The sequence below is a fragment of the Paenibacillus sp. 1182 genome (assembly GCF_017833915.1).
In the GTDB taxonomy this organism is placed as follows: domain Bacteria; phylum Bacillota; class Bacilli; order Paenibacillales; family Paenibacillaceae; genus Paenibacillus; species Paenibacillus polymyxa_D.
Map to the genome: position 1 here is coordinate 115,344 of NZ_JAFICR010000012.1, position 93,602 is coordinate 208,945.

The 93,602-nt window shown below is 46.2% G+C and carries 81 protein-coding genes (1 of these 81 only partly in view); 55 read left to right on the top strand and 26 right to left on the bottom strand.

What is annotated here, in order from left to right; all coding sequences use genetic code 11:
* From JOD82_RS22205 to JOD82_RS22220, 4 genes are all read left to right on the top strand, one after another.
* Window positions 1-724, top strand: the 3' portion of a protein-coding gene (locus tag JOD82_RS22205) for an ABC transporter permease (protein WP_013308329.1). It extends 122 nt beyond the left edge of the window; only the last 724 of its 846 coding nucleotides appear in the window; the start codon falls outside the window, past its left edge; it ends in the stop codon at window positions 722-724.
* A 75-nt stretch (window positions 725-799) separates the two neighbouring features.
* The gene (locus JOD82_RS22210; RefSeq protein ID WP_069010142.1) at window positions 800-1,837 is read left to right on the top strand and encodes an ABC transporter ATP-binding protein; all 1,038 of its coding nucleotides are present in this window, start codon (window positions 800-802) and stop codon (window positions 1,835-1,837) included.
* Window positions 1,830-2,792 (top strand): ABC transporter ATP-binding protein, encoded by a 963-nt coding sequence (locus JOD82_RS22215; RefSeq protein ID WP_069010141.1) that lies wholly within the window; start codon window positions 1,830-1,832, stop codon window positions 2,790-2,792. Before JOD82_RS22210 ends, JOD82_RS22215 begins: the two co-directional genes overlap by 8 nt.
* Window positions 2,793-2,841: 49 nt before the next feature.
* Window positions 2,842-3,297, top strand: coding sequence for a hypothetical protein (locus JOD82_RS22220; protein ID WP_069010140.1), 456 nt, complete (start codon window positions 2,842-2,844; stop codon window positions 3,295-3,297).
* A gap of 69 nt (window positions 3,298-3,366) precedes the next feature.
* On the opposite strand, the gene JOD82_RS22225 is transcribed toward JOD82_RS22220, so the two are convergent.
* Both JOD82_RS22225 and JOD82_RS22230 read right to left on the bottom strand, forming a co-directional pair.
* The gene (locus tag JOD82_RS22225; protein WP_069010139.1) at window positions 3,367-3,981 is read right to left on the bottom strand and encodes a hypothetical protein; all 615 of its coding nucleotides are present in this window, start codon (window positions 3,979-3,981) and stop codon (window positions 3,367-3,369) included.
* Entirely contained in the window at window positions 3,974-4,849 is an 876-nt protein-coding gene (locus tag JOD82_RS22230) for a S16 family serine protease (protein ID WP_245231682.1), read from the bottom strand. The genes JOD82_RS22225 and JOD82_RS22230 overlap by 8 nt, the downstream gene beginning before the upstream one ends.
* Before the next feature lie 164 nt (window positions 4,850-5,013).
* Between JOD82_RS22230 and JOD82_RS22235 the strand changes: the two genes are divergently transcribed.
* From JOD82_RS22235 to JOD82_RS22245, 3 genes are all read left to right on the top strand, one after another.
* Complete coding sequence (locus JOD82_RS22235) at window positions 5,014-5,571, top strand: GNAT family N-acetyltransferase (RefSeq protein WP_029516882.1); 558 nt, start codon at window positions 5,014-5,016, stop codon at window positions 5,569-5,571.
* A gap of 249 nt (window positions 5,572-5,820) precedes the next feature.
* Window positions 5,821-7,119, top strand: a complete 1,299-nt coding sequence (locus JOD82_RS22240) for an ABC transporter substrate-binding protein (protein WP_069010136.1) — start codon at window positions 5,821-5,823, stop codon at window positions 7,117-7,119.
* A gap of 38 nt (window positions 7,120-7,157) precedes the next feature.
* Window positions 7,158-7,307, top strand: a complete 150-nt coding sequence (locus JOD82_RS22245; RefSeq protein ID WP_165149244.1) for a hypothetical protein — start codon at window positions 7,158-7,160, stop codon at window positions 7,305-7,307.
* Between the two features lie 282 nt (window positions 7,308-7,589).
* On the opposite strand, the gene JOD82_RS22250 is transcribed toward JOD82_RS22245, so the two are convergent.
* From JOD82_RS22250 to JOD82_RS22265, 4 genes are all read right to left on the bottom strand, one after another.
* A complete protein-coding gene (locus JOD82_RS22250) occupies window positions 7,590-8,750 on the bottom strand; it encodes an alpha/beta hydrolase family protein (protein ID WP_029516880.1) in 1,161 nt (386 codons plus the stop codon).
* Window positions 8,751-8,971: 221 nt separating this feature from the next.
* Window positions 8,972-10,027: a HAMP domain-containing sensor histidine kinase gene (locus JOD82_RS22255; RefSeq protein ID WP_029516879.1), complete on the bottom strand. Its 1,056-nt coding sequence runs from the start codon at window positions 10,025-10,027 to the stop codon at window positions 8,972-8,974.
* 1 nt (window position 10,028) lies between these two features.
* Window positions 10,029-10,724, bottom strand: a complete 696-nt coding sequence (locus JOD82_RS22260) for a response regulator transcription factor (protein ID WP_029516878.1) — start codon at window positions 10,722-10,724, stop codon at window positions 10,029-10,031.
* Between the two features lie 491 nt (window positions 10,725-11,215).
* Entirely contained in the window at window positions 11,216-12,052 is an 837-nt protein-coding gene (locus tag JOD82_RS22265; protein WP_029516877.1) for a helix-turn-helix transcriptional regulator, read from the bottom strand.
* A 138-nt stretch (window positions 12,053-12,190) separates the two neighbouring features.
* Between JOD82_RS22265 and JOD82_RS22270 the strand changes: the two genes are divergently transcribed.
* Complete coding sequence (locus JOD82_RS22270; RefSeq protein ID WP_069010135.1) at window positions 12,191-13,477, top strand: Gfo/Idh/MocA family protein; 1,287 nt, start codon at window positions 12,191-12,193, stop codon at window positions 13,475-13,477.
* Between the two features lie 111 nt (window positions 13,478-13,588).
* On the opposite strand, the gene JOD82_RS22275 is transcribed toward JOD82_RS22270, so the two are convergent.
* Window positions 13,589-14,425 carry a carbonic anhydrase gene (locus tag JOD82_RS22275; protein ID WP_069010134.1) on the bottom strand — a complete coding sequence of 279 codons (837 nt, stop codon included), beginning with the start codon at window positions 14,423-14,425 and terminating at the stop codon, window positions 13,589-13,591.
* Between the two features lie 217 nt (window positions 14,426-14,642).
* On the opposite strand from JOD82_RS22275, the gene adhP reads away from it, so the two are divergent.
* Window positions 14,643-15,659, top strand: a complete 1,017-nt coding sequence (gene adhP / locus JOD82_RS22280; protein WP_069010132.1) for an alcohol dehydrogenase AdhP — start codon at window positions 14,643-14,645, stop codon at window positions 15,657-15,659.
* Between the two features lie 80 nt (window positions 15,660-15,739).
* On the opposite strand, the gene JOD82_RS22285 is transcribed toward adhP, so the two are convergent.
* Window positions 15,740-16,105 carry a winged helix-turn-helix transcriptional regulator gene (locus JOD82_RS22285; RefSeq protein WP_013368959.1) on the bottom strand — a complete coding sequence of 122 codons (366 nt, stop codon included), beginning with the start codon at window positions 16,103-16,105 and terminating at the stop codon, window positions 15,740-15,742.
* Window positions 16,106-16,294: 189 nt separating this feature from the next.
* Between JOD82_RS22285 and JOD82_RS22290 the strand changes: the two genes are divergently transcribed.
* The 7 genes from JOD82_RS22290 to JOD82_RS22320 all read left to right on the top strand — a co-directional run bounded on the left by JOD82_RS22290 (window position 16,295) and on the right by JOD82_RS22320 (window position 24,163).
* Window positions 16,295-17,491 carry an MFS transporter gene (locus tag JOD82_RS22290; RefSeq protein WP_209949928.1) on the top strand — a complete coding sequence of 399 codons (1,197 nt, stop codon included), beginning with the start codon at window positions 16,295-16,297 and terminating at the stop codon, window positions 17,489-17,491.
* A gap of 31 nt (window positions 17,492-17,522) precedes the next feature.
* Window positions 17,523-18,365: an aldo/keto reductase gene (locus tag JOD82_RS22295; protein WP_029516872.1), complete on the top strand. Its 843-nt coding sequence runs from the start codon at window positions 17,523-17,525 to the stop codon at window positions 18,363-18,365.
* 167 nt (window positions 18,366-18,532) lie between these two features.
* Window positions 18,533-19,555: a LacI family DNA-binding transcriptional regulator gene (locus JOD82_RS22300; RefSeq protein WP_209949929.1), complete on the top strand. Its 1,023-nt coding sequence runs from the start codon at window positions 18,533-18,535 to the stop codon at window positions 19,553-19,555.
* A 183-nt stretch (window positions 19,556-19,738) separates the two neighbouring features.
* A complete protein-coding gene (locus JOD82_RS22305) occupies window positions 19,739-21,214 on the top strand; it encodes a glycoside hydrolase family 32 protein (protein ID WP_209949930.1) in 1,476 nt (491 codons plus the stop codon).
* A gap of 67 nt (window positions 21,215-21,281) precedes the next feature.
* A complete protein-coding gene (locus tag JOD82_RS22310; RefSeq protein WP_209949931.1) occupies window positions 21,282-22,700 on the top strand; it encodes a sucrose-specific PTS transporter subunit IIBC in 1,419 nt (472 codons plus the stop codon).
* A 476-nt stretch (window positions 22,701-23,176) separates the two neighbouring features.
* Window positions 23,177-23,767 carry a hypothetical protein gene (locus tag JOD82_RS29355; RefSeq protein WP_245249106.1) on the top strand — a complete coding sequence of 197 codons (591 nt, stop codon included), beginning with the start codon at window positions 23,177-23,179 and terminating at the stop codon, window positions 23,765-23,767.
* A gap of 39 nt (window positions 23,768-23,806) precedes the next feature.
* Complete coding sequence (locus JOD82_RS22320; RefSeq protein ID WP_051718046.1) at window positions 23,807-24,163, top strand: hypothetical protein; 357 nt, start codon at window positions 23,807-23,809, stop codon at window positions 24,161-24,163.
* A 293-nt stretch (window positions 24,164-24,456) separates the two neighbouring features.
* Here the strand turns inward: JOD82_RS22320 and JOD82_RS22325 are convergent, their stop codons facing one another.
* The gene (locus tag JOD82_RS22325) at window positions 24,457-25,245 is read right to left on the bottom strand and encodes a helix-turn-helix domain-containing protein (RefSeq protein ID WP_025722577.1); all 789 of its coding nucleotides are present in this window, start codon (window positions 25,243-25,245) and stop codon (window positions 24,457-24,459) included.
* Between the two features lie 179 nt (window positions 25,246-25,424).
* Between JOD82_RS22325 and pyk the strand changes: the two genes are divergently transcribed.
* Window positions 25,425-26,840: a pyruvate kinase gene (pyk, locus tag JOD82_RS22330; RefSeq protein ID WP_209949932.1), complete on the top strand. Its 1,416-nt coding sequence runs from the start codon at window positions 25,425-25,427 to the stop codon at window positions 26,838-26,840.
* 81 nt (window positions 26,841-26,921) lie between these two features.
* Here pyk and JOD82_RS22335 read toward each other — a convergent pair whose 3' ends face one another.
* Complete coding sequence (locus JOD82_RS22335) at window positions 26,922-27,320, bottom strand: hypothetical protein (protein WP_209949933.1); 399 nt, start codon at window positions 27,318-27,320, stop codon at window positions 26,922-26,924.
* 430 nt (window positions 27,321-27,750) lie between these two features.
* Window positions 27,751-28,092: a DUF805 domain-containing protein gene (locus JOD82_RS22340; RefSeq protein ID WP_069290867.1), complete on the bottom strand. Its 342-nt coding sequence runs from the start codon at window positions 28,090-28,092 to the stop codon at window positions 27,751-27,753.
* Between the two features lie 424 nt (window positions 28,093-28,516).
* On the opposite strand from JOD82_RS22340, the gene abnB reads away from it, so the two are divergent.
* From abnB to JOD82_RS22355, 3 genes are all read left to right on the top strand, one after another.
* Window positions 28,517-30,952: an arabinan endo-1,5-alpha-L-arabinosidase AbnB gene (gene abnB / locus JOD82_RS22345; protein WP_209949934.1), complete on the top strand. Its 2,436-nt coding sequence runs from the start codon at window positions 28,517-28,519 to the stop codon at window positions 30,950-30,952.
* Between the two features lie 395 nt (window positions 30,953-31,347).
* Window positions 31,348-31,548, top strand: coding sequence for a cold-shock protein (locus JOD82_RS22350; protein ID WP_007428290.1), 201 nt, complete (start codon window positions 31,348-31,350; stop codon window positions 31,546-31,548).
* Between the two features lie 131 nt (window positions 31,549-31,679).
* The gene (locus JOD82_RS22355; RefSeq protein ID WP_013308357.1) at window positions 31,680-31,895 is read left to right on the top strand and encodes a cold-shock protein; all 216 of its coding nucleotides are present in this window, start codon (window positions 31,680-31,682) and stop codon (window positions 31,893-31,895) included.
* 108 nt (window positions 31,896-32,003) lie between these two features.
* Here JOD82_RS22355 and JOD82_RS22360 read toward each other — a convergent pair whose 3' ends face one another.
* Window positions 32,004-32,822, bottom strand: a complete 819-nt coding sequence (locus tag JOD82_RS22360; protein WP_209949935.1) for an alpha/beta fold hydrolase — start codon at window positions 32,820-32,822, stop codon at window positions 32,004-32,006.
* 187 nt (window positions 32,823-33,009) lie between these two features.
* Between JOD82_RS22360 and JOD82_RS22365 the strand changes: the two genes are divergently transcribed.
* Window positions 33,010-33,342 (top strand): hypothetical protein, encoded by a 333-nt coding sequence (locus JOD82_RS22365; RefSeq protein ID WP_029516858.1) that lies wholly within the window; start codon window positions 33,010-33,012, stop codon window positions 33,340-33,342.
* A 51-nt stretch (window positions 33,343-33,393) separates the two neighbouring features.
* On the opposite strand, the gene JOD82_RS22370 is transcribed toward JOD82_RS22365, so the two are convergent.
* On the bottom strand, window positions 33,394-33,939 hold the full coding sequence (locus JOD82_RS22370; RefSeq protein ID WP_209949936.1) for a GNAT family N-acetyltransferase: 546 nt from the start codon (window positions 33,937-33,939) through the stop codon (window positions 33,394-33,396).
* Between the two features lie 207 nt (window positions 33,940-34,146).
* Window positions 34,147-34,716: a hypothetical protein gene (locus JOD82_RS22375; RefSeq protein WP_209949937.1), complete on the bottom strand. Its 570-nt coding sequence runs from the start codon at window positions 34,714-34,716 to the stop codon at window positions 34,147-34,149.
* Between the two features lie 213 nt (window positions 34,717-34,929).
* On the opposite strand from JOD82_RS22375, the gene JOD82_RS22380 reads away from it, so the two are divergent.
* From JOD82_RS22380 to JOD82_RS22405, 6 genes are all read left to right on the top strand, one after another.
* Window positions 34,930-35,343 carry a GntR family transcriptional regulator gene (locus JOD82_RS22380; protein WP_103048456.1) on the top strand — a complete coding sequence of 138 codons (414 nt, stop codon included), beginning with the start codon at window positions 34,930-34,932 and terminating at the stop codon, window positions 35,341-35,343.
* Complete coding sequence (locus JOD82_RS22385) at window positions 35,340-36,053, top strand: ABC transporter ATP-binding protein (RefSeq protein ID WP_209949938.1); 714 nt, start codon at window positions 35,340-35,342, stop codon at window positions 36,051-36,053. Before JOD82_RS22380 ends, JOD82_RS22385 begins: the two co-directional genes overlap by 4 nt.
* Window positions 36,050-36,817, top strand: coding sequence for an ABC transporter permease subunit (locus JOD82_RS22390; protein WP_209949939.1), 768 nt, complete (start codon window positions 36,050-36,052; stop codon window positions 36,815-36,817). Before JOD82_RS22385 ends, JOD82_RS22390 begins: the two co-directional genes overlap by 4 nt.
* A 43-nt stretch (window positions 36,818-36,860) precedes the next feature.
* Window positions 36,861-37,346 carry a CcdC protein domain-containing protein gene (locus tag JOD82_RS22395; protein ID WP_209949940.1) on the top strand — a complete coding sequence of 162 codons (486 nt, stop codon included), beginning with the start codon at window positions 36,861-36,863 and terminating at the stop codon, window positions 37,344-37,346.
* A gap of 336 nt (window positions 37,347-37,682) precedes the next feature.
* Entirely contained in the window at window positions 37,683-38,903 is a 1,221-nt protein-coding gene (locus JOD82_RS22400; RefSeq protein ID WP_209949941.1) for a stalk domain-containing protein, read from the top strand.
* 93 nt (window positions 38,904-38,996) lie between these two features.
* Window positions 38,997-39,674, top strand: coding sequence for a hypothetical protein (locus tag JOD82_RS22405; RefSeq protein ID WP_209949942.1), 678 nt, complete (start codon window positions 38,997-38,999; stop codon window positions 39,672-39,674).
* A 98-nt stretch (window positions 39,675-39,772) separates the two neighbouring features.
* On the opposite strand, the gene JOD82_RS22410 is transcribed toward JOD82_RS22405, so the two are convergent.
* From JOD82_RS22410 to JOD82_RS22420, 3 genes are all read right to left on the bottom strand, one after another.
* Window positions 39,773-40,777 carry a LacI family DNA-binding transcriptional regulator gene (locus JOD82_RS22410; RefSeq protein ID WP_209949943.1) on the bottom strand — a complete coding sequence of 335 codons (1,005 nt, stop codon included), beginning with the start codon at window positions 40,775-40,777 and terminating at the stop codon, window positions 39,773-39,775.
* Window positions 40,778-40,939: 162 nt separating this feature from the next.
* Window positions 40,940-44,380, bottom strand: coding sequence for a GH36-type glycosyl hydrolase domain-containing protein (locus tag JOD82_RS22415; RefSeq protein ID WP_209949960.1), 3,441 nt, complete (start codon window positions 44,378-44,380; stop codon window positions 40,940-40,942).
* 25 nt (window positions 44,381-44,405) lie between these two features.
* Entirely contained in the window at window positions 44,406-46,568 is a 2,163-nt protein-coding gene (locus tag JOD82_RS22420) for a glycoside hydrolase family 3 N-terminal domain-containing protein (RefSeq protein WP_209949944.1), read from the bottom strand.
* A gap of 602 nt (window positions 46,569-47,170) precedes the next feature.
* Between JOD82_RS22420 and JOD82_RS22425 the strand changes: the two genes are divergently transcribed.
* From JOD82_RS22425 to JOD82_RS22435, 3 genes are read left to right on the top strand one after another with little or no spacing between them, the layout of a single operon-like run.
* Window positions 47,171-48,424 (top strand): sugar ABC transporter substrate-binding protein, encoded by a 1,254-nt coding sequence (locus tag JOD82_RS22425; protein WP_209949945.1) that lies wholly within the window; start codon window positions 47,171-47,173, stop codon window positions 48,422-48,424.
* A gap of 36 nt (window positions 48,425-48,460) precedes the next feature.
* Window positions 48,461-49,345, top strand: a complete 885-nt coding sequence (locus JOD82_RS22430; protein WP_209949946.1) for a carbohydrate ABC transporter permease — start codon at window positions 48,461-48,463, stop codon at window positions 49,343-49,345.
* A gap of 12 nt (window positions 49,346-49,357) precedes the next feature.
* On the top strand, window positions 49,358-50,218 hold the full coding sequence (locus JOD82_RS22435; RefSeq protein ID WP_245249107.1) for a carbohydrate ABC transporter permease: 861 nt from the start codon (window positions 49,358-49,360) through the stop codon (window positions 50,216-50,218).
* A gap of 94 nt (window positions 50,219-50,312) precedes the next feature.
* Here the strand turns inward: JOD82_RS22435 and JOD82_RS22440 are convergent, their stop codons facing one another.
* The gene (locus tag JOD82_RS22440) at window positions 50,313-50,900 is read right to left on the bottom strand and encodes an RNA polymerase sigma factor (protein WP_039274262.1); all 588 of its coding nucleotides are present in this window, start codon (window positions 50,898-50,900) and stop codon (window positions 50,313-50,315) included.
* A gap of 217 nt (window positions 50,901-51,117) precedes the next feature.
* Between JOD82_RS22440 and JOD82_RS22445 the strand changes: the two genes are divergently transcribed.
* The 11 genes from JOD82_RS22445 to JOD82_RS22495 all read left to right on the top strand — a co-directional run bounded on the left by JOD82_RS22445 (window position 51,118) and on the right by JOD82_RS22495 (window position 64,839).
* Window positions 51,118-52,860, top strand: a complete 1,743-nt coding sequence (locus JOD82_RS22445) for an ABC transporter ATP-binding protein (protein WP_209949948.1) — start codon at window positions 51,118-51,120, stop codon at window positions 52,858-52,860.
* A 104-nt stretch (window positions 52,861-52,964) separates the two neighbouring features.
* Window positions 52,965-53,150, top strand: a complete 186-nt coding sequence (locus JOD82_RS22450) for a CLI_3235 family bacteriocin precursor (protein WP_080710748.1) — start codon at window positions 52,965-52,967, stop codon at window positions 53,148-53,150.
* Window positions 53,151-53,221: 71 nt separating this feature from the next.
* A complete protein-coding gene (gene ccpM, locus JOD82_RS22455; protein WP_245249108.1) occupies window positions 53,222-54,676 on the top strand; it encodes a Cys-rich peptide radical SAM maturase CcpM in 1,455 nt (484 codons plus the stop codon).
* 11 nt (window positions 54,677-54,687) lie between these two features.
* Entirely contained in the window at window positions 54,688-55,812 is a 1,125-nt protein-coding gene (locus tag JOD82_RS22460) for a TIGR04066 family peptide maturation system protein (RefSeq protein ID WP_209949949.1), read from the top strand.
* Window positions 55,813-55,825: 13 nt separating this feature from the next.
* Window positions 55,826-56,101 (top strand): peptide maturation system acyl carrier-related protein, encoded by a 276-nt coding sequence (locus JOD82_RS22465; protein ID WP_069010100.1) that lies wholly within the window; start codon window positions 55,826-55,828, stop codon window positions 56,099-56,101.
* A 157-nt stretch (window positions 56,102-56,258) separates the two neighbouring features.
* Complete coding sequence (locus tag JOD82_RS22470) at window positions 56,259-57,041, top strand: type 2 periplasmic-binding domain-containing protein (RefSeq protein ID WP_069010098.1); 783 nt, start codon at window positions 56,259-56,261, stop codon at window positions 57,039-57,041.
* A gap of 148 nt (window positions 57,042-57,189) precedes the next feature.
* Window positions 57,190-58,776: a S8 family serine peptidase gene (locus JOD82_RS22475; RefSeq protein WP_069010096.1), complete on the top strand. Its 1,587-nt coding sequence runs from the start codon at window positions 57,190-57,192 to the stop codon at window positions 58,774-58,776.
* Between the two features lie 308 nt (window positions 58,777-59,084).
* Window positions 59,085-60,599 carry an arabinosylfuranosidase ArfA gene (arfA, locus tag JOD82_RS22480; RefSeq protein ID WP_029516837.1) on the top strand — a complete coding sequence of 505 codons (1,515 nt, stop codon included), beginning with the start codon at window positions 59,085-59,087 and terminating at the stop codon, window positions 60,597-60,599.
* Between the two features lie 421 nt (window positions 60,600-61,020).
* A complete protein-coding gene (locus JOD82_RS22485; protein WP_209949950.1) occupies window positions 61,021-62,916 on the top strand; it encodes an HSP90 family protein in 1,896 nt (631 codons plus the stop codon).
* A gap of 24 nt (window positions 62,917-62,940) precedes the next feature.
* Window positions 62,941-64,002 carry a hypothetical protein gene (locus JOD82_RS22490; protein ID WP_029516835.1) on the top strand — a complete coding sequence of 354 codons (1,062 nt, stop codon included), beginning with the start codon at window positions 62,941-62,943 and terminating at the stop codon, window positions 64,000-64,002.
* 87 nt (window positions 64,003-64,089) lie between these two features.
* Complete coding sequence (locus tag JOD82_RS22495) at window positions 64,090-64,839, top strand: glycerophosphodiester phosphodiesterase (protein ID WP_209949951.1); 750 nt, start codon at window positions 64,090-64,092, stop codon at window positions 64,837-64,839.
* A 164-nt stretch (window positions 64,840-65,003) separates the two neighbouring features.
* Here JOD82_RS22495 and JOD82_RS22500 read toward each other — a convergent pair whose 3' ends face one another.
* From JOD82_RS22500 to JOD82_RS22520, 5 genes are all read right to left on the bottom strand, one after another.
* Window positions 65,004-65,831 carry a class I SAM-dependent methyltransferase gene (locus JOD82_RS22500; protein ID WP_209949962.1) on the bottom strand — a complete coding sequence of 276 codons (828 nt, stop codon included), beginning with the start codon at window positions 65,829-65,831 and terminating at the stop codon, window positions 65,004-65,006.
* A gap of 84 nt (window positions 65,832-65,915) precedes the next feature.
* Window positions 65,916-66,854, bottom strand: coding sequence for a UTP--glucose-1-phosphate uridylyltransferase GalU (galU, locus tag JOD82_RS22505; protein ID WP_209949952.1), 939 nt, complete (start codon window positions 66,852-66,854; stop codon window positions 65,916-65,918).
* On the bottom strand, window positions 66,851-67,273 hold the full coding sequence (locus JOD82_RS22510) for a GtrA family protein (RefSeq protein WP_029516832.1): 423 nt from the start codon (window positions 67,271-67,273) through the stop codon (window positions 66,851-66,853). The genes galU and JOD82_RS22510 overlap by 4 nt, the downstream gene beginning before the upstream one ends.
* Window positions 67,274-67,276: 3 nt before the next feature.
* On the bottom strand, window positions 67,277-68,368 hold the full coding sequence (locus JOD82_RS22515; protein ID WP_209949953.1) for a glycosyltransferase family 2 protein: 1,092 nt from the start codon (window positions 68,366-68,368) through the stop codon (window positions 67,277-67,279).
* A 17-nt stretch (window positions 68,369-68,385) separates the two neighbouring features.
* Complete coding sequence (locus JOD82_RS22520; RefSeq protein WP_029516830.1) at window positions 68,386-70,725, bottom strand: glycosyltransferase family 39 protein; 2,340 nt, start codon at window positions 70,723-70,725, stop codon at window positions 68,386-68,388.
* Window positions 70,726-70,965: 240 nt separating this feature from the next.
* Between JOD82_RS22520 and JOD82_RS22525 the strand changes: the two genes are divergently transcribed.
* Both JOD82_RS22525 and JOD82_RS22530 read left to right on the top strand, forming a co-directional pair.
* Window positions 70,966-71,652: a response regulator transcription factor gene (locus JOD82_RS22525; RefSeq protein WP_209949954.1), complete on the top strand. Its 687-nt coding sequence runs from the start codon at window positions 70,966-70,968 to the stop codon at window positions 71,650-71,652.
* On the top strand, window positions 71,649-73,145 hold the full coding sequence (locus tag JOD82_RS22530; protein ID WP_209949955.1) for a sensor histidine kinase: 1,497 nt from the start codon (window positions 71,649-71,651) through the stop codon (window positions 73,143-73,145). The genes JOD82_RS22525 and JOD82_RS22530 overlap by 4 nt, the downstream gene beginning before the upstream one ends.
* 83 nt (window positions 73,146-73,228) lie before the next feature.
* Here JOD82_RS22530 and JOD82_RS22535 read toward each other — a convergent pair whose 3' ends face one another.
* On the bottom strand, window positions 73,229-77,521 hold the full coding sequence (locus JOD82_RS22535; RefSeq protein WP_209949956.1) for a S8 family serine peptidase: 4,293 nt from the start codon (window positions 77,519-77,521) through the stop codon (window positions 73,229-73,231).
* A 362-nt stretch (window positions 77,522-77,883) separates the two neighbouring features.
* Between JOD82_RS22535 and JOD82_RS22540 the strand changes: the two genes are divergently transcribed.
* Complete coding sequence (locus tag JOD82_RS22540; RefSeq protein ID WP_274386410.1) at window positions 77,884-78,819, top strand: manganese-dependent inorganic pyrophosphatase; 936 nt, start codon at window positions 77,884-77,886, stop codon at window positions 78,817-78,819.
* A gap of 285 nt (window positions 78,820-79,104) precedes the next feature.
* Here JOD82_RS22540 and JOD82_RS22545 read toward each other — a convergent pair whose 3' ends face one another.
* Entirely contained in the window at window positions 79,105-79,647 is a 543-nt protein-coding gene (locus JOD82_RS22545; RefSeq protein ID WP_029516824.1) for a MarR family winged helix-turn-helix transcriptional regulator, read from the bottom strand.
* A gap of 110 nt (window positions 79,648-79,757) precedes the next feature.
* Window positions 79,758-80,723 carry an ATP-dependent DNA ligase gene (locus tag JOD82_RS22550; RefSeq protein ID WP_029516823.1) on the bottom strand — a complete coding sequence of 322 codons (966 nt, stop codon included), beginning with the start codon at window positions 80,721-80,723 and terminating at the stop codon, window positions 79,758-79,760.
* Between the two features lie 313 nt (window positions 80,724-81,036).
* On the opposite strand from JOD82_RS22550, the gene JOD82_RS22555 reads away from it, so the two are divergent.
* The 11 genes from JOD82_RS22555 (at window position 81,037) to JOD82_RS22605 (ending at window position 93,249) form a co-directional block, all read left to right on the top strand.
* Window positions 81,037-81,312 carry a GNAT family N-acetyltransferase gene (locus JOD82_RS22555; protein WP_029516822.1) on the top strand — a complete coding sequence of 92 codons (276 nt, stop codon included), beginning with the start codon at window positions 81,037-81,039 and terminating at the stop codon, window positions 81,310-81,312.
* A 295-nt stretch (window positions 81,313-81,607) separates the two neighbouring features.
* The gene (locus JOD82_RS22560; protein ID WP_029516821.1) at window positions 81,608-82,171 is read left to right on the top strand and encodes a DUF420 domain-containing protein; all 564 of its coding nucleotides are present in this window, start codon (window positions 81,608-81,610) and stop codon (window positions 82,169-82,171) included.
* Window positions 82,172-82,355: 184 nt separating this feature from the next.
* Window positions 82,356-83,630 (top strand): ABC transporter substrate-binding protein, encoded by a 1,275-nt coding sequence (locus tag JOD82_RS22565; protein WP_029516820.1) that lies wholly within the window; start codon window positions 82,356-82,358, stop codon window positions 83,628-83,630.
* 61 nt (window positions 83,631-83,691) lie between these two features.
* Entirely contained in the window at window positions 83,692-84,573 is an 882-nt protein-coding gene (locus tag JOD82_RS22570; RefSeq protein WP_029516819.1) for a carbohydrate ABC transporter permease, read from the top strand.
* Window positions 84,573-85,463 carry a carbohydrate ABC transporter permease gene (locus tag JOD82_RS22575; RefSeq protein WP_029516818.1) on the top strand — a complete coding sequence of 297 codons (891 nt, stop codon included), beginning with the start codon at window positions 84,573-84,575 and terminating at the stop codon, window positions 85,461-85,463. The genes JOD82_RS22570 and JOD82_RS22575 overlap by 1 nt, the downstream gene beginning before the upstream one ends.
* A gap of 49 nt (window positions 85,464-85,512) precedes the next feature.
* The gene (locus JOD82_RS22580; RefSeq protein WP_209949957.1) at window positions 85,513-87,339 is read left to right on the top strand and encodes a protein O-GlcNAcase; all 1,827 of its coding nucleotides are present in this window, start codon (window positions 85,513-85,515) and stop codon (window positions 87,337-87,339) included.
* Window positions 87,340-87,436: 97 nt separating this feature from the next.
* Window positions 87,437-88,978 (top strand): DUF4127 family protein, encoded by a 1,542-nt coding sequence (locus JOD82_RS22585; RefSeq protein ID WP_069012568.1) that lies wholly within the window; start codon window positions 87,437-87,439, stop codon window positions 88,976-88,978.
* A 5-nt stretch (window positions 88,979-88,983) separates the two neighbouring features.
* On the top strand, window positions 88,984-89,703 hold the full coding sequence (locus JOD82_RS22590) for an N-acetylmannosamine-6-phosphate 2-epimerase (protein WP_029516815.1): 720 nt from the start codon (window positions 88,984-88,986) through the stop codon (window positions 89,701-89,703).
* Window positions 89,681-90,520 carry a MurR/RpiR family transcriptional regulator gene (locus JOD82_RS22595; protein ID WP_209949958.1) on the top strand — a complete coding sequence of 280 codons (840 nt, stop codon included), beginning with the start codon at window positions 89,681-89,683 and terminating at the stop codon, window positions 90,518-90,520. Before JOD82_RS22590 ends, JOD82_RS22595 begins: the two co-directional genes overlap by 23 nt.
* Window positions 90,521-90,677: 157 nt before the next feature.
* On the top strand, window positions 90,678-91,613 hold the full coding sequence (locus tag JOD82_RS22600; RefSeq protein ID WP_141695528.1) for an ROK family protein: 936 nt from the start codon (window positions 90,678-90,680) through the stop codon (window positions 91,611-91,613).
* Between the two features lie 25 nt (window positions 91,614-91,638).
* Window positions 91,639-93,249 carry an FAD-dependent oxidoreductase gene (locus JOD82_RS22605; RefSeq protein WP_029516812.1) on the top strand — a complete coding sequence of 537 codons (1,611 nt, stop codon included), beginning with the start codon at window positions 91,639-91,641 and terminating at the stop codon, window positions 93,247-93,249.
* The last annotated feature ends 353 nt before the right edge of the window (window positions 93,250-93,602 follow it).

The following is a 93,602-nucleotide window of genomic DNA, read 5'->3' on the forward strand; positions in this document are numbered from 1 at the left end:
GGACCCGAATAAGTTGAACGTGCTGGAGCGTCTCCAACCACCGGGAGCGGCACACTGGTTTGGAACGGATGATTATGGGCGGGACTATTTTACAAGAGCACTGTACGGCGGACGTGTATCATTGCTGGTAGGCTTCGCGTCCATGATTATTGCGACCAGTATCGGTGCAGTGGTAGGTATTGTGAGCGGGTATTTTGGAGGATGGATCGACAATCTGCTTATGCGGGTTTTGGAGCTGATCATGTCGATTCCGTCTTTCTTGGTTATTTTGCTGCTGAGTGTGTTTTTGAAGCCGGGCGTCGGCAATATCATTGTCATTATCGCCTTGCTCATGTGGATGAACATTGCCCGGGTGGTGCGGGCAGAGACAATGACGTTGCGTGAACGGGAGTATGTACTATACGCCAAAGCTTCGGGACAAAGTACGTTTGGTATTATTATGAAGCACATTGTACCTAATCTGATTCCGGTAATTATCGTAGGGGCGACGAACAATATCGCTTCAGCAATTATGATGGAATCGTCACTGAGCTTCCTCGGCTTTGGTGTTCAGCTGCCGAATGCTACGTGGGGCAGTATGCTGAATAATGCCCAAGGATATATTGCACAGGCCCCATATATGGCATTGTTTCCGGGATTGCTTATTTTACTGACTGTGTTGAGCTTTAATGTTTTGGGAGATGTGCTGCGTGTAGGCTTTGAACCCAAATTAGTAAAACGATGATTCATAGTTTCATAGATTCATAGTACAGGCCCATTACAAATGGCTCCAGGAGCGATAGGAAGGAGCGAAAACACGATGACAGAACATCTACTGTCCGTCGAACAGCTGGAGGTCTCGTTTTTCACTCGTGAGGGGGAGAATCAGGCAGTTCGAGGGGTTAGTTTTCATATTGATGCTGGAGAAACGGTAGGAATCGTAGGAGAATCCGGCAGCGGCAAAAGTGTGACAGCGAAAGCGATCATGTCGATGATAGCCCCGCCGGGCAAGCGGCTGAACGGCGATATCCGTTATCGGGGACAAAGTCTGACCGCTCTGACGGAAAAGCAATGGCGCAAAATACGTGGAAACCAGATTGCGATGGTCTTTCAGGACCCGATGACCTCGCTGAATCCGGTCAAAAAGGTTGGCTATCACCTGGTCGAGGTGATTCGCAGACATCGAGGACTGAGCAAGGAAGCGGCTACGCAAGCAGCTGTAGAACTGCTGCGACAAGTAGGCATTACCGAGCCGGAGCGCCGAATGAACCAATACCCGCATCAATTCAGCGGCGGGATGCGCCAGCGGGTGATGATTGCTATGGCGCTCTCGTGCAGCCCGGAGCTGCTGATTGCAGATGAGCCGACTACAGCGCTGGACGTGACGATTCAGGCGCAAATCTTGGAGCTGCTCAAGTCTTTAAAGCAGCAATCCGACATGTCGATTGCTCTAATCACCCATGATCTGGGCGTCGTCGCCCAGGTGTGCAGCCGTGTCATCGTGATGTACGGCGGCATGGTGATGGAGGAGGGACGCGTGGACGATATCTTTTATCGTCCGGGCCACCCGTATACGCAGGGCCTGCTGCGTTCTGTGCCCCAGCGTACGAACGGCTTCCGAGAGCGGCTGGTGCCGATTGAGGGCACGCCGCCGGACCTGCTGAACCCGCCATCGGGCTGTCCGTTCATGGAACGGTGCCCGCATGCGTTTGCCCGCTGTGTAGAGCGGCCGCCGATGATAGAGCTGCGCCCGGGTCAGCGAGCAGCCTGCTGGTTGAACGATCCGGAAGCAGGGCCTGCTGGAGTCTACGAGACGCCCGAAGCGGGCCATACGGAAGGGGGGAATAACGGTGAGTGAAGCAAATAATGTATTGAGTGAGCATCAGCCATTGGTAGAGGTACACCAGCTTAAGAAGCATTTTGTGACCGCAAAGGATTTGTTAGGGCGTAGCTCTGAGGTGCTCAAGGCGGTAGATGGCGTGAGCTTTCAAATCAAGCGTGGCGAGACGTTCGGACTGGTCGGTGAGTCAGGTAGTGGGAAATCAACGGTTGGACGCTGTCTGACACGGTTATACGATTATACAGAAGGTACGGTACGCTTTGACGGCCAGGATATTTCCAAGCTGAACGATAAACAGCTCAAGCCGCTGCGTCGGCGCATTCAGAGCATTTTTCAGGACCCATATTCCTCTCTTAATCCGGGTATGAACGTGCTTGACCTGATCTGTGAGCCGATGGATATTCACAGATTGCATCAGGGGAGTGAGCGTAAGGATGCCGTAGTGGCTTTACTGGAGAAGGTAGGGCTGAAGCGAGAGCATCTGTACCGCTACTCGCACGAGTTCAGCGGCGGGCAGCGCCAGCGGATTTCCATCGCTCGTGCTCTGTCCGTGAACCCCGAGTTCATCGTCTGTGACGAGCCGATTTCGGCACTCGATGTGTCCATCCAGGCGCAGGTCATTAACACGCTGGAGGATCTCCAGCAGGAGTTCGGGCTGACGTACCTGTTCATCGCCCATGACTTGTCGATGGTGCGGCATATTTCAGACCGAATCGGTGTGATGTACCATGGGCGACTGGTAGAAGTAGCTGATGCAGATGAATTGTATGAGCAGCCCGCTCATCCTTATACGCAGGCGCTGTTGTCCTCTATCCCTGTGCCTGATCCGAGAGCAGTCGGAGAGCGCGAGGGACTGGGGGGAAGCTTGGCCCAACCAGACGGTTCATTAGTATGGGACAAGGATAACAACAGTGCAACCGAGCTGAGAGAAATCAGTCCCGGCCATTATGTAGCATACCCGGTTAACCGTTAGGGTTAAGATCGGTTGTACGATGTGCATGACCCAAAGGAGGCAAAAAACGATGACTGAATCGACGAAAAGAGTACGTATTTCCCAATGGGACGCGCTCTTGCTGGAATCATTACGCTCTTTAGGCTGGTCCCAAGAGGAATTAATCCGTCGGGTGCAGCAAAATGAGCTGCCAACGGACGGACCATCCGATTTTGATTATACAGAGCTTGTCACTGGGCTGGCGTCCCAAGAGCCGGAGGTGTTTGTCAGCGCGGTAACGGATGGATATCAGATCAAGTACAATACGATCCGGGGCATTCGTTCGTGGATTGCCGTTGCGTTCGGGCGGGAGCCTGAGCTGTCCCTGGAGGAAGGAAGCGAAGCCGTTACATCCGAACTGACGAAGGCTGAGTATGATCGGCTTGGGCGGGTACTGTCATTAGGCTGGGTCATCCAGGAAGTACGTCCCGCGGAGGGCGAGACTTCAGGATTATACCGAATTGTACCTGCTTCACAGACGCATTAAATCCTGGGGATGAAGTAATATACTTTACCAGAAATTGAAACGAGCTGACGTGGAGGCCAGCTCGTTTTTTTATTGCAATTCTTCTTCATCTTTTTTATTCAGCATAACCAGACTATTGTGAATGATCCGTGTCATGCAGTAAAAGAAGGCCATTCTGGTGGTTTGCATAATAGCTCCCAACAACATGGACATCGATTCCATTTGGGAAAAATGTAAGATAAGAATCCGGTTAATAATTCCTTCACCAAACCAGACAAAATATAGCGGAACAATCATCTTTTGAATATAACGAGCTTTACGCCCCAATTCGGGGTGGAGCGCAAAGTACCTATAAATATGGGTGAATGTATTGGAGAATCCCCACAAGTTAATAAAAGGAATCATGCGAGCAATGGCTCCCACGGTACGAATCGGATAATCGGAATGTTTTTGCCGGATGGCTTTATGTACTTGAACTAGCCAGATCAGATAGGTTACAAAACACATGTAGTACAGAACAAAGCTAAAGACTGTAAATTTTTGCTCCAATTCGTATAGATGATCATAATAAAAATCATTTGCGTAAATATACACTAACGTAAAAATAAGGATAATAAATTCACCTATAGTGCCCACCGCTAGCAAGGCTTGGTGTACGCTGCCAGCTGTCTTGGATGGAAATGCTTTGGAATCTGATTCATTCAAGATGTACTTCCTCCCAGTCTAGTTGCTTCAAATACACGATAGCATCCTCCAGTGTTTCTACGGGGATAATGCGCAGCTTGAGTCCATGTTCCTTTTGGACTCGGGCAGCCTCTGCTTCGTTGCCTTCCTCCCCATACCATTCATAATCTGCCGGTACGAAAAATAGATCAACCTTTGCCGCCTCGGCTCCCAGCAGTTTTTGCTCCAGCCCACCGACCGATCCGACATCCCCGTATTCTTCCATCGTGCCAGTGCCTGCAATTTTGTGACGTCCGCGATCTGAAAAGTCGATGTTATTGGCTTCCTCATACAGTCCGATGCCTGTCATCAGACCCAAGGAATTCCCCGCAAGATCCTGCAAATGAGTCAATAGCTCCGCATAGCGAGCATCCTCCAATTTGCTAAGATTCGAGAAAGGTGTTGAATCACCACCTGTTTCGCTGTCTACACTTAATTCCGTCGCTGCATGTACAGCTTGCATAGCAGAATATTTTAGCGTGTCCGTCTCTGAAAGGTCCTTCAAATAAGAGTCCACTTCATCAGGGGCAATGGGTTCAAACTTAATCGCACCCCCGGATACATTTTCACTGGAATATACATTCCAACGCTCCAGGAGATTGTTAGCAATACCCGTTTGAACAGACGCAAAAAACACGCTTCCCTGAACGCCAAGATCTTTGACCGGATGCATTTCTCCTTGCAAAATATACTGTGCAGGCATAGGCCGTGTTCCAATAAAGGCGGCGATAGCCGGGATCAGCAGCAGCGCGAAAATGAGTATACGTTCTTTGTTAATGCCAAATATCTTTTTGAGGAGATATGGATTACGGCTTGGCACCTCATTCACAACCTTTCCAACTGTTCTCATACGGATATCATCGGTTGAAAAGATTAGAAAGGTTACATTTTTCACCATAAATGACCGATAAGAGTATAGTAGTATACATATTTTTAACGCTCTGCCAGATCACCGACGCTCTTTTTTTATGCTATATTTTATACATAAGGAAAATTAGAGAGCTGAGGTGCAGCATGACATCAATGACTATTGTCGAATCATCCGTCAAACCAGGATTAATGGCTTTTCAGGCAAGCACTGAAGATCAGGAGCAGGTTCAGGAGTTAATTTTAAAGACGGCCAGGTGGCTGCACAGCAAAGGCTCTACGCAATGGGGACGCTTATTAAAAGGAAAAGATGATCACAACCTAGGCGGCGCTATTGCACGTGGAGAAGTGATTATTTTCCGAGCATCAGAGGATCATGGCTTGGCAGGCGCAGTGATCTTGCAGCAGCAGCCCAGTGCATGGGACCGTAAGTTGTGGGGATTAGACGAAACGGATTCTGAGGGAGGAACCTCAGTATATCTGCATCGTTTGGTTGTGGATCGCGATAGCACCGGGAAGGGTCTAGGCCTTGAGCTGATGCAATGGATTGAACAAGGTATCCACTTTACAGGCAAGGATCGAATCCGTTTAGACTGTATTGCGGGCAATGACAAGCTTAGCGAGTTTTACAGACAATGCGGTTATACGTATATAGGCGAAACGAACGGCTATAATACTTTTGAAAAGATGCTAATAAAGATTTAGAAAACTGAATTATAGCTCAAGGAATACGAAAGAAGGAAGCAGGTGATCTGCATTCTTCTTTTTTTGTTGTGCAGCCTTTACTTTCCCTTGATCGCTGTCATATCAGAGTCCTCCAAAAGAGAAAATTTATATGAAAATGAAAATGGGGATATCGTGTCTCACCCTTCTACATATGATGATAGGGAAGTTTTGTAAGCGTTTTAAAATAGGAAGGCATACAACCAAGTGAAGCTACAGGAGGCGGTTAAAGTGGACGATTACATGAGCTGGATAAAGATTGGATTTTTCCTTATCGTTCTGTTTTTACTTGCAGCGGCATGCAGTACCTCTCCCAAAATAGAGAACACAGACGGGCAAAAAGTGCGGCTTACGATGCAGGTTTGGGGTAATCCTGCGGAGGTAAAGGTGTATCAGCGGGCACTCGATGCATTTGAAAAGGAAAACCCGAATATCGAGGTTAAGCTGGTGCCTGTACCGGGAGACCAATATGAGCAAAAGCTGTTGACACAGCTTCAGGGAAGTCGCGGACCGGATGTGTTTTATTCGTATGAACCGACGATTGCGCGTTTGATCGGGGCGAAGCAGGTACAGCCTTTGGGTGAGTTTTTAAAAAGTGATGCAAGTGATGTGAAGGCTGAGGATTTTCCAGAAGGATTGTGGGGACCGGCAAAGCGTGATGGGGAAATCTATGGGGTCACTCCCGACTCAAACCCGATGGTCATGTATTACAACAAAAAGGTATTCAAGGAAGCAGGCGTGAAGACGCCGCAAGAATACTATGACGAAGGCAAATGGAACTGGGATGCCTTTGAGGAGGCTACTTCCAAGCTGAAGGCAGCCGGAAAACAGGGTTATATTGCGGAAAACTGGTGGGCTCACTGGTATTCATGGGTGTGGTCGAATGGCGGTCAGATTTTTGATGAACAGGGCAAATATGTGCTGGACCACAATGAAAAGGGCAAGGAAGCCTTCAGTTTTATGTACGATATGGTGAAAAGGGGAAATGCCGTATATCTCGGATCACTTCCCAAAGGGCAAGGGGCTGACGCGATGTTCATGTCCAATCAAGTCGGTATGCTGGCGGCGGGAAGATGGCTGGAGCCCTTGTTTAATCAAAATAAAAGCCTCGACTTTGATTATATCTACTGGCCATCCAATACCGGAAAGAATGAGCCCGTTGCCATTCCGGTTGCCTATGTAGCTGTAAATAAAAATAGTCCGCATGTACAAGAGGCCATGAAGCTGGCAGCATTCTACGTCTCTGTGAAGGGGCAGGAGGCGCGGCTGGTTGAAGGTGGGAATGCCATGGGTACGCTTGCTGCCGCAGATGAGAGCATTATGAAAAAGGCGACCATTGAGCATTCAAGCTATTTGACCGAGGGACGTAACATAGGGCATGCTCATGGATCTGCTTTGGCCTATGATGCTCAGGTGCCGGGGTTGAACTCGGATATCACGGAGACCATCGACCTGATGTTCTTGGGCAAGCAGGATGCTGGGGCAACCATTGAAAAGTTGAATCAGATCATATCCAAGGCGGTCAAGTAGGCACGGGATGACCCGTGACCGGGGAGGAAGGTGACTAGATGCCGAAAAAGCATCAAGCGCTGTGGGGGCCTTATAAACAAGCAAGGAACGTCGATATTTTTAATGGTCATGAGATTACCAATCTTCCCGTGAGCAGAAATTATATTAATAACCTGCTTGAGGTATACTCAGATGATGTATTGCCGTGAATATTATGAATCATCAGAGAGGCATGCCCAAATGAATGGAGGGTGCCGCGAAACAGCTAATTTACAGCTGATTTGCGACACCCTCTTTTAGTTGTCCGGACGGAAATGTACTCGTATTTCATGCTGTTTACGTCATCAACATACTATCTACGCCAGTCCATTGAAATTTCTTCTGTACTATTTGATAATCTAGACACAACAAAAGAAACGATTGACTCATATTCAAAACTACGAAAGGAGAATGCGAGTGAAATAGACTTTTACGTTATGACGTCTTGGCAATCACTCAGGGCGAGGTGCGGCTGGCCCAAGCCCAATTGAGCAGAGCCAATTCAGCGCTACCTCATGCAGCACGTTGATGTTGTCTACCTGACAGTGTTCTAATCCGCCAAGTCGTCTATCCTCTATCGGGAAGAATGTCTTGTTTTTCGAACCCGCTTGCTCATAATTTTTCAAGGCTTGTGTCAGCGGATTTGGCTGAACCAATATCTCTTCCGCTCCGTGCATTACAAGAAGCGGACATTCTATCTGGTGGAGCACGCCCTCAAGATCATAGGCAAAACGCGGATTACCCGCAAAGTCCTCCAAGCTTTTTGCCCCCAGAATTCTCATGCCATGTGCGGCCAGACTCGGTGGCATCCATTTAAGCATTGCATCCCAATCAAAGGCGTGCGTACCGCCGTCGGAGATGACGGCAGCAATCCTGTGATCGAACGAAGCGAATCGCAAAGAGTCGTAAGCCGCAAAACTCTCACCGTGCACGATAATCTTATCGGGATCGACTTCCGGCCGCGTTAGAAGAAAGTCGATTGCTCGGGAATGGAAAGCCTCACTGTCCGCTCGTCTTCCTTTTCCCTTTTCGTACAGCGAGAGGCCGGTGCCAGGCTGGTCATAGACCAGAAAGTTATATCCACACGAAATAAAAGCGGGACCTAGCCAGAAATAGTTTTCAATGGACCACTCGTCGCCACCGTTGAGAGCAAAAAGGGTCGGCTTCGGACCTTTTATCCAGGAAGGGGAGAAGAAGTAACCATCCAGCTTGACACCTTCGTAATCGACTTGGATCTTCTCCGGTTGGACATCGAAGTACTTTCCGGCAGCTTCGAAGAGTTCATTTACTTTCTTAAATACACGGATTTTCTCGGTGTCATCATCCATCACCGCATATTCCGCAATTCTGTAGTAATTGCAGGCACGAATGTAGCAGTTTCGTGCTGTATACCAGTTTCCAGCCGTTTCGGCCTCCTTGCCGTGTCTTTCCAATGCCTGAGCCGTTATGAGCCATTCCCTGTGCCACGTATCTTTGTCATCGGGGTCAATTTTTTTGCAGGCCTCGTAGATCTCGGTGACATCCGTAGCACCGAGGCTTGCCATACCTAAAGCTTTGGTGACTTGGTATGACATCATGTAGTGATTGGGCCAACGGCTGAACTCAATTGACATTGTAACATCCTCCTTTTCCAGTTCTAGTGATTGTAGTTTTTTTACTACAAGTAATTTTTACAACACAAAGATAAAGCTTTTTTAAAAGAAAAATAAATGTTTGTAAAGAGAATATAAAAAATTATAAAACACTGAAAAAATAAAAAAGGCTGCTGCCTGGGTGTTCACACCTGGCAGTAGCCTTTAACTCCTGTAGTAAAAGAAAATGTGCACAAATAAAATCAGTGTTGTGCGGCCAAGGGAAGACTGAATCTTATCCCCAAACCGCCATATTCGGAAGGGTAGGCGCAAATTTCGCCCCTATGATGTTCAATAATGGATTTACAGCTTGCAAGCCCCAGCCCCAGTCCGCCCTTTTGGATTTGCCGCGATTTATCCACAGTGAAAAATTTGAGGAACAGAGAAGATATATCCTTTTCCGGCACTCCAATTCCATTATCCTCGATTTGAAAAAAGGCATACTGTCCTAGCGGGTATCCAGTCATATACACTTTCAGCTTATTTTTCCCTCCATATCTTACAGCATTGCTAAAGAGGTTGCCGAAAACCCGACGTATCATCGGTTCATTGACCATCAGCAATATATTTTCCGTAAATGAATGGCGGCAAGTAAGCTCGTTGTCAAGTCCTGCCAACTCATACTCATATTCAAGGGCAATGTTTTCAAATAATTTTGATGCTTTTACAGGTGTAGCTACCATAGATTCCAACTCCAGTTTTTCTTTGGTGAAGCTGGAAAAATCATTGATGAGTTCAACCATATATCCTGACTTCTTTTGAATCAAATCATAATATTCCTGCTTTTCAGTTTCTGGTAAATCCTTGTGCGTAGCCAGCAGTTCAGTAAAACCATTAATAGATGTCAAGGGTGTTTTCAAGTCGTGGGCAATTGCCGCGATCATCTCGATCTGCTCTTTGTGGGCGAGTTGAAGCCGGTGCTCCATCTTATTGAAGTGTTTATAAAGTTCTCCGATCTCGTCATTACTTCTCAGAGCTAGCGGAGGCAGTGGATGTACAATATTTACTTCTTCAAGCCTGGTATTCAGAAGCTGAATGGGTTTCTCTATGCAAAAATGAATATAGATAATCAGAATAATAAATATGAAACAGGCAATTGCAAATATGGGCAGGAGCAATGCTATATATCGCGAGTCCAGCAATGAACTGCGTATAGGGGAATATACTGCAAAGACAAGCTTCAGGTACATTCCAATCGAAAACATGAATATTATAAACATCAGCAGGAACAAAAGAGGAAGCTTTATTTTCAGTTTCATACTATTGCTCTCTTTCCGTGTATTTATATCCTATGCCCCATATTGTTTTAATAAAGTCATATTCAGGACCAAGTTTCTTACGGATATTTTTTATATGAACCGTTACGGTATTTATTTCTCCGTATTCGTCTCCCCAGACGTTTTCATATATCTGTTCACGAGTCAATACATTATTGGGGTGGCGCATGAGGATAGACAGAATCTGAAATTCCTTCGTTGATAAGTCGAGCTTCCTGCTATTCAGGAATGCTTCAAACGTCTTATCGTTCAAAATGAGCGGAGAATCCGCCTTTTCGTTACTGGGACTAAGTTCATCCCACTCTTTAAAAAGCCTGTCCACTTTTCTGAAGTGAGCCTTTATCCTGGAGACAAGCTCCTGAATACTGAAAGGTTTGGTCATGTAATCGTCTGCTCCTATTTCGAGCCCGACGATTTTATCAATGTCCTTATCACGCGCACTTAAAAACAAAATTGGAACATTATAAGAATTTCGGATACTTCTGCAGACATCAAGTCCATCCATATCAGGCATTACTATATCAAGAATGATGAAATCGATGTTATTTTCTTCCAATGCAGATAAGGCTTCTTCCCCAGAATATGCCGAAATTATTGCAAATTGCTCGTATCTTAAACTCTTTGTGATGAGTTTTACGATTTCTTCATCGTCGTCTACAACTAATATCGTTTTTAGCATATTTATACCTCCCAGCCGCTTTAAGTGGACTGAATTTATAAAACAAGAGCCGCATGATCCTCTCGCATTGAAAAAAGTAGCGTTCAAAGCGTCTCTGCGGTCGAGCTATGCACATATTCCAGCTTGAAGACCTGCATATAGCTTTTGACGTAATGTCCGGGAGTGTGTCTAATCAAAAGACGGTGTGAAAAGGCTGAAAACCATCACAAGTTTTGGTTTTCAGCCTTTTCCGATAAAGTCCATCCGAGCTACGCACTCCACGTGACTTTGATAGGACTCAAATGGGAAGATCATGAAACATGGTATACCTCAAATGGGTATTCCGCTCCAAATCCCTTACTGATTGAAATCAGTAAGGGATCATGGCTCTATAGTAACAGCTATTATCGTAATGTAAAGGGAGATGTAACGCACATTTTGGATTACACCAACCCTTCGGGTTTTAAAACTCCGAGAACCTTTGGAACAGGAGATGGCGATTTTTCGTATGGCTACTCCTTTTTGTATTTTTTTCGGTACTGTAGCGGGGTGTGCCCGGTAAGATGCTTGAATACACGACCAAAGTGAGCGATGCTGTCAAAACCCGTTTTTTCAGCAATGGAAGTCACTTTCCAGTTTGTTTCTCTCAGGTACACACGAGCCTGCTGGACCCGCACATCTTGAAGATATTCTACTAAGGTAAAACCTGTTGTCTGCTTGAAAATACGGCACAAATACGTGCTGCTAATATAAAAATGATCAGCCAGCTGATCTAGTGACAGGCTCTCGGCATAATGAGCATGCAGGTATGCGATGACTGAGTACACGCGTTGCTGCTTTTCGCTACGTTCCGGTGCAATGGTATCGGCAGTGGCCGATTGTATGCGCCGGATGCGGATAAGGAGCTGGAGTAGCAAGCTTTGGAGATATAGTTGGCGGTAGGCATGTTCTTGGTAGTATTCATCCAGCATTTGCTGGAATAGATGCTCCAGCTCGCATTGTTCTTCCGCGGAGGGGCGAAGCAGAAAGCTTTTTTCTGGCAGAAGAGGCTGGTTCTGATCGCTGGAGGGAGAGACAGTCATTGGCGAGGCTGCAAATTCTTCATCAAAGTTAATCAAAATCCGTTCATGGCTACCGCTACCCTTGTTACTTGTACGGTGAAAATCATGTTTGCTAATCCAAATCAGATCGCCCTTCTGGAGCGCGTATACCCGCTGATTAATGTAGTAGTAACGCTCTCCTGCCAGCAAATAATAGATTTCGTGCGCTTGGTGGACATGGTCGGCGGACATGCTGAATGGCACCGTCCGTAGCGCTTGCTCAATGGCAAAGCGGGGTGTAGCGATCATATCGATAGTCTCCTTTAATGAAAGAATACATAAGGATAATATATGTATATTTTTTGGGAAAAATCATAATAAAAGCGAAGATTTCGCTCTTTCTTATACTATAAAATAAAAGCAATTCATGTAAAGGGTGTGAGCCAATTGGCTAAAATCAAATATGCGCTTGTGGGTACCGGAGGAAGAGCCGAATTTTTTTACGGTGAAGTTGTTACCGTTTTCAAAGATACCTCGGAGCTGATCGCGTTCTGTGACGTCAATCAGACGAGAATGGATTATGCCAATCAGCTGTTGCAGGAGAAATACGAGTATGAGCCGATTGCGACCTATAAAGCACACGAGTTTGATCGGATGATCGCGGAGACGAAGCCGGATATCGTCATTGTCACGACCATTGACCGGGTGCATCACCGGTATATTATCCGGGCGATGGAGCTGGGCTGTGATGTCATTTCTGAGAAGCCGATGACGGTGGATGAGGACAAATGCCAAGACATTCTGGATGCCATAGACCGCACGGGACGGAAGCTGCGCGTCACCTTTAACTACCGCTATGCGCCGCATAATACGAAAATCCGCGAGATTATTATGGACGGAACGCTCGGAGAGGTGCTGTCAGTCAATTTCGAGTGGTTGCTGAATACACAGCATGGCGCAGATTATTTCCGTCGGTGGCACCGTGACAAGCGCAATAGCGGTGGTCTGCTAGTGCATAAATCGACGCATCATTTTGATCTGATGAACTTCTGGCTTGGCTCGAAACCGGAGACGGTGTATGCGATGGGAGATCTGAAATTTTACGGCCGGGAAAATGCGGAGCAGCGTGGCGTGACGGAGTTTTATCAACGGGCTTACGGCAGCAAGGCAGCGGAGAATGACCCCTTTGCGCTACACCTGGACCGTAATGAGCATCTAAAAAGTATGTATCTGGATGCTGAGCATGAGGATGGCTATGTGCGGGATCAAAGCGTATTTGGCGACAATATCAGCATAGAAGACACGCTGAGTGTCATGGTGAAGTATCAGAACAAGACGGTGATGAACTATTCACTGAATGCTTATATGCCTTGGGAGGGCTTTATCATCGTATTTAATGGCACGAAGGGACGGATGGAGGTTCGGGTATCCGAGCAATCCTATGTTAATTCCGGTGGCAGCAAGGCAGATGAGGGTGCGCTCAAAGAGAAGACTATCACCATCTATCCCCACTTTGCAGCACCTTATGAGGTCGAGGTAGAAGAAGGCGTAGGTGGTCATGGCGGAGGAGATCCAGTTATGCTGCGGGATATTTTTGATAAGCCGGCAGAGGATCGGTTTCATCGTGCGGCCTCACATATCGACGGTGCATGGTCCATTTTAACTGGCATCGCCGCCAACCGCTCTATGCGTACAGGTCAGCCAGTGAAGGTGGAGGAACTGGTGCGCTTGTAATGAGTAGTAAATTTAATACCGAAAAGACCCCTCTAACTAGATTGAACAGAGGGGTCTTATTTTGGTATTCAAATATAGAATGCACCTTACATCTTACGGCACTTTATTTTATTATTTATCAGCAGTCAGTTCCCGGGTTCCCAGTTGTTGTACAGGACGATGGTTATCGGGGAAAATGGCAGCAAACTGGTTGATTTGGTCTGCGGACAATTCAATAGGCTGCTCCAGCACTGTCCAATTTACATGTTCTGTGCATGGCGGGGTAGTCAGCGATCCGTTGTAGCGAACGGAGTGCAGGTCTTTTGGCAGCAGCGCAGCGAGATTTATTTCTTCATCCAGAGCCGCTTCTTGGGAAATATCCTTCGGCAGTTTGGACCAAATGCGGTTGAAAGCCTTGTTTTCTTTGCCACTTTGGATAAGGACCCCTAAGACAGCTGTGCTTCCGTTGTCGCTTTGATGGACAAAATGAAGCTCCATTTCAGCATTTTTACCATCAATTTGATGTTCGCTCGGGTGGTGAAAGTGAAACTGCTTTAAAGTGAATTTAGTACCGTCCAGCATGATGTTATTGCTGGCATCGGCAACATTGATTTGCACAGTGTGCCCATTATTCAAAATGGATGCTTTCGTTTTAGTGTAATGAACTTGCAGCGGTTGCTGTGTTTGCGATGCTTCCAGATGGGTATGCTCTATATTGACAGGAGATTGTTCGTGGCCGTTACCACAAGCAACAAAATCTTTTTCCAGCTCTCCCCAATGTTCCGGTCCCTGATCTCCTTCATAGGACCAGTGTGGGCCTTTCTGAACAACTGCATGAGCGTTGTTAACTGATGAGGATGAAGTGCTAGTGGTACTAGAAATGGCGGGCTGTGAATTGCATCCTGTTACCGATACAGCCAAGATAATGGCAAATATGCTGAACAGGCAACCTTTCCAGTTTTTTTTCATGTTTCTTTATCCTTCTTCCAAAATAGAATATGTGAAACTTTTTACATTGTAAATTATTGTACAAAGTTCCTACAAGGGTCCAAGGACTTAGAAAGAAGCGTTTTTGGATTAAATAGTTTTAAGTTAGATTTATATTTGTCCTTTTTGGGCAAAAATTACTATAATAATGAGTGTACATTACAAAATAATTCCATATCTATTTAAAGGAGAGATCTACATGAAAGCAGCAATTGTTACAAAAGACAAGAAAGTCAGTATAGAAGAGAGACCTTTGCGTTCCTTGAAGCATGGAGAAGCGTTAGTCCAAGTTGAATACTGCGGAGTTTGCCACACAGATTTACATGTGAAAAATGCAGATTTCGGTGATGTCACAGGCAGAGTTCTAGGGCATGAAGGTATTGGAAAAGTCATTGAATTAGGTGAAGGAGTAACCAGTCTTAAAATTGGTGATCGCGTAAGTATTGCCTGGATGTTCGAAAGCTGCGGTCATTGTGAATATTGCCTAACTGGGCGGGAAACGCTGTGTCGTGAAGTTAAAAATGCCGGATATACGGTAGACGGTGCAATGGCAGAGCAATGTATTGTCACAGCTGACTACGCGGTCAAGGTACCAGATAGTCTTGATCCTGCCGCTGCAAGTAGTGTAACTTGTGCAGGGGTTACAACATATAAAGCAGTTAAAGTAAGTGAAATCAAACCAGGCCAATGGATCGGTATCTTCGGCATTGGCGGCTTGGGTAACCTGGCGGTGCAATATGCCAAAAATGTATTCAATGCTAAAGTTGTAGCCTTTGATATCAGTGATGAAAAACTAGAACTGGCCAAACAAATTGGTGCTGACTATACCGTTAACAGTATGAAAGAAGATCCGGTCGCCCGAGCCAAGGAGTTAACAAACGGTTCTGGTCTGGATGCAACCGTAGTTACTGCTGTTGCCAAAACACCTTTCAACCAGGCCATCGACGTTGTAAAAGCTGGCGCGCGTGTTGTAGCTGTAGGTCTTCCAACCGATAAGATGGATCTGGACATTCCTCGTCTGGTTCTGGACGGCATTCAAGTTATTGGCTCCTTGGTCGGCACTCGTGAAGACCTTAAAGAAGCGTTCCAGTTCGCTGCAGAAGGTAAAGTCGTCCCTCTTGTACAAAAACGTCCGCTCGAAGACATTAATGAGATCTTCGAGGAGATGGAGCAGGGCAAAATCCAAGGACGCATGGTCATTGATTTCACAAAATAAAATAATGCCCCATTCGTAACCCTTGGAATTTGGAGAAAGAGGAAGCGCCTGCTGATGTATTGCAGGCGCTCTTTTTGGCTTTACAGCTTATTCAGAATGTTATCTTCCAAAACCGCAGATTTATCCCCATATTCTTTGATGATATGTCTTTCTCCCCAGGCACAAAGAGAATCTAAAATGCTTTTCAGACTACATCCATATTCACTAAGCTCGTACTCCACTTTGGGTGGAACCTGATTATAGCTAATCCGATTGACAATGCCGTCTTCCTCTAATTCACGAAGCTGCTGAGTCAGCATTTTTTGTGTTATGGAAGGCATCATCCGTTTTAATTCGCTTGTCCGCATCTTTCCATGTGTCAAATGACACAGAATCACGCATTTCCATTTCCCCCCGATCACCTCTAACGTCGCCTCAACAGAGATATTGTATTTTTTCTTCCCCAATGCCGATCCCTCCATGTGTATCGCTTTTCTGTTATACATACCTTAACATCCTGTTTTAATCAAAAAGGACTTTATTTAGGGTACTTTTTGGTACCTATATCACTAAAAAGTACGTACTGTTCATAATTGCTTGAATAACTCATAATAACATCTGTTGGTTGAAGATTTCTATAGATAGGAGGGAAAAACATGTCGCCAGAATCAAAAGGAAGTATATGGCCATTACTGGCTCTAGCCGTAAGCGCCTTTGCGATTGGGACAACTGAGTTCATCAGCGTGGGACTGCTTCCCCTCATTACTGAAGACTTGCACATATCTGTAACGATGTCCGCACTAACTGTAACGCTGTATGCATTAGGAGTTACCATCGGGGCACCTGTCTTGACCTCATTAACATCAAGTGTTCCCCGTAAAACGTTGCTGCTGTGGATCATGATTATATTTATTGCAGGTAACAGCCTTGCTGCGGTCTCTAGTGGAATTGCCTTGCTGCTGATTGCACGTGTGATCTCGGCGTTCGCCCATGGGGTGTTCATGTCCATCGGTTCCACCATCGCGGCCGATCTTGTGCCGGATGATCGTCGAGCGAGTGCGATTTCCATTATGTTCTCCGGGTTGACCGTAGCCACAGTCACAGGTGTACCTTTGGGTACCTATATTGGGCAGCAATGGGGTTGGCGGGCTGCATTTATGGCGATTGTGGTCGTCGGTGTAGTGGCACTCATCGCCAATCTGATTCTGCTGCCATCTACACTGCGCAAAGGGAACAAGACTCCTTTCCGCGAGCAGGTCAAACTGGTTACCAATGGTCGCTTGCTACTTGCATTTATCATTACAGCTTTGGGGTATGGAGGCACATTTGTGGTGTTTACTTATTTATCTCCATTACTCCACGACATAACCGGATTTCAGCAAAGTACGGTAACGTTTATTCTTTTGCTGTATGGAATTGCGATTGCCATCGGGAATGTCATTGGCGGAAAAGCAGCAAACCGTAAGCCGCTTTCAGCTTTGTTTTACATGTTTCTGATTCAAGCAGTGATCCTTTTTCTCCTGTTGTTCACGGCACCTTTTAAAACGGCAGGACTGATTACGATCTTCTTTATGGGATTGCTTGCGTTTATGAACGTGCCCGGGTTACAGGTATATGTAGTCATGTTAGCCGAACGGTTTGCACCCAAAGCTGTCGATGTTGCCTCTGCTGTTAATATTGCTGCTTTCAACGCAGGGATAGCCATCGGAGCTTATGTAGGCGGAATTGTAACGGATTCACTCGGTCTCATTCATACAGCCTGGATCGGGAGCATTATGGTTTTCGTTGCGGTCCTGCTCACAGGCTGGAGTCGTATGCTCGAAAAAAGGGATACAACTACCATTACAGGTTAAAGCTTTTAAAAAATAGAGAGGAAGATACAAAATGACACAAAACTTACAAAGCACAACATTGTTAAACAACGGAGTTCGTATGCCTTGGTTTGGCATCGGGGTATTTAAAGTGGAGGAAGGTTCGGAGCTGGTCGATGCTATAAAGGCTGCTGTAAAGCATGGCTACCGCAGTATAGATACAGCTGCAATCTATGCGAATGAAAGCAGTGTAGGGCAGGCTATTCAGGAAGCCCTTCAGGAAAATAATCTGTCCAGAGAAGAACTGTTCGTCACGTCCAAAGTGTGGAATGCAGATTTAGGCTATGAAGAGACAAGAGCAGCTTATGAAGCCAGTCTGGATAAGCTGGGTCTGGAATACCTGGATCTATATCTGATTCATTGGCCAGTTCAGGGAAAGTATAAAGAAGCTTGGAGAGCGTTGGAATCCTTGTATAAAGAAGGACGGATTAAGGCAATTGGAGTCAGCAACTTCCAGATTCATCATTTGGAAGATCTCATGAAAGATGCTGAAATCAAGCCAATGATCAATCAGGTGGAGTTCCATCCACAATTAACCCAAACCGAGCTGTTGCAATTCTGTCAAAGGAACGACATTCAAATGGAAGCCTGGTCCCCGTTAATGCAAGGCCAATTGCTGGATCATCCGGTACTGCAAGACATAGCGACCAAGTACGGTAAATCGGTGGCGCAAGTGATTTTACGCTGGGATGTGCAGCAGGGAGTTGTCACCATTCCCAAGTCTACCAAGGCGCATCGGATCGTCGAAAATGCCGATATTTTTGACTTCGAACTGACGCGCGAGGATATGGATCGAATTCAGGCGTTAAATGCCGATCTTCGGGTAGGTCCAGATCCGGATAACTTTGATTTTTAAAATTACGTTCATCATGAGACGCCGTTTCCTTCTTCACTGAAGGGACGGCGTTTTTGCATGATGGGTCTGGAGCCACAGCAATCCAATCCCGCCATATGGTATTATAGGGTTATGTGAAAAGAGACGTTTTGGAAGCTTGTGAATACGAAAAATCTCCGGGGGACTTCATGAATAAGACGATTGCAGATATAGCCCAAATGGCTGGTGTATCCAAGAGCACGGTATCCCGTTTTTTGAACGGCGGGTCTGTCAGCGTGGATACGAAACGAAAAATTGAAAAAGTGGTTAAAGCCACGGGCTATGTGCCCAATGCCTTTGCCCAGAGTCTTAAGGCGAAGCGGACCAACATCATCGGCACCGTTGTGCCGCGTCTGGATTCTTTTGCGACATCTCATACGCTGATGGGGATTGATGAGGAACTGCGTTCTCAGCATTATCAGATGCTGATCTCCAATACGAGCCAGGATGTACAGCGTGAAATCGAAGCCATTTATGAGCTGGGCCGACAAAAGATTTCGGGTATCATTTTGCTGGCTGCTCAAATTACAGACGACCATCTGACCGCGATTCGTGACATCGGTATTCCAGTGTTGCTGGTGGGCCAGCAGCACGAGCAGCTTCATAGCCTTATCCATGATGACTATCGTGCAGGATATGATATTGGCACGTACGTTTTGTCTCAGGGACACCGCGAAATTGCCTACGTTGGTGTTACTGAAAAGGATGTTGCCGTCGGTGTGCAGCGCAAGGAGGGCTTTAGGCAGGCTGTACGCGATGCATTGCCTACTGAGTCTTGTACGGACGATGCGATGCAAGCAGCAGGGTATGATATCAGATACTATGAGACCGGATTTAAAATGTCCGATGCACGGATTGCTGCATCCGCCATTTTGGACCATTTCAAGCCATCGTTAATGGTGTGTGCTACGGATAATATCGCGCTGGGCGTAATCAATGCGGCTTATTCCAGAGGGATTGTTATCCCGTCGGATTTGTCGGTAACTGGCTTTGGGGGATACGATATTACGGAGGTCATTCACCCTGCGCTGACAACCGTCCAATATCCGTATATGGAGGCTGGACGTGTAGCAGCGCAAAATATTATGCGGCTGGTAGAACATAAATCGGTAGAAAAAGTGACGGTCATGAATTATTCCCTGATCGAAAGAGAAAGCGTTGACAAACGCTGAACAAGTGGATTATAATTTCTTCGAAACCGGTTCCATAGCATTCGGGCATAAATGGAATCGGTTGCAAATCCATGGATGAGTATATTTTTTTAATCGTATGGGAACCGGTTCCGATAGAATATTTTTTTCATTGAGTTGGAACCGGTTCCTGAAGCGAAGTTTTAATAAAAATGAGGTACACCTATGAAAATGACAAGAGAACAAAAGTATCGAATGATCGAGCAGGCAGAGCCCGGTGAAATAGCCAGCTTGGAGGAGAAAGTGGAGCAATGTCACTGGCGGCAGGCATTTCATATCCAGCCACCGACAGGTTTGCTCAATGACCCCAATGGCTTTTCATATTACCAAGGTGAATACCACTTATTTTATCAGTGGTTTCCGCTCGGAACGGATCATGGGATGAAATATTGGTATCACCTGAAATCCAAAGATTTGGTCACATGGAATAGTGCGGGCATTGGCATCGCACCTGGGGATTATTTTGATTCACATGGGGCTTACTCGGGCAGCGCACTGGAGCATGAGGGCAAATTATATATGCTGTATACGGGAAATGCACGAGATGAAGACTGGATCAGACATCCTTATCAATGCATGGCTGTTATGGATGAGAGCGGTCACATTACCAAATGGGAGCATCCTGTTATTGCCAATGTGCCAGAAAGCTATACAGACCATTTTCGTGATCCCAAGCTATGGAAAGACGGCGATAGCTTTTACTGTGTGATTGGTGCCCAGAGAACGAATTTAACAGGCTGCGCCGTCCTCTACCGATCAACCGACCTTCATTCATGGGAGTTTGAGGGAGAATTGTGCACAGGGCTGGAGTCGTTTGGCTACATGTGGGAATGTCCGGATTATTTTGAACTGAACGAAGCGGGTGTCTTGATCTTTTCTCCTCAGGGCTTGGAGCCTTCCGGGGATGAAAATCACAATATTTATCAATCGGGCTACGTAATCGGCAAGCCGTTAGATACCGGTACAAGAATACTGGAGCACGGCGCATTCCACGAGCTCGATAGAGGCTTTGACTTCTATGCGCCACAGACGATGATTGACCCGCAGGGGCGGCGTATTATGGTGGCATGGATGGGGCTGCCGGATATCGACTATCCCACAGATCCGAACGGATGGGCTCATTGTCTGACATTACCAAGGGAGCTTACGCTTCATGAGGGCACACTCTTGCAGCGGCCGATCCCTGAGCTGACTACGTTACGCAGAAATCGTGAGGATCGGGTAGCTGACACGTTATTCTCAGAGAGCAAAACCTATGAAGGATTTACAGGTACGGCCTATGAGCTGATCTGTGAGGTAGATCTTTTAAGCGCTAAGGTGTTTGGTATTGAGTTCCGTGCGAGTGAGACTGAGAAAACGGTGATTAAATATGATGCCATCAGTCGCAAACTAGTATTGGATCGTTCGCAATCAGGTGTGCCTGTAGCCACTTCGTATGGTGAGGTACGGCAGTGTTCATGGGATAAAGATCATATCAAACTTCATTTGTTTGTAGATACGTCTTCAGTTGAGATTTTCGTCAATGATGGGGAAGAGGTGTTCACCAGTCGTATTTTTCCGCATCCAGAGAGTGACGAAATACGCTTTTTTGCCGACAAGGGAGAGGCTCTCTTCCAGGCGGTAAAATGGGATTTTACATGAGTAGGCTAAAACATCAAGTGGATCGTTAATCATCAAACATAACGGAATCAACGAGAGGATGAACATCATGGCGGAGAACAGAGAAATAGCTAAAGAAGTGATCCAGGCAATCGGTGGGCAAGAAAATATTGCATCTTTTGCTCATTGCGCGACGCGCTTGCGGATTATGGTGCATGACAAGGAGAAAATTGATCAGAAAAAAGTTGAGGAGATCGACAAGGTCAAGGGTGCTTTCTTCAATTCCGGGCAATATCAGATTATTTTTGGTACAGGTACGGTAAATCGAATTTTCGAAGAGGTCGAAAAGCTTGGCGTGACTGGTTCATCTAAAGAAGAGGTGAAGAGTCAGGCGAAAAAGGAAGGGAACGTCTTCCAGCGCTCCATCCGTACCTTTGGCGATGTGTTTGTACCGATTATTCCTGTACTGGTTGCTACGGGGTTGTTCATGGGGCTACGTGGCTTGCTCACTCAGCCGCAAATTCTCGCTCTATTTGGCATGACCCCACAGGATATTTCACCCAATTTTCTATTATACACACAAGTATTAACGGATACAGCCTTTGCTTTTCTACCAGCGTTAGTCGCATGGTCAGCCTTTAGAGTATTCGGCGGTAGTCCAGTGCTGGGTATCGTTCTCGGTCTGATGCTGGTAAACCCGGCCTTGCCCAACGCTTATAGTGTTGCGGACGGCTCAGCCCACCCGTTGACGATGTTCGGATTCATTCCTGTGGTGGGCTATCAAGGCTCAGTATTGCCAGCTTTCTTCGTGGGCTTGATCGGAGCCAAGCTGGAGCGGGCGCTGCGCAAACGGGTGCCTGAAGCGCTAGATCTGATTCTTACACCGTTTTTAACACTGTTGATCATGATCACCCTGGGATTGTTTGCCATCGGTCCGATTTTCCATTCACTCGAAGAATGGGTGCTGCACGGAACAACGTTTGTGCTGGATTTGCCTTTCGGTATTGCAGGGATTGTCATCGGTTTCTTGCATCAGATTATCGTTGTTACAGGTGTGCATCATATCTTTAATTTCTTGGAGATTCAACTGCTTGAAAAGAACGGCGTAAACGCCTTTAACGCCATCATTACCTGCGCTATGGCTGCTCAAGGTGCTGCCTGTCTGGCGGTTGGACTGAAAACGAAGAATAGCAAGCTGAAAGCGTTGGCACTTCCTTCCTCGTTGTCTGCTTTTCTGGGGATTACGGAGCCGGCTATTTTCGGGGTAAACCTGAGATACATGAAGCCTTTTGTCATGGGCCTCATCGGTGGGGCGGTTGGCGGTTTTATCGCTTCGGTCTTCCATTTGGCGGCTACAGGTATGGCAGTTACGGTCATTCCAGGCACGTTGCTCTACATGAATCATCAGCTTCCGCTTTATATTTTGGCGAACTTGGCTGCTATGGTTGTAGCTTTTGTCCTGACCTGGATGTTTGGCTACAACGATAAAATGTTGGAAGAGGTCAAAACAGCGGGTTCTTCTAATTAATATCACCCAAGTAATGCGAATACACGCAGATTTATACGCGTAATTATAAATATGATGGTCGTTCTATATGGAACGCTCTTGGTCCCTAATCAAAAAGGACTGCTAGAGCAGGGTTCCAAGTGGAGCGACCATTTTTCCATTAAGCATGGATGGTTATTCGCAATTTAGGCCTTTTATTGCAATGCAGTAGTGCTGCATCATCTAATTATTGATATAAGATTGTACCCAATTTTTATTCTTCATCTCCTGTTTGATAATTTTATAAGTTAAACAGATGACCCCTATATGCTTGGCCAACAACTGATAGTTTGGGTATTTGCTTATGTGTGGAATTGAATGTATTGTATCATCAGAATCTCGAATATTCAAAAAAATGTAACATTAATGTAAAAATTTCAAAAGATATATATTCAAGGGAGGGTGATTGTACTATTATACAATAGTTGTTAAAATTTAGCATTGGGAGGCAGTTATTTGTGAAAAAATTTCTTGTAACTATGCTAGTTGTTATGTTGGTAGCAATCGGGCTGAATCCTTCAAGTTCTTATGCAGATTCATCCTCATCTGCTAAAGACTCTTCTAACCAGTCCCTATTCCCGCCGTATTCTTCAATTGTTAATTCTGATACGCTCTTGAGCGGTTTGACGCTTGAAGAGTATAATGAAGCTATAACAAATGCAGTACCACTAGAGTCAGTAATTGTAAAAAGCGAAAGCGATAAAACTCAATCAATCGAGAAGATTTCTCCCATGACCCTGACATCTTGGGCATTTGACCACCTTGCTAAGCACGATGGATATTGGACTGATAAGTTTTATGTCGATTATGCAATAACTATGCCTATAAATGTGGTGCAGTGGGGAGATGATAGTTCTTGGTCACAACCCGATGTAGGTTATACACTTGTGAATAAAGATTATTTGGGCAAGGTTCACTTGGTTTCCGGAAGATATACAGGCACAAATACAAAGTTTGAAATCAAAGCACCAGGACCTGGGACATATCAAATATTAGTAAATAATTTAAATGACTACACTATTTCTGGAAATGGATTCATTGGCTATTAATTTTTTTAACTAGATTACTTTTAGAAGGGAGGAGTGAGAGTGAACAAGCGATTCAGAACGGTTGTTATTGTCTTAAGTCTAACTGTCGTTGTCGGAGGGGCGGTTGCCGTCATCAAAAGTCAGACTTTTGCAGACAGTAGTACGCTTCAAACCAAAACTAACAATGAGCCTGACTGGCTAACGCCTGAAAAAAAGAAGGAAATAAATGAAAAAGTGTTTTCTTCACCAGCGGAAATTTTACACTCAAAACATGGGGATTTTCTCCCTGTCGAAGTTCCGAATGAGTATCCAAGTGATGAAGTTGCAAATCGGGATAATCAAGAGCAGATAACAGCTGAGACAAAGCAAGTTATCGTGAATAATTTTGTTTACGAAAAAAAAGATGGGAAAAACTGATTTTTCCTGGAACGCTCATAAAAATGAGCGTTCTTTTTTATTTAGAGTATATTCCCAAACTCAAGCCAACCAGATCGTGATTAAATTGCATGATATTAGACGTTCAATATTGTTAAAGAGCATTTTGCCCGACGGCTCCTTGTAGGAAAACGAGTCGCAACCACATTGTATCTAGGCGTGAATGGCTAAGTGAGCGTTCTCTTTCTGAAGATGCACCAAGATCGTGTTTTTATTGTCTTCCCACAACTTTATTTCACTAATAATTAGTCTTTATTTATAGCTTGAAGACACACCTATACGATTGAGGAACGTTCATCCAGAAATTCGGACGGCGAGCAGCCTGTCAACCGTTTGAAAATTCGATGGAAATAGGACACATCACTATATCCCACATACTCCGAAATTTCACGAATCGTTAGCCGGGACTCGGTCAGCATGTAGATGGCGGTTTTAATGCGTTGCGTATGTACATGCTCGCTGATCGTTTGGCGTGTTACCTCACGCAGCAGCGTCGCGGCATAATTGGGGGTTTTACGGATGGCGTCGCCAAGCTCCTCCTTGGTTACCTTTTCCCGGTAGTGGTTCTGGATATACTGTTTCATATGTTCCACATGTCGTTCTCGATCGCAAGAAATGGCGCCTTTGTCCCATTCCTGATTCATATATATCATTGCCTCGGTCAGCAAACAGTCAGCCATCATGGTGTAGTAGCTTGGGTGTTCAGTCCATTGATAGTACATCGATTTAATCCGTTCATGCAGCATATCGTAGCATCCAGGTTTGATCAACAACGGCTTGTCAGTATTCAATATGGGAAGTGTGCTGTTCGTACATGTTTTGCGGCAATGTATCACATACTTGGTATGAAAGAGCGTAGGAATGCTCTTGCCATAGTAATCCAGATGACCGGGTAAAAGCAGTGTTTCACCCTTACCGAGAATGAATTTGCAATCGTTCACCCAATATACACATTTGCCAAAGGTGACCAAAATGAACAGTAAGTCATCGTTGTCGCTATTTGCACCAGCCTTTTCATACCAGTCCACACCGTTATCCTGCCGTATATCCATCAATGTAATCACGAAACTCACTCCCCGATGTCTTCAACTTTCGTTATACTGTAGTACATTCATCATACTATAGTTCATAGTCTTGGTGCACGGGTACAGGTAGAATAGAGCTATATAAGTTTAATGTAGATAGAGAAGCAAAGTGGAATAGAAAACCATACAGTAAAGACATTCAGGAGGATGACATTACTATGCTTAAAACGAAAATTATTTGTACTATGGGACCTGCCTGTGACTCCATTCAATTGTTAAAAGAAATGATCCAGGCTGGTATGACTGTAGCCCGCTTGAATATGGCTCACGGGGAGCTGGAAGATCACGTTAAACGTATCGAAAATGTGCGTCAGGCTGCGAAGGAAATGAATACCTTTATCCCTGTCATGATGGATATTAAAGGACCGGAAATACGGATTGGCAAGCTGAGAGAGGCATCTTGTCTGCTGAAACCAGGAAGCCAGCTCATTCTGACCACAGAAGAGATTCTAGGGGACGAGCATCGTATTTCAGTGAATTACCCGGATATGCCGAAGGACATCAAACCAGGCGACCGCATTCTCATTGACGATGGTTTGGTTGATCTGACTGTAACCTCCATCGAAGGTACGGAAATGATTTGTAATATTGTAAGCGGCGGTATTTTGAAGCCGAGAAAAGGTGTAAACCTGCCAGGGATTCATACGACCCTTCCAGGCGTGACGGAGCGAGATGTGAGGCACATCCAATTTGGGGTGGAGCAGCGTGTTGAGCTTATTGCGGCTTCTTTTGTGCGTAAAGGCGACGATATCCGTGAAATCCGTGAGATTTTGAAGGGACATCATGCTGAGCATGTACAAATCTATTCCAAAATTGAAAATGCTGAAGGCATGGAAAACCTGGATGATATTATCGAAGCTTCCGATGGCATTATGGTAGCCCGTGGTGATCTGGGTGTCGAAGTGCCGATTCAAGATGTGCCTGTGATGCAAAAAGAAATGATCGACAAGTGTAATCTGGTCGGCAAGCCCGTTATCGTAGCTACCCACATGCTGGAATCCATGCAGGTGAACCCGCGTCCGACGAGAGCCGAAGTTAGTGACGTGTTTAATGCCGTTATGCAAGGAGCCGATGTTGTTATGCTGTCGGGCGAATCAGCTGCGGGTAAATACCCTGTCGAGTCTGTACGGACCATGGCCGCTGTAGCTGCCAGAGCAGAATCGCAATTCGATTATCAGGAGCAGTTCGATAAGCGCAGAGCACGTCAAAGCACCAACATTACCGAAGTGATTAGTCAGGGTGCGGTGAGTTCGTCCCTGGAGCTGGATGCGAAAGCAATTATTACATCGACTGCCAGCGGATTCACGGCACGTATGGTATCCAAATATCGTCCGAAGGCACCTATTATTGCGGTTACTCCGAATAATACGGTATTCGCTAAAATCTGCCTGTTGTCCGGCGTATTCCCGATCAAGGGGGATAAAGTAGCAACAACGGATGAAATGTTCGAATCCTCCATCCGTAACGCGCTGAATGCAGGATATATCCATAAAGGCGATACTGTAGTCCTGTCAGCAGGTGTTCCTGTCGCTGAGGCGGGCACCACTAACTTGATCCGAGTATATCAAGTGTAATTTACAACAAAATATAGACAAGCCAAAAGGCGCTGGCCCCCATGGGTTCAGCGCCTTTTTCACATTTTGTCGTGTCACTGCTTACAGCCCGAACACACTTTTAGCAACGACCTGTGTCAATTCTGCCTTATGGGCTTGGTATTGCTCAAGCGTAATGCTCTTATTGGCCAGTCGTTGATCCAACTGCTCTGTTAATTGAGCTACCTGTAAATCAACAACAGCCTGGACGTCCTGATTATTGGTGTGTGCAATATCAGCCAAGGTTTGACCGTTATACAACGCTTCATATAATTGCTCATCCGAGGATGCGCCCAATGTTTTCAACAGTTCATCATCCTTGGAAGCATCATTATCCTGTACCTGAGGGGCTCTCTCTGGAGCCAGTGTAGCAGCATTAGCCCGACTTCCCCAAGTAGAAGACTGCCCAATAGACAACGCTAGCAACAGTGTACAGATGACCAACATTCGTTTTCGATTCATAAGTGTAAAATCTCCTTTGTGTTTCATTCAATTTCTGACAGAGTGGAGCCTTATATGGATATCCAACGGGAGTAATGTTTATGCCTTTAGCCGATCCGGCTTATGTAGTTACCAGATTCTAATATACATCATACACACCCAATCTTAGCGCCAGCTTAATACTCGTTTAAAATAAACTAAAAGAGGAGGATGTAAACAGGTAAAGCCAAAAAAAATTCACGGATGCGAATAATGGATGAGATTTACCCTTTGGATTCTGCCCTTTTCTTTGACCACATTGTTCGTATCCCATAAATACATAGCATCTGCTCAGACTTACTTTCGCTGTGCTGGATTGGCGGCTTTTTAACTTAGTTAGGGGAGAGGCGGATATGAAAAAAACCTCCTTCACAAAAGTGAAAGAGGTTGAGGTTTTAGACATCTACAACCATTACGATTTAGGGTTTTTTCCATACTTATTGTCGCCAGGCTGACTGTCTAGGCATTCGAATACAAGCAGCACAATGCCACCGAAAGGCACAAGAGCAATCAGAATCCACCACCCGGTTTTACCCGTGTCATGGAGTCTGCGGACAAACACTGCCAGAGACGGTAACAAAACAGCCAAGCTATAGATAAGTGTCAATACTAAAGGAAGTCCCAAAAGGAGATCCACTAAGTATAATATCAAACAAGCTATCACATTGAACAGAGTAAACATCCAGTATTCTGTACGTCTTGCTCTGCCTTGGAATCCTACATAGTTTTGCAGCACTTTTAAATACCATTGCATATATTTTTCACCTCCTTATAAAATCTAAATGTTTCTATACACGTAAAATTGTTCTTTTAGGTATATCGGCAGGAAACATATAGAATTTTAGTTGTAAAATTATAACTTTAAACTAGAAATTTACGCAATACATTTATTAATGTTAATAATTCGATGAATAATTTATAAAAACATAAAATTACATATTGAATTTTCCATATTATTTGAATAATATAGAGGTACGGTTAACCGCCAGGTCTGAATCGTCCTTCTTAACCGAAGGTGATTTTGTTTTTCAAATCAATTGAAAGCGCTTTAATTAAAAACGGGAGGGATGAGCAACTTTAAATTTGAGGCTGAAGAAGTTAATACAAACATAATCCTGACCGCTTTCTCAATATGTCTTATGTTATCAGGGATGTTCAAAATGAGAGGAGATTGATTTATGAAGCAAACATTTATTCGTAAAATAACGGCAGCTTCACTCGCAGGTGCGCTGTTGTTGCCTGCTTCTTTGGTAGGCGCCGAGCAAACACTCAATTCAGATACAGATGGAATTCAAAATGTAGTGCAAACTTCCCTTCAAGCTCAAGACCTAGAAAACTTTTCAATTCAAAGTAAAAAGGCTGTCTCTTTCAAGGAGACTTCCGTACATGATCCATCCATCCTGAAAGTGAAAGACACATTTTACATTTTTGGCTCACATCTGGCGGCTGCCAAGTCCAAAGACCTCATGAATTGGGATACGATTGCTACAGGAGTTGCGAATGGTAATGCATTGATTCCCAATGTCAAAGAAGAATTAAAGGAAGCACTGGATTGGGCACAGACAGACACGCTGTGGGCAGCTGATGTCATTCAACTGGCAGATGGCAAGTTCTATATGTATTATAACGCTTGCAAGGGTGACTCACCGCGTTCAGCAATGGGCCTAGCAGTTGCTGATAAAATTGAAGGGCCTTATAAGAATAAAGGCATTTTTCTAAAATCCGGCATGTGGGACCAACTGAGTGAGGATGGGACGATCTATGACGCAACCAAGCATCCGAATGCCGTGGACCCGGACACCTTTTATGATAAGAACGGCAAGTTGTGGATGGTATATGGCTCCTACTCAGGAGGCATCTTCATTATGCAGATGGATGAAAAAACAGGGAAGCCGCTCCCTGGTCAAGGCTACGGGAAAAAGCTGACAGGCGGTAACCATGCTCGTATGGAAGGGCCGTACATACAATACAGTCCGCAAACGGACTACTATTACTTGTTCCTGTCCTATGGTGGATTGTCAGCGGATGGCGGATACAACTTGCGGGTGGCTCGGTCCAAAACACCGGATGGCCCTTTCTACGATGCTGAAGGTAATGATATGATCAAGGTCAAGGCAAATCCGGATAAACCACTTTTTGATGACGCTTCCATTGAACCATACGGTGTCAAACTGATAGGTAATTACCTGATTCCAAGAGAAATTGGTGATCCGGGTACTGGACTAGGTGCAGGTTATGTGTCGCCTGGACACAACTCGGCTTATTATGATCCTAAGACGAAAAAGCATTTTGTCATTTTCCATTCCCGTTTCCCGGGGAGAGGCGAACAGTATGAAGTGCGGGTACATGAAATGTTCATGAACGCTGACGGTTGGCCTGTGGTTGCTCCTTATCGTTATTCGGGAGATGAGGATTCACTGAAAAAGCTGTCAGAAAAGGATGTCCTCGGTCAATATTCGTATGTAAATCACGGGAAGGAAATTTCGGCAAATATTAAGCAAGCCGTTAACGTCAGTCTGGATAGCGGCGGCAAACTGTCTGGTGGAGTGAACGGTACTTGGAAGTTGGGGGCAGGCAATCAGCTGGAAATTACAGCAGAGGGCACGAAGTACAAAGGTGTATTCCTGCGGCACCATGATCCAGACACAGGTGCCAAGACGCTTGCTTTTACCGCGTTGTCCTCCAAGGGTGTTGCGGTATGGGGTTCGCTAAAGCCTGATCTGAAGGCCAGCAAGATTGTAGCTGCTGTGCAGAAGGATCTGAGCCTGGGCGATACGAGCAATGTTCTTTATAATCTGACGCTACCTACTCAAGCAGCACAAGATACCAATATTTCATGGGAGTCCACCCACCCGGAGAATATTTCTGTGACAGGTGAAGTATACCGTCCAGAAGCCGGTTCTCAGCCTGTAACAGTTACATTGACGGCGACCATCAAAAAGGACAAAGCCACAGCTAAGAAAAACTTTACAGCCATTGTTCCCGGGCAGGCCCGAGGTCCTCAGCTCGCACGCTATTCATGGAGTGAGGATCAAGGAACTTCGGTTGTCGACAGCACATACAATCAATTCGATGGTAAGACCTATGGTGGGGCTGCATGGGATAAAGACGGGAAGCTTGGTGGTGCGCTTGTCCTCAACGGTAAGGATGGTTACGTGCAACTGCCAAATACAGTAACAGATGCGAAGGATTTTACCTTTTCCGCTTGGGTGAACTGGAAGGGCGGTGCAGCTTGGCAACGGATTTTTGACTTCGGCAACGGCCAAGCCCGGCATATGTTTCTTACCCCTTCCCAAGGAAGCGGTGTACTCCAGTTTACAATCCATGAGGGTACGGACCAAAGCTTGCTTTCCAAATCATCATTACCTCTAAACCAGTGGACGCATGTAGCGGTTACACTGAAAGGGAATACAGGAAAGCTGTATGTAAATGGTGAGGAAGTAGCTGTTAATGACAGCATTACCTTCAATCCCGATGAGTTGCTGACGAGCGAGGCTTATCTCGGCAAAAGCCGTTTTGCCGCCGATGCTTACTTCAATGGCAGCCTGGATGAAGTTCAATTGTATAACAAAGCGCTGACAGCAGAGGAAATTAAAGCGCTGGCGGGGTTGTAATTCAAATGAACTAAAATGAGCAAATAAACGCAGGAGATGAGCTTTTAGTAAGAAGTTCGTCTCCTGCACAATGTTTTGTATATTTATTTCTTGATTGCTGGTATAATAGGAAGCAACTGCGGATATAATGTTTTAAGTAGGCGTTAATGACTCACTCCCGCCGAATGAACACAGCTTTGAAGCAGCAATAGAGAACATAAGCACTCTGCATAAATTAAATTCACCAGTGCTTGCGTTTTCAATACACTTATGGTAATATGAGTATATTGAGATTGTGACCTGAGATTCGCATATTGTAGAGGGCTATTGTTTTAGGTTGAAATAACCTTGTGCAATATGTGAATTTTTATTTGTAAAAAATAAAGGTCATATAAATACATTTTGGAGGTAATTCCATGCAAACAGGTACAGTTAAATGGTTTAACGCAGAAAAAGGTTTCGGTTTCATCGAGGTTGAAGGTGGAAGCGACGTATTCGTACATTTCTCCGCAATCCAAGGCGAAGGTTTCAAATCTTTGGACGAAGGCCAACGCGTAGAATTCAACGTAGTTGAAGGAAACCGTGGACCACAAGCTGAGAACGTTGTAAAACTGTAATTTAAAATTACAGCCTATTTCAGATGCCCCGAACATAGCGTTTGGGGCATTTGTTTTTATCTGTTCACAAGACCGTTTTTGAACTGATTACATCTTATCGCTTTATAAATCATGAAGAAAGAGGGATGTTTATGTACAATTCACGGAAAAAGCCAATGGATGAGATTCCTGAGGAAATTACAACTGTCTGGAATTGCGCCAGCGATACATGTAACGGCTGGATGCGGGATAACTTCGCTTTTTCTGTCGAGCCGACATGCCCCATTTGCGGTTCTGCCATGGTGAAGGGCGAGAAAAAGCTGGCTGTTTTAAATAATACGAGCTTCAATCATACCAAACAATCCTAAGCGGATTAATGTTTGTAGTGAAAGATGCCCCATAGCCATTAACGGCGCTGAGGCGTCTTTTTGTTTTTTATAAATATAAATTATACATAAGAATGAACAGGCTTTCAATTATGGTGTGGAGGATGGGGCTAGTATGCTCAGTAAGATAGAATTAAATTCAGGTAGCGCTTCGTAAAATACACCGTGCCCGCTTCGTTCGAAAGGAATTAGCTTTGATCCGGCGATTCCTTTTTGAGTTTGGACAGCCAGGGGGAAAGGACAGACCCGATCCAGCTTGCCGTGTAGAATCCAGGTGGGCACGTGTATACATGGCAAATCAGGGCGCAAATCAGAGTCACGTAGTGAGTACAAAGTACAAGCCATGCTATGAACTGTTGACGCAAAGCCCTGGTCACGTAACCAGTCGCGTAAGCTCTGGCTGACGGGATTAGCAAACAACATTTCGCCAAAAGAAGTTACCAGTTGTGGACGATCTGTATAGGCTTGTTTAATGAGTTTATCTACCTCTGTGACAGGAGTACCATAAGGAAAGTCGCTGGTTGGGGTGAATCGAGGCGTAGCTGCTCCGATCAAGATCAACTGATTGACGCCAAATCCCCAGTGCCTGCTCATGTAGCGTGTAACCACAGCTCCTCCCATGGAAAACCCGATTAGCCGTACCTGGTTTAACTGAAGCGCCTGCATAACAGCCAGCAGATCGTCCGCCAATCGATCATAATTGTATCCATGCCATGGTCGATCAGACTTGCCGAACCCCCTAAGATCAACCTGAATACAGCGATACCCGTAAGCAGGCAACAAGGCGACCTGGTATTCGTACATTCGGTGATCCAGCGGCCAGCCGTGCACCATCAGAACAGGGATGCCTTCTCCAATATCCTCGACATACAGCTTCACGCCGCGTTCCACCTCAATATAATATCCCATCGTGTTCACCCCTCTAGAAATCACGTCATTTCATTCTCTCTCACATATATGTAGCCAGGGCTTAGCTCATTCGAAAAAGGGATGAGTCTGTCACGATATAAGCATATAATATGTAAAAAAATGTATGTCAGTCTGTATAGGGATAGGATATAATTATGGAATGAAACAGCATCGGGAGAGTGGAACAATGACACCATCAAAAACATTAAAATGGATTACAGGCGGATTGGAGCTGTTTTTAGCTATTCCCGTTTTGGGCGGGCTGCTCGTCGTAAATTCCGCGTATACTATATTGTTCTTTATGCTGATTTTCCACATTGTTACGTTGGTGCTATCGGTGACGAATAGAGAGTCTTATTATGGGTCTATTTTAGGGATCGTGACCTCGGTTATTGGATGGATTCCGATTGTGGGCTGGTTGATGCATTTGCTCTCAGGCATATTTTTGATGATTACCGCAGCTCAGCAGCCGCGTGATCAGTATCGTAATCGCAATCCTTATGATGATTATCGCTACTAGGGGATGTGTGGCGATGCAAAGATGAAAGATCCTGTTGAACAGGGTCTTTTTTTATTTATGAAATCTCCCCATGATTATGGTGTTGTAGTATTTACCATCTGAAAGAACCCTATCGTTTTTTAATAACCCTTCGATTTGAAATCCATGTTTTTTATAGAGCTCAACGGCTTTATCATTCGTTTCCAAAACTTGTAGAGTTATTTTCTTGATGCCATTGGAGTCAGCCCAAGAAATAGATTTTTTTAAAAGATTCGTCCCGATCCCATAACCCCAAAAATCCTTTAGTACGCATACGCCAAATTCAACTTTATGAGAGAATCTGCTCAGAACATGGCCCTCACATCTTGAAAATCCGACGATTTTATCATGAACTACCGCAACTAAAAATAGGTTTCTGTTATTCTCTGTATCCGTTTCGATGAGCTGTTTAAAACCGGGTGTACTTATAAACGCTTCTCCCTTTTCTCTGTCTAAATTTTCAGTTTCTCCATCAATCAGCAAGCGGATTTCAGACAAATTCTTCGCATCTTGAATTATGGCTGATCTGATCGTATAGCGCATTCCTTGCACATCAAATTCCTGTTTATTTATTTTCATTACATTCTCCTTATTATGATTTAGAGTGAAAAATGACCTCTGGATCATGTTAGTCTACCACATATTATCTTGTTTACATGACAAATAAGCCTGTCTCCTTCTGTTGTATCGCAGCAGGGGACAGGCTTATTGTCGTCTCTATCCGTACAGGGAAGCCGGACGGAGATTTATTATACATGAGTGGATGTGCCCAAACGGGAGCTGTAGCTATTTCTGCTTAGTAGAGGCTTTAGCTGTATTGGTTTTAGCAGGAGCCTTGGCATCTCCTTGAGCAGGAGTTTTACCTGCATCCGCTTTACCGCCATCTACTGGTGGCTTGGATGGTTTCACGCCATTCGCCATGTCTGTCATCATTTGTTTTAGATTAGAAACGCGTTGGTTATATTCGGTTGCTGTAATTTTACCGTTTTGTTTTTCCGTAGCCAGTTTCGCTTTCATATCCGAAACCATCACATCAATAACAGAATTTACACTTACGCCTTGTGCTTTGGCGATTGTAGCAAGGGATTTACCTGCTTTCAGCTGTGTATCCAATTGACTGGAGGATAATTTCAATAATTTCAGGAGAGCTTTGTTCTCAGCATAGTTACCTCCTGCGATTTTAGGGCCATTAGCATCGCCGGGATTCCCCTTAGGTGCCTGTGCTTTGTCTGCGATGGGAGCCTTCTCAGGTGTAGTTGAAGCAGCATGGGCTGCGCTTGTGGAGTACAATGCCCCGCCTCCTAAAAATGCCAAGGCCATCGTTCCAGCCAAAATTGCTTTCTTGGTGCTCTTCATCTTCATTTTCCACCTTTCATTTATGGTTTGTTTGGTACGTGATACATCATAAGGGATCAACTTGAATGCTATCTGAGCGCAAGCTGAGCATTTACTGAATGAAATTTGGGTGGCATGACTAAAATTTCAGCTAAAATAAACTTGTATTACGTGTATTAAGTGATATAATACACTTCAGGCACGGAAGATTCAGCCGATTAGGGGGAAACACCCATGGAAGAGCAACGGGTTGGCTCGTTCCGATTTTTAATTGACTTTAGCCAGCCATTATATGAACAAATATTAAATCAAGTACGAAGCTCCATTGCTAAAGGGGAGATCGAAATGGGAAGCAAAATGCCATCTGTTCGTGATTTGGCGCAGGAATTACGCATGAATCCGAATACCGTGATGCGGGCATATCAGGAGCTGGAGCGGGACGGATTGACTGAGAAGCGGCGCGGGTTAGGCACTTATGTTACTTCGTCCAGTGAACGGATTGCCAGCTTTCGGGAACAATTGGCTATAACGTATATAGATCAGTTTCTCGGACAGATGAGTAGCCTGGGGTTATCGTGGGAAGATGTACAGCAATATATACGAAGCAAACAGGCCGGAAATGACAAGGAAGGAGGCGATAAGGCATGACGGAGTCTGTTGTGGTTGCGAATCATCTGGTGAAGCAATACGGCAGTAAAAAAGCACTAGATCAATTAGATGTCATCATTCCGGCAGGACGTATTGTAGGCGTGCTTGGACCCAATGGCTGTGGGAAATCCAGCTTCTTTCGAGCAATCACCGGATTGATTCAGCCAGATGGGGGCGAGCTTCAGGTGTTGGGCAGACAGCCTGGTTGGGAAACCAACCGGGATATATCCTATCTTCCTGACCGAGCACGCTGGTACCCCAATCATACAGTTCAGCAGACGCTGGAATGGGGGAAGTCTTTTTTGCCTGGTTTCAATATAAAAGACGCGTATAAACTTGCTGATCATATGGACGTGGAGCTGGAACTTAAAATGACTGGGCTGAGTCGCGGCCAGGAGGCACGTGTGCTACTGATTTTATGTCTGGCACGTGAGGTTCCACTCATGATCCTGGATGAACCGTTTGCGGGTATTGATGTTCTCTCTAGAGAGGCGATTGTAGCCGGGATTATTGATTATTTGGAGGGGCGGCAGCAGTCGATACTCATTAGCACGCATGATATTCAGGAAGTGGAAGGCTTGTTTGACTACACGGTCATGATGGACCGCGGACGGATCATATGGTCTGGTGATTCGGATGATCTGCGTGCAGAGCATGGCTCGCTGAATCAGGTGTTCCGCAATTTGTACAAAAAGGAGTGGAAGGCGTGAATTCATCAGGGCTGTTCAAAGATTTGATACGCCATGAATTTCGAAATAAAGGAAGCTGGAGAAAGCAGGGCCGCAATCGACTACCGAGATCGTGGAGACTCGTATATTTCTCATTATTTCTAATTGCGGCGTTCGCTATTTCCTTGTACTTTGCACTTCACAACCAGCTCGAATTGACAAGGCTGTGGTATGTGACCCTGGGCTTGCCGTACATGATCATTTTCATGGGTGTGGGAAGTTTGAGAAGAGAATGGGAAAATGACACCTACGGATGGTGGCTGACCCTTCCCTATCCGCGCATATGGCTGATTAGCGCCAAATGGATTGCGGCTATTTTACAAACCATGGTCGTAATATTGCTTCTGTTTGTGGTGGGTTCTCTGTACGCGTTGTTCATCTCATCAACCATACAGCCTTATACGTTTGCGGATGCAGCGTCTTTTATTGTAGCCGGATTGAACTGGTTTGTGATGATTATCGCCTTCACGCCGTTGGTTATTGCGCTGGGTCTATTGACGGCCAGTACCAAATACAGCACCTTGAGGCCGCTTAACCCGATACTGTGGATTCTTTTGATGGGTGGCGGGAGTGTCTTTTATTGGTCGGGCGATCAGGGGCTTTATGAGCAGTTTGACCATGCTCAAACAGGACAATGGTTTCCATTTACCTGGCATTTCCCGATTGCGGTGTTGATGAGTTGGGTTGCTGCATATGTATTAATCCGCTTGAGCGCGTATCTGCTGGAGAAAAAACTGTCGATTTAGGCTAGCGTATCTACAGGATCTATAAGGAAGGAGTTACTACACCATGACGACGATATTTATATATGTATTGATGGCTGTTTTGGTGGGGCTGATGATCTGGTTAAGGACCAAGAGACGAAGGGGACCGGTAAAAGGAAATGGAATCCGGATTCTGCTCCCCTTGTTTATCGCATTCCCGCTTATGATGATGTCTGTGTACCAATTAATGCATATTCCCGGTCAAACGTACGCCCTTCCCGCCTTTTGGGAACTGCTGGTTGCCGGGCTATTAGGGGCTCTGTTTGGCTATGTTATCTTGCTGCATACAGCGTATGAAAGACGGGATGACGGTCTTATTTATCCCAAGCCGAACCCATATTTTAAATATATTATTATCGCTATTATCTTGATTCGCGTCGTTTTGACCCAGTATCTCAGTAGTTTGGGTACGACCGAAATTAGCATGCTGGCGATTACGATGGCACTGGTGTATATCTCAATCTGGCGAATCGGGAGCTTTATCAAGTTTCGGAGGACGTTATCCGTATAACAATAGCAATGGGGTTAACACAGCGGCTTACTATTCAAAAAGCGTTCATTCGCTTGCCGATAGGAGCCGCTTTTTTTGAGTTTTGGCATTAGCAAGTTATCACACATTGTTATTGCTCCCCATATCCTTTATTCTAAGGCTTGTGGCTTGCATTGTAGCAGTACAATTATAAATTTTTGAAAGGAGGGTTATTGAGGTTTCAAAAGATTTAAATGGGGTTTAAAGTTAGATAGGCGGGGAAAAGTTGCTTCTTGCGATTAGGTGTAACTATATTAGTTACATAAAAGGAAATTGTTTTCCACATTTTATTTTACATGTTGAGAGGGGTTCACATTCATGAAAAAACATACGGTTACTGCTGCACTCGCTGGTTTGCTTGTTCTGTCTTCTGCTGTACCGGCTTTAGCAGCCGAGGTAAAACCTACTACGGGTATTCAGGTTTGGGTAGATGGCAAGAAGGAGACTTACAAAATTGCGCCTATCGTGAGAAATAAGCAGGTCTTAATTCCCTTGAGACAATTGGCCTCCAGTTTGGGAATTCCGATGGATGCCAAGCATATTACGTTCAATACGGCGCGACAAAGCACGACCATCCGATATGATCAGGCGACAGTTGTACTGGTGTCTGGCAGTCCGGAAGCGCAAATCAACGGGATTAAGGTACCGCTATCCACCTCGACCCTATTGACCAAGCAGGGGGTAACCTATGTACCGGTTGATGTCGTCAAAGAAGCATGGGGCAAGCAAGTGATTTGGGACCCGGCCAGCCAAACGGTACAAATCGGGGTGAGTAATAAGGATAAGGTCATTGAAATCGTGAAAAGTTTTGAAACCGGAGACACGAAAGCGGCCGAGACTTGGATCAGCAAGGATCAGTACATTCGGCACAATCTGAGCTTTGCTAGCGGAAGAGATGCGTTGCTGCAAGGGATTAGTCAGGCGAAGGGAGCCAATGTACAGGTTGAAATCCAACGTGTAATTCAGGATGGTAATTATGTAGCAGTTCATTATAAAGAGTCCATTGCAGGGAAAACGAGCATTGTTTTTGATATTTTCCGCTTCGATAGCAATGGTAAAATTGTTGAGCATTGGGACAACATGCAGGACTCGGCTCCAGCCAATCCAAGCGGACACACCATGATTGATGGAACAACACAGATCACGGATCTCAACCAAACTGAGACGAACAAAACACTGATCCGCAAGTTTGTGGATGATGTCCTGGTTGGCAAAAATCGTGCTGCATTGGAAAGCTACTATAACGGTGACCATTACATTCAACATAATCCTCTTTTTGGTGACGGTGTATCCAATTTGAAACAAGCATTTTCCGCAGCGGGAAGCCAAGGAGCTTCTTTTGGATATGATCAGGTTCACATGGTCATTGGAGAAGGCAACTTTGTGCTGGTTGTGAGTGAATTGACATCGTCTAAGGGAACTTCAGCCGCTGTCTATGATCTGTTCCGGGTAGAGAACGGCAAGGTAGCGGAACATTGGGACGTAGTTCAGGAGGTTCCAGCTAAAACAGAGTGGAAAAATACAAACGGCAAGTTTTAAGAAAGTGCATTTGTGGTATGGCGTGATTGGCATGCTTTCCTAATCGTCCTCTTCCTGATAAAATGATGCAAACTTATAACAGGAGGTTGGACGATGGAAGGCTTGAAGCAACGTGTGGGCTGCCTGCATGCACATCACTCGAACATAGCCTATGTGGAACGAGCTTTTGCTTCTTATGAGGTGGAGCTGATACATTTTGTGGACCCTGGGCTTATGCGCCGGATCTCGTCAGACCCGCATTTTTCTGCGGACGATGCCAGTCGCAAGGTAGAAGAGCAACTGAGATGGATTGCTCAAAGCGATATAGACGTTATTTTGATAACGTGCACGAATTATATTGTTTTGGCAGAAAAGGCTCAATTGACCCTGTCTACACCAGTAATTGCGCTGGATGAGCCCTTTTTTCATGAGATATGCGATGATTTGCGGCCACGGACCTTGGTATTCACGAATCCGGCTACTGTAGAGGGAACGATGAAGCGTCTTTATCATACGGCTGCTCTGTTAGGCAAACCGGATATCTCTTCTTGGATAGAGGTTAAGGTGGTGGAGGACGCTTTTGAACTGATTATGCAGGGACGTGAAGACGAGTATAAGGAATTGCTGGTTCGTTCGCTGTATGAGCTAAGGGAGGCTGATCCAAGCAGTGGGCTGGCTGTAGCACAGTTGTCTATGGTTGATGCTGCGTTACAGGTGGAGCTGGAGACGGGGCAAACGATTGGTAATCCCTTACGGTCGTTGTCGAATTCAATTGAGGATTTGTTAGGTTAAATAAGTATAACCAAAAGAACTTCCACCCCGTGTTTTGGGCCTGTGGAAGTTCTTTTTTTGGGAGGAGGCTGGCGAGCAGGTTACTTCTGCGTTGTTCATCACAGATTCTGTTGATCTTGGGTGATGAATGCTGCGCCTGCCGATTCTCTTTGGACAAGCGTAACGTATAAACGTTCATGCTCCACGTCTTCCCCGGCAATGATTTTGAGAACTTGTTCGGCAGCTACAGCGCCCCATTTACGCTTGGAATAGTCAATCGTTGTCAGACGGGGCTGAATATATTGCGCCAGCTCGATATTATCAAAGCCGACGATATGAATATCCTTGCCAATCGTCAGCTCTGACTGAGCCATTCGATTGTAAAAGCCCACTGCCATTTCATCATTGAGACAAAATACGGCTACAGGTTCCGAACTTGGGCTAACTTGTTGCTGCAAAATGATCTCAGCCGCCTGTTCACCGCCCGATTTCTCAAAATCGCCGTCAATTTCGATCATTTCAGCCACGCCGCTACGCTCAACGGTCTGCTTGACCGCCTGCATCCGTTGCCATGAATCGTAAGAACCTTCTGGTCCGGTAACCACATATAGCTTACGGTGTCCCAATTCCAATAAATGTTCGATTGCGAGAGCTGCGCCCGCTTTGTTATCCAGCAGCACCTGGTTAATGTTAGGATGATTCAGTTCACGGTCCAACACGACAATTTTATGTCCTCGCTCGGCGTAGTTCAGTAGCTCCTGACTATCAAACGTCTGATCCAGCACAATGGCGCCGTCGATCATGCGTTCCGGCAACATTCGGTGAGACTGCTTACCGCTGCATACGATGAGATCATAGCCCTTGCGGTTCAAAATTTCCTTGATGCCATACAGTAAATCTCCATAAACGTCTCCACGGAAATCAGTCAGGAAAACGCCAATAATTTTGGTCTGCCTTTTCTTGAGATTACGTGCGGCGGCATTGGGCACATAGTTAAGCTCTTTGGCAATGGCTAAAATACGTGCGCAAGTTTCTTCTGTTACCTTATCGCTACCATTCAAGGCATATGAAACGGTAGATATGGAAACGCCCGCCTGTTTGGCGATATCTTTAATGCTGACCACATCGTCACCTCCTTGTCGTCCGTCTTATAATTGTTATTGTATATTCATTATTAACCACATATCTATTCCAAATGTCTTAGTCCTACACATAAGCAGCAAAGGGCGATCCCGCAAGATCGCCATCCCTTTGTTGCCTATACCAGATTTAGCATTAAAAACGCTTTATAAAATAATCTCCAGACGGTGTACACCGTCATGTTCTGCCAAGGCTTGCTCGAAAATCTCGCGTTTGATGCGCAAGGCACCGGAGCGGTAGCGATTATCATCGGCTGGCACGCTTTCCAGTGGTATTCCGTTCAATACTGTACGGCTTTGCTCACCGCCAGTATGCTCTTGCAGCATGCGGTAGACGAAGGTAATTGGTTTTCCCGCAAAGGAAAATTCAAATTCCAATCCGTCGAGATGATCCGGCAGCACGGGGTCTAGGATCAGATCTTCGCCCGACTGACGAACACCAAGGACGTTCGATATGAGCTGATTCATATAGATTCCTGGACCACTGGAATAGATTCTCCAGCCGCCTTTGACGGGTACGGCTCCTTCACGCAGTTCACCAAACCGTTCCTGTGCTTCATAGCGGGTGTTAAATTTACCGTCCGAGCTACTGAAATAGGCGTTGCTTTGGCGCCATTCGGCATTCGGTACGGACGCACGGATGCCGACCGGATTGATGAGCTTCAGGCTGTGCCAAGCGTCATCTTTGCGTCCCAACTTAGCCATCGCTTCCGCAAAGCGGATATGGGCATGCACATATTGCAGCCCGACCTCACGTCCAAAGTTGGCCGCTTGCTCTGCACGCTTGAAGTGCGAGCTCACACCGCCATCATACTGTGCAGGGCGGTTCATCAGACGCACGCCATCCGGGCAGAGGAACTGCTCACGGATGAGCTGCTCATGAGCCAATGCTTGCTCAGGCGTGAGCAGCTGGCTGATCATGCTGCGTGTCATCGGCAGCAGCCGATAATGGATTCCTGTCTCGGTGTCAGACGGATGGAGCATCAGCTTAGGTTGGCCGGGCTCTTCCATATACACAAAGCCCGGAATAATCCCGCTCTCCAGCATGTAGCGGTTGAAGTCTTTACGGATGCCATTGGCCATCTGATGTAGATCTTGTGCAATGTTGTCGGCTTCGCTTACTACATCTACGGGGACCTGCTCCAAAGCAGCAGCAAAGTTACTAATAACTTGGTAGGTGAGTGCAACCGTCCAGCTGCTCGCCATGTATTGCTTCAGCTGTGCATTGGCTGGCTGGAGGGTGTCATCCCAATCGCCGTCGCCATAGGCCGACAAATACGTATCATGCAGGAAATTCTCCCGAATATATTCGATTTCCTTCAGGGCATGTTCCATGAGAGTCGCCGTCTGCTTGGTATAATCGAAAGTATGCCGATGGGTGTAAGGTACATTTTCTTCCAGAATACTGTAATCACGGGTTGCGGTCAAATAATCGCCCAGTACCTTGAGTGGCCAGACGATAATATCCCCATGGCTTTCTTCTTGCTGCACTTGAGTGTAGTTGTCAAACATAAACCATTGCGGCCAGTTTCCGCTGTCCTCGTACTGATGGCTGAAAACAGTCAGCAGAATGGAACGAACCTCATCGAACTTCTGCACAGCTGAGAAATATTCCACAGGTCCCTGACACACATCACGTGTTCCCCAGGCTGCACCACCGTATTGCTCCAGACCGTGAGGCACAGAGTAGTGAACGAGCATATTGTGGGTGTACCACCAAGCCACTGCGTTCACACGGAAAAGCTCACTCGTTTCATGTTGACCCAGCGACAGATGGAAACCGTTCATAAGCTCGGCAAAATATGCCCGATAGCGCTCGCGTTCATCTTCAAAGGAAGCGTGACGCTCTTTGTGCGCTGATTCTTGACCAGCTGAAAGCCCATTCAGCCAACCCTGCACGGTGCAGGTCCATTCGCTACTGTCACCCAGCTCCAGCACAACCAGAGACGCATCAGGAGAGGCACCACCCTGTAGCAGTGCTTGAGCGTCGCTCACATGCTGTAATGGAGCGCCCTCTACGTGCATTCGGTAAAGCAGGTCGGGGTAGGCCTCGGCGCTCAGGGAAGCGGAGTCTGCCCGGAAGAGCAGGGCGTCACCTTCACGTTCCATATGAAACGGAAGCTCATATTCGTTCACATGCATAGACATTTGCTGAGTGATGAGGAACGGATAGGTTTGGCCACTTACCGCACGCATGTGAAGCCGAACTTCTGGGCTATCGGCATTCGTATGGTTTGTAATCATGAATGTATCGTCAGCCGTTTTGTAATACCAGCGCACATAATTAAAGCCAATTTCGAACAGGGAAGGCATCGTGAGCAGGCGGTATTTCCCTTGGATTCCGACATAGATGCGCTGACCGGATGTCTTGGGAATATTGAGCGCATTACGCGCGTTGGTGATCATTTTATTGAAATTGGTATTGCCGATCACAAGCTGGGAATTGAACACCCCGTACATATAGGAGGTGGTTGTAATGGTTTCTTCCTTACCTCCTGAGTAATGACCGCCCATTAAAATGTGCCCGTGGGGACGCTCTACACGAAGCTCTTTGGATTTGAGTACGACATGCTCATAGTTGTCCGTGAAAAAGGAAAGTAGTTCATCGCCATCCCGTTCTTCTTCCTGCCGTTTGGGGAAAAGTTGATCCACTTCGGCATCGGTGAAGTCCAGTGTACGCAGCGGCTCACCGATGGTTTGAACTGGAGCCACACGCCCTGTCTGAAGATCACTTGCCGCGCGTACCGGTATGATGGTCTCGGAAGCGTCTACTAGAATGGCAGCTACTTCGTCACGTGCTTTTGTCACCATTTCCTGATACTCCAGCTTTGTCACTGCGGCTGGATGATTGGGCTGGAACAGACCGTAAAAAGTAAAGCGAGCTTCCCCGGCAAGTTTCACTCGCTCGGACTGCAATGCGGTATAGGCGAATTCGTATTGGTATACTTCATTGGCGAGCGAGTCGCGACGGAGTGCTTCCGGCTCATTCGTTTCTTTGTACGAAAGTCCAAAGAACTGAAATCCGTCAGTCGAGTAACCAACAGTGCGGGTTAACGAGCCTTGTTGAATGTATGGGAATGCCTGACTTTGAGGCTGGTTTTGACGTGAGCAAACGGTATAGCCTCTTTGTTCATCATGATACACGGTGTGGTCAATATATTGAGATAAATAAGCTTCATTACTGCGCACAGCAGCGGTATCGGCAATGCCGATATCCTGACCGTACACGACATCTGCTTCCACGTCATCGCCCTGTAGGGTTACATCCCAGAACCATACTCCCAGGCGGCTTAGCGTGAAGGTCACCTGATAGCCTACACCAGCGGTGAAACCTTCCCAAATAATCTGCTGATCCGTTTGTCGGATTACTCCTGGTGAGCGAACTCCAAGCAGGGGAGTGATACTTACGCCGGACGGACGGTACAATCTCAAGTACAGATTGTTCAAGGAACCGTCGACTGAATTGGTCAACAGTTGGTTGATCATCGTTGAGCCGTGGGCGATCTTATACACATCACCACTGCTCAAGAAGGTAAAAGACAGGTCGCCGGCCCGCAGCAAAATATTTTGATCCAGACTTGTATTCATCATAGGGAACGCCTCACTTTCCTGTTTATTTCACTAACCGAAAACGGCTTTCACTAGTATCTCGGCTGTTAGGTCCTGTAAAGACGGCAAATTCACCGCTGTCACTGCTGAAGCTCAAATCTGCATGATGATAACGCAGCTGAGGCTCGGTCAATACAAATTTCACTTCCCGGCTTTCGCCTGGGGTAAGAAGGACTTTGCAGAAATCTTTCAGTTCTTTCATTGGGCGAACCGTATCACCGCTGATATCACGAACATAGAACTGGACGGTTTCTTCGACTGGACGTGTTCCTGTGTTCGTTACCTGCACTTTCACGGTCAGTTCCTGGCCAGGTATAAGGGTATCGCCGGAAAGCTGTACGCTATCATAAGCGACATCGGTATAACTCAGTCCATAGCCAAACGGGAATAAAGGTTCGTTCGGTACGTCTAGATATTGAGACACATAACGTTCTTTTGTATTCGGATCTAACTGCGGGCGTCCTGTATTAAAATGATTGTAGTACACGGGCACCTGTCCGACCGATTGCGGGAATGACATGGTCAGGCGACCCGTAGGTTCGGCATCACCGTACAACAAGTCGGCAATCGCCGCGCCGCCTTCGCCACCAGGGAACCAGGCTTCCAGTACAGCGTCTGCTTCTTCAATAACACCGTGCAGATCCAACGGACGACCATTAAATAATACGGCTACCATAGGCTTGTTCAGCGTCTTCAGGCGCTTCACCAGTTCCAACTGGGCTTGTGGCAGGCGAATATTGGAACGGCTGCCTGCTTCACCACTCATATCCGAGCGCTCTCCAAGCGCCAACACGATAACCTCTGCTTGGCTGGCAACTTGCAGAGCTTCTGCATATTGCTCCTCAGTTATATCGTCGATAGAGCAACCTGTCGCAACCGTGAGCAGCGAGGAGGATATTTTCGATTGGAACCCGTCAACAACGCGAATAGCTTCCTCTTGCGAACCGCTCCACGACCAAGAGCCCAAGATATCACCACTCTCTGCAAAAGGCCCGATCAACGCAATATGTTGATTGCGATTCAATGGAAGAACGGAATCATTTTTGAGCAACACGCAAGATTTAATAGCTAATTCTTTGGCAACCGTACGGTGAGCTTCACAGAACACAACTTCACGTTCACGCTCAGGGTCTGCGCCGCGTAGCGGATTTTCGAACAAGCCCAGCTTTTGCTTGAGCTTCAATATACGCATTACTGCATCATCAATGAGCGCTTCATCCAGCTGTCCGCTGCGAACCAGTTCAGGCAGATGCCCGTTATAGCAGGAGGTCATCATTTCAATATCTACGCCAGCCAGCAGTGCTTTCTTCGCTGCCTCGCGCTCATCCTCGGCGATGCCGTGAGGGATAAGCTCCTTGATGGCGGCCCAATCCGAGATGAGTACACCATCAAAGCCCCATTCATCACGAAGCAAATCACGCATCAGGCGCTTATTGCCCGTTGCGGCTACGCCTTCTACGGTATTGAAGGACGTCATCACCATTTCGCAGCCTTCATCTAAGGCAGCTTTGTAGGAGGGGAGATAATACTCTCGCAGCTGCCATGCGGATACATCTACAGTGTTGTAATCCCGTCCGCCTTCGCCAGCTCCATATGCGGCAAAATGCTTCACGCATGCGGCCACCCGGTCGGTATCGTTCGTCAGATCTTTGCCCTGAAATCCGCGTACAAACGCACGGGCAAATTGACTGTTGAGATGAGGGTCTTCCCCAGTAGATTCCATCACACGGCCCCAGCGCGGGTCACGCACCAGATCGACCATAGGGGCGAATGTGACGTGAACACCGGATACAGCCGCCTCGCGGGCAGCAATGGTAGCGCTCTCTTCTGCCAGCTGCATATCCCATGAGCAACCAATAGCCAGCGGTATAGGGAAAATCGTTTTGAAGCCATGTACAATATCTGCCATAATTAAAAGCGGAATACCCAGACGGTTTTTACTCAAATGAGCCTGCTGAACACGAATTGCTTCCTTGGCCCCTGCGATGCCAAGCACGGAACCGACGTTATGGACATTTTTCTCTGTGATGCCAAGAGAAGCCATAGGGCCGGTAATTTGACTATCTGTTCCCGCTTCTTCAAAGAAGGCACCTACAAGCTGTAGCAGTTGATCAACTTTTTCTTCAAGCGTCATGCTTTCTAAATAGGAATTCAGGTGTTGTTCCATCATAATCCTCCATAAGCTGTATTGTTGGTGGACAGCTCTCTTTTTCAGATTCATGAGATTTTTTGGATAAAGATGATTCAAAAAAGTGCTAAAAAGGCTAATAGCTAGTATAGAAGCATAATGTTCTGTCGTATTATTAATCGAAACGTTTCTATTATTGAACTCAGTTGGATTATATACGCTTTCAAATGGAGAGTCAAATCCAATTCGGGAAGTTTTTATAGAATAAATAACGTAATAAAGATGATATAAATGTAAAAAAGTCGGAATTGTAGGTGAATAAAAAATAATATTTCTATTGAATACGGTTTCAATTTGTTCTATAATGACTATCGAAACGTTTCTATTGAGGAGTATGGTCCTTGTGCTTTGAATATAAGTGTTATAGAGGTATGCTTTAGTCGCTATGTATTTACAAGTATTAGGCTTTTGCAAAATTCGATTCAAGTCGCTCCGAGGGTCTATAATATAGGCGAATAAAATCATTTCGTTCTATATATTGCTGATTACAAGTCGCTTTGTGGATTTTTGCAAAATTCTTGTATTTGAATTCGTTATCATATTGCATGATCGGTAAACCGGTCATCTCGGGAGGAATTCGTATGATGAAAAGAACGTTGGGGATCATTTTGGCAAGCACCTTATTACTGGGAGGCGCGCTGGCAGGCTGCTCGTCCAAGGATGATTCGTCTGGCAAAGATGCGAACGGCAAGACGACCATCACCATGTGGGGTATGGGAGCGGAGGGAAAGCTGCTGCCTGAAATTGTGAAAGATTTTGAGAAAGAGAATCCAGATATTCACGTTGATGTACAGGCGTTGCCTTGGGATAACGCTCACGATAAATTGCTAACAGCTGTTGCCTCGAAGTCTGGTCCGGATGTGGTCCAATTGGGAACGTCGTGGGTCCCTGAGCTTGCGTCTGCGGGTGCATTGACAGACATCACACCTTATATCAGCAAATATCCTGAGCTGGACTCGAAGAATTTTTTTCCGGGTGCTGTGAGTACGACCAAATTTGAAGGAAAACCGGTCGGTGTACCTTGGTACACTGAAACGAGAGTTTTGTTCTATCGTTCTGACCTGCTGAAACAAGTCGGATATAATGAAGCACCTAAAACGTGGGAAGAGCTTTCCGATGCTGCCCAAAAGCTGGCGGCTCGGGGCAAAGGCAAATATGGCATCTCCTTTAGTGCAAAGGAGCAGTCTATGGGCTTTATGTTTGCTCTCCAGAACGGTTCCAAACTGGTTGACGAGCAAGGCAATCCGCTGTTCAACCAACCGCCGTTTGTAGATGCTGTGAAGTATGTAAATACCTTTTTCCAAAATGGCTCTAACGCAGTGGATATTGGAATTGACTCCGTTCAAGGTTTGCAAGGTGAGGGGATCGTTCCAATGTTTATCAGCGGTCCTTTCATGATTAAAGAAATCAAGACCAAGGCACCAGAACTGGAAGGTAAGTGGAATATAGCGGAGCTTCCTGGCAAAGTAAACAACCTGTCCGTTTTGGGTGGAGCGAACCTTTCAATTATGCAATTCAGCAAGCACCCAGAGGAGTCGGCCAAATTCATGGCTTACATGAGCAAACCAGAAACGCAACTGAAATGGATGGATCTGTCCAGTAACTTGCCTGCGACTACTAAATCGTGGGAGGATGCCAAACTGAAGAGTGATCCGATGCTTCGGACGATTCGCAAACAGCTGGATCATTCCGCAGCATTGCCGCAACTGGCCGCATGGGAAGAGGTTTCTCAACAATTCATCAAGAGCTTCGAGCGTATTTACCGCGGTCATGCCGATGTACAGAAGGAAATGGATGACTTTAATCAGCAGGCTGCAAGTATTATGAAAAAATAATGATCCATATCCGCCATTGTCAAAGGGAGTGAAGGCATGAAAGGAAGCTCGCAGAAGCTTGCGCCATACTTGTTTATCGGTCCCTCCATCATCCTGTTGACGCTGTTTTCGCTGTTGCCGATTCTACTGGCGCTCGTAATCAGCTTCACGAATATGGATCTGTCAGGACTCGTTAATTATGATAGTATTCGCTTTATAGGTCTGGAAAATTATACAAACGTTCTATTGGACCCATCCTTTATAAAGTCCCTTGGAAATACCCTGTTCTTCGTCATCATCGGTGTTCCGTTGGTGCTGATATTTTCGCTTAGCATCGCGATTCTGATTAACATGGGTAAATCACGTGCTTTCAAAGTATTCCGCGTCGTGTTCTATCTACCATCCGTAACGAATGTGGTTGCGGTCGCGGTCGTTTGGAGCTATCTGTATAATCCGACGCTGGGATTATTCAACTATGTACTTGGTCTGATGAATTTAGGTCCCGTCCCATGGCTGACTGATCCAACAGTAGCGAAAGTTTCGTTGATTGTGTTAGCAGTTTGGCGGGGCATCGGTTTAAACATGATTATTTTTATTGCGGCTATTAAAGGGATTCCGGGTTCTTATTATGAAGCGGCTCAGCTTGACGGGGCCAATACATGGCAGCAAATTCGTTATATTACGCTACCGCAGCTTCGTTACGCTATTTTCTTCGTGTCCATTACGACGATGATCGGCTGGCTGCAATTTTTCGAGGAACCGTTTGTCATGACCAAAGGGAAACCGCTCGACGGCACGCTGACGGCATCCCTGTTCATTTACAATAACGGCTTCCAATTTAGTAAATTCGGGTATGCCGCGGCGGGATCGTTCATTCTGTTCTTCGCGATCATCGCGGTAACGCTGATTCAGTTCCGTTTGCAAAATAAAGCGGAGTCCTGATAGAGAGAGGTGATGAACGTGAAAACAGCTGTTCAACAAGCCCGCAACAACTCGCGCAGTGGTGAAAAAACATTTCAATGGTTCGTGGCGATTCTCCTGACCGTGGGAGGTCTGTTGATGGTGCTGCCTTTTGCGTGGATGATTTTATCCTCCTTTAAGACAGAGGGTGAGGTAACCCAAATTCCCCCGACCATCTGGCCGCAGCATTTTACACTGGATAATTTTAAATTACTATTCGATAGCATGGCTTTTGGAACCTATCTGACGAATACGCTGATCATTGTTTTAGCTTCCTTCTTCGGATTATTCCTGAATGCCATGGCGGGTTATGGTTTTGCCAAATTCCAATTTAAGGGCAAAGGGTTTCTGTTCTATCTCGTACTGGCAACGATGATGATTCCAGGTCAAGTGACGATGATTCCCGTCTATTTGATCCTGAATCAGATGGGATTGACCAATTCCATGCTGGGGATTGTCCTGCCTGGATTGGTAGGCGCGTTCGCGATCTTCCTGTTCCGGCAGTTCATGTCCGATATCCCGGAAGAGCTGCTGGAGGCGACACGTCTTGATGGAGCAGGGGAGTTCCGCACTTTTCTACAAATTGTGCTGCCCATTTCGACGCCAATTATCGCAGTACAGGCCATCCTGACCTTCATCGGCGGATGGAACAGCTTCCTGTGGCCGCTCATTATTGCGAACGATGAGAAGCTATACACCTTGTCTGTCGGACTGTCACTACTCAAGGGACAGAACGAAAGTCAATTTGCCCTGCAAATGGCAGGCTCGACCTTCATGGTCGTTCCGATCATGATTATCTTCATTGTTTTCCAAAAGTATATTATTGAGAACTATACGATTTCGGGGATTAAGTAATCGTGTAGTGTGAATACAATTCATAGTCACAAGAACGGACAGCGGAGCTTCCCTTTGGGAGAGGGGCTCCGCTTTTTTGCTTTCATGGATAAATTTATATATGAGTTAGGCAATATTGATGGGACAATGTACGAAGTTTTCTTTTCAGTCTATAGATTCGAGTCGTTGTAGCCGTAACCGAAATATTATATTTGACAGCAAGGAAGGGCACAGCCAGTTGTCGACAAAAGTAGTCTTCATAGAGCGTATATTCATTGTTGGAAAGCTGCATTAGTATATTAACGATAACCGTATCCACATCTCCCAATCTACGATTTTCCCACTCCTCCTCTACCGAATTTGAATAACTACAGATCTTCTCACATTCAAGCGTAGTTTCATGCTTTTTTTGTGTATAGTAGCACCTAAATGATTTATATATAAGATTTTTAGCCGTGAGGTACAGCCAACCTTTTACATTGGGGTGTTGTTTGAGCTTGACCAGTTGCTGTCTTGCCGCTACAAAAGTATCTTGTGTACATTCTTCTGCCATAAATGTAAAGCAAGACTGATTCTTGACTAAATGCATACAGAAACGGTATACCTCGCTCAGATAAAGTTCACAAATTTTTCTGTAAAAGCATCTGGAACTACCTCTGCACTGATCCTCTTTGCAACAGTCGATAACCATCGTGGTCGGCATTTGTTCAAGCCCCCTTTGGACGGATAAAAAAATAAGTGATTTTTGTATGTGCCAATCATATACATTAATTCCAATTTTCAAGAATGACATAAATCATATTTAATCTCGTAAATATGGAATTACTAGAACAGTTAAAAGATGTTTTAAGGTGATTTTGATTCTGATACGGAATTAGTTAATAGGGGGAGAAGGTACATCTGATGAAAGGGGGAAAAGGATGAAAGAATCCATAGTATATAAACGTCTGGCGGCAACATTTAGGCCTTATCTGAAGACGGTCACTATCATTTTGATATGTCTCATCCTATCAGCGGGCTTGAATATATTATTGCCTTTAACAAGCAAGGTTATTGTGGATCAAGGTCTTCTGAAAGAGAATATGCAGGCTGTAATCCTGTACACTTCTGCTGCGTTTTTAATCGTTTGCTTGGACAAGCTGCTGAATGTGTGTAAAGAAACCTTTCGGGCAGGTTTAAGCGCACAGGTTACCTTTTCTTTATTTGAAAAAGCGTATTTACATCTGACAAGAGTACGAATGAGCTATTTTAACCGAACCAATGAAGCGGAGTTGCTGAACCAAATTGGCACGGATGTAGGCAATGTATCAAGGATCACAGATAGTGGAGTATTTTTTGTTATTATGCAGGCGTTCAGCATGATTGGTGGTTTATGTGGTTTGCTGCTCATTAACTGGAAAATGACTGTAATCGTGCTGCTTTTTTTACCCATCAAATATGTTGTGGTGAAGTATTTTGTGAAGCGTAGAAAAAAACTGGTAGGGGATTTTATTGAAGGCAGTAGTGATTTTGCCCAGTGGTTTGGGGAATCTGTCGGGGGCATGAAGGAGCATCGAATGTTTGGTCTTATTCCACATAAGCATCAGCAGTTCTCAACCAAGCAGCGTCGAATTGTAGATTCAGAACGGAAATTGTCACTTCTGGACGCCTGGAATATCGCTTCGGAATCTATTTTAATTCAGCTTCTAATGATGCTTGTGTACGTTGTGGGAGCTAATCTTATCTTTCGTTTACAGCTCACTGTAGGGGGGATTTTTGCCTTTGTTTCTTACAGTGCTTATGTTACCACTCCTGTTTTCGCTATTTTAAACATTGGCTACATGCTGGCTGAAGTCGTTCCCTCCGCCATTCGATATTATCAGTTCTTGGACTGGGCAGAGGAAGAGACATCTAATTCAGTCACCCCAGCGTCTATACTAACTGAGCCGCCATTCGAAGATCACATTGCATTTCATCATGTTTCTTTTTCTTATACCAAGGATGAACCCGTCCTATCCGACGTGAACTTTAGGATTGCCCGAGGGGAAAAGGTAGCTATCATTGGAGCAAATGGGGCAGGGAAGTCTACGCTGCTGGATTTGATGATGAGATTCAGCCAGCCTGATCAGGGGATAATCACCTATGACGGCATTGACATCCAAAGCTATGAAATAGATGAGTATCGAAGTCAAATAGCTTTGGTCAGTCAGCAGGTGTATTTATTTGATACTACTATTTTTGGCAACATCCGCATAGGCACAGAAGTCACTAATGATGCAATAGAGGACATTATCGCTGAGGTTGGCCTGGAAGAATTGGTTCAGAACTCGGCAGATGACTTCCCCATAGGCTCGAACGGCTCCAGATTGTCGGGTGGGCAAAGACAGAAAATTGCGATGGCAAGGGCATTGATCAGGGAAGCGTCATTGTTTATTCTCGACGAGGTGACCTCCAATCTGGACACAGCAGCTAGGCTAAATGTTCAGCAATTGTTGAAGACCCGGTTGCGTGATAAGACCGTAATCATCGTTACACATCGCAGCGAGATATTAGCGCATGTCGATAGAGTTATTTTGTTGGAGAACGGCGAACCAGCCCAAATAGGATTACACTCCCATTTTATGACCTGTCATGCGGAATACAGAGGATGGGTATTAGAGAAAGAAGAGGTCCCCATAAAATGATGAAAAAAACAAACGCATTCATAGTGTGATTTAACACCATGTACGGAATTAGTATAGGTGAACACCTTTTTAAATCATATCATGAATGGGAGGAGTAGTTTAACATGCGTAAGCTTGTGAAAAGAAGCGCGAATGTAGGCGACACGATTGAGGCATTTGGCTGTGGTTGTTCCTGTTACTGTCCTTGCTCCTGTTATTGCGCAGGCAGTCTGACTCGAAGCTCCAATACATCGCGAGAAAGTGACGGTTCTTATCGCAGAGATAATGGAACTGGAATTGGTAATTATTAGGATTATACCTGTATGGAGGAGCCTGGACATTCCAGGCTTCTGTCCACATCAAAACAGAGTAGGTGTGAATCATGAATATGTGCCAACCCTTTATATACACATTTCAAACGAGACTCCACCATTATGTATATGATGTAAATACTAATTTAATTTTGCGGATTAAAGAGGAGGCTTATCATTTTCTGAATTCGCATTCCAGCTTCAACCTGGATCAGATGGAGGCTACACCGGAATTGCAGCAGTATATCCGTGACTTGTTGGATAACGGATTTTTATCTTCACAGCGTCCGCAGATTATGAATCATCCCAAGACAAAGCACCTGGAGCATATGCTTCAGCATCAGCTGAAAACCCTCACCTTACAGGTAACTCAAAATTGTAATCTTAGATGCTCTTACTGCGTTTATTCAGGAGGATATGACAATCGAGGTCATACGAATCTGATGATGGATTTTGAGACAGCGCGCAAGTGTATTGATTTTGTCATTGATAGATCAGTAGACAGTGACCGTCTGGATTTCGGTTTTTATGGGGGAGAGCCGCTCATTAATTTCCCGTTGGTCAAGAAATGTGTCGAATATATCAAGGAGCAGGTGGCGTATAGAGATGTAGGTTTTCATTTGACGACCAACGGTACGCTACTTAATGACGATATTTTGGACTTTCTGGATGAGCATCGTTTTGTACTTACGATCAGTCTGGATGGAGATCAAGAGAATCATGATAGAAATAGACGATTTGCTGTTAACGGACGAGGCTCCTTTGATACCATTATTGCCAATGTAGATAAAATTAAGAGAAATTACCCGGACCTCTTTGAATGGATTAATTTTAATGTGGTGCTGGATACCCGTAATGATTTTGGTTGTATCAATGATTTTTATACGAATTATGAAACCTTCGAAAGTCTGTACAGTGTAAGGTCCTCCTATATTAACGATGCTTATGTGAAGGATGAAATTTTGTACAGGAATGAATTTATTGAGCAGAGGGGCTATGAGGTAGTTAAAATGATGCTTTCCAAATTTGGGAGAGTAGATGAAAGCCATGTCTCGAAGCTGATTAAGGACTATTATATTCAGATATATTTCCGAATGTTTCATTATAGAAAGCCTTCTGCGGGGATGCCGATAGAGGCGCATCATGGCGGACCCTGTGTGCCTGGTGTACAGCGATTGTTTGCGGATGTGCATGGAAATCTGTATCCATGTGAACGGGTCAGTGAGCAGTCGGAAGTGGTGCAGATTGGAACGGTGGACACGGGCTTTGAAGTGGATAAAATCAACCGGATTTTGAATGTAGGGATAATCACGGAGGATGCATGTAAAAACTGTTGGAATTTCCGCTTTTGTACGTTGTGTGTTGCTGTAGCAGATGATTTGCATACCTTGTCCAAGGAAAAGAAGCTGAGTCATTGTTCGGTAGTCAAAAACGATATTCGGCACACCCTACTTGATTATTGCATGATGAATGAGCTGGGCTATGATTTCTCCGAGGATACGATTCTCGATTTTGAAAAAGCATGAGGGGTGTCTCCATGACCAATAAATTAATCATTTTTCCGTTTGATTATGAAACGATAGCCCTGGTTAGGAACTTGAATCTATTAGGAAGTTATGAGGAAGTTGTCCTTATTTCTTTTCAAGGGTCGGGGATGATCGGGAAAGATGCCTGTGTAACGGACAAGGGGGAAGTGACAGGCTTCATCGTGAAGCCAGAGTCTTGTTTGGAGCAAGAAATAGAGCGTTGTGATGCTATATTACTGGTGAAATCCAATTTCAAGCTGGATGTAGCTGAGGTGTATCTTCCCGTGATCAAGAAGGCTGGACAGCTTGGCAAAAAAGTCATGTGTAATTTTACTTTGCCAGACTCATGTATGGAATTCATCGAACCCTGTGAGGAGCATGAGGACAAGCTGATTTTAAAAAATACATTTGATGTACGCACGAAAGATATTTTACCGCCTGACCCGGGCTCTGTTATTCATGATTTTTTTACACCGGTTCTATTTGTATTAGGGTTGAACGAGCGAACGCATAAGCTTAATTTACAGTTTAACCTTCGGCAGAAGCTTGAAGCACAAGGATATCGGGTGTCACAAATCACATCTAATGGATGCGGGGAGCTGATTGGTGCACATTCTTTTCCACAGTTTATGTTTGAGAGCGGTATGACGGAAACCCAGAAGATTATCATGTTTAATCGGTATTTGAAAAAAATAGAGCAGAGCGAAAAGCCTGATCTAATACTCGTGGGCATTCCAGGTGGGATTGTTCCTTTTAACAATACGTTCACGAATTATTTTGGAGTAACCTCTTTTTTGGTATCCCGTGCTGTCAGACCGGATGGACTGATCTGTTGTCTTCACTATGATGAATACAATATAAAATATTTGGAGCATGTGAAACAGTACATGGAAAACCGTTTTTCCTCTTCCTTATTGGGATACGCCATATGTAACAATGTATTCGACAGTTACTCTTCTTCCACGGTCAATATGCAATATGCATCTGTTGATCATCGTTTCGTGGAAGAGAAAAAACAGGAATTTTCCAATTATTCCGTGCCCGTACTCCATCTGTCCAACGATGAAGATATGAATAGGCTGACGGAGAATATTTTACATTATTTTTCGGTTGATCATCATGTAGTTCAGTTGTAATGGAGGGAAGAACATGAACTTTACTCAGGATGTAACGGGAACAGGAATGACACTGGAAAATATATTTTGGAAGCTTTTTAAAATAAAAGCGGGCGAGATCAATAAAGAGGCTACATTACTGGGGCCTGATATGGGGTTGTTCCCCAGGGATCTGGTATATCTATTATTTGAAGTGGAAAAAAGTTTTGCTATCCTAATTCCGGAAGAGCGTATAGTGGGAGGGGGGTTGCTTACATATAACAGCTTGTATGAGACGATAAAGGGCTGCTTAACAGTGGAAAAGGAATGAAGGATTTGTGAAAATGATGATAAAACATACAAAAACATACAAAAATATCCGATATACCTCTAGAATCACTTATTTCAGGATTTTGCAAAATTCGATTTCAGTCGCTTACTCGATTTTTGAAAAAATCCTCATTTAGAAGAGAATTGGAGGTTTTAGGATGAATGTATCATTTACATCATCTCACCAATCGCCGTTCCGCACCGCAGATAACAACCGACTTGAACTACGGCATCCCTTTTCCGCTCAGGCTGAAAAGAAGGGTATAGGCAAGCCACAAAACAAGGTTATTCAACAATTGACAGAACAAAAGCAAAATTTGATGGAGAGGCGTTCGGACTATTTAAGTAATGCGCTCAAGCGTGGTCTCGGTCCAGAAGCTGTAAAAGCTGAAATGGAAGAGATAGATAAACAGATTCAGCAAATTGACGAGAACATTCAAAAGCAGTCACTGGAAGAGCAAAAAAAGGCTTTAGGCATGGATGAGGAGAGTAAAAAAGAAGCTCAAAAAGGTAGAAAGGAAGAATATACGCCTAAGACTGCTGAGGAGCAGCAGCAAAGATTGGTCACCTATACAATGCATAGTGTTGTATCTGCAAACAATGAGTTGAAGAGTGCCAAAATAGCCAAAACGGCACAAATCACATTGGGAAGCGAGGCTAAGGGGTGGGAAAACGCTAACCCTGCAAAATCAGCGTCTTTGCGTGAAAAGGCAGAAGGACTTAATGGAAAGATCATGGAAATCGCTGCGAATATTAATGAGCGTATCAGTGAAGCAGTGAATAACGAACCGATGATTACAGATCGGGTTGAACCTAAGGAAGAGCAGGAGGCAAATCCAGAGGCAGGCAGGGTGTGGACTGAACAAGAGCTCAATGCTTATCTGGACTCGGCCAAAGACGGGGCGAAGACTGCAGGCACGAAGGTGAATATTGCAGTCTGATCCAGCTATTATGTACATGGTTTGCTAAATTAGGAGGGTGCTTTCAGACGAACGCTATCGTTCGCAGAGGCACCCTCCGCTTACTCTAATAGAACGGAACAGAGCCGTGAGATTCATTCCACAATCCGAAGAGACAGGGGGAGAAAACATGAATGGCAAGATTCATGTAGCCATTATTGACGACGGGGTTAATGCTGGCTTTTTAAACACCCAATTATTATATAACGTCGAAATAGCTCATGGAGACGTAGAAGATGGACGTACCTTAAATCACGGTACGCTATGTGCAGCTATTGTACAAACGTATTTTCCAGATGCGATCATTAGCAGTGTAAAAATAATGAACCATAGAAAAGGAAATGCAACTCAGCTTTGTGCTGCGCTGGATTGGTGTGTAAAACATGGTGTACAGGTAGCAAATATCAGCCTGGGGAGTATAAATTATCGAGATCGAAGCATGCTGCGGGAGGCTGTAAATGATGCAGCTATGGCGGGATTAATTATAGTATGTGCTGCACAAAACGGAGGACTTCTTACTTATCCGGCCTCCTTTGCCAATGTGATTGGTGTGCGCTGCGATCATAGCGGTATTCTCACAGCAGGACAATATACATATGATGCTGAGTTAGCATTCTCAAGCGGTATCGATTTTATCGCTTTTGCCAAGCATGAACTAGTAGGTGCAGCTGGAGAGGCTGTACAATGTCCCAACAGCAATAGCTATGCCACTCCATTGATTACAGCACACATATGTAAAGTTTTGCAGCAGTCCAAAGCTGTTCCTTCCATAGAACAGCTAAAACATATGTTACATAAGTATAGCTATCTTCCGATACAGGATACTAAATTACCCGTAATGCGTTACGGACATCCGGATTGGATACGGCGCGCCTATGTGTTTATAGAGGAGTGTGCAATTAGTTCGAAAGCACCCTATTATTTTCAGACCCAATGTGAAGCTCAACCCTCTGGCGACAAAGTTGCCGCGATCATCGAACAAGCCATCCTGCGGGAGCGAGAACAACAGGATACAGCGCTCGAAGGTGGACAACGGGTATGCGACCTGACAGATACGATTGTCTTGCTAGGGGAAATGGAGCCAGTGAGCTTGCAGGAAGTGGAACAATTGGCTTCACGGTATGGAAAACATGTCGTCTATATCTCTAAAAATCAACGACACACCCCATCACTGAATTTTTCATCTTGCTATTTGCGCTGGTGGCAGCAAGAGGAGGGGCTCTTTATGGCGCAGGAGGAGGCTAGCTCAATAGAGGATTCACGCATTCCGCATATTTGTATTTATTATGATAAGGGCATTGACATTATTTATTTTTTGCATGAGTTGAGAGGGGCCTTTGCCCGGGATGAATACCAAAGCTGGATCGCGGTGGACCAGTCCGCGGCAGTGTTGCATGATATGGAGTATACGCTCCCTTTGGATGCAAGCAATGGATTACAGGAACTGTTATATAATGCGGGTAAAATGGCATATAACGCTTATACGGATATTGCTATTTTGTGTGTAAAGGCTGCGAATACTGAGGATTGCACCAAAGAACGAGTTTTATTAGGCGTAGATATTGAGCTTTCTTTGCTGGTGAAAGTGGAAACTGAAGGTATTTACATATCTATACGGACAGAGCAGGGATATTTGAAAGAATGGGTCCTCTCAGACTTAAACGCGGGCGATATAGGTGGTATTTATACATATTTAGAACAACTGTTGGTAGACTGATATTCACTATTTAAAACAGACTGCAAGATACGGCAGTAGCACTATTTTGAACGCACCTATAATCCGTTATTATTATTATTTGGCAAAGTGGTTATTCACTCAATAAGTTTGTTTATAAAACAAAATATTTAGAAATACGTAACCAATTGCTTATCGTTTATTATAAATATTAATAAATATATTAAGTATTTAATGATAATATTGACTATGATAAATAGGGTGTGTTATATTAAAACCGTAAATAAAACGGCATCTTAATCTTGGTGGTAGAACGGATTTTATTTTCGCATTCAGAGAGGATGGTTTAGGTGGCAGCAGCTGTAAAAGCAAAGATGATTGTAGACAAATCTTTTCGTATTGCTGAAGTCGATAAACGCATTTATGGCTCTTTTGTAGAGCATCTCGGGCGTGCCGTATATGGCGGTATTTACGAGCCTACTCATTCAACTAGTGATGAAAGCGGTTTCCGTAATGATGTTAAAGAGTTGGTAAAACAGCTTGATGTTCCTATTATACGCTATCCGGGCGGTAATTTTGTATCCGGTTACAATTGGGAAGACGGTGTCGGCCCTGTCGCGTCCAGACCTAGACAGTTGGAGCTGGCGTGGAGAACGGTCGAGCCAAATGAAGTAGGCACGAATGAATTTTTCAAATGGGCCAAGGATGTAGGTTCCGAAGTCATGATGGCGGTTAATCTGGGTACACGCGGAATTGATGCTGCGCGTAATCTGGTGGAATATTGCAACCACACAGGCGGCTCCTATTGGAGTGATCTACGTCGTAGTCACGGGGTTGAGCAACCACATAAGATTAAAACTTGGTGTCTTGGTAACGAGATGGATGGCCCATGGCAGATTGGTCACAAGACAGCAGAAGAATATGGCCGTCTGGCTGTTGAATCTGCAAAAGCTATGAAGCTGATTGATCCTGACATTGAGCTTGTATCCTGTGGAAGCTCCAGTTCCACGATGCCAACGTTCCCGGAATGGGAAGCAACCACACTGGATCATACCTATGAGGTAGCCGACTATATTTCCTTGCACCAATACTACGGCAATCATGACAATGATACGGCTAATTATCTGGCACGCTCTATGGATATGGATCATTTTATCCATACGGTCATTTCGACTTGTGACTATATCAAAGCAAAGAAACGCAGCAAGAAAAAAATGATGCTCAGCTTTGACGAATGGAACGTATGGTACCACTCCAATGATGCGGACAAAAAAATTGATCCGTGGTCTGTGGCACCACCGCAGCTTGAGGATATCTATAACTTTGAGGATGCATTGTTGGTAGGCAGCATGTTGATTACGTTCCTGCGCCACGCGGATCGTGTGAAAATGGCTTGTCTCGCCCAACTGGTCAACGTTATTGCGCCAATCATGACCGAGAATAGTGGAAAGGCGTGGAAACAAACGATCTTCTATCCGTATCTGCATGCCTCCCGTTATGGTCGTGGGATATCGCTGATGCCTGTCGTGGATTCGGAAAAATACGACTCCAAGGACTTCACAGACATCCCTTATCTGGACAGCGCTGTAGTTTATGATGAAGAGGGAGACGCGCTGACTGTCTTTGCAGTGAACCGTCATTTGTCTGAATCGCTGGAGCTGACAGTAGATGTACGCAGTTTTGAAGGCTACCGCATTGTCGAGCATACTGTATTGGAGCATGATGATCTTAAAGCGACCAACAGTCCAGCCGGTGAAAAAGTTACGCCTCACAACGGCGGTAACGCCAAGCTTGATGACGGAATTGTAAAAGCTCATTTGGGCAAAGCATCGTGGAACGTTATCCGTCTCGCTAAGTCTCATTAATTCTCTTCTGTAAAAGGGTACAGCTTCGACTGTACCTAAATAAGCTCGCATTCTCTCTTGTAAGAGTACTACAAGAGCGGCAATGCGAGCTTTTTGCGTAAAATGAGCCATTTGTCCCTCCATAGATATAGGGTTCTGAGAGAAGGGTGGATTTTAAATAAATATTATGTTTATTACTAAATTTAACTAGACAAAGATGACCTTTATTCACTAAGTGCTCGTACTCCGTACATTTTTATGAAGTTAATTAGACCCAGTGCCAGACTTCCCAGGTGAAAAAAGACCCTATTATGTCGTTGTCAACGTACTGATATCTGAAATGCAGGGTGTGCAATCCGACTTAAATCCACGTTATACTTTAAAAGACAGTCTATTTAAATCCAAATGGTGGTTGTAGTATTTCGAGAAAGGAATGATCTCTATGAGTCAAACAGACGAATATCGTTTTCAAGTGAACTTGGGCGGTATGATTGATATTTTGGCCAATCATTTATATAGCAGTCCACGAGTGTTTATACGTGAGGTTCTGCAAAATGCAACAGATGCGATCACGGCTCGCAAGGAGCTGCGGAAGGTTGCTACTGAAAGTAATGTATTAAAAGAAGATAAGGCCCTTGAAGATACAGCTTCTGAGAGTAACGACTATGAAGGTAAAGTCATCGTGGAGTTATCTGGTTCTGGGGAGCATCAGGTATTGATGATTCAGGATAACGGCATTGGATTGTCAGAAGAAGACATTCACCGTTTTTTATCGATTATCGGTCAGTCTTCCAAGAAGGGAGCCGATTTGCTGGCTTCTGAGACTTCGTTTATCGGACGATTTGGGATTGGGTTGCTATCCTGCTTTATGGTGAGCGATGAAATTGTGGTGCTGACCCGCTCGGTGAAGGAAGGCGTCTCCATGGAATGGAGAGGGAAGCCGGATGGGACGTATACGATTCGTCGATTGGAGACCGAACTGCCTGTAGGAACGCAAATTTATTTGCGCTGCAAGCCGGGAAGTGAGTTTTATTATGAGCCGGCGCATGTAGAGGAGTCTTTATTCTATTATGGTGCGTTGCTGCCGTATCCGGTCATGCTGTCTGTAGACGGGGAGACCAAGCGCGTCAATCTTCCATCGACGAGCTGGATGCAGGACCCAGAACAATTACGGAGCCGCCGTAGTGAGGTGCTAGATTTAGGCTATCGCCTGATGGGCGAGCGCTTCAGTGATTTTATACCGTTGCGGACGGCATCGGGCAGAACAGGCGGGATTGCATTCATTTTGCCTCGTAGTGTTAATCTGAACAGCAAGCGGCTGCACCGGGTGTACTTGAAGCATATGTTGGTGTCCGATAAGGCGGAAAATGTATTGCCAGAATGGGCATTCTTCATTAAAAGCCTGATTTGGACAGATGAATTGCAACCAACGGCATCACGTGAGTATTTTTATGAAAATGAGCAGCTTGATGCGGTTCGTTCTGAATTGGGGACCTGTATTCGGGAAGAACTGCTACGCATGGCGGAATATGAACCAGACCGTTTGCAACACTGGATTCGTTTGCACGAGCTGTCCATGAAGGCGCTCGCGGTCGAGGATGATGAATTTCTGCGGATTATGCATCGCTGGTTTTCCTTCGAAAGTACATTTGGGCGGCGTGAACTGAGTGAACTGATCCGAGAGGCGGGCGGACGTCCGTTGCATTACACATCGACAGTAGATGAGTATCGTCAGATTACGCATGTGGCGGCGGCGCAATCCATGTTGGTGATCAATGGCGGCTATATTTATGATTCAGACATTTTGGAAAAGCTGCATTGGATTGACCCTAACCTGCAAACAGAGCGTCTTAGCCCTGAGGAAGTATCTCTATCATTTACCGGGCTAACACAGGAAGAGCGCGAGAATTATTACGGTGTACTACGTGTCATGGATGCTGCTTTGCAGCCAATGCGTTGTCGCGCTGAGTTGAAGCGTTTTGAGCCTGCGAGTTTGCCAGTATTGTATACCATTTCTCAGGATGCACTGACCTTGCGCTCCATGGAAAACACGGTTGAGGAGACAACCTCACTTTTTTCCAATGTGCTTGATAGTCTGAAAGCAGGAGTCCAGCAAAATTCGGGCTACTCCACTTTATACTTTAATCTGAACAACCCGGTGGTGGCCCGAATTCTTGAAGCTACCGATACGCAGATGGTTACGGCTGCTACAGAAATGATGTATGTGAATGCGCTTATGATGGGGCACTACCCGATGAACCGCAGTGAATTGGGACTGATGAATCGCAGTGTACTGCATTTTATCAATTGGGGATTAGGGAACGGACAGAATACGTAATTGCGTAATTAAGGGAGGATTCAAATGGAAGAGACAATATATGAATTGATGGAGCAGGCGCAGGATATGCCCGGAGGGGCGGCAAAGCTGGCGATTCTGGAAGAGGCTGTTCGCTTGGCAGACACTTCCGGATTGAAGGAACTCGCTTATGAAATTCGGGGAGAGATTGTAGACTGCGCTATTTTTAACGGATATCCATTGAAGTCGCTGATTGCTTTTTCGTGGCAGCTGGGCCAATTTGATCAAAATCCAGAGGAATACGACGCAGATGAGCTGTTGTGGAATTACAAATGGATACTCGGTAAGGTGTGCAGCTTTTCCAATATATCGAAGACTCAAATAGAAGATCTGGCGGAGGATATGCGCAGACGTTATGCCGAATACGGGTATAATGAGCGTCCATATTACTATTATAAGTTCCGCATCGCGATGGACATGGGAAATCTGGAAGAAGCACGGCGATATCTGGATACCTTCCGCTTGATCGAACGGGACAGTATGAGTGATTGTGAAGCCTGCGAGCAGAGCCAGATGGTGCGGTTCTACTACTTGGCCGGAGAGGATGAGCAGGCGCTTGCCGTGGCAAAACCGATTTTGTCGGGTCGTATGAGATGTGCAGAAGTGCCGCATGTGACGCTCTCGCAGGTGCTATTGCCGCTTTATCGTCAAGGCGAGGTTGATCAGGCAAAGGAGCAGCATCGTAAAGGCTATCGCCTAGTCCGGGATGACCGTGACTTTCTGAAAACGATAGCAGAGCATATCGAATATTTGACGATTGCTGATCCGGTTCAAGGGATCGAAGTGGTAGAGCGTCATCTACATATGGCGCTAGACTATGAGAGCGGGCTGGAGCAGATGTATTTTTACGCGACGATGGTGAGTCTGCTGCAGAAGTTGGATACTTCGGGAGAAAAACGGTTGATCCGGTTGCCGGCTTCCTTGGAATGGGGGAAAGAGGAGCGCACATTGACGGAAATCATTGCGTATTTTAGGCCACTGGCAGAGTCGGCGGCGGCTGATTTTGATCGACGGAACGGGAATACGTTTTATTCCGAGTGGATCGGGAAAATTGTTCAAACGGCATAGAAGAAGTGTAGCTGTGACGAATATTTTATACTGCCCAAACAATGAGCAGGTATAATGTTCCTGTGAAATGACAGGAGGGGTTATGTGGTGACTGTAACCGGAAAGGTGATTAATTTCGCACACCGCGGAGCTTCAGGTGTATGTCCTGAGAATACGATGGCGGCATTCCGCCACGCCTTGGAACTGGGAGCAACAGGTATAGAAACGGATGTGCAGCGTACCCAAGATGGGCATCTGGTGCTGATTCACGATGAGTCGCTGAAGCGTACGACAGGTTGCTCACTGGATGTAAGGGATATTACGCTGGAAGAATTAAATAAATTGGATGCGGGCGGCTGGTTTGGTGAGAAATTCCGAGGTGAGCGGGTCCCAATGCTGGATGAGCTACTGGAACTAGCCCAGTCCTCCTCGAATACAATAATTAATTTAGAGTTGAAAAATAGCATTTATCTCTATCCGGGAATGGAGGAAGAGGTCATTGCTACCGTGAAGCGTTTTGGATTAGAACAGCGGGTAATCATATCCAGCTTTAATCACGAATCGCTGGCGCTCTGTGCGCAGCTTGCTCCTGAAATCAAGACGGGGGCGCTGTATATCGAAATTATGGTCCGCCCATCCGAGTATGCCACCCAATTCGGGGTTACCGCACTTCATGCCTACAAACAAGTGGTTACACCAGAAGCTGTATCAGAGGCTTTGGCATTAGGCGTCGTCTACCACCCATGGACGGTGAATGAGCCAGAAGAAATGAAGCGTCTGCTAGAGGCCGGGGTAAACGGCATTATCACGGACTATCCTGATCGGTTGGCGCACTTATTGGCTGTCCGCTCTTCCTAGGTTGAAGACACAGTGGAACTGCAACTAAGGTTTGCAGGGATATGAGCGTGGCTATTTATTGAAGAAAAAGACTCTCCTGTACGCACTCGTTTTTACGAGGCGAGGGAGAGTCTTTTTTGCCCTAAGCCGAAGAGCGTATCATCCACGATGGCCTTGATTCCTTTCTACTTGATGCCGAGCCGCATACGATAGCTGAACAGAATGTCTAGTGTTCTGCCCTGAAAATGATTCTCTACCAGGTTCACGAAGCGGGCTACATCGCCGTCAAGCGTTCTATTGCCAAGTTTTAAGAGACTTTGAATACCCCCTTGGCTGAGAGCGAGCCCTGTATAACGAGCTGCGTCACACTGCTCACGGTTGTGGAAAACAATCTCCCGGGTATATCGGAATTGCCCGCTGCGTTGCAGATTAGCTAAATGCTGATCCTTGCTCCATTTATGAGCTTGCTGCTCTACTGGGGCTTCCTGTTCCAAAAGGGTATCCGCTTTGGTGATAAGCTCTGTATAAGCTTGCTCTATCTGCCATTGCAGCACCGGAGGCCAGTCACAGTCAAAGGCTGCGAACACGCCGCCCTGAGCCAAGACCCTGCCCGCTTCCTGAAGCGTGCTCTCGGGGTCCATCCAGTGAAAGGATTGAGAGCAGGTGATGACGTCTACAGTTCCGTCCTCAAAGGGCAGGTTGTTGGAGAACCCGCTTTTGAAGGAAATGGTTCCTGCCTTTGTCGTTCCTGCTGTCTCCAGCTTGTGCTGCGCTTTTCCTCTCATGTCCGAGTTAGGCTCGATACCGACGACTTGCCGAGCGGCGTTTTCCCATATGAAAGTTGAAAGTCCTGTACCGCAGCCAATATCGGCAACGAGCTCTACGTTTCGCTCCAGATAGCGGCTGACGATTTCCACGACGAGTGACGGTGCTTCCGGGCGGTGCTGATCGTAGTTGTCGGCAAAACCGCTAAAACGATCTACGTTGCTTTGCAGATTTCCCTCAGGTATTATAGGTCCTCTTCCTCCTTAGTTTCGACCGGGCGGCCGAGCAGATTCAAATGCTGCTGTACTCCTACATTGTACAGGTTTACATGTTCATCCATCTACTCTCGTGATTTCACAGCACCCGTCGGATTTCGGAGGGGAAATTCCCTGTTTTATCATTGAAGCAAGCGCCCACTCGCGCATCATGGAGTCAAGCATTGGACGCAAATCTTCGCGTTGCATACCCATGTGGAGCACGGCTTCCAGATATCCAGCTTTATCTCCAATATCATAACGTGTGCCTTCCAGTTCCAATGCGAGCAGTTGGTTCTGCAATGCTACCTGATGGAGTGCGTCTGTCAATTGATATTCACCGCCTGCCCCAGTGGACAGGTTTTCCAATATAGAGAAAATGGAAGGCTCCAATACATACCGACCAATGACTGCCTGCCGCGAAGGGGCATCTGCCGGAGAAGGTTTTTCAACAAGCCCGCCGACTTCGTGGATGAGACCGTTCTGGTGAGTAGAGTCAATAATGCCGTATTTACTCACATCTTGTTCTTCCACCGTGCGCACGCCGACCACTTGCTTGCCAGTCGCCTCGTAGACATCCATCATTTGACGGATCGCCGGGGTGGAGGAATTCATAATATCATCGCCCAGCAACACGGCAAATGGTTCATCGCCGATGAACTGACGAGCGCAGCTTACCGCGTGTCCCAAGCCGAGAGGTTCTTTTTGACGGATATAGTGAATGACTGCTTTACCCCCGATGCTTTGAACTTCACGCAGAAGATCGTATTTACCTTTGCTCTCCAGTACCTGCTCCAACTCCACAGACTTGTCAAAATGATCCTCGATGGCTTTTTTATTACGCCCCGTTACGATAATGATGCTCTCAATTCCGGACTTGATAGCTTCTTCTACGATATATTGAATAGCCGGCTTGTCTACGATGGGAAGCATCTCTTTCGGTAAAGCTTTCGTAGCTGGTAGAAAACGGGTTCCTAATCCGGCGGCTGGAATAACAGCTTTTGTAATTTTTCTCATAGAAACTCACTTTCCTTTCGGGATGGGGAACCAAATACCCAGTATCGGCTCCCGATATAATTGATGATCATTCCGGCTGCGGTGGCGATCAGCTTGTCTAAAGCAAGTGGCAACTCGGTTCCCGTGTGGAGCACTTGCAGTAATAGGGAGGTTATCCCTAATACGACCAGGTTGATGACGATAAATTTGGGTAATTGACGCTTGTTTGTGTCGTTTGATAGTTGTTTGTTGAATGTCCATTTGCTGTTCAAAATATAACTGTTGGCTGTGCCGCAGCTGTACGAAATGATCTGCGCTACAATGACCGGCACTCCGCCCCAAGCTAGCAGCATAAAAATAATATAATCTACGCCTGTATTCACCAGACCTACAATGCCAAATCGAATCATAGGAAGCAGCTGGGCCATGCGACTTTTCATAGTTTAGGCTCCATGACCGGATTTGGGTCCGGTATATACCGCACTGTTGCCGCGCACTGTGCGTCCTGCCGAAATCAGGCTTTCACGGGTTCCTTGCATGTACAGGGACTCGCGTGGTTCAGGGGCCTTCATAGCATGTGTCGGACCGTTTTCATATTGTCCACCCAGATGCTCACGGACAATGTATAGCGGACGTGCTTTGGTTTCATCATAAATCCGTCCAACATATTCACCCATAATACCGAGAATGATGAGGATCACCCCGTCGAAAATCAGGCTGATGCTAATCATAGAAGACCAGCCCTTCATCACATAGGAGTCGGTGAAAAAGTTGAGAAACAGTACGTACATCAGATACAGGAAGCCAGACATGGAGAGAAGTGCACCGATATACCCTGCCAGCTTGAGAGGCTTAATCGAAAAGGATGTGATCCCGTCCAGACTGAGCTTGATCATTCGTTTCAACGGATACTTGGTCTCGCCCGCGAGCCGCTCGTCGCGCTCATATTCTACAGCAGTTTGTTTGAATCCGATCCAGCTGACTAGTCCACGAACGAATCGGTTATTTTCCGGCAGCCGTTTCAATTCTTCTATGACCTTACGATCCATTAGGCGGAAGTCCCCGGTGTCGACCGGGATATTAATGTCCGTTGATGCTTTAAGTACACGGTAGAAGAGGCTGGCAGACCATTTCTTGAAGCAAGTTTCGCCATTGCGTTTGAGCCGTTTGGCGTAGACCACTTCATAGCCTTCCTTCCACTTGTTAGCCATCTCAACAATCAGTTCCGGCGGGTCTTGGAGGTCGGCGTCAATGACGACGACCGCCTCCCCCACCGCATAATCCATCCCGGCGGTAATCGCTAGCTGATGACCAAAATTGCGAGAGAAATCAATCAATACAATGGTGTCATCTCTGAGACTGAATTCCTTGATCAATTGGACGCTGCGGTCCGAACTTCCATCATTTACGAAGATCAGCTCGTAGGGCTCACCCATTGAGCCCATGACTTGTTTCAGCCTCCGGTAGGTTTCCGTAATAACAGCTTCCTCGTTGTACATCGGAATAACTATGGAATAACGGATGGGTTCACTCATTCGTAGTTCCTCCTCATTTATAATGTGATTTCGTATAAAGTACCGCTTCCGCCACGATCGTCTCCGCCAGGGCCACCTTGACCATCCTGGGCGTTCGCATTGCTGTTCGTCGTGTCGCTTCCGCTCTCGGTGGCTTTAACGTCTGTACTTGTTTCGTCTGCTGTTGTTTTCCATTCATCTGTAGGGATCAACTTGCCGTGTTCTTTGATCCATGCAGTGACTTCAGAGTTACCGCCGTCCGGTCCGCCGCCTCCACCAGAAATCATGAAGTACTTCACTTGTCCGCTTTCGACCAGCGCCTTGATTTTATCGACGGTATAGACTGGATCGGAGGATACAAAACCGTTCATAATAATTACTTTTTGTCCGGCCTCGACCAGGTAAGGAGCAGCCGTTGAATAATTACTTGCTGCGAAAAGGTAGGTTTCACCTGTGTTATTTTTTTGCAAATAGCTCAACGTTTTTTGATCTAAACTTTGGCTACCGTTGGGTCCTCCCATTCCTCTGGAACGGGTAGAAGATTTTTGCTCCGTGTCTGTACTTGTTTGTGTGCTTGAAGTATTTCCATCAGGACTGGAATTCTCTGCATTATTGGTCTGGTTATTCGTTTGAGTTCCTTCGGCTTGTTGTCCATTGGCGCTCTGACCTCTATTGCGATCATTGCCGCCCGGCATTCCGCCACCGCCACCGCCGCCAAATTGAGTGGGTCCGGCTTGTGGAATCATGCTGTTCCCTCCGTAGATGATCGGTGTCAATGCCCAATATGCAGGACCGATAAACATAGCGAGTACACTTGCAATGATGGCGAACCTTGTGAACTTCTCAGATTTCATTCGTGCCACTACCTGCAGCACCGTGCCGATGATCCCTAAGATCAATACCGTGATGGACCAGCCGCTGCCAATGGTATCGTTGTAATTTTGCAAAACAAACCAGCTAAATACCGAGGTTGCCAATACTGCTGCGGGTAACAGCCAGGAGAGCCAGTTGGAACGCTCACGATACTGCTTCCACAATTCTACGAATCCTGCTCCAAAGAGCGCTGCAATTGGTGGCGCGAGCATAATCAGGTAATAATGATGAAAGAATCCTGCTACGCTGAAAAATGCAGCTACGGGAATCAACCAGGTCAGCCAGAAGATGACCTCTTTGTGTTTTTGTGTGATATTACGACGTCGAATGCTTGCAAGCAGGCCGATGGAAGCAATTAATGCAAATGGAAGCAGCCAGCTGGCTTGACCTGACAGGGAGGATTGGAACAACCGTAAAGGTCCTTTTTCGCCAGTACCGAACATGCCGCCACCAGAATTCCCTCCCGGTCCACCGCCTGGACCGCCCTGGCCACCTTGCCCGTCTCCAGGACCACCTTGTCCGTTGCCGCCAAATCCACCCGGTGGCATTTGACCACCTGCACCCATGTTGTTGGCACCTGAGTCATCCGTAGAAGTAGTGCTGTCCAATGATGTGGTCGTCTGAGCCTGATCCGTGTTTGTGTTGCTGCTATTCGTTGCAGCGTTATTGTTCCGATCCGTACGTTCTCCGCCACGATTGCCACCTGTACCCTGATCTCCTGTCAGACGGGACAGGCCGTTATAACCAAAGGCCAAATTCAGCACAGAGTTCGTACCGCTACTCCCCATATAAGGGCGTTCATCTGCCGGAGTAGAGTCCACTACGACTGCCCAAGAGAGTGATACGATCAGGAGGACAACTGCTGATCCTACCAGTGTTGCTGCTTTTCGCTTCCAGTTAAACTTGGAAGCCAGCAGATAGAACAGACCCAGTGCGGGAACGATCATATAGGCTTGTAACATTTTTTCGTTAAAGGCGATGCCTACGACTGCGAAAGCAGCAAGGATCAGCCCGGTTTTGCTATTTCTAAGGCCTCTGAACAATAGCCATGTTGCGAGCAACAGTGTGAAAACCAACATAGCGTCGATGTTATTCGTACGGCTAACCGCTACGGCTATCGGTGTCGTTGCCATGGCGAAGGCGGCCAAACGTGCGGCCATCGTACCGAAGCTCGGTTTGACGAGCAAGTAAACGAGCAAGACCGATCCGACTTGAGCCAGCGCCTGTGGCAAGATAACGCTCCATCCGTGAAGCCCGAATATATAGGCGCTCAGTGTCTGAATCCAGAACACCACAGGGGGTTTGTCTACCGTTACCGATCCGGCAGAATCAAGTGAGGCGAAAAAGAAGTTGTGAAAGCTTTGTAGCATGCTTGCTACGGCCGTCGTGTAGTAGGTGTTTACATATTTGTCTTGCCAGATGTTGTATCCGTTCAAAAATGCGGATATCAGCATAATGATGATCAGGGGGATGTCCGCCCTGGTCTTAAACCATTTCTTAATCATGTTCATTCCACTCCCTGTGAAAGTTTCTTTGTATTTATTCCGATCTTGGCCCGGTGAACTACCGGCTTGCTATTATCATGCCAGACGTACCTTAATGCGTTCTGAGCGCTCCCTGAACGTTAGCTGAAAGCTGAGCAGGGGTGCTTTTTTTGCGACAGGATTCAGGTATATTAGATACAGGTGAAAATGAATCGACTTTTATATGAGAAAAATGCAGCAACATGAAAGGGAAGATGAATAATGAATCCAATACACGGAGTTAAAATTATGCTGGCAGATGATGAGCCTCATATTTTGCAATTTTTAGAGCTTGGACTGATTAATGAAGGATATGAAGTCAGAACCGCCGAGAACGGGAGTCAAGCGCTCGATTTGGCAAAAGAGTTTCGCCCGCATGTAGCGGTGCTGGATGTGATGATGCCGGAAATGAACGGTTTTGAGGTGTGCCAAAGTCTCAAGGAGACGGAGGATAACATCGCGGTCATTATGCTGACTGCCAAGGATGATGTCGACGATCGGGTAAAGGGATTAAAACTCGGCGCGGATGATTATGTTGTAAAACCCTTCAGTTTTAATGAGCTGCTGGCTCGTATTGAAGCGCGCTTGCGTAATCAGTTCCCCGATCTGCTGGGCGAAGTGGTTCACGGCCCCTTTCGAGTGGATGATCGACGGAAGGAAATCCGTTATCAGAGTCAGGTGCTGGAACTGTCGCCTACCGAATATGAACTATTGAAGTTTTTGGTGTTGAATCACGGGATTGTGTTAAGTAAAAGTCGTATTCTGGACCGGGTATGGGGGTACGATTTTGGAGGCGAGGATAATATTGTTGAGGTGTACATTCGCTCCTTGCGTGAAAAACTCAAAGACAAGGAGCACCGGGTCATCCGTACGCTGCGCGGTGTAGGATACCGGGTGGATCTGCTATGAAGGCGGGCGGGAAAAGTCGGAGAAAATATGCACTCCGTTCTCTCCGGTCCCAGCTTTTGGCCAGAACGTTACTTATATTGGCTTTGCTGCTCGTATTGATTGGTTTTCTACAATATTTTCTGATGAAAGATTTTCTGTATCGCAGTCGGGCAGAAGCTATGAATACGCAGCTGAATTCAATTCCTGCCGATTTATTGATTAAGGATTCGCAGGAAAAGAGCGGGGCTGGGGTAACCGTTCCTCAAGATGAGTCCAATCGAAGGAGTAATCGACCGGGACCGTTTCTGTTTTGGCCGGATATGTCGCTTGCTTCTATAGGTATAGACGGCACCTTCCAGAGCTTGTCCAATGAAAATGGACTTAAACCGCCGCGTCTCACCACTCAGCAGTATCAAGCAATGCAGCAGAGTAAGCGCATGCGTCACGGCTATCAATTAATCACGGATGCCCAGGGGAAAGAGCAACTGGTTGTATTCCGTCCGCTTGGTCCACCTGACCGTTCTTCCGGTTTACTTCAAATGGGCGTATCCACGACTTCTATGCAAGAGCAGTTGATTAACCAGCTCCGCACCTTTATTTTATTGTCTCTGATTGCACTTGCGATTGGGTTGGCGCTTATGCTTCCGGTGCTGCGCCGCACGTTGGTACCCCTTTCCAGGATGGTTGAGGCTGTCAAACGTATTGATGCGGGCAATCTGGCCGAGCGCTTTGACGCAGAGCAAGGGCAGTATGAGGTGGATCGTTTGGCGGTTTCATTTAACGGAATGCTGGAACGGCTGGAGCATTCTTTTGCAGCCGAACGGGAATTGCAGATGCAGATGAGACGATTTATTGCGGACGCCTCCCATGAACTGCGCACCCCGCTCACGTCTATTCACGGCTTCTTGGAAGTGTTGCTTCGTGGAGCTGCATCCAATCCGAAGCAGCTCCAATCAGCATTAGAAAGTATGTATGGTGAATCCAAGCGGATGAATAAGCTTGTCTCTGACTTGCTATTGTTGGCTAAGCTGGATCGAACACCGGAGTTAAAGCTGGAAGACATACCATTAGATGCGTTGCTGCTGGAAATGAAACCGCAGCTTCTTATGCTAGCAGGTACACGTAAAGTGGTTTTTGATATGACGGCAGGTATACGGGTATTGGCAGAAGGGGATAAAATCAAGCAGGTCGTGCTCAATCTGTTTCACAATGCGGTTCAGCATACCGATATGGAAAGAGGTGTAATCCAGGTAAACCTGTCTGCAGGTAAGAAGTTGGTGGATATCCAAATTCGTGATAACGGGCCAGGCATGAGTAAAGAACAGCTGGAGCGGATATTTGAGCGTTTTTATCGTGGAGATGAATCGCGTACACGTAGCTCAGGCGGGGCGGGTCTTGGTCTGGCCATTACACAGTCTATCGTGGAAGCACACGGCGGGAACATTACAGCCGAAAGCACCCTGGGAACGGGAAGTGTATTCAAAGTAACGCTACCTTTAGCGGGAACAGTATAGTATTGCAGATTATGGCGTAACATAGAAATAGCCCCCCTAACCGCAGCTTTGGTTATAACACGGCTCGGGAGGCTTTTTAATTGTTAGTTAATCAGCGCAGCTTTTTGTAAGAGCACATGCAGCACCTTGGCAGATGCCTCACGGGTTGTAGGTGCATTCGGCTGGAAGTAGGAGGAGCCTTTAATCGCTTCTCCGTTAATGATGCCTGCTGCACTTACTTTTTCAATACTGTCCTTGGCATAGCCTGCAAAGGATGAAGCATCATGGTACGGTGTACGTGCAGGGCCATCGGCTGCTGCTTTGATTTGAAGCAGGTCTATAGCTTTACCCAGCACGACAGCAATTTCTTGACGACTGATATTAGCATTCGGATCGAACTTGTCGCTGCTGCGGCCCGTAATCAATCCAGCTTCATAAGCGGCTGCCACATCGCCGGAGTACCAGCTACCTGCCGGGATATCACTGAATGGTCCAGCAGTACCTGGTGCCAGGCCGAGTGCCCGGGTTACCAGGGCTGCAAATTCTGCACGTGTCACGTTCTTCTTCGGTGAGAAAGTCGTGTCGGTCGTACCGTTGATCAGCAACTTGTTCGCCAGCGATTGAATTTCGGATTGGGCATACGACGATGAAATATCTTCAAAGCTAACGGGACGTGTCGCCGCTGCATACGTCGAGAAGCCTAGGCGGCTTACCTTGACGACGGTAGATCCATCAGCCTGCTTGGTGAAGACGGATGGAACGGGATAAACATTTCCGTTTGCCGTATAGAGTACACCGGCTGTATTAGAATCAATTTGACCAGGTACGGTAAAGGATCTGCTAATAAACTGTACTGGAGCAACTTTGAGCGATTGACTCTTGCCACCAGTGACAATGTTAGCTTCAAACCCTACCGGGGTGCCGATCACATTGGAGCCTTTCAGCTTGCCTGTAAATGTACCGCTCGCCTCTGCTTGGCTGCTGATGATCACTTCAATGCCTGCACCAGCAGGAACATTTTTCAGAGCGGATACTGGCAAAGCCAGAGAGGAGCCTGTATTGCTTACAATCAAGCTGCTTCCTGCTGCAGCCTTGCCCAGCGTTACCAGTTGTGTGGAAGTGAGCGATGCTTTCGTCGTTTGGCCTGCTTGGCTAGTAGCCGACAGTACAATAGCTGTCGGGCTGGAACCTGCTGCTGTCACGGCAGCCTGCAAATCTGCATCGGTTACTGTCAGCGACTGTACATTATTGTTCAATGCAACGGCTGTAGTGACAGTTTTAACAGCCTGTCCTTGCTTCACTACGCTTTGAAGTGAAGGAGCAGATGTAGGAACAGGGGTGGATGTGTTCGTTGCAGCAGAAGGTGTAGTATTGCTTCTGCCGCCACCTCCACCACCTCCGCCTCCACCACTACCGCTGGATGCGGCGCTATTATCCACACGAATAGCTTTAGTGGCGGTGAACAGTTTAGGGCCATCGGTATTGCGTTCAGCTTCGCCCTTTTCATTCAGTTCAGGAGAACTGACTTCCAGCTTGTACACGCCATCTTTCAAGTGTTGAATAACGGGTTGACCATTAGCATCCAGCACAGGCTTGCCATTGTCATCTAATTCCACGTAACTTCCGTCAATACCCTTAAAGGAATATACGCCTTGTTTGAGGCGAGCGTTAGCTCCTTGTTCTTTGGAAGTCGTTATTCCATCAATCAGACCGATCAATTTATCATCTACGCCGTATACATAAAGCGCGATCTGGTTGGTTTTATCTGTGGTCAGGCGGAAAGCCAAATCTGTTGAGCGCTGAGCACCTGTCCGACTTGGGTAAATAATCGGGTTGGTAACACTCAGGTCCTGCAAGCCAAAGCCTGTCGTTGGATTTTCTTTGCCCACATGAACGACGAACGGCAAATGTAGTGTTGGCAGTCCGGCGCTTTTCAGAATAACTTCCCCTTCATATACACCTGTGGCTGCACCCGAATTTGGTTGCACAGACAGGAAGAACGGTTGCGATTTACCCGGTTCTGCCGAAATTGCTCCATTCGCGCCAACACCTTGCAACTGAACGGCAATGTTGCTCACGTCAGGTGTAGCAATCGGCTTAGTTGGATCAGAGGTTACATTATCATGTAACACGGTGCTGGCTTCATATTGCACAGTGTTAGCCGACAAGTTTTTGAGTTGAAGCTGAATCTGCTTCGCATCACTACCAGGTCGTAACACCCCGAAGCTGGCGGAAGGATTGTAATTCACAACCTCCTGCCGATTAAAGTTTTTGTCGAGAATCGTAATCTTTTCGACGGTTTCCAGCAGGGCTGGCGTCTGAATCGCATTAGCGATGTTTACAAGGCCTGCACCTTGGGAATACACATCATATTGGATTTTATCCTCATCAAAGAGTGTAACCGAAGTGTTTGCCAGAGCAGCGCGGATATCAAACGGTGTCCAGTTCGGATGTTGCTGCTTCAGCAACACGGCAAGTCCAGCCACATGCGGAGATGCCATACTCGTTCCGTTGCTGCGTTTGTAAGCTTGCTCATAGGATGCATCCGGATAGAACTTGGCGAAGGCAGGGTAGGTTGACAAAATGCCAACTCCCGGTGCGCTCACATCCGGTTTGATGCTAAGCAGTTCATCTCCATTAGGCCCACGGGAGCTAAAATCGGCCATGGTATTACCTGCATTATCTGTGCGAATATAGTCTGCCCCAAAGGAAACGGAGAACTTTTCTCCAGCATTGTCTACGATTTGTTTAGCCAGTGCACGGCCTTCCTTACCTCTCATGTCAAAGGTTGGAATAAAGTCAAAGCTGTCACCTAAGTTTGAATTAACGTAGTCATCGCGACCTGAAATGCTTTCCCCTAAATCAGCTTTGGTGATGTCGCCCGCTTTCGTATTCCCATTAAAAACGATCACAGCCTTCGCACCGTTTTTTTTCGCATTTGCGATTTTATCCACGAATGCCAAGTTGCCCCGTGAAACGAGAACAACCTTTCCTGCTACGTCTTTTCCTTCAAAATCATCAGGTTGTCCCAGGTTCGCATATATAAGCTCATAAGGGGCAGTTCCCAAAACGGAGGCAAAGTCTTCTCTGCCTGTTTCCCAGCCCATCAAATTAAAATCATAATGTGCATAAGCATCAGCAGTTACGGTACTCTTTAATTCACCGTTATCCTCCCAATAGGAATCGCGTGTGACCGAGGCTATGCCCGAGAAGCTTTTGCTCGGGGAAGTGGCTGCACCGACGGAAATCGCCAGCTGGGATGTTGCGGGAGAACCCATGGAATAAAAGTAGGGTCCTTGTTGGGCCGCATTACCATTCGCTATGACCGCGACTACGCCGGAAAGTACAGCATTATTAATAGCAATGGAATCCGGGGAGTTCGGGTCCTTTTCGGAATCCGAGCCCAGCGACAGGTTAATGACGTTCATACCATCTTTGACAGCACGTTCAATACCATCAATGACCTGTGCGGAGGAACCGGAGGAGCGACCCGTCTTGGTATTGCGTCCAAGCACTTTATACACGTATAAGTCCGATTTATAGGCAATACCCTTTTGCACAATATCCGAGGATTTATTGGCGGCTTTACCAGCAATTGTGCCAGAGACGTGAGTACCATGTGTCGTTCCGCTAAAACCTGTGCCGAATGGATCATTCTCCTTTTCGAGGAACGGTTCCTCGTAAGGGTCGTTGTCCTGTTCAAAAGAGTCATATCCGCCTTTGTAGGCTTCTTTCAAGTCCGGATGCTCATAATCGATACCGGTATCAATAACCCCGACCTTGATTCCCGCGCCATTCAATCCTTTGGCCCAGGCTTCAGGAACACCAATCTGGTCCAGCGGTGCGTTATCATAAGTGGCTTCACTGGCTGTAAGTGTTGGCGGGTCCTGTACGGGGATGGAATAATACGTTTTGTTTTCATGAATGGATTTTACGCCTGGCAGTTTAGCCAGTTCTGGAATCTTATTGGCTGGCAGTGTGACCTCCAAGCCGTTAAGCACCGTGTTGTACTGGTAATTCACCTGAAGAGAAATACCATGCTCAGCGGCTTGGTCTACGAACGTAGTTTGCTCAGTGGCAATCGCGGATTCCGCTTTTTGCTCAGATTGAGCTGTAAAAGCTTGGACGCCTGAACGTGCTGCATATTTGTCCACGGCTAAGGGCTCACCATCAAGCTGTACGATGACTCTGACCTGACGGGAAGAATCTGTGCTGAGCTCTGGCGAAATGAAGGCCGGAGCCGCCTCAATAGTCAATGCTTGCTGAGCTTCCAGAAATGAGTTGATTTGCAGATCTGCGCTAGCAGCAGAACTGACAGACGGCAGAGACAAGCTTACCGTCAAGGCAAGAGTGAGTGATACGACAGGTATTTTTTGCAAAATGATCGGCTTTTTCAAAGATTTCCCTCTTTTCAATCAAAATATGATATCTCTACATACTAGGATTTGAAGCCACTGCCGTTATTCTCACGCCTCCCTTAATATCTAAAATAATAGAATTGACCACTGGTGACTAACTTGCCAGTTTTGAGGCATATCTTACCATATTGGTGGGATATATTACTATATGTTTTTTATATTTTTAGAAAAAATAAGGTTAACATTACATGTAGATTCCATGGAAATGTTATGAATTTACTAGATTATTTTTGTAAACAATCGAAGAGGAATGGGAGAATGCGAGATTTAATGATATAATCTGCATTGGAATTGTTGAGGTTTCACAATCATGTAAAATGCCTAAGGCAAAGGAGTCGATTATGTTGGCAAAAACATTGATTTTCGGGCATAAAAATCCGGATACGGATACCATTTGCTCAGCTATTGCTTATGCAGACTTAAAAACCAAACTGGGCGCGGACGTAGAGCCGGTTCGTCTGGGCGAGGTGAACGGGGAAACGCAGTATGCACTGGATTATTTCAAAGTGAGCGCGCCACGTCTGGTTGAGCAGGTTGCTGCTGAAACGGACAACGTCATTCTGGTCGATCATAATGAACGCCAGCAAAGCGCCGCTGATATTGACAAGGTACGTGTAACTGAAGTCATCGACCATCACCGGATCGCTAACTTTGAAACAAGCCAGCCGTTATACTTCCGCGCTGAGCCAGTGGGTTGCACAGCCACCATTTTGAACAAGCTCTACAAGGAAAATGGTGTAGCAATTCCGAAAGATATCGCAGGTCTAATGTTGTCCGCGATTATTTCCGATTCTCTGTTGTTTAAATCCCCAACCTGCACGGATCAAGACGTAGCTGCTGCTCGTGAACTGGCTGAAATTGCTGGTGTGGATGCAGATCGTTACGGATTTGACTTGCTTAAAGCGGGAGCTGACTTGAGTGGTCATACCATTGAACAGTTAGTAAGTCTGGATGCCAAAGAATTTCAGATGAATGGTCGCAAAGTGGAAATTGCTCAAGTGAACGCAGTAGACGTAAACGATGTGTTGTCCCGTCAAGCTGATCTGGAAGCTGCATTGGCCCAAACCATTGAAGCTAAAAATCTTGATCTGTTCTTGTTCGTCGTAACAGACATTGTGAACAGTGATTCCATTGGTATTGCGCTGGGAAGCCAAGCCCAGGCAGTTGAAAAAGCCTATAATGTTCAGTTGGACGACAATAAGGCTGTTCTGAAAGGCGTCGTATCGCGCAAATCGCAAATTGTACCTGTATTGACTGACGCTTTTAACAGTTTGTAATGATAAATAATAAGCCTCCTGAACCCGACTGCATAATGGCAGTGGCAGCAGGAGGCTTATTTTTATTTCTTCAGTTCTGCCAGACGTCTCCGATGCGGAACTCAAATGCCAATTTCAACTTCAGCGCTGCCCATCATGAAACCGCTACCATGAAAAATGAAGAATACAGGGAGTGGATGATCCTTTCTTTCCGATGTACTTTGGGAGAATACGAAGGTTTGAAATCGGACGCAGCACCCATTCTGCCAGCAGATATGCGGGCAAGTTTGACGAACAGTTCTTGCCTCAGTCTTCGCACCATTTTTCTCTCTTCTCTCTGGAGTCGGTTAGACGCGAACCTTTGACATCTTCAAACGCAGAACGTACGCGTGACAAATAGGTTTGGAACTGACAGATTTCCGACTCACTAAAGTCTGACATCAGACGTGAAGCCAGCCCTACGAAAAAGGGATCCATCTGTTGAATTTTACTTTTTCCTTTATCGTTCAGGGACACGAACACTCCCCGCTTGTCATTGGGATCGTCATATTTATTAATGAATCCCTCTTGTTCGAGAGAAATAACCATGGAACTGATTGCTGCCCGGCTTACACCCATCTTTTCAGCCAAAGCAGAAGGAGAAGACATTTCATCTCTTTGTGCTGAAAGTACACAAAGCGCGATATATTGCCCGTAGGAGAGACCAAATTCACGTGAACGCTTCTCCATGTTTTTACGTATTTCATAAGTTATGGAAAATAAATCTACCAAAACACCAATTGGTTTATTGCCACCTGGAAAGAGATTATAGGCCAGTTGACGAATTTCGGAGTCCAAAAAAAAGAACATGCGATCCACCTCGATGTAGTTAATTAGTTAACTGTAATTTAATTAACCACTGGTTGCAATGATTTATACAAACTTTGTTCCGCATTTTTTGAAAATATATCTGTAAAACGTCACATCCAGGGGCCGATACACTGATCGAGGTCCTGATTCACAAAGGCTTGTATGGAGGGCTGACGCAGGGTACGTCCTTCTTGCCACCGCCACTCACTATATTGAACCTTGGCGGTATACATGGGTTGCACCCAAAACGCATCTTGATGCCGATCCGGTTTATTGCTAAAGGGTCGTTCCGATATGGTATGTGGTAGCAGGCGCTCGGTAAGCTGACGCCAATCTTCCCGAGTCAGCTTGCCCGTACCCACATGCCCGATATAGCGCAGCATTCCTTGTTTATCATATTGGCCCAGCAACACAGCGTTGATAATGCCTCCGTTCAGGGTATAGCCACCGATAACGGCAATGATATCGCCATAATTTTTGACCTTGAGCCATCGTCCGTCCTTTCCGCCCAATGTGTACGGACTATCCAGCTTTTTACACACAATACCTTCCATTCCTTGGCTGCACATAACCTGAAATAGAGCTTGTCCATCAGGATGAGCGGGAGCCAGTTGAATCCGTTCATTCGGTATGATGATCTGATGCAGCAGTTCAAGCCTTTCCTGTAACGGTTTAAGATGAACCCACTCCCCGTTCAGATAAATAATATCAAACAACATGTAAGTAGCAGGCACAGCTTCATAGGCTGACTGAATTCGATCCGTCCGACGAATCAGATCCCGTCGCATAATTTCATGGAACGATGGTTTACCGTCGGCACCGAGTGCGATCATTTCCCCGTCCAATATGACCGAATCAGCCTTGCAGTAGGAGGGGAAGAGAGCAAGCTCCGGGTATAAAAGCGTTCGTTCGTGCTGTTTGCGGTTGAACAGGCGTGTGCTGCCCTGGTTGTGATACGTCAAAATTCTCGTACCGTCCCATTTTATTTCGTAACGCCAAAGGCCTGTTGCATCTACAGGTACTTTTTCGCTCAGTTCCGGTTCAAACGGGATGACGGGTTTTATTTCTGTACGCAACGCAGCACCTCCCTTGCCTTTATATGAATAAATATAGTGTCGACGATAGATCTTATTTTATGTATCAGGATTTTGCAAAATTTGATTCCAGTCGCTCCGAAGTGCAAGATATAGACGAACTAAACCATTTCGATCTATATCTTGTTCATTGGAAGTCGCTTATGGGATTTTTGCAAAATCCTCGTATGTGATGTTTCTCTGATCCCTAAATAGGGGAATGATAAGAATATCTAGCGTCGGCATGAAGTGATTGCATTAATTCGTTAGCATGAGTTTTACGGAATTTTCTTCAGTCAGAAAGGGGATTGGTCTCATGAGACAAATTCGCGAGGAGGACCATGCAGTAGTCATGGTGGATGATGGACAGGTAGTTGCAGAAGTAGGTTATAAATCCGTAGATGACCACTCATTGGTCATTGACCATACATTTGTATCCGAGCAGTTACGGGGTCAAAAAATTGGCAAGGAGCTCATCGACAGAGTGGTTGAGATGGCAAGAAATCAGCATAAAAAGGTTATCCCTGCTTGCTCGTACGCACTTGCTCTGTTCAAGCGCCATAAAGAATACAGTGACGTGTGGCAGCAATGAATATGGATCATCAAGGCTGCTTAACTGCATAACCGACACAACACCGGAGCGGGTAATCAGACTCTTCCGGTGTTTTTTTTGTGTGCATAAAGCTTTTAAAAAGAATGCATTCTACCGTTGATATAGGGAAACAAAGGGCTATCCTCAAATGTTGAAGCACATTTCTTGCCGGATGGCTGTGAAATTGTTCATACTGTTGTCACTTCACAGGCTAACTATGAGTTCTATATAATATATTATGGTTATGACCGCAAAAATAATGAAAACCTGAATTTAAACGAAGGAGACGCTCATGATGAATAAAGCGAGTGAGGACAAGCAGTACGTTCCAACGAGCAATCGTAATTTTACAACCTTGATTATCACCGTTTCCATTATAGCCAACGTGATTATTTTGCTGCTATTCTTTTCGCCGATCGGATACCAGGGGAGTGTCAGTTTTGATCTCACTATTTTCCCAAGGTTGAATGCGATTTTTAACAGCTTCACGTTTATTTTCCTGGTGGCTGCATTGGTTGCTATTTTCAAGAAGAACATCAAGGTGCATAAAACCTTTATTCTGCTGGCCTTTGCCAGTACCGTTTTATTTTTATTTTCCTACCTGACCTTTCACTACATTTCGCCGGAAACTGCAAAATATGGCGGTGTGGGTATCCTTCGTCCGATTTACTTTACATTGTTGATTTCGCATAGCATACTGGCTGCAATTATTGTACCGCTGGCACTGTTCACGGTTGTATGGGGATGGACGATGCAGGTAGCAAAACATCGTAAGATTGCGCGCTGGACGATGCCAATTTGGCTATATGTGAGCTTGACCGGGGTACTGGTGTACGTTTTCATGGCCCCATACTATTAATAGATGTGAACCCTTTGATGGGTTGATTTAGGGAAATGGCGTCTCTGCTGAAGAGGCGTCTTTTTTGTATCCAATAAAAGAAAAATTATTCCTTCTAAATTTATTTTATTAAAAAAACGTTCCTTCTATAACGGTATTTCTGCTATAATTTGCCTTAATCAACTAAGAACAAGGGGGTCACCATGTGACAAAGAAAGCGAAAGGCAGGTTACGGTTGCTTGTATCTATGCTGGCGCTGGTTGTACTGCTGAGCAGCTGCGGTGGTGGAGGATCAAAGTCGGAAAAGGTTGACGGAGGGAAAGTAACACTGCAATTTTGGACCATTGCACTACAACCTACATTTACCCCGTATTTCAATCGGGTGATTGCCGATTATGAGCAGAAGAACCCCAATGTCAAAATTGACTGGAAGGATTACCCTTATGACGCAGTAACCAACAAGCTGTTGACAAGTATCGCTAGCAACAGCAGTCCGGATGTAGTTAATCTCAATACAGAATTTGCTAGCCAAATGGGCTCCAAGGGTGCTGTTGTTGATATGAATGAGCATTTGTCGCCCGAGGAAAAGGCTGCTTATTTCGAGGGTATTTATAATTCCACAGTCATTAACGGTAAAGCTTATGCGCTGCCCTGGTATACCGGTACAGAAGTACTTTACATGAATACAAAGCTGGTCAAAGCCGCCGGATTGGACCCTGCTCATCCGCCCAAAACCCGGGAGGAATTGTCTGAATGGGGCCGTCAGATCAATAGAAAAATTGGCAAGGCAGGCTATGCTCAGCAGCTTGTATCCAAGCTTTTCGCTGTGGACGGCATTCCTATCCTAAATAAAGAAAAGACAGCGGCGGCGTTCAATACACCAGAAGCAGTCACCATGATTGATAATCTAAAAAAACAGATGGAAGATGGCGTTGTACTCAAGGAAGACGCTGACTTCTCACAACAAGTGAAATATTATGCCGGCGAGCAGGTTGCTTTCGAGCTGGCAGGCCCCACGTTCATCAATTTTATCAAAACGGCAGCGCCAGACGTTTATAAGAACACAATTGCTGTCCCTGTCCCAACTGGCAAAGCCGATGTGCGGCTCTCCAACTCTATGGACTTGGTCGTACCTGCTAAGTCTGTACATGTGGACGAAGCAGTGAAATTTGCTGTTTTCTTGACAAACGCAGAGAGTCAAACTGCTTTTTCTAAAGCGGCGAATACACTACCTTCCACGAAAGACTCCATTAAGGATCCATATTTTACTCAGTCTGACAAATCATTAGAAGCACAAGCCAAGGTAGTATCCGCGCAAAGTTTGGATAAGGCGACAGATTATATGGTTGGTGTGCCCAATGCCAAAGATGTGAATAGTGCCATCGCGCGAGCCTTGCAAAATATTTTATTGAACGGAAGAGATACGAAGGAGACGCTAACTGCTCTGGAGCAGGAAGTAAACGATATTTTAAAGCAATAGGTTTGACAGGGGGGAGTGAATACTCCCCTGTTCATTTATCGAAATCAGGTGGTGATGCAGCATGATCAAATGGTTGAGGTCGGAGTCTTTTACGGCCTGGGCTTTTATGACGCCGGGACTGTTATTGCTTGCCGTCTTTGTATTTTGGCCTATTATTTACAGCATTCCGCTGGCATTGACAGACTACTCTGTCATATCAGATACCCATTTTGTCGGTTTGAATAATTTTGAAGCGGCGTTTAAGGACCGTAACTTTCTTATTTCGATTTGGAACTCATTGTTGTACGTGCTCATTGTCCCCTTTCTCCAAATTTTCTCCATCCTGATGGCCGTGCTTGTGAACAGCCGTATTCCGGGAATCAAAATATTCCGCACGACCTACTACATCCCTGTTGTGACTTCAATGGTAGCTGTAGCCTTAATTTGGAGCTGGCTGTTGGGCAATAACAGCGTAGTGAACTACTTGCTCATACAGATCGGCCTGATTAGCAAAGACATACACTGGTTATCGGACAGCAACTTGGCCTTGTATGTACTGATGTTCATCACAATGTGGAAGGGACTCGGGTATTATATGATGCTCTATCTGGCTGGATTACAAAACATTCCTCAAGATCTGTACGAAGCCGCTAGAGTCGACGGTGCAAGCCGATGGCGTCTGATTGTTCATATTACTCTTCCACTGCTAAGACCTTACGTTCTGTTCTGTACCCTTATATCACTCATGTCAGCTATCCGCGTATTTGATGAAGTATATGTACTAACCAAGGGTGGACCGGGAACGGCCACGTTGACATCGAGCTTGTATATTTTTCAAAAGGGGATGGAGCAGTTTAATTTTGGGTATGCTTCGGCGCTTGGCTTAATTGTCGGTGCAATGATTGCCGTACTTAGTATTATCGTATTCCGATTCAATAGGAAAGGTGGTGTCAATCCCTATTGATGAATCTAAAGGATGACAAATTGCTATGCTCATCTCTTCCTAAAAAGGAAAGTAGCCGCAGCATGCGCAGTCTCGCCCGAATGCTGAGAATGACGGTCATCTACATGCTTCTAGTGCTACTCGCCCTCTTTTTAATGGGACCGTTCCTCTGGCTGCTCAGCGTATCCCTCATGCCAGGCCGTAACATTTTTTCAACGCCGCCCGCTATTTTTCCGACCTTTATTAATTTCGACAACTATGTTCAGGTGTGGCAGTTCATGAATTTCCCGAAATATATGCTGAATACGGTCATCATTACGGTGTTGGGCGTTGTGCTCAATGTGGTACTCGCCAGTCTGACAGGATATCCCTTGGCTGTGTTTCGTTTTAAGGGTAAAAATCTGGTGTTTACGCTGCTGATTGCCACGATGATTATTCCTTCCTACACCGCATTTATTGTGCATTATCTGACCATTCAAGGGCTTCATCTGGGCAATACATATTTGGGTGTAGTGTTGCCTGGGGCAGTCTCCGTGTTCAACATTTTTCTGATGCGACAGACGTTTATTCATATTCCCACCGATGTACGTGATTCCGGTAAAATGGACGGCGCTTCGGAGTTTCGAATTTGGTGGCAGCTGGTGCTTCCGCTGGTCAAGCCGGCGCTTGCTGTAATTTCTCTGTTGGAGGCGATGTCGTTCTGGAACAGCTTTCTGTGGCCTATCGTTATTTTGAATGATACGGAGCTATATCCGCTAGCAGCTGCGCTCACGTATCTCAACGGTCAATTTGCCTATAACTTCGGCTGGATTGCTGCCGGCACAATGATTTCGGTACTGCCGATCATTATATTGTTCCTGTTTACACAGCGCTACTATATGGAAGGTTTGGCGGGAGCGGTAAAAGGATAGCCAGTAGTCACGGCTACGAAGAGCCTGTGAATGGAAGGAGACGATTGCGATGGAACTGTCCGAAGGAACGGGGCCTTATTCGAGTGTAGGGCTAACACCGCAGGAGATTCAATATTATTTTCGTGATGTGTATGACAGCGGGGAAAGGCTGGTTATCTCCGAACCGCGACTGATCTGTGAACTGTCCTCTCGCTTTGCAATGAATCAGGAGTATGAAGGTGTGCTGGACCCTGAGGGACCGATCAAGCTTATTGTACCTCCAGGACCGGGTGTACCGACTGAAACACGGGGAAGCTTACAGTTGGTGCTCGAATATGACGGAACGCTTGCTGCAGACGGATATCGGTTGGACATTCAGAAGGACGGGCGAATTGAAGTCCATGCTTCCAATAAAAGAGGGCTCAAATACGGCATGGATGCCCTGCATCTCCTGCTTCAAGTGGAACAGGAGCGATGTACTTTGCCGGTGATTTCTATTCGGGATGAGCCTTCCTTCCCGGTCAGAGGAATTATTGAGGGCTTTTACGGGAAACCGTGGAGTTTCGCGGATCGGCTGGATGCCGTTCGGTTTATGGCTACGCATCGGATGAACACATTCATGTATGCCCCCAAGGATGATCCATATCATCGTGAGCTATGGAGAGAGCCGTACCCTGAGGATACGTTTGCCCAGATTTGCGAATTGAAGGAAGCCTGCGAACGGCATGAGGTTGATTTTCATTATTGTATCAGCCCAGGGAACGACCTGAGCTTTGGCAGTGATGAAGATTTCCTCAAATTGACGGAAAAGCTGGCGGCCGTGATTGCGATTGGCGTACGTCATTTTTCTGTATTAATGGATGACATTGACTATGTACTCAAAGGGGAAAATCGACACTTGCTGGGCCGCTCGGGTCACGCTCATGTCTTTTTGACGAACAAGGTTCATACATGGCTGGCTGAGCGGCTGCCTGAATTTACGCTGACGGTCTGTCCTTCGGAATATTGGTCGTATTGGGATACCGAATACAAAAAGGATTTCCGTGAGCGGCTGCATCCGGAGATTAAGGTGTTCTGGACGGGGTACTTTGTTTTTGCTCCACAGATTAGTCGCGAGCACGCCGCTGATAATCATGCATTCTTCGGGCATGAGCTGTGGCTGTGGGATAACATCCCGGTGAATGATTGTGACCATGATCGGTTATTCCTTGATCCGCTGCGCGGACGATATTCCGGGCTACCAGACTGTGGACATACCGGTATGGTGGCCAACCCGATGAATCAGTGGGAATGCTCCAAAGTGACGCTCATTACGATGTCCCACTTTATGTGGAACAGTGAACGGTATATGCCTGAGCGATCTTGGGAATGGGCTGCGCGGCAGTTAGCAGGAGAGCGTGCGGATGAACTGATGTTTTTCTGTCGTCAAAACAGGAACAGCCGACTAGGCGGCAACGCGTATGAGGACGTGGACCTTGCTTTGCAAATGCGCGATATCCCTGCGCTGGATATGTACTTTGAGCGGCTGCTTCAGGCCGTGAGCGTCCTACGGAGCGTGCCTGCCGGTGATCCAGCAGCAGGATTCGTGTCCCAGGCCGCACCGTGGCTGGAACGTGCCGAGCTGGATGCGAGCCTGTGGCAGGTGCTGCGTCAAGCTGCACTCAGCAGCGAGCGACAGGACGATGCACAGTCGGGGGAGAGCGGCACGCCGAGGGAAGCTGTTGACGAGCAAGAGCCGTCACCTCTGACAGACGAAATCGTAGGAGAACTGCGAAGCGGTATCACTGCTTGCTTAGAAGCGGAGGCTCGGCTGGGTAGCAATCCGGCGATCCGTGCTGCTGCGCAGTGGGGTTATGTCGATCAGGACGAACAAGGAAAATATCGGCTGATTTTGTGAGTATTTGCGCTGGATTAAGCAACCAAGGCAGCATAGCTGCCCTGAAAATAATCATTTGCCGTTAGGATAACGGTAATTTTCAGGAGAGGTGGAACGTATGGTAAAGCCCAAAACCCGATTACTTTTTATACCGCTGGATGAGCGGCCCTGTAATTATCAATTTCCTTATTTACTGGCACAGGGCACAGACTTGGAGATGGAGCGGCCCCCATTAGAATGGATGGGACAAAAGAAAACCCCTGGCGATACGATCAGACTATGGGCATGGCTCGAAGAACGCGCAGCGGCGGCTGATGGAGCCATTGTTGCGATGGATACGTTGCTGTACGGAGGAATCGTACCTTCTCGACTACACAGTATGTCGAGCGAGCAGGTCAAAGATAGAGTGAATCGGCTTCGCAGGCTAAAACAGCTATATCCGCAACTGACCCTGTATGCATTTCAACTGATTATGCGCTGTCCGCAATATTCTTTGGCTGATGAAGAACCGGATTACTATGCCGATTGGGGTCGTGAGATATTCAGAAAGGGCTTCATTGAGCATCGTCAGGAGCTGGGGATTGCTACCGCAGAAGAGTTACTCGAATTAGCTGATATCAACGAGCGTCTGCCAATGGAAATATTGGATGATTACCTAGGGCGTCGCCATGTGAATTTGGAGGCCAATGAAGTTGCGCTGGATCTCGTAGCAGAAGGTATCATTGATTTTATGATCATCCCACAGGATGATTCGGCTCCCTACGGCTATACCGCCAAGGATCAGCAGCGGCTAAGAAGTCGTATTTCTGAGCTTGGGCTGGATTTGAATGTATACATGTACCCGGGGGCAGATGAAGTGGGTTGTACGTTGCTGGCTCGTTGGGTTAACAAGATGAATAATGTAGTCCCACTGGTGTATCCCCGATTGTCTGCTTTGCAGGGGGCATTCGTAGTACCGCTTTTTGAAGATCGCTATTTTTACGAAACCTTAAAATATCAGATTATGGCGGCAGGTGGGCTGATCGCTTCCTCAGCAACGGAGGCTGATTTGATTTTGTTGGCTAACACACCTGGTGACACGATGGCAGAGGCTTCATCCCAGCAGCGTGCAATGACCGGATATGATGTGCATCGGAATGTAATAGAGCTGGTTGAGTACGGTTCTTATATGCTGCAATATGCAGGTCAAAATGTTGCAGTTGCTGATGTGGGCTACGCCAACGGCGCAGATCTCAAGCTACTTAGACTATTGAAGCAAAAAGGACTGCTTTTTAAGCTGGCGGGTTATGCAGGCTGGAATACCAGTTCTAACACGCTGGGCACCGTCATTGCCCAGTCCATGCTGTATACCCACTATGGCTCTACGGAGGAACATTTGGATTTTCTGTCGCTGCGCTACGCCGAGGATGCCTGTTATTGCGCTGTGGTACGTACGGCTATGAATAACGGAATTGTGGAGCAGATGGGTTTTACCAAGTTTATGCTCGATGGACCGAGAGGCTCGGTAGCTGCGGTTATTCGCGGACGGCTGGAGCAGGCGCTCAATGAATATGTGAACGGGCCGGAAGGCCGCGTGGAAATTATAGATTGCTACATGCCGTGGAACCGCACCTTTGAAGTCGCATTAACCGTACGGCATCATGCTGAGAAGAGAGGGTGATTCCTATGGGAATGGAAGGTGTATTATCCAAAGTTCAGCACGGACTGATCGTGTCCTGTCAGGCGCTACCAGGCGAACCGTTACATGGAGCAGATTCTATGGTCAAAATGGCGCTTGCCGCACAGCAGGGTGGAGCTGTGGCGATACGCGCCAATGGCGCATCGGATGTACGTGCGATTAAACAGGCAATTTCTCTACCAGTGATTGGCTTGGTTAAGCGGGATTATGATGATTCTGATATTTACATTACGCCTACCCTTCGTGAAATGGAGGAACTGGTGGAGGCAGGCGCGGATATCATTGCGCTGGATGCCACATTACGACCGCGCCCAGCGGGATGCAAGCTGAAGAGGCTCATAGATTATGCCCATGAGCAGGGAGTCACTTCCATGGCAGATATATCGACACTGGAGGAGGCACTTCATGCGGCCTCCCTTGGCGCAGACTGCGTATCCACCACGTTATCCGGGTATACGCCGTACTCTGCTCAGATTGAGGGTCCTGATCTGGAGCTGGTTCGGAGAGCGTCGGAACTGGTTCCCGTTCCTTTAATTGCAGAGGGCAAAATCTATGATCCTGCGCAGGTTGAGGAAGCATTCCGAATGGGAGCACATGCAGTGGTTGTAGGCTCGGCGATTACCAGACCCCAATTGATTACGCAGCGGTTTGCCGATGCCGCAAGGAAGGCAGTGAAATGCATCTATGGAGATGAACGACCGAATTAAAACGTATTATCCTTCATTAACGAAATCGGAGCAGAAAGTTGCCTTGTGCGTACTGGAGCATCCCGCAGACATCATATATTTCTCTGTGACGGAGCTGGCGGATTTTGCAGGTACAGGCGAAACGACCGTCATGCGCTTTTGTCGGAAGATTGGTTTCAGAGGTTATCAGGATTTCCGACTGTCCCTAGCGCAAAACCAGACTTATCGTAAAACTGATATGGGCGAGGAGAACATCGACCCAGATGACGAACAAGATATTACGCGCACGGTGTATCACAACATGCTCGATATTTTGCACTCCAGTATGGGGCTGCTGGACCATTCAGAGCTTGGTCGTGCGATTGCGTGTCTCGATCAAGCGGGCTATGTTCAATTTTTCGGCGTAGGTGCTTCGGGGATTTCCGCGCAGGATGCTAAAAACCGTTTCTTACGCATCGGGCGTCGCGCCGAGGCTGTGGCAGACGGACATATTCAGTCGATGATGGCGGTGTCCATGAACCCGGGTGATGTGGCTATCGGCATTAGTGTATCAGGAAGTACGCTGGATACGAACGATATGCTGTATAAAGCCAAGCAAAACGGTGCAACTGTTATCGCAATTACAAATTATGCGAAATCACCCATTACCTCCATTGCAGATATCGTGTTGCTAACAGCGGGCAAAGAAGCGCCGATAGAAGGTGGTTCAATCGGTGCTAAAATCTCACAACTATTCGTGATTGACCTCATCTGCGAAGGGTTTGCTCGCAAGCACACGAGTCACACCAAACAGATGAAGGAAAAAACAGCGAGGGCCGTTATTGAACGAAGCTATTGAGATTTTTCAGTTGTGAATTGAAAACTGTGCGTTTCGACAGGTTCAATGACTTGTGTTTGTGGTGCTTATGAATGGCTATTTCATGTATTGCTATTAATAGAAGGTTTGTACAAAGAGCTAGTAAGCTTTTATGTAGGGTAACAAGGAGGTTGGTGTGGTGGCAGCTGCTGTGAACAGAGTCATTGGAATCGACATTGGGGGCACATCGGTGAAGGCCGCCATAGTGGCACGGGACGGATCGGTGCTTGATGAAATCCGGCTGGATACGGACGCTTCCCGGGGACGTGAATGGGTATTGTCGCAGGTGTCAGAATCTGTGCTCGGACTGTTGCGTTCTTTTGGAGATACCAGCCTCGGTGCCCATATAGATGTAGGCGCTCTTGGCATTGCTACTGCTGGCAGAGTAAATGTGGAGAGCGGCGAAGTTGTGTATGCCACAGATAACCTACCTGGCTGGCAAGGTACATCCTTAGTAACATGGGCTAGGGAAAAACTGGCTTTACGAGCGGTTGCTGATAATGATGCGAACGCCGCTTTACTTGGAGAAGCGTGGCAGGGAGCGGGGAAGGGCAAGCGACGCTTGGTGATGCTCACGTTGGGAACAGGTGTCGGAGGTGCATATATGGAAAATGGCCTCTTGTGCAGAGGGGCTCATTGGAGCGGCGGTGATTGGGGGCACAGTATTCTATTCCCCGGAGGACACCCCTGTAATTGCGGAAGAAAAGGGTGCGCCGAGCAATATGTATCGGGGAGCGCCCTCTTACGTCGAGGTAGGGAACACGTCGGTAAATTGTACCGCTCGGGGAACGAGATTGTGAAAGAAGCCGCTCACGGTAACCAGGAAGCAATCCAGGTGCTGGATGATTACACCGCAGATTTAGCTGTACTTCTAGCTAACATCTCAGTGACTCTTGATCCTGAGGGGATCATTGTAGGCGGAGGAGTATCGGACACGGGAGAGGTCTGGTGGCCCATGCTGGAAAAGCATCTGCACCCATTTGGAGTTCAAACGGAAGTAAGTCGGGCATTGTTGGGCAATCGCGCTGGAATTATCGGTGCTGCACGGCTTGCCTTCGAAATGACCGAGTCCTAGTACAAGAATGAAAGGGGAACGAACCATGACGCAAAAACGGCTTGATACCGACATTGTTGTGATTGGCGGAGGTCTGGGGGGGACATCGGCAGCTCTTGCGGCGGCGAAGGCTGGCATGAGAGTCATCGTGACAGAGGAGACGGACTGGTTAGGGGGGCAGTTAACTTCACAGGCGGTTCCCCCAGATGAGCATCGATGGATCGAACAATTTGGTTGCACAGCAACATACCGTGAGTTCCGTAATCGTGTACGTGACTATTACCGTCAGAACTATCCGTTAACCGAAGAAGCTCGAAATAATCCCATTCTCAACCCTGGGAACGGTTGGGTAAGCCGTCTAGCCCATGAACCACGGGTAGCTCTGCGGGTGCTTGAAGATATGCTCGCTCCCTATTTGAATACGGGGCGCGTTCATGTATACTATCACACCGTGCCTATTGCCGTTCAGACGGATGGGGACTGTATTACTTCTGTAACTGTCCGTACCTCGAATAGCGCTGATTATAAGTGTGGATTTAGAGTGCTGCACGGAGCGTTTTATCTGGATGCGACAGAGTGTGGTGATCTCCTTCCAATGGCAGGAGTGGAGCATACGAGTGGAGCGGAGTCGCGGGCTGCTACGGGTGAGCCTCATGCACTGGAGTGTGCTAACCCTTTTGATATGCAATCTATCACACATGTGGCTGCCGTAGACTATATTCCCCAGGAAAGCTTCATTATAGAGCGGCCGCAACAATATGATTTCTGGAGAAATTATATTCCTTCCTTTTCCCGTTTTCCGATTTTGAGCTGGTTTGCTACTGACGCGGATGATACCAGTAAACTAAAACAGTTCACATTGTTTCCTAACGATCAGGGCATTGTATCCTTATGGGATTATCGTCGTATTGTAGATCCCTCGATATGGAGCAAACCGCTAAATGATGGTGAGGTAACTCTTTTAAACTGGGCGCAAAATGATTATTACCTTGGGCCATTGATCGGTGTCACTGCTCAGGAGCAGGCAAAACATCGAGAAGGAGCGCGTGAGTTGACTCGTTCATTAATATATTGGCTTCAAACCGAAGCGCCCCGGTTAGATGGAGGGTTCGGCTATCCGGGAATTCGACTACGGGGTGATGTTCTCGGTACATCTGACGGTCTGGCTAAAACGGCTTATATTCGCGAGTCACGCCGAATTCAGGCCAAGTATATGATATCTGAGTTTGATGTAAGTCGTGAGCTTCGGGGAGAAGAGGGACCCAAGCGATATATAGATAGTGTAGGTGTAGGTAGCTATCATTTGGATCTTCATCCAACTACGGTATCTCAGCGAACATTCTACATCCCTAACTATCCTTATGAAATTCCATTGGGCTCACTTATTCCGGTGAGGGTGCGCAATTTACTTCCTGCCTGCAAAAATATAGGGATGACCCAAATAGCCAATGGCTGCTATCGATTGCATCCTACAGAATGGAATATAGGAGAATCATCAGGAAGTCTAGCGGCTTACTGTGTCTCCAACGAAGTATATCCCATTGAAGTGAGCCGATCAGCAGAGCATCTTGGATGTTTTCAAAATGTTCTTCTTCGCCAAGGTGTGGAACTGCACTGGCCTGCAGAGGTATTTGAGCCAGAGGAAGTCATCAGCTAATGAAGGGGCAACTAGCCCCTCGACTGATTTTAAATGAGCTGAAAGATGAGTGGATTTATTCTAAAATAAAAAAAACAAAAAAAGTGCTTGCTAAGTTGCTGGGGTTTATGATATATTATTTGAGCTGACAACAAAACAGCAGTTTCAAAAGCGAAAAGCTTGGGTGAAATGATTTTAAAAAAAAGAAAAAATAACCCTTGCATTTTTGAAACGAACATGATATGATCTTATAGCTGCTGAAAAACGCAGCGAAAGAGAAATGTTTGATCTTTGAAAACTGAACAACGAGTGAGTAAAACGATTTTGTTCGCAAAATCAAACAAGAGATATTTTATCTCGTCAGTTTCAAAATG

Bases quoted from the DNA above. Each gene is read 5' to 3' on its own strand.
- JOD82_RS22210 (WP_069010142.1), top strand. From the start codon at position 800: ATGACAGAACATCTACTGTCCGTCGAACAGCTGGAGGTCTCGTTTTTC.
- JOD82_RS22220 (WP_069010140.1), top strand. From the start codon at position 2,842: ATGACTGAATCGACGAAAAGAGTACGTATTTCCCAATGGGACGCGCTC.
- JOD82_RS22230 (WP_245231682.1), bottom strand. From the start codon at position 4,849: ATGAGAACAGTTGGAAAGGTTGTGAATGAGGTGCCAAGCCGTAATCCA.
- JOD82_RS22235 (WP_029516882.1), top strand. From the start codon at position 5,014: ATGACATCAATGACTATTGTCGAATCATCCGTCAAACCAGGATTAATG.
- JOD82_RS22245 (WP_165149244.1), top strand. From the start codon at position 7,158: ATGCCGAAAAAGCATCAAGCGCTGTGGGGGCCTTATAAACAAGCAAGG.
- JOD82_RS22250 (WP_029516880.1), bottom strand. From the start codon at position 8,750: ATGTCAATTGAGTTCAGCCGTTGGCCCAATCACTACATGATGTCATAC.
- JOD82_RS22255 (WP_029516879.1), bottom strand. From the start codon at position 10,027: ATGAAACTGAAAATAAAGCTTCCTCTTTTGTTCCTGCTGATGTTTATA.
- JOD82_RS22260 (WP_029516878.1), bottom strand. From the start codon at position 10,724: ATGCTAAAAACGATATTAGTTGTAGACGACGATGAAGAAATCGTAAAA.
- JOD82_RS22265 (WP_029516877.1), bottom strand. From the start codon at position 12,052: ATGATCGCTACACCCCGCTTTGCCATTGAGCAAGCGCTACGGACGGTG.
- JOD82_RS22275 (WP_069010134.1), bottom strand. From the start codon at position 14,425: ATGAAAAAAAACTGGAAAGGTTGCCTGTTCAGCATATTTGCCATTATC.
- adhP (WP_069010132.1), top strand. From the start codon at position 14,643: ATGAAAGCAGCAATTGTTACAAAAGACAAGAAAGTCAGTATAGAAGAG.
- JOD82_RS22290 (WP_209949928.1), top strand. From the start codon at position 16,295: ATGTCGCCAGAATCAAAAGGAAGTATATGGCCATTACTGGCTCTAGCC.
- JOD82_RS22295 (WP_029516872.1), top strand. From the start codon at position 17,523: ATGACACAAAACTTACAAAGCACAACATTGTTAAACAACGGAGTTCGT.
- JOD82_RS22300 (WP_209949929.1), top strand. From the start codon at position 18,533: ATGAATAAGACGATTGCAGATATAGCCCAAATGGCTGGTGTATCCAAG.
- JOD82_RS22305 (WP_209949930.1), top strand. From the start codon at position 19,739: ATGAAAATGACAAGAGAACAAAAGTATCGAATGATCGAGCAGGCAGAG.
- JOD82_RS22310 (WP_209949931.1), top strand. From the start codon at position 21,282: ATGGCGGAGAACAGAGAAATAGCTAAAGAAGTGATCCAGGCAATCGGT.
- pyk (WP_209949932.1), top strand. From the start codon at position 25,425: ATGCTTAAAACGAAAATTATTTGTACTATGGGACCTGCCTGTGACTCC.
- JOD82_RS22335 (WP_209949933.1), bottom strand. From the start codon at position 27,320: ATGAATCGAAAACGAATGTTGGTCATCTGTACACTGTTGCTAGCGTTG.
- JOD82_RS22340 (WP_069290867.1), bottom strand. From the start codon at position 28,092: ATGCAATGGTATTTAAAAGTGCTGCAAAACTATGTAGGATTCCAAGGC.
- abnB (WP_209949934.1), top strand. From the start codon at position 28,517: ATGAAGCAAACATTTATTCGTAAAATAACGGCAGCTTCACTCGCAGGT.
- JOD82_RS22350 (WP_007428290.1), top strand. From the start codon at position 31,348: ATGCAAACAGGTACAGTTAAATGGTTTAACGCAGAAAAAGGTTTCGGT.
- JOD82_RS22355 (WP_013308357.1), top strand. From the start codon at position 31,680: ATGTACAATTCACGGAAAAAGCCAATGGATGAGATTCCTGAGGAAATT.
- JOD82_RS22360 (WP_209949935.1), bottom strand. From the start codon at position 32,822: ATGGGATATTATATTGAGGTGGAACGCGGCGTGAAGCTGTATGTCGAG.
- JOD82_RS22365 (WP_029516858.1), top strand. From the start codon at position 33,010: ATGACACCATCAAAAACATTAAAATGGATTACAGGCGGATTGGAGCTG.
- JOD82_RS22370 (WP_209949936.1), bottom strand. From the start codon at position 33,939: ATGAAAATAAATAAACAGGAATTTGATGTGCAAGGAATGCGCTATACG.
- JOD82_RS22375 (WP_209949937.1), bottom strand. From the start codon at position 34,716: ATGAAGAGCACCAAGAAAGCAATTTTGGCTGGAACGATGGCCTTGGCA.
- JOD82_RS22380 (WP_103048456.1), top strand. From the start codon at position 34,930: ATGGAAGAGCAACGGGTTGGCTCGTTCCGATTTTTAATTGACTTTAGC.
- JOD82_RS22385 (WP_209949938.1), top strand. From the start codon at position 35,340: ATGACGGAGTCTGTTGTGGTTGCGAATCATCTGGTGAAGCAATACGGC.
- JOD82_RS22395 (WP_209949940.1), top strand. From the start codon at position 36,861: ATGACGACGATATTTATATATGTATTGATGGCTGTTTTGGTGGGGCTG.
- JOD82_RS22400 (WP_209949941.1), top strand. From the start codon at position 37,683: ATGAAAAAACATACGGTTACTGCTGCACTCGCTGGTTTGCTTGTTCTG.
- JOD82_RS22405 (WP_209949942.1), top strand. From the start codon at position 38,997: ATGGAAGGCTTGAAGCAACGTGTGGGCTGCCTGCATGCACATCACTCG.
- JOD82_RS22415 (WP_209949960.1), bottom strand. From the start codon at position 44,380: ATGAATACAAGTCTGGATCAAAATATTTTGCTGCGGGCCGGCGACCTG.
- JOD82_RS22420 (WP_209949944.1), bottom strand. From the start codon at position 46,568: ATGGAACAACACCTGAATTCCTATTTAGAAAGCATGACGCTTGAAGAA.
- JOD82_RS22425 (WP_209949945.1), top strand. From the start codon at position 47,171: ATGATGAAAAGAACGTTGGGGATCATTTTGGCAAGCACCTTATTACTG.
- JOD82_RS22430 (WP_209949946.1), top strand. From the start codon at position 48,461: ATGAAAGGAAGCTCGCAGAAGCTTGCGCCATACTTGTTTATCGGTCCC.
- JOD82_RS22435 (WP_245249107.1), top strand. From the start codon at position 49,358: ATGAACGTGAAAACAGCTGTTCAACAAGCCCGCAACAACTCGCGCAGT.
- JOD82_RS22440 (WP_039274262.1), bottom strand. From the start codon at position 50,900: ATGCCGACCACGATGGTTATCGACTGTTGCAAAGAGGATCAGTGCAGA.
- JOD82_RS22445 (WP_209949948.1), top strand. From the start codon at position 51,118: ATGAAAGAATCCATAGTATATAAACGTCTGGCGGCAACATTTAGGCCT.
- JOD82_RS22450 (WP_080710748.1), top strand. From the start codon at position 52,965: ATGCGTAAGCTTGTGAAAAGAAGCGCGAATGTAGGCGACACGATTGAG.
- ccpM (WP_245249108.1), top strand. From the start codon at position 53,222: ATGAATATGTGCCAACCCTTTATATACACATTTCAAACGAGACTCCAC.
- JOD82_RS22460 (WP_209949949.1), top strand. From the start codon at position 54,688: ATGACCAATAAATTAATCATTTTTCCGTTTGATTATGAAACGATAGCC.
- JOD82_RS22465 (WP_069010100.1), top strand. From the start codon at position 55,826: ATGAACTTTACTCAGGATGTAACGGGAACAGGAATGACACTGGAAAAT.
- JOD82_RS22470 (WP_069010098.1), top strand. From the start codon at position 56,259: ATGAATGTATCATTTACATCATCTCACCAATCGCCGTTCCGCACCGCA.
- JOD82_RS22475 (WP_069010096.1), top strand. From the start codon at position 57,190: ATGAATGGCAAGATTCATGTAGCCATTATTGACGACGGGGTTAATGCT.
- JOD82_RS22485 (WP_209949950.1), top strand. From the start codon at position 61,021: ATGAGTCAAACAGACGAATATCGTTTTCAAGTGAACTTGGGCGGTATG.
- JOD82_RS22490 (WP_029516835.1), top strand. From the start codon at position 62,941: ATGGAAGAGACAATATATGAATTGATGGAGCAGGCGCAGGATATGCCC.
- galU (WP_209949952.1), bottom strand. From the start codon at position 66,854: ATGAGAAAAATTACAAAAGCTGTTATTCCAGCCGCCGGATTAGGAACC.
- JOD82_RS22510 (WP_029516832.1), bottom strand. From the start codon at position 67,273: ATGAAAAGTCGCATGGCCCAGCTGCTTCCTATGATTCGATTTGGCATT.
- JOD82_RS22515 (WP_209949953.1), bottom strand. From the start codon at position 68,368: ATGAGTGAACCCATCCGTTATTCCATAGTTATTCCGATGTACAACGAG.
- JOD82_RS22520 (WP_029516830.1), bottom strand. From the start codon at position 70,725: ATGATTAAGAAATGGTTTAAGACCAGGGCGGACATCCCCCTGATCATC.
- JOD82_RS22525 (WP_209949954.1), top strand. From the start codon at position 70,966: ATGAATCCAATACACGGAGTTAAAATTATGCTGGCAGATGATGAGCCT.
- JOD82_RS22530 (WP_209949955.1), top strand. From the start codon at position 71,649: ATGAAGGCGGGCGGGAAAAGTCGGAGAAAATATGCACTCCGTTCTCTC.
- JOD82_RS22540 (WP_274386410.1), top strand. From the start codon at position 77,884: ATGTTGGCAAAAACATTGATTTTCGGGCATAAAAATCCGGATACGGAT.
- JOD82_RS22545 (WP_029516824.1), bottom strand. From the start codon at position 79,647: ATGTTCTTTTTTTTGGACTCCGAAATTCGTCAACTGGCCTATAATCTC.
- JOD82_RS22555 (WP_029516822.1), top strand. From the start codon at position 81,037: ATGAGACAAATTCGCGAGGAGGACCATGCAGTAGTCATGGTGGATGAT.
- JOD82_RS22560 (WP_029516821.1), top strand. From the start codon at position 81,608: ATGAATAAAGCGAGTGAGGACAAGCAGTACGTTCCAACGAGCAATCGT.
- JOD82_RS22570 (WP_029516819.1), top strand. From the start codon at position 83,692: ATGATCAAATGGTTGAGGTCGGAGTCTTTTACGGCCTGGGCTTTTATG.
- JOD82_RS22575 (WP_029516818.1), top strand. From the start codon at position 84,573: ATGAATCTAAAGGATGACAAATTGCTATGCTCATCTCTTCCTAAAAAG.
- JOD82_RS22580 (WP_209949957.1), top strand. From the start codon at position 85,513: ATGGAACTGTCCGAAGGAACGGGGCCTTATTCGAGTGTAGGGCTAACA.
- JOD82_RS22585 (WP_069012568.1), top strand. From the start codon at position 87,437: ATGGTAAAGCCCAAAACCCGATTACTTTTTATACCGCTGGATGAGCGG.
- JOD82_RS22590 (WP_029516815.1), top strand. From the start codon at position 88,984: ATGGGAATGGAAGGTGTATTATCCAAAGTTCAGCACGGACTGATCGTG.
- JOD82_RS22595 (WP_209949958.1), top strand. From the start codon at position 89,681: ATGGAGATGAACGACCGAATTAAAACGTATTATCCTTCATTAACGAAA.
- JOD82_RS22605 (WP_029516812.1), top strand. From the start codon at position 91,639: ATGACGCAAAAACGGCTTGATACCGACATTGTTGTGATTGGCGGAGGT.